The organism is Brevibacterium sp. S111 (assembly GCF_004745075.1).
Classification (GTDB): Bacteria; Actinomycetota; Actinomycetes; order Actinomycetales; family Brevibacteriaceae; genus Brevibacterium.
In genome coordinates this window covers 1-90,609 of the sequence record NZ_RHFH01000014.1, presented here as the reverse complement: position 1 = coordinate 90,609, position 90,609 = coordinate 1, and the positions used below count along the sequence as shown (strand labels likewise).

81 protein-coding genes and 2 pseudogenes are annotated in these 90,609 nt (G+C 64.9%); 40 read left to right on the top strand and 43 right to left on the bottom strand.

Annotated features, from left to right (window positions below; translation table 11 throughout):
* Nucleotides 1-456, top strand: a 456-nt coding sequence (locus EB836_RS15125; RefSeq protein WP_205683384.1) for a transposase, incomplete at its 5' end; no start/stop codon positions are given.
* A 145-nt stretch (nucleotides 457-601) separates the two neighbouring features.
* On the opposite strand, the gene EB836_RS15120 is transcribed toward EB836_RS15125, so the two are convergent.
* Complete coding sequence (locus EB836_RS15120) at nucleotides 602-1,048, bottom strand: ABC transporter substrate-binding protein (RefSeq protein WP_135541836.1); 447 nt, start codon at nucleotides 1,046-1,048, stop codon at nucleotides 602-604.
* A 132-nt stretch (nucleotides 1,049-1,180) separates the two neighbouring features.
* Here EB836_RS15120 and EB836_RS15115 point away from each other — a divergent pair, with 132 nt between their 5' ends.
* On the top strand, nucleotides 1,181-2,218 hold the full coding sequence (locus EB836_RS15115) for a LacI family DNA-binding transcriptional regulator (protein ID WP_096177928.1): 1,038 nt from the start codon (nucleotides 1,181-1,183) through the stop codon (nucleotides 2,216-2,218).
* Between the two features lie 343 nt (nucleotides 2,219-2,561).
* Here EB836_RS15115 and EB836_RS15110 read toward each other — a convergent pair.
* The 5 genes and pseudogenes from EB836_RS15110 to EB836_RS15090 all read right to left on the bottom strand — a co-directional run.
* Nucleotides 2,562-3,427, bottom strand: a pseudogene (locus EB836_RS15110) (IS5 family transposase).
* A 138-nt stretch (nucleotides 3,428-3,565) separates the two neighbouring features.
* A complete protein-coding gene (locus EB836_RS15105) occupies nucleotides 3,566-5,398 on the bottom strand; it encodes an ABC transporter ATP-binding protein (protein ID WP_009881785.1) in 1,833 nt (610 codons plus the stop codon).
* On the bottom strand, nucleotides 5,398-6,408 hold the full coding sequence (locus EB836_RS15100) for an ABC transporter permease (RefSeq protein ID WP_096159945.1): 1,011 nt from the start codon (nucleotides 6,406-6,408) through the stop codon (nucleotides 5,398-5,400). Before EB836_RS15100 ends, EB836_RS15105 begins: the two co-directional genes overlap by 1 nt.
* Entirely contained in the window at nucleotides 6,408-7,499 is a 1,092-nt protein-coding gene (locus EB836_RS15095; protein WP_009881787.1) for an ABC transporter permease, read from the bottom strand. The genes EB836_RS15100 and EB836_RS15095 overlap by 1 nt, the downstream gene beginning before the upstream one ends.
* A gap of 309 nt (nucleotides 7,500-7,808) precedes the next feature.
* Nucleotides 7,809-8,612: pseudogene (locus EB836_RS15090) on the bottom strand (ABC transporter substrate-binding protein); the annotation flags it as partial.
* A 134-nt stretch (nucleotides 8,613-8,746) separates the two neighbouring features.
* Between EB836_RS15090 and EB836_RS15085 the strand changes: the two are divergent.
* From EB836_RS15085 to EB836_RS15065, 5 genes are all read left to right on the top strand, one after another.
* The gene (locus tag EB836_RS15085) at nucleotides 8,747-9,301 is read left to right on the top strand and encodes a hypothetical protein (protein ID WP_240690037.1); all 555 of its coding nucleotides are present in this window, start codon (nucleotides 8,747-8,749) and stop codon (nucleotides 9,299-9,301) included.
* A 189-nt stretch (nucleotides 9,302-9,490) separates the two neighbouring features.
* On the top strand, nucleotides 9,491-10,093 hold the full coding sequence (locus EB836_RS15080) for a recombinase family protein (RefSeq protein ID WP_135541834.1): 603 nt from the start codon (nucleotides 9,491-9,493) through the stop codon (nucleotides 10,091-10,093).
* 1 nt (nucleotide 10,094) lies between these two features.
* Complete coding sequence (locus EB836_RS15075; protein ID WP_135541832.1) at nucleotides 10,095-11,483, top strand: Mu transposase C-terminal domain-containing protein; 1,389 nt, start codon at nucleotides 10,095-10,097, stop codon at nucleotides 11,481-11,483.
* Nucleotides 11,483-12,292: an AAA family ATPase gene (locus EB836_RS15070; RefSeq protein WP_135541830.1), complete on the top strand. Its 810-nt coding sequence runs from the start codon at nucleotides 11,483-11,485 to the stop codon at nucleotides 12,290-12,292. The genes EB836_RS15075 and EB836_RS15070 overlap by 1 nt, the downstream gene beginning before the upstream one ends.
* A 40-nt stretch (nucleotides 12,293-12,332) precedes the next feature.
* Nucleotides 12,333-12,998: an SDR family oxidoreductase gene (locus EB836_RS15065; protein WP_135541828.1), complete on the top strand. Its 666-nt coding sequence runs from the start codon at nucleotides 12,333-12,335 to the stop codon at nucleotides 12,996-12,998.
* A gap of 298 nt (nucleotides 12,999-13,296) precedes the next feature.
* On the opposite strand, the gene EB836_RS15060 is transcribed toward EB836_RS15065, so the two are convergent.
* Both EB836_RS15060 and EB836_RS15055 read right to left on the bottom strand, forming a co-directional pair.
* Nucleotides 13,297-13,626, bottom strand: coding sequence for a VOC family protein (locus EB836_RS15060; RefSeq protein ID WP_135541826.1), 330 nt, complete (start codon nucleotides 13,624-13,626; stop codon nucleotides 13,297-13,299).
* A 499-nt stretch (nucleotides 13,627-14,125) separates the two neighbouring features.
* The gene (locus tag EB836_RS15055; protein ID WP_346763095.1) at nucleotides 14,126-15,127 is read right to left on the bottom strand and encodes an ABC transporter substrate-binding protein; all 1,002 of its coding nucleotides are present in this window, start codon (nucleotides 15,125-15,127) and stop codon (nucleotides 14,126-14,128) included.
* A 349-nt stretch (nucleotides 15,128-15,476) separates the two neighbouring features.
* On the opposite strand from EB836_RS15055, the gene EB836_RS15050 reads away from it, so the two are divergent.
* Nucleotides 15,477-17,015: an alanine/glycine:cation symporter family protein gene (locus EB836_RS15050; protein ID WP_135541824.1), complete on the top strand. Its 1,539-nt coding sequence runs from the start codon at nucleotides 15,477-15,479 to the stop codon at nucleotides 17,013-17,015.
* A gap of 151 nt (nucleotides 17,016-17,166) precedes the next feature.
* Here the strand turns inward: EB836_RS15050 and fbaA are convergent, their stop codons facing one another.
* Both fbaA and EB836_RS15040 read right to left on the bottom strand, forming a co-directional pair.
* Nucleotides 17,167-18,189: a class II fructose-bisphosphate aldolase gene (gene fbaA / locus EB836_RS15045; protein WP_135541822.1), complete on the bottom strand. Its 1,023-nt coding sequence runs from the start codon at nucleotides 18,187-18,189 to the stop codon at nucleotides 17,167-17,169.
* Between the two features lie 240 nt (nucleotides 18,190-18,429).
* Complete coding sequence (locus tag EB836_RS15040; RefSeq protein WP_135541850.1) at nucleotides 18,430-20,226, bottom strand: BCCT family transporter; 1,797 nt, start codon at nucleotides 20,224-20,226, stop codon at nucleotides 18,430-18,432.
* 318 nt (nucleotides 20,227-20,544) lie between these two features.
* Between EB836_RS15040 and EB836_RS15035 the strand changes: the two genes are divergently transcribed.
* The 3 genes from EB836_RS15035 (at nucleotide 20,545) to EB836_RS15025 (ending at nucleotide 24,755) form a co-directional block, all read left to right on the top strand.
* On the top strand, nucleotides 20,545-21,864 hold the full coding sequence (locus tag EB836_RS15035) for an MFS transporter (RefSeq protein WP_135541821.1): 1,320 nt from the start codon (nucleotides 20,545-20,547) through the stop codon (nucleotides 21,862-21,864).
* A 513-nt stretch (nucleotides 21,865-22,377) separates the two neighbouring features.
* Entirely contained in the window at nucleotides 22,378-23,571 is a 1,194-nt protein-coding gene (locus EB836_RS15030) for an acyl-CoA dehydrogenase family protein (protein WP_135541819.1), read from the top strand.
* A gap of 38 nt (nucleotides 23,572-23,609) precedes the next feature.
* Nucleotides 23,610-24,755 carry an acyl-CoA dehydrogenase family protein gene (locus tag EB836_RS15025; protein WP_135541817.1) on the top strand — a complete coding sequence of 382 codons (1,146 nt, stop codon included), beginning with the start codon at nucleotides 23,610-23,612 and terminating at the stop codon, nucleotides 24,753-24,755.
* 135 nt (nucleotides 24,756-24,890) lie between these two features.
* On the opposite strand, the gene EB836_RS15020 is transcribed toward EB836_RS15025, so the two are convergent.
* The 4 genes from EB836_RS15020 to pyrE all read right to left on the bottom strand — a co-directional run bounded on the left by EB836_RS15020 (nucleotide 24,891) and on the right by pyrE (nucleotide 28,715).
* Nucleotides 24,891-25,520: a TrmH family RNA methyltransferase gene (locus tag EB836_RS15020; RefSeq protein ID WP_135541816.1), complete on the bottom strand. Its 630-nt coding sequence runs from the start codon at nucleotides 25,518-25,520 to the stop codon at nucleotides 24,891-24,893.
* Nucleotides 25,517-27,082, bottom strand: a complete 1,566-nt coding sequence (locus tag EB836_RS15015; protein ID WP_135541814.1) for an ABC transporter permease — start codon at nucleotides 27,080-27,082, stop codon at nucleotides 25,517-25,519. Before EB836_RS15015 ends, EB836_RS15020 begins: the two co-directional genes overlap by 4 nt.
* Nucleotides 27,082-27,963 carry an ATP-binding cassette domain-containing protein gene (locus EB836_RS15010; RefSeq protein WP_135541812.1) on the bottom strand — a complete coding sequence of 294 codons (882 nt, stop codon included), beginning with the start codon at nucleotides 27,961-27,963 and terminating at the stop codon, nucleotides 27,082-27,084. The genes EB836_RS15015 and EB836_RS15010 overlap by 1 nt, the downstream gene beginning before the upstream one ends.
* A gap of 185 nt (nucleotides 27,964-28,148) precedes the next feature.
* Entirely contained in the window at nucleotides 28,149-28,715 is a 567-nt protein-coding gene (gene pyrE, locus EB836_RS15005; protein ID WP_135541811.1) for an orotate phosphoribosyltransferase, read from the bottom strand.
* A 267-nt stretch (nucleotides 28,716-28,982) separates the two neighbouring features.
* Between pyrE and EB836_RS15000 the strand changes: the two genes are divergently transcribed.
* Entirely contained in the window at nucleotides 28,983-29,255 is a 273-nt protein-coding gene (locus tag EB836_RS15000) for a GlsB/YeaQ/YmgE family stress response membrane protein (RefSeq protein WP_135541809.1), read from the top strand.
* 206 nt (nucleotides 29,256-29,461) lie between these two features.
* Here EB836_RS15000 and EB836_RS14995 read toward each other — a convergent pair whose 3' ends face one another.
* The 3 genes from EB836_RS14995 to EB836_RS14985 are packed head-to-tail and all read right to left on the bottom strand — an operon-like array spanning nucleotide 29,462 to nucleotide 31,060.
* On the bottom strand, nucleotides 29,462-29,875 hold the full coding sequence (locus tag EB836_RS14995) for a hypothetical protein (RefSeq protein ID WP_135541807.1): 414 nt from the start codon (nucleotides 29,873-29,875) through the stop codon (nucleotides 29,462-29,464).
* Nucleotides 29,868-30,398 carry a hypothetical protein gene (locus EB836_RS14990; protein ID WP_205683383.1) on the bottom strand — a complete coding sequence of 177 codons (531 nt, stop codon included), beginning with the start codon at nucleotides 30,396-30,398 and terminating at the stop codon, nucleotides 29,868-29,870. Before EB836_RS14990 ends, EB836_RS14995 begins: the two co-directional genes overlap by 8 nt.
* Entirely contained in the window at nucleotides 30,395-31,060 is a 666-nt protein-coding gene (locus EB836_RS14985) for an RNA polymerase sigma factor (protein ID WP_240690035.1), read from the bottom strand. Before EB836_RS14985 ends, EB836_RS14990 begins: the two co-directional genes overlap by 4 nt.
* A 148-nt stretch (nucleotides 31,061-31,208) precedes the next feature.
* Here EB836_RS14985 and EB836_RS14980 point away from each other — a divergent pair, with 148 nt between their 5' ends.
* From EB836_RS14980 to amaP, 5 genes are read left to right on the top strand one after another with little or no spacing between them, the layout of a single operon-like run.
* Nucleotides 31,209-31,673 (top strand): Asp23/Gls24 family envelope stress response protein, encoded by a 465-nt coding sequence (locus EB836_RS14980; RefSeq protein WP_135541805.1) that lies wholly within the window; start codon nucleotides 31,209-31,211, stop codon nucleotides 31,671-31,673.
* A gap of 36 nt (nucleotides 31,674-31,709) precedes the next feature.
* The gene (locus EB836_RS14975; protein WP_135541803.1) at nucleotides 31,710-31,892 is read left to right on the top strand and encodes a hypothetical protein; all 183 of its coding nucleotides are present in this window, start codon (nucleotides 31,710-31,712) and stop codon (nucleotides 31,890-31,892) included.
* Between the two features lie 4 nt (nucleotides 31,893-31,896).
* Complete coding sequence (locus EB836_RS14970; protein WP_135541802.1) at nucleotides 31,897-32,295, top strand: Asp23/Gls24 family envelope stress response protein; 399 nt, start codon at nucleotides 31,897-31,899, stop codon at nucleotides 32,293-32,295.
* Nucleotides 32,292-32,894: a DUF6286 domain-containing protein gene (locus EB836_RS14965; RefSeq protein ID WP_135541800.1), complete on the top strand. Its 603-nt coding sequence runs from the start codon at nucleotides 32,292-32,294 to the stop codon at nucleotides 32,892-32,894. Before EB836_RS14970 ends, EB836_RS14965 begins: the two co-directional genes overlap by 4 nt.
* Nucleotides 32,891-33,484: an alkaline shock response membrane anchor protein AmaP gene (amaP, locus tag EB836_RS14960; RefSeq protein WP_135541798.1), complete on the top strand. Its 594-nt coding sequence runs from the start codon at nucleotides 32,891-32,893 to the stop codon at nucleotides 33,482-33,484. The genes EB836_RS14965 and amaP overlap by 4 nt, the downstream gene beginning before the upstream one ends.
* A gap of 545 nt (nucleotides 33,485-34,029) precedes the next feature.
* On the opposite strand, the gene EB836_RS14955 is transcribed toward amaP, so the two are convergent.
* Nucleotides 34,030-34,881 carry an SDR family NAD(P)-dependent oxidoreductase gene (locus EB836_RS14955; RefSeq protein ID WP_240690033.1) on the bottom strand — a complete coding sequence of 284 codons (852 nt, stop codon included), beginning with the start codon at nucleotides 34,879-34,881 and terminating at the stop codon, nucleotides 34,030-34,032.
* A complete protein-coding gene (locus EB836_RS14950; protein ID WP_135541796.1) occupies nucleotides 34,878-35,702 on the bottom strand; it encodes a thioesterase family protein in 825 nt (274 codons plus the stop codon). The genes EB836_RS14955 and EB836_RS14950 overlap by 4 nt, the downstream gene beginning before the upstream one ends.
* A gap of 141 nt (nucleotides 35,703-35,843) precedes the next feature.
* Between EB836_RS14950 and EB836_RS14945 the strand changes: the two genes are divergently transcribed.
* The 7 genes from EB836_RS14945 (at nucleotide 35,844) to EB836_RS14915 (ending at nucleotide 43,140) form a co-directional block, all read left to right on the top strand.
* The gene (locus EB836_RS14945) at nucleotides 35,844-36,638 is read left to right on the top strand and encodes an exodeoxyribonuclease III (RefSeq protein ID WP_135541794.1); all 795 of its coding nucleotides are present in this window, start codon (nucleotides 35,844-35,846) and stop codon (nucleotides 36,636-36,638) included.
* Between the two features lie 117 nt (nucleotides 36,639-36,755).
* Entirely contained in the window at nucleotides 36,756-37,673 is a 918-nt protein-coding gene (locus tag EB836_RS14940; protein ID WP_240690031.1) for a RelA/SpoT domain-containing protein, read from the top strand.
* Between the two features lie 64 nt (nucleotides 37,674-37,737).
* Entirely contained in the window at nucleotides 37,738-38,616 is an 879-nt protein-coding gene (locus tag EB836_RS14935; protein ID WP_135541792.1) for a DUF5926 family protein, read from the top strand.
* A gap of 86 nt (nucleotides 38,617-38,702) precedes the next feature.
* Nucleotides 38,703-39,476: a glycosyltransferase family 2 protein gene (locus tag EB836_RS14930; RefSeq protein ID WP_135541790.1), complete on the top strand. Its 774-nt coding sequence runs from the start codon at nucleotides 38,703-38,705 to the stop codon at nucleotides 39,474-39,476.
* Nucleotides 39,473-40,411, top strand: coding sequence for a prephenate dehydratase (pheA, locus tag EB836_RS14925; protein ID WP_135541788.1), 939 nt, complete (start codon nucleotides 39,473-39,475; stop codon nucleotides 40,409-40,411). Before EB836_RS14930 ends, pheA begins: the two co-directional genes overlap by 4 nt.
* A gap of 123 nt (nucleotides 40,412-40,534) precedes the next feature.
* Entirely contained in the window at nucleotides 40,535-42,304 is a 1,770-nt protein-coding gene (locus EB836_RS14920) for an FAD-binding dehydrogenase (protein ID WP_135541786.1), read from the top strand.
* Entirely contained in the window at nucleotides 42,301-43,140 is an 840-nt protein-coding gene (locus EB836_RS14915) for an SDR family oxidoreductase (RefSeq protein ID WP_135541785.1), read from the top strand. The genes EB836_RS14920 and EB836_RS14915 overlap by 4 nt, the downstream gene beginning before the upstream one ends.
* A 7-nt stretch (nucleotides 43,141-43,147) precedes the next feature.
* On the opposite strand, the gene EB836_RS14910 is transcribed toward EB836_RS14915, so the two are convergent.
* Nucleotides 43,148-44,080, bottom strand: coding sequence for an NAD(P)-dependent oxidoreductase (locus EB836_RS14910; RefSeq protein WP_135541783.1), 933 nt, complete (start codon nucleotides 44,078-44,080; stop codon nucleotides 43,148-43,150).
* Nucleotides 44,081-44,155: 75 nt separating this feature from the next.
* Nucleotides 44,156-44,935, bottom strand: coding sequence for an enoyl-CoA hydratase (locus EB836_RS14905; RefSeq protein ID WP_135541781.1), 780 nt, complete (start codon nucleotides 44,933-44,935; stop codon nucleotides 44,156-44,158).
* Between the two features lie 115 nt (nucleotides 44,936-45,050).
* Between EB836_RS14905 and EB836_RS14900 the strand changes: the two genes are divergently transcribed.
* The gene (locus EB836_RS14900; RefSeq protein ID WP_135541779.1) at nucleotides 45,051-46,628 is read left to right on the top strand and encodes a Na+/H+ antiporter; all 1,578 of its coding nucleotides are present in this window, start codon (nucleotides 45,051-45,053) and stop codon (nucleotides 46,626-46,628) included.
* 153 nt (nucleotides 46,629-46,781) lie between these two features.
* Complete coding sequence (clpB, locus tag EB836_RS14895) at nucleotides 46,782-49,388, top strand: ATP-dependent chaperone ClpB (RefSeq protein ID WP_135541777.1); 2,607 nt, start codon at nucleotides 46,782-46,784, stop codon at nucleotides 49,386-49,388.
* A 371-nt stretch (nucleotides 49,389-49,759) separates the two neighbouring features.
* Here clpB and EB836_RS14890 read toward each other — a convergent pair whose 3' ends face one another.
* The 3 genes from EB836_RS14890 to EB836_RS14880 form a co-directional block, all read right to left on the bottom strand.
* On the bottom strand, nucleotides 49,760-51,079 hold the full coding sequence (locus tag EB836_RS14890) for an HTTM domain-containing protein (protein ID WP_240690030.1): 1,320 nt from the start codon (nucleotides 51,077-51,079) through the stop codon (nucleotides 49,760-49,762).
* Nucleotides 51,069-51,857: a DUF5819 family protein gene (locus tag EB836_RS14885; RefSeq protein WP_135541775.1), complete on the bottom strand. Its 789-nt coding sequence runs from the start codon at nucleotides 51,855-51,857 to the stop codon at nucleotides 51,069-51,071. The genes EB836_RS14890 and EB836_RS14885 overlap by 11 nt, the downstream gene beginning before the upstream one ends.
* A gap of 156 nt (nucleotides 51,858-52,013) precedes the next feature.
* Nucleotides 52,014-53,189: a CoA transferase gene (locus EB836_RS14880; protein ID WP_135541773.1), complete on the bottom strand. Its 1,176-nt coding sequence runs from the start codon at nucleotides 53,187-53,189 to the stop codon at nucleotides 52,014-52,016.
* 340 nt (nucleotides 53,190-53,529) lie between these two features.
* On the opposite strand from EB836_RS14880, the gene EB836_RS14875 reads away from it, so the two are divergent.
* Both EB836_RS14875 and EB836_RS14870 read left to right on the top strand, forming a co-directional pair.
* On the top strand, nucleotides 53,530-54,564 hold the full coding sequence (locus tag EB836_RS14875) for an agmatine deiminase family protein (RefSeq protein ID WP_135541772.1): 1,035 nt from the start codon (nucleotides 53,530-53,532) through the stop codon (nucleotides 54,562-54,564).
* Between the two features lie 171 nt (nucleotides 54,565-54,735).
* Nucleotides 54,736-55,146 carry a hypothetical protein gene (locus EB836_RS14870; protein WP_135541770.1) on the top strand — a complete coding sequence of 137 codons (411 nt, stop codon included), beginning with the start codon at nucleotides 54,736-54,738 and terminating at the stop codon, nucleotides 55,144-55,146.
* Nucleotides 55,147-55,171: 25 nt separating this feature from the next.
* Here EB836_RS14870 and cls read toward each other — a convergent pair whose 3' ends face one another.
* A complete protein-coding gene (gene cls / locus EB836_RS14865) occupies nucleotides 55,172-56,668 on the bottom strand; it encodes a cardiolipin synthase (RefSeq protein WP_135541768.1) in 1,497 nt (498 codons plus the stop codon).
* Between the two features lie 286 nt (nucleotides 56,669-56,954).
* Between cls and EB836_RS14860 the strand changes: the two genes are divergently transcribed.
* A complete protein-coding gene (locus EB836_RS14860) occupies nucleotides 56,955-57,656 on the top strand; it encodes an NUDIX hydrolase (RefSeq protein WP_135541766.1) in 702 nt (233 codons plus the stop codon).
* Between the two features lie 2 nt (nucleotides 57,657-57,658).
* Here EB836_RS14860 and EB836_RS14855 read toward each other — a convergent pair whose 3' ends face one another.
* Both EB836_RS14855 and EB836_RS14850 read right to left on the bottom strand, forming a co-directional pair.
* Nucleotides 57,659-58,528, bottom strand: coding sequence for an enoyl-CoA hydratase-related protein (locus tag EB836_RS14855; protein WP_135541764.1), 870 nt, complete (start codon nucleotides 58,526-58,528; stop codon nucleotides 57,659-57,661).
* A gap of 107 nt (nucleotides 58,529-58,635) precedes the next feature.
* Nucleotides 58,636-59,919 (bottom strand): MFS transporter, encoded by a 1,284-nt coding sequence (locus EB836_RS14850; RefSeq protein WP_135541762.1) that lies wholly within the window; start codon nucleotides 59,917-59,919, stop codon nucleotides 58,636-58,638.
* Between the two features lie 197 nt (nucleotides 59,920-60,116).
* On the opposite strand from EB836_RS14850, the gene EB836_RS14845 reads away from it, so the two are divergent.
* The 3 genes from EB836_RS14845 to EB836_RS14835 all read left to right on the top strand — a co-directional run bounded on the left by EB836_RS14845 (nucleotide 60,117) and on the right by EB836_RS14835 (nucleotide 62,769).
* Entirely contained in the window at nucleotides 60,117-60,518 is a 402-nt protein-coding gene (locus tag EB836_RS14845; protein WP_135541760.1) for a TM2 domain-containing protein, read from the top strand.
* A 78-nt stretch (nucleotides 60,519-60,596) separates the two neighbouring features.
* Complete coding sequence (locus tag EB836_RS14840) at nucleotides 60,597-62,180, top strand: FMN-binding glutamate synthase family protein (protein WP_135541758.1); 1,584 nt, start codon at nucleotides 60,597-60,599, stop codon at nucleotides 62,178-62,180.
* 19 nt (nucleotides 62,181-62,199) lie between these two features.
* The gene (locus EB836_RS14835; protein ID WP_135541756.1) at nucleotides 62,200-62,769 is read left to right on the top strand and encodes a dienelactone hydrolase family protein; all 570 of its coding nucleotides are present in this window, start codon (nucleotides 62,200-62,202) and stop codon (nucleotides 62,767-62,769) included.
* Between the two features lie 100 nt (nucleotides 62,770-62,869).
* Here EB836_RS14835 and EB836_RS14830 read toward each other — a convergent pair whose 3' ends face one another.
* On the bottom strand, nucleotides 62,870-63,673 hold the full coding sequence (locus tag EB836_RS14830) for a 3-oxoacyl-ACP reductase (RefSeq protein WP_205683382.1): 804 nt from the start codon (nucleotides 63,671-63,673) through the stop codon (nucleotides 62,870-62,872).
* A 214-nt stretch (nucleotides 63,674-63,887) separates the two neighbouring features.
* Here EB836_RS14830 and EB836_RS14825 point away from each other — a divergent pair, with 214 nt between their 5' ends.
* The 4 genes from EB836_RS14825 to EB836_RS14810 all read left to right on the top strand — a co-directional run bounded on the left by EB836_RS14825 (nucleotide 63,888) and on the right by EB836_RS14810 (nucleotide 69,860).
* Nucleotides 63,888-64,898: a hypothetical protein gene (locus EB836_RS14825; RefSeq protein WP_135541754.1), complete on the top strand. Its 1,011-nt coding sequence runs from the start codon at nucleotides 63,888-63,890 to the stop codon at nucleotides 64,896-64,898.
* 125 nt (nucleotides 64,899-65,023) lie between these two features.
* A complete protein-coding gene (locus tag EB836_RS14820; protein WP_135541752.1) occupies nucleotides 65,024-66,052 on the top strand; it encodes a 3-oxoacyl-ACP synthase III in 1,029 nt (342 codons plus the stop codon).
* Nucleotides 66,053-66,060: 8 nt separating this feature from the next.
* Nucleotides 66,061-68,814 carry an alpha/beta fold hydrolase gene (locus EB836_RS14815; protein WP_135541750.1) on the top strand — a complete coding sequence of 918 codons (2,754 nt, stop codon included), beginning with the start codon at nucleotides 66,061-66,063 and terminating at the stop codon, nucleotides 68,812-68,814.
* 77 nt (nucleotides 68,815-68,891) lie between these two features.
* Entirely contained in the window at nucleotides 68,892-69,860 is a 969-nt protein-coding gene (locus tag EB836_RS14810; protein ID WP_135541749.1) for an NAD-dependent epimerase/dehydratase family protein, read from the top strand.
* Here the strand turns inward: EB836_RS14810 and EB836_RS14805 are convergent, their stop codons facing one another.
* From EB836_RS14805 to EB836_RS14795, 3 genes are all read right to left on the bottom strand, one after another.
* Nucleotides 69,861-70,076, bottom strand: a complete 216-nt coding sequence (locus EB836_RS14805) for a ferredoxin (RefSeq protein WP_167854476.1) — start codon at nucleotides 70,074-70,076, stop codon at nucleotides 69,861-69,863.
* Nucleotides 70,077-70,132: 56 nt separating this feature from the next.
* On the bottom strand, nucleotides 70,133-71,176 hold the full coding sequence (locus tag EB836_RS14800) for an acyl-CoA desaturase (RefSeq protein WP_135541746.1): 1,044 nt from the start codon (nucleotides 71,174-71,176) through the stop codon (nucleotides 70,133-70,135).
* Between the two features lie 159 nt (nucleotides 71,177-71,335).
* Nucleotides 71,336-72,460: a hypothetical protein gene (locus tag EB836_RS14795; RefSeq protein WP_135541744.1), complete on the bottom strand. Its 1,125-nt coding sequence runs from the start codon at nucleotides 72,458-72,460 to the stop codon at nucleotides 71,336-71,338.
* 158 nt (nucleotides 72,461-72,618) lie between these two features.
* On the opposite strand from EB836_RS14795, the gene EB836_RS14790 reads away from it, so the two are divergent.
* Nucleotides 72,619-74,550, top strand: coding sequence for an acetate--CoA ligase (locus tag EB836_RS14790; RefSeq protein ID WP_135541742.1), 1,932 nt, complete (start codon nucleotides 72,619-72,621; stop codon nucleotides 74,548-74,550).
* A 44-nt stretch (nucleotides 74,551-74,594) separates the two neighbouring features.
* Here EB836_RS14790 and EB836_RS14785 read toward each other — a convergent pair whose 3' ends face one another.
* The 6 genes from EB836_RS14785 to EB836_RS18520 form a co-directional block, all read right to left on the bottom strand.
* A complete protein-coding gene (locus EB836_RS14785) occupies nucleotides 74,595-75,476 on the bottom strand; it encodes a siderophore-interacting protein (RefSeq protein ID WP_135541740.1) in 882 nt (293 codons plus the stop codon).
* Nucleotide 75,477: 1 nt separating this feature from the next.
* Nucleotides 75,478-76,392 (bottom strand): ABC transporter ATP-binding protein, encoded by a 915-nt coding sequence (locus tag EB836_RS14780; RefSeq protein ID WP_240690028.1) that lies wholly within the window; start codon nucleotides 76,390-76,392, stop codon nucleotides 75,478-75,480.
* Nucleotides 76,393-76,415: 23 nt separating this feature from the next.
* Nucleotides 76,416-77,372, bottom strand: a complete 957-nt coding sequence (locus EB836_RS14775; protein ID WP_240690026.1) for an iron chelate uptake ABC transporter family permease subunit — start codon at nucleotides 77,370-77,372, stop codon at nucleotides 76,416-76,418.
* A 173-nt stretch (nucleotides 77,373-77,545) separates the two neighbouring features.
* Nucleotides 77,546-78,520, bottom strand: coding sequence for an iron ABC transporter permease (locus EB836_RS14770; RefSeq protein ID WP_240690038.1), 975 nt, complete (start codon nucleotides 78,518-78,520; stop codon nucleotides 77,546-77,548).
* Nucleotides 78,521-78,612: 92 nt separating this feature from the next.
* Nucleotides 78,613-79,611 carry a Fe2+-enterobactin ABC transporter substrate-binding protein gene (gene fepB, locus EB836_RS14765; RefSeq protein ID WP_135541734.1) on the bottom strand — a complete coding sequence of 333 codons (999 nt, stop codon included), beginning with the start codon at nucleotides 79,609-79,611 and terminating at the stop codon, nucleotides 78,613-78,615.
* 1,837 nt (nucleotides 79,612-81,448) lie between these two features.
* The gene (locus EB836_RS18520; protein WP_135541730.1) at nucleotides 81,449-82,387 is read right to left on the bottom strand and encodes a hypothetical protein; all 939 of its coding nucleotides are present in this window, start codon (nucleotides 82,385-82,387) and stop codon (nucleotides 81,449-81,451) included.
* 86 nt (nucleotides 82,388-82,473) lie between these two features.
* Between EB836_RS18520 and EB836_RS18515 the strand changes: the two genes are divergently transcribed.
* Complete coding sequence (locus EB836_RS18515; RefSeq protein WP_240690022.1) at nucleotides 82,474-83,034, top strand: MarR family winged helix-turn-helix transcriptional regulator; 561 nt, start codon at nucleotides 82,474-82,476, stop codon at nucleotides 83,032-83,034.
* Between the two features lie 42 nt (nucleotides 83,035-83,076).
* Here the strand turns inward: EB836_RS18515 and EB836_RS14745 are convergent, their stop codons facing one another.
* The 4 genes from EB836_RS14745 to EB836_RS14730 form a co-directional block, all read right to left on the bottom strand.
* The gene (locus EB836_RS14745; protein ID WP_096161855.1) at nucleotides 83,077-83,562 is read right to left on the bottom strand and encodes an SRPBCC family protein; all 486 of its coding nucleotides are present in this window, start codon (nucleotides 83,560-83,562) and stop codon (nucleotides 83,077-83,079) included.
* Between the two features lie 90 nt (nucleotides 83,563-83,652).
* Complete coding sequence (locus EB836_RS14740) at nucleotides 83,653-85,122, bottom strand: LssY C-terminal domain-containing protein (RefSeq protein ID WP_135541728.1); 1,470 nt, start codon at nucleotides 85,120-85,122, stop codon at nucleotides 83,653-83,655.
* A gap of 24 nt (nucleotides 85,123-85,146) precedes the next feature.
* Nucleotides 85,147-86,274 carry a MerR family transcriptional regulator gene (locus EB836_RS14735; RefSeq protein ID WP_096161857.1) on the bottom strand — a complete coding sequence of 376 codons (1,128 nt, stop codon included), beginning with the start codon at nucleotides 86,272-86,274 and terminating at the stop codon, nucleotides 85,147-85,149.
* A 185-nt stretch (nucleotides 86,275-86,459) separates the two neighbouring features.
* Entirely contained in the window at nucleotides 86,460-87,152 is a 693-nt protein-coding gene (locus tag EB836_RS14730; RefSeq protein ID WP_096161858.1) for a HEAT repeat domain-containing protein, read from the bottom strand.
* A gap of 259 nt (nucleotides 87,153-87,411) precedes the next feature.
* On the opposite strand from EB836_RS14730, the gene EB836_RS14725 reads away from it, so the two are divergent.
* A complete protein-coding gene (locus EB836_RS14725) occupies nucleotides 87,412-87,999 on the top strand; it encodes a peptidoglycan-binding protein (RefSeq protein WP_240520268.1) in 588 nt (195 codons plus the stop codon).
* Nucleotides 88,000-88,088: 89 nt separating this feature from the next.
* Nucleotides 88,089-88,448, top strand: a complete 360-nt coding sequence (locus tag EB836_RS14720; protein ID WP_096161860.1) for a metalloregulator ArsR/SmtB family transcription factor — start codon at nucleotides 88,089-88,091, stop codon at nucleotides 88,446-88,448.
* Nucleotides 88,449-88,455: 7 nt separating this feature from the next.
* On the opposite strand, the gene EB836_RS14715 is transcribed toward EB836_RS14720, so the two are convergent.
* Both EB836_RS14715 and EB836_RS14710 read right to left on the bottom strand, forming a co-directional pair.
* Nucleotides 88,456-89,391, bottom strand: a complete 936-nt coding sequence (locus tag EB836_RS14715) for a DMT family transporter (RefSeq protein ID WP_096161861.1) — start codon at nucleotides 89,389-89,391, stop codon at nucleotides 88,456-88,458.
* Nucleotides 89,388-90,609, bottom strand: a 1,222-nt coding sequence (locus tag EB836_RS14710) for an aminotransferase class I/II-fold pyridoxal phosphate-dependent enzyme (protein WP_346763094.1), incomplete at its 5' end; no start/stop codon positions are given. The genes EB836_RS14715 and EB836_RS14710, both read right to left, overlap by 4 nt.

The window sequence follows — 90,609 nt, the reverse complement described above, 5'->3', positions numbered from 1 at the left end:
GAGCTCAACGAGACCAAACGCACTGCCGGACAGGACCCCTTGTTCGACTTGTACCGGTACCACGCGTTCTTCACCACCATCGACCGGGATCGTTTCGACACTGTCGCTGCTGACCAGATGCACCGCAAGCACGCGATCATCGAGCAGATCAATGCGGAGTTGAAGAACGGGGCGCTGGCGCATATGCCCTCCGGAGTGTTCAACGCCAACGCCGCCTGGGTCGCGATCGCAGCGATCACGCACAACCTGATGCGGGCTGCGGCCGGACTCATCGGTGGCAGGATGAGCAAAGTACGCGCCCAGACGCTGCGCACACGCATCATCAGCATCCCGGCCCGGATTGCTCACCGGGCCAGGAAGCTGATCCTGCACCTGCCCACGAAGTGGCCGTGGGCGACGGACTTCGCACGACTCTGGCAAGCAGCGTTGAGCCCACCAAGGACAGTATTGTCCTGACCGATCCGCTCCTGCTCGAGCACGAGGCCGCAGGGTCTGGAGGAGACCTTGGGAAACATTTGTGGAAGAGACCGGTGAGAGACCGGGACACTACTTCCTGCCCTCACGTCATGTTCGCACTCGAACCCGAACGAACGGCCAAGAATCAACCGAATCGGTGGATCAAGGTTAAACGCTTGAGGCTCTCGACAACGTCGTCGACAGTAACAGACCGCCCATTAGAAAACTCGGCGCTGTCGTCGAGAGAAAATTGGTATGTCATGTCGTCGGGTTGGTGCCAGGAAGTAGCAAGCCCGGGCGCAATCTTCATGTCCTTGTCGACGGTAACCAGAGTTTCGTAGACGAGACCGTAGATCGACCATGATCGTGCAGTAGCTGCGGACTGCGGGTCAAGGCCTTGTGCTTCTTGGGCATCGGCATCAAGCGCTATCGAGACTGCCCCTGAGCCGTCGAAGGCCTTGTCCACAGAACTGAGCAAGCCGTCGGCAGCTTCTTCCTGGCCATCGGAGCCAGCTTGTACTGTGCATCCCACCAGAATCGTTGCCAGCAGACAAGCGGTGAGTGTCGTCGTGATCAAATTCGGTTGCGGCATTGCACCCTCTCAATATTGCTCCATCGCAATGGTCATCTTTATCACTTGGTCAGCGACAGTACACAAGTAAAACGTTTTATGCAACAATCGTCGTAAGAAGAACAGTCAAGCTGCAAAGAGACAGGTGCGCAGATGGTCCGGCGACGGGGCAGAGTCACTATTCGCGAGGTCGCTGCGAAAGCAGGAGTATCGATTACGGCAGTTTCCCATGCACTCAATGGCAAGGGGTCGTTGAGTGACAAGACACGCGAACGCGTCCGAGCCGTTGCGGTTGAGCTCGGCTACGAAGCCGATGTTCTTGCACGTGCTATGCGCGACAAGCCGATGGGCGCGGTCGGGTTGATCATCCGACCACTCGACGAGCTCGGCGATTACCGGCCGCAGGGCGTCGATTTCTTCACTCGTTTCTCGGGCTCAGCCGCGCATGCCGCGGCCGATCGCGGACTGGGCCTCATGTTGGTCCCCGATGCGGCTCACGTCGAGTGGTCGCCACTTGCGAGATCACTGGACGGATTCATCATCACCGATCCAACAGTCGATGACCCGACTCTGAAGAAACTCGAGGGGAAGGACATACCGGTCGTCACTGTCGGTCGGGTGCCGGAATCGACAGCTTCTGGTCAGTGGGTTTCGACAGACGATTTCGGCAACGCCACCAGGCTCCTCGACCTGTTGCACGCCCGTGGAGCATCCGACCTCGTCCTTGTCACCGGTACCGACGACAATGCCTGGAACCTTGATGCAATCAGAGCTCTCGAACAATGGCAGAACTCCACTGGAGCCACTGCGCGCGTTGAAAGAGTCAGCGAGGCCGAAGGCCAACAGGGCGGTCGCCGAATCGCGAGACAGCTCATCAAGTCGAGAATGCCGGAGGCAGTCTTCTGTCTGACTGGCCGACATGCCGCAGGGCTATGCTCTGCCCTCATTGAGGCAGGGGTTCGCGTACCCGAGGACGTCCTTGTTGCTGCACTTTCAGATTCGGAACAGACTCGGTCGGAAGGAATCACCGCTATCGACATGCGACCGTCCCAACTTGCGTTGGCCGCTGTCGACCTCATTGACTGCCTCGTGCGAGAAGATTCACGAGCACGCCAGATCAATCAGTCAATCATCGTGGGTGAGATGCTGGAGCGAGCTTCAACTGCTCCCAATGCTTCCGCGTCACCGTGATAGGTCAGCCCAGTGCACTTGAGTGCATTCCGAATCCGTCGCCAACGATCCCGTCGTAGACAGGGTTCAAATCACGCTCCGTAACGCATCAATTATCGACTTCTCAAACCAACTGTCAAGCCCCGGGTTTCGTAGTGAGTTTGCGAACCATCGGGAAAACAACCGTGTGGTCGAACAGCTCCACCCGCCCACGGTGAATAGGGAAACGATCGACGGTCGCCCATCCTGCCCGAGTCTCGGGCATCGTCAAGCTCGCTTTGCATCGAAAATTGGCTGTCGTACTTCGGCCCTTAATCGTCCGACGAGGCCCAGTCCCTCGCTTCTAACGCGTGTCCTGTAAGTGTCACCTGAGGCGGAGGACGAGGCTGGCGATGATGATCTCACTGGTGTAGTAGGCGGCACGTTTGGCATAGCGAGTCGCCAAGTCACGGAACTGTTTGAACCGGTTGAAGCACCGCTCAACCAGGTTCCGGCGTTTGTATTCTTCCCGATCGAAGGCCGGTGGGCGCCCACCGGCGGGTCCTTTCGCCTGACGACGGCCGATCTGATCAGACCGCTCCGGACAAGTGAACCGCACCTTCTTCGCCCGCATCGCGGCTCTGGTTGACGGGTGCGAATACGCCTTATCGGCCAGCACTGCTTCCGGGATGGTGCGTGGCCGGCCCGGGCCGGGGCGGCGAACACTGATCTGCTCCAGCAACGGCAGCAGCTGAGGGTTGTCTCCGACTTGGCCCTCGGTGAGGATGATGCTCAGCGGTATGCCCGCTCCATCGACGGCCAGGTGGATCTTCGAGGTCAGTCCTCCGCGGGATCGGCCGAGGCATTCTCCGGCCACAGCGAGGGCCTCGACCGGATCAGTGCAGCCCCCTTTTTCCGGGCACCAGCTGCATGCTGGTGCGCCCGAACGGAGGTCGAGTCCACTGACAGTACCCACTCGAGGTCGCCGGTGGCGTCGTCCTTGACGACGGCTTCGTCGAGGATCTTTGCCCAGGTGCCGTCCATGGTCCAGATCCTCAACCGTTCGTGGCAGGTCTTCCACGGTCCGTACCGGTCGGGGACGTCTCGCCAAGGGGCTCCGGTGCGTAGCTTCCACAGGATTCCGTTGACCACCTGCCGGTGATCACGCCACCTGCGGCCCTTGCCATTGGTCGGCAGCAGTGGGGCGATGGCCTCCCAGGCTTTGTCCGTGAGTTCTCCGCGTCCAACCATGTGCCCAGGTGAGCAGAAATCAGGTCCGATGAATAGCAGCCACGCCGCTGGCACGAACACTTACAGGACACGCGCTAGTCCCTTCGGGTATCTTTTGTCTCCAGAGCCGACCGCGGCCCCGCTCGACCAGCGGCCTGCTCAGCCGACGGTGGTGCGCAGGCTGCGGGCCAGTTCGCGGCGCTTTGCCTGCTCATCCGGGTCAGGCACGGGCAGCGATGCGATAAGCCGCTTGGTGTAGTCGTTGCTCGGCGACCCCAGCACCTTCTCGCCCGTGCCCTCTTCCAACAGTTCACCGTGGAAGAGCACGCCGATGCGGTCGGAGAGCATATCGACGACGGCCAGGTCGTGGCTGATGAACAGGGCCGCGAAGTCGAACCTGTTCTGCAGTTCGACGAACAGCTCGAGCACCTTGGCCTGCACCGACACGTCCAGCGCCGAGGTCGGTTCATCAGCGATGAGCAGTTCCGGGTCGAGGGCCAGTCCGCGTGCCAGGGAGGCTCTCTGACGCTGGCCGCCTGAGAGCTCGTGCGGGTACCTGGCAGCGTAGGCGCTGGGCAGCTGCACCGAGTCGAGGAGTTCGAGGACTCTCTTCTCACGGTCCTTAGCCGTCATGTCTCGCTTGTGGATGGCGAACGGCTCCGCCACACACTCACCGATCGTCAGGTGCGGGTTGAAGGAGGCCGCCGGGTCTTGGAAGACGAACCCGATCCGGCGCCTGATAGGGGAGAACGCCTTCTCCTTGAACCCGACCATCTCGTGGTCGAGCACCTTGAGGCTGCCTCCGCTGGCCCTGGTCAGGCCGGCGATGGCACGCCCGATTGTGGTCTTGCCCGAGCCGGATTCGCCGACCAGTCCGTAGACCTCGCCGGCCTTGATGTCGAAGCTGACCGAGGACACCGCCTGGAAGTCCGATCGCCCGAACCCTCCCGGGTAGACGATGTCGAGGTTTCGCGCCACGACGATGGATTCTCGTTCGTCTCGTGGCGTGCCGGAGTCAGGCCCCTCCCCCGCCGAGGTGGCTGTGGCCTTCCCGTCGCCACCTGCCGTCGCGCTCGAGCCACCGGCCCGCTCTTCGGCGGCAGCGGCCTTGCGGCTGCCGGCAACCGTCGATCCCAGGCGAGGAACAGCGCCGAGGAGGTCACGCGTGTACTGCTCCTTCGGGTCACTGAAGAGCTGCTTGACCGAGGACACCTCGACGAGGTCACCGCGATACATCACGGCCACCCGATCGGCGAGGTCGGCGACGACACCCATGTTGTGGGTGATGAGCACGATCGCGGTCCCTGTCTCATCGCGCAGGTCCCGCAGCAGGTCGAGGATCTCGGCCTGGACGGTGACGTCGAGAGCCGTCGTCGGCTCGTCGGCGACGATGAGTTCGGCGCCCAGCGCCAGCGCCATGGCGATGACGATGCGCTGCTTCTGCCCACCGGAGAACTGATGCGGATAGTAGTCGAAGCGGTTCTGCGCATCGGGAATCCCGACCTGCTCCATCGCGGCGATGACCTTGGCCTTGAGCTCGGCCTTGCTCGCACGTTTGTGGTGGGCCCGCAGGCCCTCGGCGATCTGCCACCCCACGGTGTAGACGGGGTTGAGCGCCGTCGAGGGTTCCTGGAAGACCATCGACACATCGGTTCCGCGCAGCTTGCGCAGCTGCTCCCCGGAGACGCTGAGCACGTCCTTGCCGGAGACGATGACGGCGCCCGACCGCTGTGCGGTTTCGGGCAGGAGTCCGAGGATGCTGCGTGCCGTCACGGTCTTGCCGGAGCCGGATTCGCCCACGATGGCCAGCACCTCCCCTGGGGTGACCGACAGGGTCACGTTCTTCACCGCGTGGACGTCGCCGCCGTCGGTGGAGAAGGTGACGTCGAGCCCGTCGATGTCGAGGATGCTCTTCGCCCGACTGGCTGTGCTGTCCGAGCCGGCCGCGCTGTCCGAGCCGTCGGTGCTGTTGTCTTTCACGTTCTCATTCATCACTTGGCCTCCGCGGTCTCATTGATGCTCGACGATGAGCCGGCCTTCGCGGCCTTCGCTGTCTTGGCGCCCTTGGCTTTGCGACGCACCCGCAGACGCGGGTCGTTGAGGTCGTTCATCGACTCGCCGACGAGGGTGATGCCCAAAACGGTCAGCACGATCGCCAAGCCTGGGAAGACCGAGGTCCACCACACGCCGCTGGTCACGTCGGGCAGTGCCTTGTTGAGGTCATAGCCCCATTCCGACGCCGAGGTGGGTTCGATTCCGAAGCCCAGGAACCCGAGTCCGGCCAGAGTCAGAATCGCCTCGGAGGAGTTGAGGGTGAAGATCAGCGGCAGAGTACGGGTGGCATTCCGGAAGATGTGCTTTGAGATGATCCGGGTCTTCGAAGCACCGAGCACGATCGCCGATTCGACGAAGGGCTCTGCCTTCAGGCGCAGGGTCTCTGCGCGGACGACGCGGAAGTACTGCGGAATGAAGACCACGGTGATCGAGAACGCGGCCGCGGCGATGCCGCCCCAGGCACTCGACTGACCGCCGGAGATCGCAATCGACATGACCAGCGCCAGCAGCAGGGTCGGGAAGGCATAGACCGCGTCGGCGATGACAACGAGGATGCGGTCGAGCCAACCGCCGAGGTAGCCCGAGACGAGTCCCAGGATCACGCCGGCGAAGAGTGACATGATCACGGCCACGATGATGACGGCCACCGCGGTCTGGGCTCCCCAGACCACACGGGAGAAGACGTCGTAGCCGCCGACGGTCGTTCCCCAGATGTGGGTCCCGCCAGGTGGCAGCTTCGATCCGAAGTTGCCCTCGGAGGTGCCCAGCTGGTTGAACCCGTAGGGGGCGATCAGCGGTGCGAAGATCGCGCAGATGAGGACGATGCCGCACAGGATGAGACCCGTGATGAGCATCCCTCGCTGCAGACCCACTGACTGACGAAGATGGGAGACGATCGGGAGGCGGGAGAACCAGGACTTCTTGGCTTTGCTGTCTGGAGTGGACATCAGTACCTCACTCGGGGGTCGATGAAGGCGGCGATGACGTCGACGAGGAAGTTGGTCAGCGCCACGATGATGGCGAGGAAGACCACGATTCCCTGGACGGCCACGAAGTCACGGGCGGTGAGATATTCGGCGAGTTTGAAGCCGAGCCCCTTCCATTCGAATGTCGTCTCCGTGAGCACGGCGCCGGCGAGCATGAGCGCGATCTGCATGCCCATGACCGTGATGATCGGGATCAGCGCGGGACGGTAGGCGTGTTTGGTGACCAGGCGGTATTCGGAGATGCCGCGGGACCGGCCGGAGTCGATGTACTGCTGGCCCAGGGTGCCGATGAGGTTCGTGCGCACGAGGCGGAGGAAGACTCCCGCCGTGAGCACGCCGAGGGCGATCGCGGGCAGGACCGCGTGGGCGAGCACATCGCCGAGAACCTCGAAGTTGCCGATGCGGATCGCATCGATGATGTAGAACCGGGTGGGCCCAACCACGCCCGACATGATGTATTCGGTCTCGGTGGTGCCGCGACCCGCCACGGGCAGGATGGGCAGGAAGACGCCGAAGACCAGCTTGAGGATCATGCCCGCGAAGAACACGGGAGTCGCGTAGCCGAGGATCGCGAGGATGCGCAGCGCGGCGTCGGGGGCCTTGTCCCTGTGGTAGGCAGCGAGCATGCCCAGCGGGATGCCGAGGATGAACGCGACGATGAGGGCGTAGAAGACGAGCTCGATGGTCGCGGTGCCGTAGTTGAGCAGAATGCTCGACACGGGTTGGCCGTCTGAGACCGTGGTGCCGAAGTCGCCCTTGAGCAGATTGCCCATGTATTCGAAGTACTGGACGAGGAGCGGCCGGTCGTAGCCGGCGGCATGGATGCGTTCGGCCAACTGGCTCTTGGTCAGGCGTCCACCCAGAGATGCGGTGATCGGATCACCGGTGATGCGCATGAGGAAGAAGACCAGAGTGGTGAGGATGAAGATGGTGGGAATGATGAGGAGGAATCGGATGACGACGTAGCGTCCCAATCCGCCCCCCGAGGGCTTCTTCACCGCGACCGAGGTCTCGGCGGCTTCTGCCCCTGGTTCGCTGATGGCTGCAGACATGTGTTCCTTCATTGCTGGCGTCGACGCTCAGAAAGCTCGAGTGCCGACGTGGTTCTTGTTCGGTGCCACAGAGTGCGGGCACGCTGGATGCGGTTGCAGACACGCTGAATGCGTTCGCGGGCACGCTGGATGCGGCTGCGGGCACGCTGGGTTGCGGTCGCAGGCATGCTGGGATGCCATGCGAACGCACCACGAGGTGCAGGCGGGCCGGGCGGCTCACCTGCACCTCGAATGACGATCAGGTCATGGATCGTCGCGGCGTAGCCATGCGCACTCTCACGTCGTTGGCGACGTGTGTGGTTCGCGCTCTCACTTGCTCAGCAGCGCCAACCGGAACTGGAACGCGGGGTCAAGGGTGTCATCGACGCCCTTGACGTCCTTGCCCGAGACCGCGATCTGGTTGCCCTGAAGCAGCGGCAGGGTCGGCAGCTCTTCGGCCAACTGACCCTGAATCTTCTTCAGCGCGTCTGCGCGCTTGCCCTTGTCGTCGATGGAGGACTGAGCGTTCAGTTCCTTGTTCATCGTCTTATCCCGGTAGTGATTGGCCAGGAAGCTCGGTGTCTCGTCGGTGTCATAGAAGAACGGCACCAGGTAGTTGTCGGCATCCGAGTAGTCCGGGAACCAGCCGAGCTGGTACATGGGGTAGGCGTCGTCGGTGCGGTCCTTGCTGTACTGCACCCATTCGGTCGACTGCAGGTTGACCTTGAACAGCCCGGTCTTGTCCAGCTGATCCTTGACCAGAGCGTATTCGTCGCCCGAGGAGGGACCGTAGTGGTCGGGGTTGTACTGCAGGTTGAGCGTGACCGGGGTCTTGACGCCGGCATCCTTGAGGGCTTTCTTGGCCTTGTCGACATCGGCTCCGCCCTGACCGTCACCGTACTCCGACTTCAACGGCTCGTCGGCGCCCGGCAGTCCATCGGGAACATGCGAGTACAGAGGAGTGAAGGTGTCTTTGTAGACCTGGGAGGCGATTGCCTGACGATCCACCGAGTCGGCCATAGCCTGACGCACGGCCAGGGACTTCTTCTCATCCGCATTGTCGGTCTTGGCACCGAAGGGCATCGTGTCCATGTTGAAGACGATGTAGCGGATCTCGCCGCCGGGGCCCTTGTGCTGTGAGTTTCAGCGGTAAGTGGCGGTCTTCTTACACCGTTCACTGGCGGTCAACCCTGTGCAGCGCTCTCTCATCAAGAGGCGACTGGTCTCGTCACTGCCGGAGGCGGAACGCCATGTTGTTACCATGAATCATGATCCTCGTCGCCATCATCGTCGCTGAGGTGGCGTTCTGGGTCTTTCTTCTCAGCGGCCTGCTCGCTCGATATGCCCTGTCGATGCCGCGCCTTGGTGCAGTTTTTCTGTATGCGACTCCACTCATCGACCTCGCGCTGCTCACCCTTACCTACATCGACCTCAGTCACGGCGGAAGGTCCAATTTCGTCCACGGTATCTCTGCGATCTACATCGGGTTCACTCTGATGTTTGGACATTCAGTTGTGAGAATCATTGACGCTAAATTCGCTCGAAAGCACGGAGCTCAGCTACCGGCCGAGGCAGATACTTCCTCGCCTGCGCAACAGTTGAAAATCTGGTACCGCTGCTTAGCTGCGTCTGGAATCTCCGCAGCTTTGCTAGTTGCCGGTATTGGAGTTGTCGGACTCAACGGTGCGTTTTGGTTGATCTACTGGCTCGTCGTCGTAGTGTCGATCGTGATCTTGTGGTGGTTCACTGGTCCTTGGTTAGCGCGGAGGCGCGTTAAGCATTCTGAGCGTAGAGAAAATGACAGCCCAGATCCGGGCAGTTAGATGGCACGTCCCCTCAAGCCGGCCCGAATGCGTCTCGAAATTGTTTAGATTTATGAGACGTCAGGTCCATTTCAGCGGGACGTCAGTTCAGTCGCGTACTCACGGGGTGCGATCTGTCTTGCTAACTCGTCTCGTCGCATAATGTCTCACAGCCGTGACTTCTTGGGATTTATGAGCCATTCTTAATTCATGAGGCTTCTGGGTTACACACGAATCAGTACTGCCGGCCAAGATGCGCAGCTCCAACTCGACGCACTCGTCGGTGCGGGAGTCCAGAAACGAGATGTGTTCTCAGATGTGACCTCTGGGAGTAAGACGGCGAAACAGCGACCTGGAATGAGGCGGCTGCTCGAATATGCCGAAGACGGCGACACAGTCGTCGTGTGGCGAATCGACCGCCTCGGCCGATCACTCCTCGACGTTCTGGCAACCGTGAACCATCTCCGCGACCGGGGAGTGAAGGTCCGATCCGTCTCAGACAACATCGATCCCGAGACTTCATCGGGTCGGATGATGTTGGGAATGCTCGCCACTCTGGCCGAGTATGAACGTGAACTCATCACCGAACGCGTCAACGCCGGCATTGCCGCAGCCAAGCAGAACGGCACCAAGTTCGGGCGGCCACCGGTGAACCCGGACGACATCGCCCAGAAGCTCTCTATCGCTGAAGACGCCCGCGCCAAGGGACGCACCGCTGTAGACGCAGCACGCTTGGTGGGCTGGTCGAGAGCAACCTTGTACCGCCACCGTCAAGCAGCCGGCACTCACGACACACTGACTAAGCCGGTGTGAAATGGACGGGCCAGAGAAGTGGCGAATCCTTCGGCTCCACGTCGAAGACGACATCGCTCTGACAACTCTGGCCCAAGACACCGGCCTCGGCTTGCGCACCTTGCAACGCTGGCACCAGCACTACAAGACCGGTGGCATCGCCGCTCTCGAACCACAGACCCGACAGGATACTGGTTCCAGACGTACCCATCCTGAACTCAAAGCGTTCATCGAACGACTCGGCCTCACCCGGCCACGCCCGAGCATCGCTAATCTCCACCGGCTCACGGTTAAAGAAGCCCAACGAATCGGCGAGGCGGCACCCAGCTACGGGACGGTCCGCTCCATCCTAGAAAGCTTGGATCCGGCGATGGTGACTCTCGCCCTCGACGGTCCTGTCGCGTACAGGGACCAGTACGAACTCATCTACCGGCACACCGCCGAGCGCCCCAATGACACCTGGCAAGCCGATCACACGGAACTCGACATCCTCATCACCGATGCCAGTGGACGCCCGGAACGCCCGTGGCTGACGACAATCATCGATGACTGCTCCCGAGCAATCTGCGGCTACATGGTCTTCACCGGAGCACCCTCAGCAATGAATACTGCGTTAGCACTCCGGCAAGCGATCTGGCGCAAAGATGACCCCGCCTGGGCAATGTGCGGCATCCCCGACGTCCTCCACGTCGACCACGGCAGCGACTTCACCAGTCACCACCTCGAATACACTGCCATCGCGTTGAAAATCCGGATCGTCTACTCAACCATCGCCCGTCCGCAAGGCCGCGGCAAGATCGAGCGCTTCTTCGGCACCCTCAACACCGAACTCCTCTCCACCCTGCCCGGATACACCGGAGGCCCCGAGAAGAAGCCGACGCCTTCAATGGACCTGCCCGCCCTGGATCAGGCGATCGGTGACTTCATCTCGACATACAACGAACGCCCGCACCGAGAAATCAACACCAGCCCCAAATCAGCCTGGACCGGTCAAGGGTGGCTCCCGCGAATGCCCAAGACACTGGCCGAACTCAACGGACTGTTGCTGACCGTGCCCAAACACCGCACCGTCCGCCGCGATGGTATCCATTTCCAAGGTCAACGCTATCTCTCACCCACGCTTGCCCCACTCGTGGGAAAACCAGTGACGATCCGCTACGATCCCCGCGACATTTCAGAGATCCGCGTCTACGAACGCGACACCCTCATCTGCGTGGCCGTCGATCAGACGAACCCGAACCAGAGGCTCAGCCTCCGAGAAGTCGAATCAGCCCGCCGAGCCCGCCGCCGACAGTTACGCAAAGACATGAACGAGCGCATCCCCAGGGTTGCGAATCGGGAAGAACCCCAAAGAAGTAGCCAGACCGCGGGTCGGCGGTCGAAGCTGCGCACCTATGAAGAGGACGAGTAATGGCACGAGACTTCATCATCACGAAGGAACACCGCCGCTTCAAAGAGTTCGCCACGGCAGTACGCAAAGAGAAAACGATCGGGATCTGCCACGGCGAGGCAGGTGTCGGCAAGACACTTTCGGCTCGCCGGTACGCCCACTGGGATGAAGTCGGCACCTTCATCGATGAATGGGGTCCGCGGTCTGCAGCTGATACGAAAGTCCAGGCCACCGCCCATCGGTCCCGTACAGTCTTCTATACCCCGGAGGTTTTGCCTCGTCATAAGCAGATCATGAATGATATCGGTCACCTTCAAACCCGAGTCGGGTTCTGCATCGACGAGCATTTACGCACGATTGGGAAAGTCACTGGCGTCCACGTCGGAAACGTGGCGAAACTGGTCGAGCTGGTCATCATCGACGAGGCCGAACGACTAACACCAACGGCACTGGAGCTCCTGCGCGACGAACACGACCGGCACGAGCTCGCAATCATCTTCATCGGGATGCCCGGAATCGATCAACGTTTCCGGCATTACCCACAGCTGTACTCACGCCTCGGGTTCTCCCACAACTACCGTTCACTTGGCCGCGACGAACTTCTCTTCGTCCTCGAACGACAATGGAAACGTCTGGGATCAACACTCGACATGGACGATTTCACCGACGCCCAGGCCGTCGTCGCTATCGAAAGAATCACGCGAGGCAACTTTCGTTTGCTCGAACGCCTCTTCCCCCAGGTCAGTCGAGTCATGAGGATCAATCAACTCGAGACCATCACCGACGATGTCGTCGAGGCAGCCGCGAGTATCCTCGTCATCGGTGACTGACACCATCAGCCAAGTGATGGTCATTCGATAGAGTTTGAACATGCCGACCGTCCTCATCACTGGCGCTGCCAGACCAAACAGTATCGCCGCTGGAATTACTTCGCGCCTCCGTCTGGATGGGTGGAACGTGTGCACTAGTGACCTCATCTCAGCCGACTATCCCTGCGACCTCTCTGATCCCGAGGCACCAGACGAGCTCATCACCCGCGTATCGGCCGAGCACGGCCCGATTGAAGGGCTGGTTCTGAGCCACGCGCATGGCGAAGAATCCGGGATACTCGACACCACTGCTGAAAGTTTCGATCATCACACTGCCGTCAACGCCCGCGCCTCTCTCCTCCTGATCGCAGCGTTTGCCCGACAGGCGGAAGACACTGGAGGTGCAGTCGTCGCTTTCACAAGCGATCACACGACGGGCAACCTCCCTTACGGGGCCTCAAAAGGGGCACTAGACCGCATCGTCATCTCGGCAGCCCGCGAGCTTGGTCCACGAAAGATTTCTGCGAACGTCATCAATCCTGGCCCTATTGACACAGGGTGGATGGACGAAGAGACGGAGACTGAGCTGGGCACCTACCATCCACTGGGTCGGCTCGGTACACCACAAGACATTGCCGCTGTGACCTCGTTTCTGCTGTCGGCTGAGGGCCGGTGGATCAGTGGTCAGCTACTACAAGCCGATGGCGGCTTTTCTGCGCGCTTCTGATCAATCTCGAAGATGATCACAAGTAACAAATTACAACGCCTTGTTTACGATCTGGACCCAGTTCAGCAGACGCACGTAGCTCTACGTCTACCGGATCATAAGAAGTATAAGTAGGTTATGACAGTGTGAAATGGCCCCGCCACTGACTGTTCTAAACATGCGAATTCATAGCCCTGAAGGATGTGCCGACAAATCCGCGGTTTGAAAATTCCAGACCGGCGATGTTGCGGCCGGTAGAGGTTCATACTATAGGGCGGCTAGAACAGGTGAAGAGAAGTGCCATGCTGGGCCCGGACGATCAGGCATCGGCATTGATCACGCAGAATAGGTTGCCATCTGGGTCTGCAAGTACTACGAAGTCTGCGTCGTCGGGATATTCCCATTCGACAAACGTGGCGCCGAGCGACTCAAGACGCTTGACTTCAGCGAGCTGCTCGGTTTTGTCTGCTGTCCAGAGATCGAGGTGGGTGCGGTCCGTATCATCGAGATGCAGCCGTGGTCCGTCGCCATTGCACGGCTTTAGGAAGTCAGGATTGTCTTCGCGTTGGTAACCCAAGGCGTCGCTCCAGAACTCCGCTGCCCGGCCAGAGTCAGACACATTCAGGACTATCGCTCCTATGCGCACCATGAACCGACGGTACACCCGCTGGGGGCAGCAAAGCATCCACGAAAGCACCATCCTTGCAGAATGCGTGGGCCGTGACAGACCGTGGGTCTCCAACTGGCGCGCCGCTTCGAAGAATTCAGAGCTCAACAATGTTTTGGAGTTCGGCAGCCTAATACCTAGCCCCCAGACAGCCTGTTATCGGTGCGCATTTGTGCGGAATGCGCATCGTCTCCGACTGTCTATGCAATGATCGATTGCATGGACATCGCTACTTTGGACACTGCAGAGAATGAACTTTGTTCACTCCTGAGCAAATGCGAAAGCGTTCTTCGAGGCTCGAAGCTCAGCCCGTCGAGGACGACGCTGATGACAAACCGGGTCGAAGCACTGCGTACAGCTCTCGAATTGATTCGCCGGGCAAAGCTGGAACAGAGCCGATGAAAACTCCCTCATTCGAATTTCGGTGAGCTGCTCGTGTGCCTGAGACTTTACCCAAACATCGCCGCATAGGCCGACCCGTTCAAAATGTACGGTGTGTCGCGGGCAAAGTAGGACGCAGCTCTACACCGCTCAACGGTCGGCTTGCCATGTGCGCCATCGAGGCGTTCCTCAGGCTCGGCCGGTCAGTACCTGCTGACCGCCAAATAGTGTTGCAAAGGTACCGCCACTTATCGCTGAATCTCACACCCTTGTGCACCTTGAGGTCCTCGTTCTTGCCGAGGTCTTCGACGTCGGTGGCCGAGAGCGAACGCCAGGCCACGTCGATCGTGTTCTCCTGGACGTCGAGCTTCATGTTGTTGGCGTCCGAGTAGTACTTCATCTGCACGGTCTCGGTCTTCGCCGGCTCGATGAAGCCCTTGTAGTCGGGGTTGGCTTTGTAGGTGATGAGTTCGTTGAACTTGAATCCGTCGATCGTGTAGGGACCGGCAAAGGCCTTGCCGTCGACGATGTCCTGGTTCTCAGTGATCTTGTCCGCCTCGAAGACGTCCTCGTCGACGATCGGTCCTGCGGCACTGGCCAGCACACCTGGGAAGGTCTGGTCGTTCTTGCGCTTGAGGTTGAAGATGACCGTGGAGTCATCCGGAGTCTCAACTGATTCCAGGCCGCCGAGGAGGGACGACGGTCCGTTCGGATCCTGAATCTTCAGCTGTCGATCGAAGGAGAACTTCACGTCCGAGGAGGTGAGTTCGTTTCCGTTCGCATACTTCAGCCCGTCCTTGAGCTTGACCTCGTACTTCGTCGGCTCACTGAAGTCCGCCGATTCTGCGATGGAGGGATTGAGGTCCGCGGTTCCCGGCTTGTAGGCCAGGATGAACGGATAGACCTGCTGCTCGACGAGCGAGCTTCCGTTGTCATAGGCACCGGCCGGGTCGAGAGCGACAACCTTGTCTGTGGTTCCCACTGTGAGGGAGCCACCGCCCTCTTCACCGTCGTTGCCGGTGGTCGAGGTCGAGCATGCCGAGAGTAGCAAAGCGCCGGCAGCGGCGATGGCCACTGCCTTTGCACCAGTTCGACGTTTCATTGTGTTCCTTGTCATCCAAAGTGCTCTCCGTGTCGTCTTTGCTCGGAGAGATCCGCACCACATCTTACGGCCGCCGTCCCAAATAGTGAACTGAATAGTATGACTCCGCCCACTCTGTCATCACTTTGAAACCTCGCGGTGACCGCTCAGAAGACCGCGCCCGAGCTGATTTTCCGGGCCGACACCACTGGATTTGCGTCGCGGGTCACAATCCGTTTGACTTATGAGGTCAATCACAGAGAAAACTCACGTTTTCGTCGCTGATTGCCCATGAAAATGCTCGATCGGGCTCACTGCCGGGTCCCGCCGAATGTTCGTTTCCACTTTTTGCCTCCCTGATAGGAGAAGCATGTCCGCAGTCCTCGAATGGCTCAACGGCATCATCTGGTCCTCTGCCCTCGTCTACCTGTGCCTCGGTGCCGGTGTCTACTTCACCATCCGCTCTCGCGCAGTCCAGATCCGACAGATCAAAGCGATCTTCACCCAGATGTTCCGCGGCAAGAGCTCCGATGAAGGAGTCTCCTCGTTCCAGGCCCTATCGATATCGCTGGCCGGTCGAGTCGGAGTCGGCAACATCGCCGGCGTTGCCACCGCCATCGGCTTCGGCGGACCAGGTGCCATCGTGTGGATGTGGATCTCCGCGCTCCTCGGCGCCTCGACCTCCTACGTCGAATCAACTCTTGGCCAGGTGTTCAAGGAGCAGGACCCCCGCACCGGCGAATACCGCGGCGGTCCTGCCTTCTACATCGAGAAGGCCTACCGTCACACCAAGGCCCGTGGCCTGTTCAAGGTCTACGGCATGGTCTTTGCGGCCGTCACGGTCATCGCCATGAGCTTCATGCTGCCGGGCATCCAGGCCAATGCGATCTCGGGAGCCGTGGAGAACGCGTGGAGCCTGCCCACCTGGGTGACAGCGATCGCACTGGTCATCATCATGGGCTTCATCGTCATCGGCGGCATCAAGCGCATCGCGCACTTCGCTTCGCTGGCGGTGCCCTTCATGGCCGTCATCTACATCATCGCCGCCATTGCGGTGACCCTGGTCAACGCCGATCAGATCATCCCGGTCTTCCAGCTCGTCTTCACCTCAGCCTTCGGCATCGACGCAGGACCAGAGGCTGCCTTCGGCGGCATCATCGGCATGGCCGTGCAGTGGGGTGTCCAGCGCGGCATCTACTCGAACGAGGCCGGTCAGGGAACCGGACCGCACGCGGCGTCGGCCGCCGAGGTCTCCCACCCGAGCAAGCAGGGGCTCGTCCAGGCCGGCTCCGTCTACATCGACACGCTCTTCGTGTGTTCGGCCACCGCGTTCATGATCCTCTCCACGGGCATGTACAAGGTCTTCGACGCCGACGGAGAGACGATCATCGGCACCGGGCGCGGCCAGATGGCCGAGGCCATCGCCGCCACACCGGGCGAGAAATGGCCGCAGGCCGGTCTCGACTCGATGCTCTCCGGCTTCGGCGGATCCTTCATCGCGATCTCGATCTTCCTCTTCGCCCTGACGACCATGGTCGCCTACTACTACATGGCCGAGACCAACTTGGTCTACCTGCTGGGTCGGATCAAGAACCCCCTGGCGCTGACCATCGGCAAGCGCGTTCTGCAGGTACTCATCCTCGTCGCAGTCGCCGTCGGTGCGATGTCGGCCTCCGGCAGTGCCTGGGCACTCGGCGACATCGGTGTGGGTCTCATGGCATGGCTCAACATCATCGCGATCCTCATCCTGCAGGGTCCTGCGTTCAAGCTCCTTCGGGACTTCGAACGTCAGAGGAAACAGGGGCTGGATCCGGTGTTCGATCCCAAGGCGCTCAACATCAGGAACGCTGACTTCTGGGATACGCGCATCGCCAAGGTGGCGGCGGGAGAGAAAGTCTCGGAAGGCTGATCACCGCTGCCAGGCACAACTGAGTAGACACAATTGAATAGACGAGAGGTCCGGGACAATGGCGTCCCGGACCTCTCGTCGTACCGCGCGGTTGTTGCGCCGCACCGCCGCAGCTACTCCAAAGTTGCGACAGGGCTGCGGCGCGTGCTGCCTATTTCAGGCTGGTTCCTGCGGAGCCGAGGTTCTGGCATGCCTCGACGATGCGATCGGCCATGTTCGCCTCCGCCGCTTTGCCGTAGGAGCGCGGGTCGTAGAGTTTCTTGTCGCCGACTTCGCCGTCGATCTTGAGCACGCCGTCGTAGTTGCGCAGCATGTGCTCGACGACCGGGCGTGTGAAGGCGTACTGGGTGTCGGTGTCGATGTTCATCTTCACGACTCCGTGGCGGACCGCCTCGGCGATCTCCTCTTCACTCGATCCCGAGCCGCCGTGGAAGACGAGGTCGAACGGGGACTTCTTGCCGACTTCTGCCCCAACCTTCTCCTGGATCTCACCGAGGAGCTCGGGACGCAGCTTGACGTTGCCGGGCTTGTACACGCCGTGGACGTTGCCGAAGGTCAGAGCCGTGAGGTAGCGGCCCTTCTCGCCGGTGCCGAGGGCACGTGCGGTGGCCAGGCCGTCATCAACGGTCGTGTAGAGCTTGTCGTTGATCTCGTTCTCGACGCCGTCCTCTTCGCCGCCGACGACGCCGACCTCGATCTCGAGGATCGAATGCGCAGCAGCCGAGAGCTCGAGCAGCTCCTCGGCGAGGACGAGGTTCTCATCGAGCGGAACCGCCGAACCGTCCCACATATGCGACTGGAAGTAGGGCTCGCCGCCGTTCTTCACCCGCTCGGTCGAGGCCGCGAGCAGGGGCTTGACCCACTCTTCGACGGCCTGCCTCGGGGCGTGATCGGTGTGCAGGGCGATGTTGACGTCGTAGCTCTTGGCCACCTCGGCGGCGAAGACGGAGAACGCGATCGCGCCGCGCACACGGTCCTTGATCGTCGGACCGGAGATGTACTCGGCGCCGCCCGTGGAGATCTGCACGATGCCGTCGGACCCGGCCTCGGCGAACCCGCGGATGGCCGCATTGATCGTCTGCGAGGAGGTGCAGTTGATCGCCGGATACGCGAAGCCCTGAGTCTTCGCACGGTCGATCATCTCGGCATACACTTCGGGGCTTGCAATGGGCATATGGGCTCCTAGGTCGGTGGATTCGGTGCGCTTTCGGTTGCTCCCAGACTACTCGGTCTCCGGCAGGCGACAGAAGCGGTCCCCGCCGTGTACAGGGAATTCTCGCTTCTCCGCGAACATGCGGCCTGCACGAGCACAGACAGCAGAGGCGACCAGGATCAATCACCTGGTCGCCTCTGCTGCTTCGACGGGTCCTTCCGCAGACAGATGCCTACGGAAGGCTGGCTCCTACCGCGAGCCCTATCGGGAGCCCTTGGGCTTCCTCTCCTCCTTGGGTGCCCTATTCAGCACACCCTTGGTCCGTGACAGCCGATAGTCGATGCGTGCATCGACCTTGTCGCCGAGGTATTCGTCGAAGTCATCGGCAATGTGTTCACCGACCTCGTGGAAACGCTGACCGGTCTCGATCTCCCGAGCCCTGGTTGCCTCGATCTGGAACGCTCGCACCATCGAGATCGCTATGAAAATCAGGATGATGCTGAACGGCAGCGCCGTCGCCAGAGAGGCGGCCTGCAGAGCACCGAGACCGCCTGCCAGGAGCAGTCCGATCGCCAGAGCTCCCTCGAGCGCCGCCCACAGAACACGCGACCACACCGGAGGATTCGGATGTCCGCCCGACGCCAGCATGTCGACGACCAGCGAGCCGGAGTCCGAGGAGGTGATGAAGAAGATCGCCACGAGGATGATGGCAATCACAGAGAGAATGCTGCCCATCGGCAGGGAGCCGAGCACGTCGAAGAGCACCTTCTCCGCCACGACTCCGTCTTCCGGATCAACCAGTCCGCCCTCACCGAAGAGCTGTCGGTAGATTCCCGTGCCGCCGAGTGCGGCGAACCAGATGAATCCGACCACTGTCGGCACCAAGAGGACGCCGGCGATGAACTCCCGGACCGTGCGACCCCGCGAGATGCGGGCGATGAACACTCCGACGAACGGGGCCCAGGAGATCCACCAGCCCCAGTAGAAGATTGTCCAGCTTGATGCCCATGTTGCGCCCTCTTCGCCGGTGTAGGCACCAACGTCGAAGGTCATGTTGAAGAAGTTCGCGAGGTAGACGCCAAGTGACTCGACGAGGTTCTGGAACAGGAACAGGGTGGGGCCGAGCAGCAGCACGGCGATGAGCAGAAGGCCCGCCATCGACAGGTTGATGTTCGACAGCCATTTGATTCCTGCACCCACGCCCGAGATCACGGACAGGGTGGCCAGGAATGTGATGACGACGATGAGGATGACGAGGAACATATTGTCGACCTTGTCGACCAGCCCGATCGCTTGGAGCCCGGACGAGATCTGCTGCACGCCGAGCCCCAGGGAGGTTGCAATGCCGAAGACAGTGCCGAAGATGGCGAGGATGTCGACGACATCGCCCATCCATCCCTTGACGCGGTGACCGAGCAGCGGTTCCAGCGCCCAGCGGATCGAAACAGGACGTCCACGGCGGTGGATCGCGTAGGCCAGCGCCAAGCCGATCACGGCGTAGATTGCCCAGGGATGCAGTCCCCAGTGCATGAAGGTCTGCGCCATACCCAGTTTGGAGATGTCTGCTTCGCTGCCGTCCCAGCCAGGCTTGGGGCCGGAGGTGGCATAAGTCAGTGGTTCACCCACACCGTAGAAGACCAGGCCGATGCCCATACCAGCGGCGAAGAGCATGGCGAACCAGGAGAAGACTCCGAATTCGGGCTTCTCCCCGTCACGGCCGAGCGTGATCTTCCCGAACTTCGAGAATCCGATCACGATGGAGAAGATGACGAATCCACCGACGACGAGCATGTAGTACCAACCGAGGTCGGCCACGATCCAATCGTTGATGCCTGTCAGGACCTTGCTGGTGCCATCGGGCAGAAAGATCGCGAGCAGCGCCACACCCAGAATGGCGATCAGGGAAGGCCAGAAGACGGCCGGAGCCACCATCCCTTTGCCGATGCGCACACCTTGAGCACGCAGTTTGGCGGTGATCTCTGCGTCGCTGTCGTCATCGGTGATTGAAACATCGCGCGGCAGATGCAGCCTGATCGGTTCGGGGTCTTCGATGAGCATATGTGGGCGGCGGGCATCATCTACCGGCGCCGAGGCGGTCGTTTCCTCCGCCCTGCCGTTCCCGTTCTCGTCGGAGGTAGTCATAGGGCCTTTCGATTCAAGTGGACGTACAAGTGGACATAATCGTCTACCCACTCTGCCGCACCACATCGGCACTATCAAGTAATTCGCTGAGAACTTATCGGAGAACTCACTGCATAGGCAATCGAGGAGCCCACGTAGTCGTGCGCGGCTGACCCGTTCAGCGTCGGCTGGCGCGGCTGGCGCAGGCGAAGTCAGCTGCGGGGGGCACCGACGATAATTCAGTACAGTGGCGTCATGGAGACGAATCCGAGGCCGGCTGCTGGGTCACGTTCGAAAATACTCGGCTGGGCCCTCTGGGATTGGGGCTCGGCGTCCTTCAATGCCGTCATCATCACCTTCGTCTTCGCCCCCTATCTGACGAAGAGCGTGGCGGCCACCGAGGAGGCGGGCTCGTCGGCACTCGGCTGGTCGACAGCCGCAGCCGGGCTCATCATCGCTCTCGTGGCACCGGCCGTGGGCACCAGGGCCGACGCCGGGGGACGGCACAAGCTATGGCTGGGCGTCCACACCGGGATCGTCATCCTCACGATGTTCGGCCTCTTCTTCGTCCGCGACTCCCCCGAGTATCTGTGGCTGGGTCTGCTCCTCATCGCCATGGGCAGTGTGTTCTTCGAGTTCGCCGAGGTGTCCTACAACGGCATCATGGTCCGCATCACCCAACCTGACAACGTCGGGAAGGTCTCCGGTTTCGGCTGGGGCATGGGCTACGCCGGCGGCCTCGTCCTCCTCGTCATCCTCCTCGTACTCGTCATCCAGCCCGAGGTCGGGCTCTTCGGTGCTGGTGATGAGGGCGGAATGAGATTCCGCGTCGTCGCCGCCCTCTCCGCGGTCTGGTTCGCGATCTTCGCTCTGCCGGTGCTGCTCACCGCGCCGAGTGCCAAGGCCTCCAGCCCCGCACAGGGGCATCCGGTCAAGGCGTTCATCGCCGACTATGCCGCGCTCGTCCGCCGCCTCGTGCGGATGTGGAAGGAGGAGCACCAGACGCTGCGCTTCTTCATCGCCTCGGCAGTGTTCCGTGATGGTCTGGCCGCGATCTTCGCCTTCGCAGGAGTCCTCGCGGCAGGCAGCTACGGCTTCTCCGCCTCGGAGATCATCATCTTGGGTGTAGCCGCCAATGTCGCCGCCGGCGCAGGAGCGATGATCGCCGGAGTCTTCGATGACAAGCTCGGACCCAAGCCCGTCATCATCGCCGGGCTCATCATCATCCTCATCGGCGGACTGCCGATCCTCTTCAGCGATACCGCAGCCGTGTTCTGGGTCTGTGCTCTCGTGCTCAGCTTCTGCGTCGGCCCGGTGCAAGCCTCGAGCCGATCATTCCTGGCCAGGATCACTCCGCCCGAACGAGCCGGAGAGAACTTCGGCCTCTACGCCACGACTGGTCGGGCCGTGAGCTTCCTGGGCCCGGCCATGTTCGCGGTCTCGATCTCGATCTTCGGCTTCCAGCGGGCCGGAACCCTGGGCATTCTCATCGTGCTGTTCATCGGCCTGCTCCTCATCATCCCAGTAAGGCCCGATGCCCCACGGAAGGCGATGCAAGCGCAGGCCGAGAGCTGAGGCGACGAGGAGCTGAGGTACGGGACTCCCCCTCCCAAAAGGGGCCAACGGTTGGTAAGTTCTCCTCGATCCAAGAACGAACTTCGATGAGAACTTACCAACCGTTGACGCATCGAGTGCGGTGCCAGCCGCGGCCAATGGGTTTGGCGTCAGGCGCGGGCCAGCAGCTCGTCGATCTGGTTGATCGCGCCGGTCCTTCCGATACTAGAACTGCTTCATTACTGGTCCTAGATCCAGCACATTACTGTTAAGAAAACGTAACATTCGCAGTGACCGAATATCACGAAATGGTAATACTTCAGACATATTGCGCCTTAACAGTGCAGATACCAGGCAAAACGCACCACCGGGAGGGCCTTTGTCAGGCTGCCGAGCGCCTTCTGGTCAGCATCGCGGCATCGCAGGCTCCGATTCCGCAGATCCTCGGCGACTGGAGCCTTCACCCACTTGTGAGCCTGAACACCGAAACGTACTATTGGGATTAAGTTACCGAACGATCAATCAGGAGTTTTCATGGACACCTTGCTGAATGCAGAGGAGCGCGAGTTCGCGCAGAAGATGCGTCAGTTCTATCGCACGGAGATTCCCGAGGAGCTGCGCTTCAAGGTCGCCACCGGCCAGGAGCTGACCAAGGACGACATGGTCACCTCGCAGCAGATCCTGAACAAGCACGGCTACGCGGTGCCGAACTGGCCCGTCGAATGGGGCGGTCAGGACTGGACTCCGGTGCAGCGCCACATCTGGCTCGAAGAGATGCAGCTGGCCTGCGTTCCGCAGCCGCTGCCGTTCAACGTCTCCATGGTCGGTCCCGTCATCGCGACCTTCGGCAGCCAAGAGCTCAAGGAGCGCTTCCTTCCCGCCACCGCGAACATCGACATCTGGTGGTCGCAGGGATTCTCCGAGCCCAACGCCGGTTCCGATCTCGCTTCGCTCAAGACCTCGGCCGTGCGCGACGGCGACAAGTACATCGTCAACGGCCAGAAGACCTGGACGACTCTGGGCCAGTACGGCGACTGGATGTTCAACCTCGTCCGCACCGACCCGGATGTCAAGAAGCAGGCCGGCATCTCCTTCCTGCTCATCGATATGAAGACCCCCGGAGTCACGGTCCGTCCGATCCAGCTCATCGACGGCGGTCACGAGGTCAACGAGGTCTTCTTCGACAATGTCGAGGTCCCGGTCGAGAACCTCGTCGGCGAAGAGAACAAGGGCTGGACCTACGCGAAGTTCCTGCTCGGCAACGAGCGCACCGGGATCGCCCGCATCGGCGCCTCCAAGGTCAACCTCGCACGCGCCAAGGCCTATGCCGCGGTGACGAAGACCGCTCGGGGCACTCTGCTCGAGGATCCCCTGTTCTCCGCCCGCCTGACGAAGATCGAAACCGAACTCACCGCGCTCGAGATGACCCAGCTGCGGATCCTCTCCACTCAGGCCGCCGGTTCCGATAAGCCGGACCCGCGTTCGTCTGTCCTCAAGCTCAAGGGCTCGCAGCTGCAGGAGGACATCTCCGAACTCCTCGTCGATGTGCTCGGCCCGCAGGGTCTCGACTTCGTCTCCGACCGTGTGCAGGGACAGGGCCTGTCCGATCTGCCCAGCGCCGCGGTCGACGCCCTGCCCACCTACTTCAACACCCGCAAGGTCACCATCTACGGCGGTTCGTCCGAGGTGCAGCGCGGAATCATCTCGAAGGCACTGCTCGGTCTCTGAGGTACCGACGCTCATACGATTTCTCAAAGAGGACAACAATGGATCTTGAACTCAACGACATTCAGCAAGAACTCGCCAGCACTCTGCACAAGTACCTGCGCAGCGAGTACGACACCGCCACGCGCGAAGAGATCCTTCGCAGCGAAGAGGGCATCTCCCGCGAGAAGTGGCAGGCTTTCGCCGAGATGGGTCTGCTCGGACTCGCCATCCCGGAGTCCTACGGCGGCGCGGACATGACCTTCAACGAGGTGGCCGTGGTCGCCGAGGCGTTCGGTCGCTCTCTCGTGCTCGAACCGTACCTGGCCACCGCGGTCCTCGGCGCGAACGCGGTCCTCCTCGGAGGCAGCGAAGACCAGAAGCAGGCAATCCTGCCCGGCGTGGCCGAAGGCCAGACCTTCCTCGCTCTCGCCGCCCTCGAACCGGGACAGCGCTACGCCGTCGACACCCCGCAGACTCAGGTCTCCGGAGCCGACGGCAGCGTCACCCTCACCGGTGAGAAGATCAGCGTCCTCGGTGGAGACGTCGCCGATCACTTCATCGTCACCGCCACGCAGAACGGTGAACTCGGCCTCTACCTCGTCGCCGCCGACGCCGAGGGTCTCAGCCGGGTCGCCCACCGCCAGGCCGATGGACTCGGAACCGCGAACCTCAAGCTCGACAACGTCGCGGCACAGCGTCTCGACGCTGCCGACGCCAACGCGGTCCTGTCCGAGGTCATCGACCTGGGCAATGCCGCGATCATGGCCGAAGCCGTCGGTGCGCTCGAGGCCTCCATGACGATGACCGCCGAGTACCTGAAGACCCGTGAGCAGTTCGGCGCGCCCATCGGTGCGAACCAGGCGCTGCAGCACCGGGCTGCGGACCTCTACGCCGAGCTCGAGTACGCACGCAGTATGGCTCTGTATTCGCGCCTGGCCGTGACCTCCGAAGTTCCCGGTGCCGAGAAGGACCGCCACCGCGATGTCATCGCCGCGAAGATCGTCGTCGACCAGGCTGCGCGCAACATCAGCCAGGAGTCGATCCAGATGCACGGCGGCATCGGCATGACCATGGAATACCCCATCGGTCACTACGCCAAGCGCCTGACGGTCATGACCCGCACCTTCGACGATGCGGACTCGCTGACGGCTGAACTCGCCGAACTCGGCGGGCTGATCGAACCCCACGCCGCCGACCTCCGCTGATCCGCACCGCGGCGAAGTCCGACGCGGTCGGAACAGTGAAGCGCCGAGGTGACACGGAATCTTCCGTGTCACCTCGGCGCTTCTGCATTCTCCCCCGAAGCCCCCGGCGATTCGTCGGCCAGGAGGCTCGTCGGATCAGCCCACGGGCTGGTCGAAGACGTGGCGGCGCACCCACGAGTGCATGGTGATCGCGGCGGCGGCCGCGGCATTCATCGACCTCGTCGACCCGTATTGGGCGATGGAGAGCACGTCTCGGCTCGCCTGGTGCGCTTCCTCGCTCAGCCCCGGTCCTTCCTGACCGAACAGGAGCAGGCACCGTCGGGGCAGGTCGTAGGTCTCGAGCGGAACAGAATCCGGGAAGTTGTCGATGCCCAGCAGGGGCACGTCGTTCTCGGCGCACCAGCTCAGCAGGTCGTCGACGCTCGGATGGTGGATGACGTGTTGGTACTTGTCGGTGACCATCGCGCCCCGCCGGTTCCACCGGCGTCTGCCGACGATGTGCACCGCTGCGGCGTTGAAGGCGTTCGCGGTGCGCACCACCGAACCGATGTTGAGGTCGTGCTGCCAGTTCTCGACTCCGACATGGAAGTCGTGCCGAGCGGCGTCGAGGTCGGCCACGATCGCATCGTGCTTCCAGTACCGGTATTTGTCGACGACATTGCGCCGGTCGCCTTCGCGCAGAAGCTCGGGGTCGAAGCGCTCTTCCACAGGCCAGGGGCCGGTCCAAGGACCGACCCCCACCTGCGGTTCAGCGTTCTCGGTCACTTCTCGTCGCGGGGCTCATCCGCCGACTTCGCGTCCTCGCCTGCGGCTGATCCGCTCTCAGCGGATTCCTTCGCCGAGGCGGCTGCGGGCTGCGCGTCGTCCGCATCGTCCGACTTGGCATCGTCCGACGCCTCCGCGTCGTCCTTCTTCGCGGACACCGATCCGGCGCCGACCTTCTGCGCGCGCTTGCTCATCTTCACGGTCCGGCCTCCGCGTCCGCCTCCGCTGAGGACCGAACGCACATAGGCACCCGAGGCCAGCGCGTGGACGATGACCGCGAGCAGCAGGGCGATGCCGGCGGCGATGAGGCCCTCCCACCACTCGGCCTGGCCTGCGAAGAAACGACCGGCGATGCCCAGCGGCGAGGTGAAGGGAGTCCAGGACAGGACCTTCGCGGTCATGCCCGTCGGACCGAGGATGACCGGAGCGAAGAACCCGGCGACGGTGATGACGCCGACAATCGAGACGAAGGTCGTGCGCGCCTTCGATCCGACGACGGTCGAGGCCCAGACCAGGAGGGCGAAGACCGACCACGCGGTGAGCAGCAGGGTGAGTGCGAACCAGCCCAGACCCGGCAGCATGGCGAAGGCCAGCGAGGTCTTGCCCGACAGCGAGAGGCCGAGTTCGACGATGACCGCTGCCACAACGATGTGGACGATGACCAGGGACAGCATGCCCGTGATCCGTCCCGAAGCGGAGGCGCGCGGCGGAACCGTGGCCGCGATGATCTCCGTGATCCGATTCCGCTTCTCCAGCCGCAGGTTCTGATACAGGGAGGTGCCCAACGTCGCGATGACGAGGAGCGCGAACGCAACCATGCCCCACAGCAGCGGTGTGGCCACCGTGCCCTCGACCGCCGGGGTCTTCAGCAGAGTCGCCTCGGTCTTCGGGGCGAGCTTCTCCAGCAGCGCTTCGGGCTGCTCGTCAAGAGCGATGATCGTCGGCTGGGCCTGACCGGTGGGGTCCTGGATGAACGCCGCATCGACCTTGCCTTCGCGCACGAGCTTCTCCGCCGCGGACGCATCCTTGGCGTCGGTGATCTTCACCCCCAGCTGCTGTTCGTACATCTGGGCCTGTTCGCCCACCCCGACCATCGCCATGGTCGGCGTGCCCGAATCCTTCTGCGCGTCAGCGACGATGCCGGTGATGATCGCGGCGAGCACGCCGAGGATGATCACGCCCGCCGTGACGAGGAAATAGGGGCTGCGCATCGCCGTGGTCGACTCCCGGTTCGACACGAGCCATGCGGCTTGGCGGTTGCCGACATCGACGAATTCAGAGACGAGTCCGGTCTCCGGCAGTTCGTCGGGGTCGGGACCGTCCTCGGCGAGTTCGACGGGAACGTCGTCGGGCTCGGCGGAGCCGTTCGCGACAGTGTCGTCGTCGGGCTCAGCGGGAACCTCATCGGGCTCGGCGGAGCCGTTCTCGACGGTGTCGTCCTCGGTCACTTCGATGTCGTCATCGAGAGGGACACCGAGGTCGTCGATGCCGTCGCCGGCTGTGCCCTTCGACACGAGCGGTTCCGGGGACTCGTCGTTCGCACCTTTGTCCTTGCGCGCCATTACAGAGCCTCCTTGTACTGCTCGGCCAGTGTCGGGCGGACACTTTCGAAGTTCTTCACACTCTTGAGCTCCGCCACTGCCGCGGCGGCGGTCTTCGCGTCATCTGCGCGGAAGCTCACGACCGAGCCCTCACCACGGGAGACGCTCACATCGCTGATTCCGGTCCGGGACGCCAAAGCGGACTCTGCCGCCTCGGTGTCGGTGGTCTCGACGCGGTAGCGCGGATCGCCGAGCAGCTTCTCCACGCTGCCGGACGCGGTGACCTTGCCCTGACCGAGGACGATGACGTCATCGGCGAAGGTCTGTGCGGCCTCCCAATCGTCGGTGGCGAGGATGACGGGCACGCCCGAGGAGGCGTGCGCCCGCAGCAGCGACATGACCAGACGCAGCGAGGCCGCATCGAGGCCGGCGAAGGCATCGTCGAGCACGACGACGTCCGGGTCGGCCGCGAGAGTGGCGGCGATGTCGACGCGGGCGATCTCGGCGCCGGAGAGATTCTTCAGCGGGGCGTAGCCGCGGTCGGCGAGGTCGAGGTGCGACAGCAGAGTCAGCGCATTGCGTTCGGCCGCGCCCAGAGTGATTCCGTGCAGGCGGGCGAGGTAGACGATCTGATCGATGACGCGCATGTTCGGGTAGCCGCCGCGCTCTGCGGGCAGGTAGCCGAAGTTCTGGCGGTCACCGAAGTCGAGTTCGAAGTCCTCGAGTTCGACGGTGCCCTCGTCGGCGGCGATGAGACCCATGATGACGCGCACCAACTCGGTCCGGCCAGCCGACCGGGTTCCCACGATCGCGGTGATCCGGCCCGCCTCGGCGGTCAAACTCACCTCGTCCAGATATGTCCGCTTTCCCTTGCGCAGGGAAACCTCTTTCAGTGTGAGCACGCGTCATCCTTACTGTTACATCAGGCGATACTAAGGGAGTGTCTCATCTATCGTGTTGAAATGAGAGACATGTTTCAAACCACGTCCTCGATTTCGACTGAATTGCCAGTCGAGTCCCAGGTCGTGATCGGCGGACCGCAACTGCGCCGAGGAGGAGTGCGAACCCCACCTCGCCGAGGCGGCCCTCAGTCGAGTCCGAGATCCGCGGTCGTCAGCGCGGTGAGGTACGGGATGCCGGTGGCTTCGACCCGTTCCTTGGCGCCGGTGTCACGGTCCATGACCACGGCCACGGCGACCACCTCGGCGCCGGCTTCCCGGAGTGCCTCGACCGCGGTGAGCACGGATCCGCCCGTCGTCGACGTGTCTTCGACGGCGATGACGCGCTTGCCCTTGACGTCGGGGCCTTCGACCTGGCGGGACATGCCGTGCTTCTTCGCCTCCTTGCGGACGACGAAGGAATCGACCGGGGTGCCGCGGACCACGGAGCGGTGCATGACCGCGGTGCCGACGGGGTCGGCGCCCATGGTCAGTCCGCCGACGGCGTCGATCTTCTCGAGCAGTCCTGCGGATTCGAGCAGATCGAGGACGACATCTCCGATGAGCGGGGCAGAGCGGTGGTCGAGCGTGACCCTCCGCAGATCGAGGTAGTAGTCGGCCTCTCTGCCGGAGGAGAGAGTCACTCTGCCGCGGACCACGGCAAGTTCGTCGATGAGGTCGAGCAGTTGTCGGCGAGTGTCAGCGCTGTCGGTCATGGTCTCCAGTCTAATGTGCAGGCCATCGGCGACCATTCAGCGCCGTCCCAGCGATCACGGTCCGGCGGCCCGGCTGCGGAAGATCGCTGCCCGTTTCTGCGTGAGGATTCGGCCCCGGTTCTGCGTGAGGATTCGGCCCCGACTGCGTCTGTACCGATGTCATAAAGAATCAACGCAGGTTGGCACTCTTGACGGGCCCCGGTTGTACAGTTGAGACTGAACCGTGCAACCCAGCCGGTCAAGTGCCTCAGAAGGGACGTGAGCAACATGGGTTTCATCGCATATCTCATCCTCGGACTCATCGCCGGAGCCATCGCCAAGGCGATTCTGCCCGGTAAGCAGGGCGGCGGCATCATCGCCACGCTCATCCTCGGCGTCATCGGCGCCATGCTCGGCGGTTGGCTCGGCGGCGCGATCTTCGGCGCGGAGATGGACAAGTTCTTCTCGCTGTCGACTTGGCTGTGTGCCATCGGCGGTTCGCTGATCGTGCTCATCGTCTGGGGTCTCATCACCGGACGGTCGAAGGCCAAGTCCGCCTGAGTCCGCTCCGGACAGCTGCAGCGCCGGCTCCCGGACAGTCGCAGCCACAGCGCCCGGCAGCCGCACGCAGAAACGGCCCAGAAGAAGTTGAGCAGCCCAGTGTCGAACTGGGCTGCTCAACTTCTTCTGGGCCGTGATCCTGTCTGCCGTCCGACCGGAGGGTCAGCGGGCGGTCCGCGGCGGGCAGGCGGTCCGGCTGGCGGGCCTCAGCGACCGCGGCTGACGACGCGAACGTCGATGTCGATGTCCCCGACGGGTCCGTCGATGAGGGCCCGGAGGTCGACTGCGATGACGGCGAAGAGTTCGTCGACGATCTCGGACACGGACCGACTGTCGTCGAGGTGAGCGTCGACGCGGACACTCCAACCGTCGTCCGAGCGGGCGACATCGACGCAAGGCGGCCCTCCTGCGGGCCTGCGCATCACTCGTGCGGCAGCGGTGGCGACCATGTCGCGCAGTCCGGGCGCCAGACCGGTGACTCCACCGATTCCCGTGACCGACTCGGTCAGCTGTGTCGAGACCACGCGCTCTCCGTTCTCCTGTGCGCCCGCACCGGTCGACGGGCCCGCACTCGCCTGCGCCTCGGCCGTCTTGCCTGCGCTCGTCCTCGGCTCAGTCATCTGCGGCCTCCTCGCTGCCGGCAGCGCGGCTGCCGGCTGCATCTGTGTCGGCATCTTCGCTGACGAAGACGTCTTCGGCGGTGATGTCGATCCGGTTCGCCGGGATCCCCAGCTCCGCGTCGAGGTCACGGGCGATGGCGCGCCGGACCTCCTCCGCGGCGGGGACGAATTCGACCCCGGCCCGCATGGCCACGGTCAGGCCCACATCGGCCGTGCTTCCCTCCGGTTCGCCGCTCGGAGTCACGGTGACACTGCGGGCGCGGATGCCGTCCACGGCGTCGACGGCCGCGCGGACGATCTCGCGGACCGTGGCCGTCGTGATCCGGAAGGGGTTGCCGCGTTCGCTCAGCAGCCTCGTCGAGGGTGCGAGCACCGCATCGTCGCGGACGAGTCGGAGGATCCGCTCGCGCAGCCCTGCCGAGTCCTCGGGGTCGGGCTCGAAGGCTCCCATATATTCGTCGATGACAGCGCGCAGGCGGGCATCGGTCTCTCCCGTTGCCGCATCGGCGGTCTCGTCGCTCATACCCAACCTTCCATCCCCTCGGCGATGGCGACTCGGGCGCGGTGGATGCGACCGCGTACGCTGCCTTCGCTGATTCCCAGGGTCGCAGCGACCTCGGAATAGCTGAGACCCTCCATCTGATGGAGCACCCACGTTACACGCTGTTCCGAGGACAGCGTCTGGAGGATTTCGGTGAAATGCTCGAGTGCGGTGCGTGCTTCGACTGATCTCTCGACCGAGGCCGCACCGTCCGAATGGTGCCCCAAGTCCTCGGGGTCCGAAGCGTCGGCGGGCCGGGCCGAACGGCGTCGCAGCACATCGGTGCAGCGGTTCGACGCCATCCGGTAGATCCATGTGCCGAAGGCCGCGGGCTCGGCGAGGGCATCGAGGGACTTCCACGCCTGCACGAGCGTGTCCTGAACGACGTCCTCGGCATCCTGCCGGTCACCGAGCGTGCGCAGGGCGAAACGCAGCAGCTTCCGCTCGTATTCGTCGACGAGCGCTTCGAAGGAGGCGATGTCGCCTTCTCGGGCACGCACCACCAAGGTGACGATGTCGAAGCGACTGTCTCCCCTGGTCATACCCTCATCGTAAGGCACTCGCGGTGAGATGCCGATCGGTCGGCGAGCGAGGAACCCGCCGGGCCGGAACAGGGCGAAACAACCGGACTCGGCGAGCGCCATCAGCCGGATTCGCCGAGCCTCTCACCGTGCCGCTCGCCGAGCCTCTGAGAATTCTTTGCGAAATCTGCGTGAGGATCTCCCACCATCTGCGTCTGTACCTATGTCAGCACCTCTCGAAGACACCACCCGACCGAAGGGACCCGAAGAAATGTCAGAGAACAAGCAGAACGCCTCGACCAGCCAGATCCCGGCCGAGGATTCCGTGCGCAGCCCTCTCGTGACCGACATGGGCACGACCTCCATCGCCGAGAACGTCGTCGCCAAACTCACCGGCATCGCCGCACGTGAGGTTCCCGGCGTCCACGGCATGGGCACCGCCGCACGCCGAGCCTTCGACACCCTCACCGACCGCATCCCCGGCTCGCAGACGAACGTCTCCGGCGGCGTGTCCGTGGAGAAGGGTGAGAAGCAGACCGCCATCGACCTCACCATCGTCGTCGAGTACGGCACCTCCATCGTCGAGGTCGCCGAGGCGATCCGCCGCAACGTCATCCGCGCCGTCGAGACCGGCACCGGGCTCCAGGTCGTCGAGGTCAACATCGACGTCACCGACGTCCACCTGCCGGAGGACGACGAGGAGACGCCGGCCAAGGACTCTCCCGAACTCAGCTGACCCCATCCGCAGCACCACCTTCGCAGAAGGAACGCCATGTCGAAAACACTCATCGGACTCCTCGTCGGACTGACCTTGGGAATCGTCGCCTACTTCGGCGGTTTCCTCGCCTTCCTCGTCGTCGCGATCTGCGGCGGTCTCGGCCTCGCCGTCGGCCTCGTCCTCGACGGACGCCTCGACCTGTCCGCGCTGAGTTCGCGTTCGACCACCCGGAGGTAGGGCCGTGTCGTCGACTCCTGACACGACCACGGCTCCGGCCCCTCGCCGAGGCGGTCTGACGATCGCGGACAAGGTCGTCGAACGCACCGCCGGGCAGATCCTCAAAGACCTGCCCGGCGTCGGCGGCACGAGCGCGGGCCTCTTCGGCATCGGCGCGAACTCGAGCCTGGAGACCCGCCCTGCCGTGGACGTCACCCTGTCCGGACGCAGCTGCACTCTCGCCGTCGACGTGGGGCTGAGCTATCCCACCCCCATCGCCGAGGCGACTGAGCGGGTGCGCACCACGCTGAGCACCGAAGTCGAACGTCTCACCGGCGTCACCGTCCGCCAGGTCGACATCGCCGTGCGGTGGCTGCGACCGGCCGCTGTCGGCACGGATCGAGGAAAGAGGACCCTACAATGAGCTCTCGTCTCCTGCGCAAGCGGCCATCACGCATCGGCCCCGCCGTGGTCGTCGCGCTGCTGGTGCTGCTCGTGGCCGTGGGGCTCGGCTGGTTCGCGGTCGCCGCCATCGTGACCTCCGGCACCGTGGATGCGCCGCTGTTCGGGACGGCAGCCGGGTACGGAGCAACCTCCGCGGATCCGTCTTCTGGTCTCGGCGGGCTCTCCGCATTGCACTGGAGCTCGGGAGTCGTCATCGGCACCGGCCTCATCGTTGCGCTGCTCGGGCTCATCGCACTCCTCCTCGGTGTCTCGCCGGGGGCGCGTCGGATCACCGGGGTGAAGGCAAACACGCCCGACCACATCGGTGATCTCGAGGTCGCCGTGCCCACCTCGTCGCTGTCGCAGATCGCGGCCGCCGCTGCCGACGAGGTCGACGGCGTCAGCGGAGTCAAGGCCTCCTCGAACGCCACCTCGACGATCGTCACGTTCTCCACCCCGATCCGCGATCACGAACCGATCCGCGCCGAGGTCGAGGCCGCCGTGCGGCAGCGCTTCGATGCGATCTCGTTCGACCGCGCACCCACAGTGAAGGTCCAGGCACGAAGGAGTCAGTCATGAGACGCACGGCCGCCGCCGCGAACCGCACGGGGCTCATCATCGTCGGCCTCATCGCCCTGCTCCTCGGACTGGCCGTGCTCGCCATCGGATTCGGTTTCGCCGCCGCTTTCCTGCCTTCGCTGCAGGCTGACGCGAGTCTCGACCCGGCGACAGCAGTGCTCGCCCTGCCGTATTCGGCGGTGATTGCCCTCGTCGTCGCGGTCGTCCTCGCCGTCATCGCCTTGCGTTGGCTGGCCGTGCAGGTTCCCAGGAAGGACTTCGCGAAGCCCTTCCGGATGCAGGCCGACGCCCGGACGGGACTGACGACGATGAACGCGGAGGTCATCGCCGAGGCGGTCGCTGACGATCTCGAGTCCACCGACGGGGTCGTCGACGCACAGGTGATCCTGCGCGGGACCGCCCGCAGTCCGGAGCTGCTCGTCCACATCGACGCCGATGAACGCGCGGACATCGATGCGCTCATCGCCGAGGTGGCCGACCGTGTCGCGGGCAATGCCTCCCTGGCACTGGGCGCCCCGCTGCGGGCCGTGGCGGTCGAAGTCGGCATCGCCCGCACGCGTTCCCGCCGCCAACGCACCGTCAGTGTGTAGCCGCTGCCCCGAAATGCAGGTCGCAATCGGATACTTTCCGGGCTCAGAAATGTCCGTTTGCGACCTACATTTCGGTGAAAAATCCGATAGTGACCGCAAGTTCGGCGGTCGGCAGCATGAACTCCGCGAAGCGTTGTGGACGACAAAGACCCTCTGCGAGGAGTTGTGAGTGGCAAAGCCCCTCCGCGAAGCGTGATGAATGACAAAGACCCCGGGGCGCTCAATCGCGACATCCCGGGGTCCTCGCAGCACTCCCCTCGAGTACCCGGACGCATCCCCATACGTCCGTTATGTTCACCCGATCCCCACCGGGCGAACACCATAATTTGACCACACTTTCGCACCGCTTGTAAAGAATCTCACCACTTGTCTCATCTCGCCCGCGAATCTATAGCACAGAAGATGGCAGAATAGAACCCCTGGTCACAGGCTCAGTTCGAGGTAGTTCACTTTTCAACCGCACTTCGCTGGGCGGACGAAAATTGCTGATGGGCCACACCTCGAGACGGCTCTCCCGCGAAGCAGGACGTGGCGTCGTCGATCGTTCAGCGACCGTCACGACGGGCGAAGGCGAAACCGTTCGATCCCCACCTCATGAGCGGACGCGGCACCAGCGGAGCAACGAGACCGGCCAGCCGATAACCGCGCCCGGGGACCGAGACGACCTTGCCCGCACGAGCATCACGCAGCGACTCCCGCACGACCTGGTCGACGCTCAGCCAGAGCAGACCGGGACCGGGACGGGCGACACCGAGGCGTTCGTGGAATTCTGTCCGGATGAACCCGGGCAGAACGGCGGTGACCGTCACCGGACTGTTCCGCAGCTCCCCAGCGAGCGCCTCGGTGAACACGAGCGTTGAGGCTTTCGACGCGGCGTACTGGCCCATCGTCGTCACCGCCGCCAGGGAGGAGACGGTGACGATGCCGCCGCGGCCGCGGGCCCGCATCCTCCGTGCCGCGAGCAGCGACAGTTCTCTCACGGCACCGGTGAGCACCTGATCCTGATCATTGAGTGCGGCGATGTCGGACTCCAACAGCGATCCGCGCAGTCCGTAGCCGGCGTTGTTGATGAGGACATCGATCTGCTGCGTGTCGATGACCTCGGCGACTGCGTCGATTCCGTCCCTCCTCGCCAGGTCGGCGGCGACCACCTCGGCGTTGATCGCGTGAGCGGCACCCAGCTGATCGGACAGTTCCCGCAGTCGCCGTTCGTCACGGGCGACGAGCACGAGATCATAGCCATCGCCGGCCAGGGCCCGCGCATAGCCGCGCCCCAGACCGGAACTCGCCCCGGTGATGAGAGCACGCGGTCGAGGCATCCGGCCCCGCCGCGAAGCGGCATCGTCACCGGCTTGCGACGATGCGGTTCGCGGTGCCTGCGGGGCCCTGTCGGTCATACCGCTCCGCGGCCTCTGCGCACTGTCAGGGACTGCACGGCGGTGCCGATGGGGCCGTCGGTGTCGCTGAGCACGCTCGTGGTCTGGCCGAGTCCGGTCGGGCCGAACGTCACCTGCGTATCGAAGCCGACCCACCCGGCTTCGGGCTCCCGGGTGAGGTGGATGGAGAGGTCGACATTGGGGAAGAAGGTCGTCTTCGGGTCCTCACGCACGGCCAGGCCGTTGGCGGTGTCGACGTACTTGACGAAGGCCGCGGTCGGAGGGTCGGTCTCGCCGTCGACGAGCGGGTAGGGGCTGCGCACCCACGACTGGGCATAGCCGGGGTGGGCGTCGGCTCCCTGTCTGCCTTCGAGGGACGCGATGTAGCCGCCGCCCCAGCGGTTGGTGAACGGGGCCTGGGGCATCTCGGACACGGCGGGCAGCGGCTGCCATTCGTCACCGGCGACCGCCTCGGTGTCGGAAGCCAGCAGTCGCCAGGCGCGAGCGATGATGCTCGTGCGCTCACCATGGCGCATCCGGGCTTCGACGAGTTCGATGGTCCGGCCGGGGCGGATGACCTCGACGTCGATGGTGAACTCACCAGAGTGGATGACGCCGAGGACGTCGAAGGTCACCCGCGAGACCATCTTGTCGCTGGGCAGGCGGCGTTCGATCTCGGCGAGGACGATCCCCGAGGCGGGCGCGAGGTGCTGCTCGCCGGGCTGCCATGCGCCCTGACTGTGCAGGGTCGAGACGAAGCGGTCCTCGGACAGACGCACATAGTAGGAGTCGGGGTACGCGGCGCCGTCGTGGCCGAGATGATCGTTGGGAGCGTCAGGCATGGCACCAGCTTATCGACTCGCGGCCGTGCGGTCGGCGCAGGGGCCCGGCAATCGCCGCCCCCTCCGGCGGGCGACCTGCGATCACGTTGCCGGGGGCCGGGTGCGCTTTCTCCTCCGGGGCCGACCGCTTAGGGTGGGAGGGTGAGAATCGCTACGTGGAATGTGAACTCGATCCGCGCCCGCCACGATCGCATCGGGGCCTGGCTGGATCGTTCGGATGTCGATGTCCTGGCCATCCAGGAGCTCAAGTGCAAGGATGCCCAGTTCCCCGAGGAACTGTTCACCGAGCGCGGCTATGAAGTGAGCTTCCATGGCCTCAACCAGTGGAACGGCGTGGCCATCGCCTCCCGCGTCGGACTCACCGACACGGAGATCGGCTTTGCGGACATTCCGGCCTTCGGTGCGGACGAACCCGTCGTCGAGGCTCGCGCCCTGGCCGCCACCTGCAACGGGGTGCGCGTCTACTCCCTCTATGTGCCCAACGGCCGCGAACTCGATCACCCGCACTACGACTACAAACTCGAGTGGTACCGGGCGCTGACGAGCGACATCGCCGCCCAGCTGGCAGACGAACCGGAGAAGAGACTCGTCCTCTGCGGTGACTTCAACGTCGCCCCGCTCGACGAGGACGTGTGGGACATGGCCGAATTCGACGGCGCCACGCACGTGTCGGATGCCGAGCGCAGAGCCTTCGACGACCTCCTCGGAGCCGGCCTGAGCGAGGTCACCCGCCAGTTCACTCCCGGACCCGGCGTCTACACGTTCTGGGATTACCAGAAGCTGCGTTTCCCGAAGAAGCAGGGCATGCGCATCGACTTCCAGCTCGCCTCACAGTCGCTGGCCGCGACCGCCTCAGCCGGCGAGATCGACCGCGAAGAGCGCAAGGGCAAGGGCGCGTCCGACCACGCACCGGTCATCGTCGACTACGACCTCTGAACCGCCTCCCGGTCGTCCGTCTCACCCCTTGGCCCCGCCTGAGCAACATTAGCGGCACAGCCATAGACATCTCCCCGGTCTTCTGGTGAAGTTGAACCAGGAGCTAGGAAGGTGACGATGATGTCAGCAACTGTCCGCGAACTGGTCGACGAAGCCTACGACCGGCGTGAGTCCACCTGGAGGGCCGCCCTGGAGACGGTCAACGACTGGGTCGAGTCCGTCCGCGCCTCCTCCTCTCTGCTCTCCGGCGACCGAGTGCGCGTCGTCGACGGTCGGATCAAGGACCGGATGCGCACGGGTGAGAAGCTGCGACGCAAACTCGCCGACGCCAATGACGAGATCCACGAATCCGTCGAAGTCGAAAACCAGGTCATCGACGTCGTCGGCGCTCGCGTCGTCTGCCGCACCGAACGCGAACAGCTCGCCCTGTGGGACCTGCTCACCGAGGCGAACGACGACGCGAACCTCTCCATCGCCGAGGTGCGCGACTACTCCGCGACTCCGAAACCCTCCGGATACCGCGGTCGCCACCTCATCGTCGAAGTCCCGTTCGACTCCGAGCCCTCCGTCCTCGTCGAACTGCAGCTGCGCACGATCCTGCAGGACGCGTGGTGCGTCCTCGCCGAGGAGCACCTGTTCAAACCCGGGCAGGCCCTGAAGTCCGACGCCCAGCAGGAGAGACTGTCCGTCATCCTCGCCGGTCTCATGGCCCAGGCGGATTCCGTGGCCGGTTTTATCGCCGATGACGTCGGAGCGTACCTGGGCATGGGCAATTCCGCCCCACCACGCACCTTCGCCGAAACGGACGAACCGACCGAGCCGGCCATCGAGGTCACGATCCGCGAACTCAACCACTCCTACGTCCTCGCCGCAGATGAAGTCGGCCGGCACGGCATCATCCAGCTCGAGACGCTCGGGCTGACTCCCGACAACCCCGAACGCTCAGCCTTCCCGCACCCCGGTGACAAGCTGCAGGTGCGTATGGACGAGTCCAACAACACTCGATACTTCATTCCCGTCGCCCGCGACCGCTGAGCGGAGCGGCGCGGCGCCGGACCCTCCCGGCGCACTCACGGCGCACCGACTAGACTTGCGTCCCATGGGAAAGAAGTCGAAGCGCTCCAAGGAAGAACTCATCGCCAAACGCCTCGCGAGGGCGCAGGCCACGGCTTTCGTCGCACGTCCGTTTGCGGACCTGCCGTTCGAAGCCGACATCATCTGCCTGCGTGAACTCGTGCCCGCGGCGACCGCGACCGCGAAGCTCACCGAGGAATACGGCGGCCATGAGGTGACGATCGCCTCGCTCCTGCCCGCCGCCTGGCAGGCCTGGCGTCGTGATGACGGTGAGATCATGGCCGGCATGCAGGTGCCGGTGTCCTCGACCGACGCCTCCCGCGATGTTGCCCGCGGCATCCTCGCCGCCGTCGAGGCGGAGCCCGGCACCTCGATCGAAGCGACGACCGAACCCGGTGCGGGTCCGCGCCTGCAGGACATCCTCGACACCTCTCACCCGTTCGACGTCCGCGTGCTCGAATCCTTCGACTACTGGGCGCTGCCCGAGGCCGAGACCGACCCCGAGGTCGGTGCCGCCCTGCAGCAGGCCAACGACTCGGTCGCCCCGACCGAGAAGCTCGCCTCGGTCGACTCCGCCTACTGGACCGAGATGTCCGGACGCACCTATGTCCGCTGGGCCCGTTCCGAGGGCGAGGATCGCGTCGTCGATGCGATGGCCCGCCTGCAGGCCGAGAACGGCAACGACCTCGGCGGCATCGGCTCCTTCCTCGGCTACTTCCGCGCCCACGGGATCATCATCCCCGTCTGGGAGCTCGAGTTCGGCACCCGTCCCGACGATGTCGAAGAGCCCATCGCCGCCTTCGGCAAGGCCATGGACGAGGCGCTGAACACGACCGAGCCGATGAGCACGGAGGCCCGTCGCGTCCGCTCCGGAATCGTGTCCCGCCAGCTGACCATCCACTGACATCCGCCACCCGGCCGGGCAGGCCGGGCACGGATCCGACCGTGCCCGGCCCCGCCTCGGCGCCGGTGTCGGACAGGAGCACCCGCATGAGCGCACACCCGCACCCCGCCCCCGAGGCGGTCGCCGCCATCGTCCCGGCGATGAACGAATCCGAGCGCATCGCCGCCACGGTGACCGCGGCCAAGCAGATTCCCGGGGTCGACATCGTCCTCGTCGTCGACGACGGATCGAGCGATGACACGGGGACCGTGGCCCGTCGGGCCGGCGCCGAGGTGATCACCCACCCGAAGAACAAGGGCAAGGCCGCGGCCATGATGACCGGGGCGTTCGCGCTGCGCAACCGGGAGATCTCCGACGCCGACCCGGGTCTCGAGCCGAAGCATCGGGCGCTGCTGTTCATCGACGGCGACCTCGAGGACTCCGCCGTCAACACCGCTCCCCTGGCCGCACCCGTGCTCGCGGGCGAAGCGGACATGACGATCGCGATCCTGCCGGCGCAGAAGCGCAAGGGCGGGGGCTTCGGATTCGTCGTCGGGCTCGCGAAGAAGGGCATCGCCGAACTCAGCGGCTTCGAGGCCACTCAGCCCCTGTCAGGCATGCGCTGCCTGTCCCGGGAGGCCTTTGACACGGCCCTGCCGTTCGCCGCCGGATGGGGTGTCGAAACGGCCATGACCATCGACGTCGTCAACGGCGGCCTGCGCGTGGAAGAGGTCGAATGCGACCTCCACCACCGCGTCACCGGTCGCGACCTCAAGGCGCAGCTGCACCGCGCCGCCCAATACCGCGATGTCGCCCGCGCCATCCTCGTCCGCCGCATCCGCGCCAAGCGGAGCCACCAGCAGAAGGAGACCGGCAAGTGAGTCTGGCCCGTTTCGCCTACCTCGGCCCCGAGGCCACGTTCACCGAGGCGGCTCTGCTGAGCTTCCTCGACTCCCGGAATCTGCGCGCGACGGCCTCGGCACAGCCGATGCGCAATGCCGCCGCCGCTCTCGATTCCGTCATCGAAGGCGACTGCGATGCCGCAGTCGTTCCGATCGAGAACTCCGTCGAAGGCGGGGTGCCGGCCACGATCGATGCCCTGACCGAGCACGGTCGGCTCCAGATCATCGCCGAGGTGGTCGTGCCCGTCCGCTTCGTCCTGGCCGTGAAGCCGGGGACCGCCGCCGAGGAGGTCACGTCCTTCGGCTCCCACCCGCACGGTGAGGCACAGGTGCGCGCGTACATGTCCGAACACTTCCCCGATGCCGTCTACCTGCCGACCTCGTCGACGGCCGCTGCCGCCCGCGACCTGGCCAACGACGCCGGTGACCATGTGGCCGCCGTGTGTCCCGCCCTGGCCGCGCAGCGCTACGGGCTCGACGTCCTCGCCGAGGACATCGGCGACCGCAAGGACGCCGTCACCCGTTTCGTCGTCGTCACCCGTCCCGGTGCCATTCCCGCACCGACCGGGGCGGACAAGACCACCATCGTCGCGGCTCTGCGATCGGACCGGGCCGGTTCGCTGCTCGAACTGCTCGAACAGTTCTCCAGCCGCGGTGTGAACATGTCGCGCATCGAATCCCGACCGACCGGCGACGGGCTGGGTCTCTACCAGTTCTCGATCGACCTGCTCGGGCACATCCACGAGGCGCGGGTGGCCGAGGCGCTGCAGGGCGTTCATCGGTCCGCGCTCAAACTCGCCTTCCTCGGCAGCTACCCGAGTTCCGACGGAGTCCTCGTGCCGATCGACCCGACGACCTCCGAGGAGTCCTTCGCCGCGGCAGCCGACTGGTTGGAGCGCACCCTGGGCGGCTGAGTCTGCGATACTGATTCCTACTGAAAGGTAAGTGTGCGCAGATTGCCAGAATCCGGCCTGTTTTTGGCAATCTGAACCCACTGAACGTCGGTTCGGCCGACGGAGACGACAGAGGAGTCGACGATGAGCACAAACGGCCACCCATCCCCCGATGCGATCATCGTCGGCGCCGGACTCGCCGGTCTCGTCGCCGCCCATGAACTCACCCGAGCCGGCAAACGCGTCGTCATCCTCGACCAGGAGAATCGCGCCAACCTCGGCGGGCAGGCGTTCTGGTCACTCGGCGGGCTCTTCCTCATCGACTCTCCCGAACAGCGTCGACTGCGCGTGCACGACTCGCTCGAACTCGCCCGCGCCGACTGGGCCACCTCGGCGGGATTCGACCGCGAGGAGGACCACTGGCCCAGACAGTGGGCCGAGGCTTACCTCGAATTCGCGGCAGGAGAGAAGCGACAGTACCTGCGTGACCTCGGCCTGCGCCTGACTCCGATCGTCGGCTGGGCCGAACGCGGCGGCTCCGGAGCCGCCGAACACGGCAACTCCGTCCCCCGCTTCCACCTCACCTGGGGCACCGGCCCCGAGGTGGTCCGCGTCTTCCGCGAACCCGTCGAAGCCGCCGAGACGGCCGGGCTCGTCGAGTTCGGGTTCCGACACCGCGTCGATGAGCTCCTCACCGAATCCGGCACCGTCGTCGGTGTCCGCGGTCGCACGCTCGCGCCCAGCCACACGGCTCGCGGGGTGGAGTCGAACCGCGAGGAGGTCGCGGACTTCGAACTCCGTGCTCCCGCCGTCATCGTCACCACCGGCGGGATCGGCCACAATTTCGACCTCATGAAGAAGTACTGGCCGGTCGACCGCCTCGGCGAGTTCCCCGACACGATGCTCGCCGGTGTGCCCGCTCACGTGGACGGACGGATGCTCCAGATCGCCGAGGATGCCGGGGCGAGCCTGATCAATCGGGACCGGATCTGGGCGTACACGGAGGGCATCGAGAACTGGAATCCGATCTGGCCCGGGCATGGGATCCGGATCATTCCCGGCCCCTCGTCGATGTGGTTCGATGCCGAAGGCAACCGGTTCCCAGCCCCGAACTATCCCGGTTTCGACACGAACCGGACGATGCGCACAATCCTCGACACGGGGTACGACTATTCGTGGTTCGTCCTCAACGAGTCGATCATCCGCAAGGAATTCGCGCTCTCGGGTTCGGAGCAGAACCCGGACATCACGGAGAAGGACATCCGGATCACGCTCGACCGTGTGCGCTCCTCCGATGCTCCCGCGCCGATCGAGGCGTTCAAGAAGTACGGTTCCGACTTCGTCGTCGCCGATTCGACCGAGGAACTCGTCGCCCGGATGAATGCACGCTCCCGCGGGCCGGTCATCGATCACGACCACCTCGTCGAGCAGATCCGGCAACGGGACCGCCAGACCGCGCACCCGTTCTCGAAGGATGCGCAGGTGCAGGCGATCCACAACGCCCGCGCCTATCTGGGGGACAAGGTCGTGCGCGCGGTCAAGCCGCACGAAATCCTCGATCCCGAGCACGGGCCGCTCATCGCGGTGCGGCTGAGTCTGCTCTCGCGCAAGACCCTCGGCGGGGTGGAGACGAACCTCGACGGTCAGGTCATCGGCGCTGCCGGCGGCACTGCCGGAGGCGGCACACCGATTCCGGGGCTGTTCGCAGCCGGTGAGGTCACCGGATTCGGGGGCGGCGGAATGCACGGCTACAACGCACTCGAAGGCACGTTCCTCGGCGGGTGCATCTTCTCGGGGCTGCGGGCCGGACGTGCGGTCGCGAACCAGACCGGTGCCGGCGCATCCGGACGAGGGCATGACGCATCAGGACGTGGGGACGGCGATTCCGCGCTGCCAGGGGGAGAGCGAGCATGACGGGCAGTGCGCGACCGGACCTCACCGTCCTCGTCACCGGCGGCACCTCGGGTATCGGCAGAGCCGTCGTCGAAGCACTCGCGGCCAAGGGCTGCACCGTCCTCACGACGAGCCGCAGCCCGGATCGGCTCAAACCGACCGACACCATCCCCGGGGTCCGATACCTGCCGCTCGACCTCGCCGACCCCGAGGGGCCGGACCGGCTGGCCGAGGATCTCGATGCGATCGGCATGCGCGAGAGCATCGATGTGCTCGTCAACAATGCCGGCGAGAGTCAGTCCGGTCCGTTCGAAGAGCTGCCCGCCGATGCCGTCGAACGCCTGTTCCGCACGAATGTGTTCGGGCCCGTAAGGCTGAGTCAGCTCGTTCTGCCCGGAATGCGCAAACGACGAACGGGCCGCATCATCATGGTCGGGTCGATGCTCGCGAGTTTTCCGCTGGCTCACCGCAGCTCCTATTCGGCGTCGAAGGCCGCTCTGCGCGGATTCGCCACGGCAGCCCGGCAGGAACTCTCACCGTTCGGGGTGTGGGTGAGCACCGTCGAGCCCGGGTCGATCGCCACGGGCATCGGGCTGCGCCGGACGAAGTACCTCGAAGAGGGCTCGCCCTATACGGCGGATGTCACGACGATGCTCGAGCGGCTCGATGCCAATGAACGAGGCGGCATCTCGGCCGAGACAGTCGCGGCCACGATCGTCGACGCGATCATCTCGCCCAGGCCGCGGGAGTTCTACGCCGTCGGCAGCCGGGCCCCGCTGCCGTTCCTGCTCAAACGTGTGCTGCCGCGTTCGCTGATATCGAAGATCGTCGCCGCCCAGCACGGGCTGAAACGCTGAGACGGGCCTACTGGAACCGGGAGGGGATGAGGTGCTGGGTGGTCGAGATCCCGAGCACCCTCTGCTGCCGTGAGAGGTTATAGGTCCGATCGGACTGCAGGTATTCGACGAGGAAGAGCTTCGCACGATCTCCGCGCTTGAACATCCCCTTGATCCGGAGTCCGAGCTTCGCCATGACCAGCGCCTTGTCCTTCGCCACCCCTTCGATGACGACCTGGTCGTAGCCCATCCGCGCAAAGTGAGTGGCCACGGCGTCCTTGAGCCGGTACGGGGTCGGGTCCCCGATATTGAACGGACCCGCCGCCGAGGGCACATCGAGGCAGGCGAGCGCGGCCCGCACGACATTGTCGACATGGGTCAGGGTGAGTTTCTGCCGACCGCCTCCGGGCAGACGCAGCACCCCCTTCTTCGCCATGTGGGCGAGGAACGGCATGAGCATCGTCTCGCCCGGGCCATAGACGGCCGCAGGTCGGAGGATCGCGGCATCGGGTCGGATCCGAGCGACGAGCTGTTCGGCCAGGGCATGGGTGCGCGAGTAGGCGTCGGAGAACTCGCCGGGATCTTTCGGCCCGGCTTCCTCCCACAGTTCGGTGTGGAGTTCGCTCGGCGGGTACACCGTCGTCGACGACAGGTGGACGATGCGGGCCTTCGGGAAGGCGTCGAGGACGTTGCGCGTACCCGTCACCCGCACCTCATAGAGTGCGTCATCATCAGCGCTCACCGAGGCGATCCCGGCGCAGTGGAAGACCGAAGTGACCTTCCCCGCCAGGGACGTCACCGCCGAAGGGGCCGGCTCGGTGATGTCCCACTGCTGGAAGTTCACTCCGGGGATGTCCGGGTCTCTCCGGCCCAGAGCGTAGACGGTCTCGTCCCTCTCCGCGAGAGCACGCGCGATGGCACCGCCGATGAAGCCGCTGGCTCCGGTCACTATCACCGCCACGTTGATTCCCTTCTCATCCGTGCCTCACTGCGGCACATCCTGACACTGTCGAAGTTCTCGCGACATCGCGGGCGCTCATCCGCGGTGCTGCCACCGCGGCTCGCGCTTGCTCAGGAAGGCGTCGATCCCTTCCTGAGCATCGGTGCCGACAGCATTGTGTGCCATCACCTGTGACATCCGCGCATACGCCTCGGCCACAGGCAGTTCACGCTGCTCGTAGAACGCGGCCTTGCCTATGGCAACTGTAGCCGACGAGGCGGACGCCACTTTCCGAGCGAGATCCGCCGTGGCGGTCTCGAGGTCGTCATCGGCGACGACGTCGGAGACGAGACCGAAGGCCAGCGCATCCTCGGCGGAGACGAAATCACCGGTCAGCAGCATTCGCATCGCCTGCTTCGCCGGCACCGCGCGGGAGAGGGCGACCATCGGCGTCGAACAGAACAGGCCGATCTTCACTCCCGGAGTCGCAAACCGTGCCGACTCCGCGGCGACCGCCAGGTCGCAGGCGGCCACGAGCTGGCATCCGGCCGCCGTCGCCACCCCTTGAACCTGTGCGATGACCGGCTGCGGAATGGTCTGGATGAGCTGCATGAGACGAGAACAGGCGTCGAAGATCTCCTGCTGCGCTTCAAGATCCGCCCCACGGATCTCCTTGAGATCATGACCGGAGCTGAAGACGTGACCGGCGGAGCCGACGATGACTGCGCGCACATCGGTGCGGCGGCCCACCTCGGCGAGGGTGTCGATGAGGGCTTCCATCACCTCGAGGGACAAAGCGTTGCGTGTGGCCGACCGGTTGATCGTCACGGACGCGACTCCGTCGTCGAGCGGCGCGAATACAATTGACTCGGACATAGCCATATTCTGCCAAAGGTCAGGCTCGCAGCGCGGAATCTGGTCGACCGTTTTCGCTCATCCCCGTCCGCGCGGCCTTCCCGGTGCGGGTCCAGCGGAGTCGAGAGGGACCATCATGACCACTTTGCTGATGATCATCGGATTCGGAGCAGCTACCTCGGTGGTGGTCGGATTGGGGCAGAGACTCAGACTTCCGTGGCCGGCGCTCATGGTCCTCATCGGCATCGCCGGTGCCTTCATCCCCACCTTCGCCGAGGTGGGCATCGACCCCGAACTCGTGCTCCCCCTGTTCCTGCCGCCCCTGCTCTTCGCCGCGGCGCAGAAGACGTCGTGGGCACTGTTCGCGATCCGGTGGCGCACGATCCTCGGCATGTCCGTCGCCCTGGTCGGGGTGACCGTGGCCGCCGTCGCAGGCTCCGCCGTCCTCCTCATCCCCGGCATCACGATCGCCGCGGCCATCGCCCTCGGCGCGATGCTCGCCCCACCGGACCCCGTCGCCGTCGACGCGGTCGCCGGCACCGTGTCGATTCCGCGCCGCATCATGTCGACCCTGCAGAGCGAGGGACTGTTCAACGACGCGGCGTCGCTGGTCATCTTCCAGACCGCGATGGCCGCGGTGCTGGCCGGCACCGAGGTCGACTACGCAGATCTGGCTGTGTCGTTCATCGTCTCCGCCACCGTCGCGGTCGCCGTCGGTCTGGTCCTGTCGTTCGCGGCGTGGTGGGTGATGGAGAAGATCGACCACACGGTCGCCCGTTCCTCACTGATGCTCGTCCTGCCCTTCGGCGTCTACCTCGTCGCCGAGCACCTCCACGCCAGCGGCGTCATCGCCGTCGTCGTCGCCGCACTCGAGGTCCGTCGCCGCGACACGGAAGGCAACTCCGCGGCACGCGTCACCCAGAACTCGACCTGGCAGGTCCTCGAGATGCTCATCACCGGCATCGCCTTCGGCCTCATCGGACTCGATCTGCGTCTCATCATCGAATCCGAGCATGCCGATCTCGGGCGGGCGCTGCTCATCGGCGGGCTCATCGCCGTCATCGTCATCGCCGTCCGCTTCATCTGGCTGCTCCTGGGCACTCTCATCGAGCGCAAGCGCCGGGAGGTCGACCCCGATGCCGCTCCGCTGAACGTCCGCGATGCCACCCTGATGACCTGGGGCGGGATGCGCGGTCTGGCCACGGTGGCTCTGGCCCTGTCGATTCCCGCGACCACGCAATCCGGGATGCCGTTTCCGGGCCGGTCCTACATCGTCGTCGCTGCGGCCATCGTCCTGCTCGTCACCCTCGTTCTGGCGGGACTGACCTTCCCCGCGGCGGTGGCGGGCCTGGGCATCGACGACGAGGCGGAGAAGGAGCATCAGGCCACGAAGGCGATCGCGATGCGCGCCTACAAGGCGGCGATGCGCGAGATCAGGAACGACGACAGCCTGCCCGACGAGGTGGTCGAACCGCTGCGGGCCAGGTTCAAGCTCCTCCACGACCAGCTCAGCGGAACCACCGATGACCAGGCGAACTCCGAGCAGGTGACCGCGTTCAAGGAACACCGTGAGCAGATGCTGCAGGTGCAGAAGAGGGCGATGCAGACCGCCCGCGCCGAGGTGCTCGCCGCCCGACGTGAACGCGGCACGGATCCGGAGATCGCTGACAAGGTCCTGCGCCGCTTCGACCTCCAGTCCGTGCTCGCGAACTGAGCCGGACGCGTTGGTGTCGGCGATACGGGACGGCGGGCCGCCTCGGCGAGATTCTCGGCTGAAATCCAAGGTTGAGTGGAATAGACTCAACTTTGTTGGTGTTGTCCCATTCGAGAGCTGTGATCAGCACACGATTTCACGAAGGAGTTGCGCATGGACGCACAGATGACAACCAAATCCCGGGAGGCGCTGCAGACTGCGGTCAACGACGTCGTCGCCCGGCACAACAACCAGGTCGAACCGGCGCACCTCGTCGCCGCCCTCCTGTCCCAGCCCGATTCTCTCGCGGCCACCCTGCTGACCAAGGTCGGCGCCGACCCGCGGCGAGTGCTCACCGCCATCGAAGCCGTGATCGGCGGCTTCCCCACGGTCAGCGGTTCTTCAGTCAGCCAGCCGAGCCTGTCTCGGACCGGGCTCGAGATGATGAATCTCGCGCAGGAGGAGATGACCGCACTCGGCGATCAGTTCGTCTCCACCGAGCACCTGCTGCTCGCCGCCGCTGCCGGCCAGGACGGCACCGGCGATGCCCTGCGCTCCAATGGTGCCGGCCGGGACGCGCTGCTCGCAGCTCTGCCCGAACTGCGCGCCGGCAAAAAGGTCACCTCGGAGAACCCCGAGGAGACCATGCAGTCGCTGGAGAAGTTCGGCATCGATCTCACCGCCGTCGCCCGCGAGGGCAAACTCGATCCGGTGATCGGCCGCGACAAGGAAGTGCGTCGCGTCGTTCAGGTGCTCTCCCGCAGGACGAAGAACAACCCCGTCCTCATCGGTGAGCCCGGCGTCGGCAAAACGTCCGTCGTCGAGGGCCTGGCCCAGCGGATCGTGGCCGGAGACGTGCCCGAGTCGCTGCGCGACAAGACGCTCATCAGCCTCGACCTCTCCGCGATGGTCGCCGGCGCGAAGTACCGCGGCGAGTTCGAGGAGCGGTTCAAGGCCGTGCTCGAGGAGATCAAGAACGCCGACGGGCGGATCATCACCTTCATCGACGAACTCCACACGATCGTCGGTGCCGGGGCCGGCGGGGATTCCTCGATGGATGCGGGCAATATGCTCAAACCGATGCTCGCCCGCGGTGAGCTGCGGATGATCGGCGCCACGACGCTCGATGAGTACCGCGAGAACATCGAGAAGGACCCCGCCCTCGAGCGGAGGTTCCAGCAGGTCTTCGTCGGCGAGCCCAGTGTCGAGGACACGATTGCGATCCTCCGCGGACTCAAGGAGCGCTACGAAGCCCACCACAAGGTCTCGATCAACGACGGCGCCCTGGTCGCCGCGGCAACGATGTCGAACCGGTACATCACCGGTCGGCGACTGCCGGACAAGGCCATCGACCTCCTCGACGAGGCGGCATCCCGGCTGCGGATGGAGATCGACTCGGCTCCCGTCGAGATCGATGAGCTCCGGCGCGCCGTCGACCGCCTGAAGATGGAGGACATGGCCCTGTCGAAGGAGACCGACTCCGCGTCCGTCGAACGGCTCAACGCCCTGCGCGCCGATCTCGCCGACAAGGAGGAGGAGCTGCGCGGACTCGAAGCGACCTGGGAATCCCAGCGGGCCGGCCTCAACCGGGTCGGTGAGCTGAAGACGAAGCTCGACGAACTGCGCTCCGCTGCCGACAAGGCTCAGCGCGACACGGACCTCGAGACCGCGTCTCGTCTGCTCTACGGGGAGATTCCCGCTGTGCAGAAGGAGATCGCCGAGGCCGAAGCCGCCGAAGCGGAAGCCGAAGCCGGGCAGAACTCGGACCCGATGGTCTCCGACAAGGTCTCAGGCAATGACATCGCCGAGGTGGTCTCCTCCTGGACGGGCATCCCCGCCGGACGCCTGCTCCAGGGCGAGATCGAGAAGCTGCTCGGGGCGGAGAACGTCCTCGGTCAGCGTCTCATCGGGCAGAAGGATGCCGTGGCCGCGGTCTCCGATGCCATCCGCCGTTCGAGGGCCGGTGTCGCCGACCCGGATCGTCCGACCGGTTCGTTCCTGTTCCTCGGACCCACCGGTGTGGGCAAGACGGAACTGGCGAAGTCGCTGGCGGACTTCCTCTTCGACGATGAGAAGGCTCTGATCAGGATCGATATGAGCGAATACGGTGAGAAGCACACCGTGTCCCGCCTCGTCGGAGCTCCTCCGGGCTACGTCGGCTACGACGAGGGCGGCCAACTCACCGAGGCGGTCCGCCGTCGCCCGTACTCCGTGGTCCTGCTCGACGAGGTCGAGAAGGCGCACCCCTCCGTCTTCGACATCCTGCTGCAGGTCCTCGACGACGGTCGGCTCACCGATGGTCAGGGACGCACGGTCGATTTCCGGAACACGATTCTCATCCTGACCTCGAACCTCGGTTCGCAGTTCCTCGTCGACAACTCGCTGTCGAATGAGGAGCAGCGCAGCAAGGTCCTCGACGTCGTGCATGCGACGTTCAAGCCCGAGTTCCTCAACCGGCTTGACGACATCGTGCTCTTCGATGCCCTCGGCCAGTCCGAGCTCGCCTCGATCGTCGATCTGCAGATCGAACACATGTCCAAGCGGCTCGGCGACCGTCGGATCTCCCTCGAGGTCACTCAGGGCGCGGAGGACTGGTTGGCCCTCGAAGGCTACGACCCGGCATTCGGCGCCCGTCCGCTGCGCAGGTTGGTCCAGCGCGAGATTGGCGACAAGCTGGCCCGCGCTCTGCTGGCCGGTGACATCCAAGACGGAGATACCGTCGTGGTCGACCTGCCCGAGGATCCCGAGGCCAAGGGCCTGGAGCTGCGCCCCAAGCGGTAACAGCCGCAGCCTGCGTGCGTGCGGGAGAGAACCACCCTGCAACCCACCGGTCGGGGGTGCCGCCCCTGCAGCCGCACCGGTCGGCAGGGCCGCCCCTGCAGCCGCAGCGTGCGTGGGCGCCCGCCCCTGCAGCCGAACCGGCCGGGCACGGCCGCCCCCTGCTCCACAACGGCGTTCCCTGCCACACAACGGTCGGGAGAACCACCCTGCAACACAAAAGGATTCGGAACTGATGCACCGCACCTTTTGTGACGCGCACTCGCACCAAAAGTGATGCGCCCATGCACCTTTTGTGAAACCCGCCGCACTGAACGTGAAACGCCCCTGCGTCTGCTCCGTCGGCTGCGCAGCGAAAGAGGGCCGCGAACGTGCTACTTCTTACCGGCTGAGGACCCCGACTTCGAGGACGCGGCAGCATTCGCTTCGGCGGCCTTCGTCCCAGCTGCCTTCGCTCCGCTGGCCTTCGCACCGCCGGCTTCGGAGGACTTGGCTCCAGCGGCCTTCGCCCCAGCCTTCGCACCGCCAGCCCCAGCAGCCTTCGCTCCGTTGGCCCGTGGCGCCGAGGAGGCCCACCAGTGCCGCAGATAGGCGCTGACCTTGGCGAAGCTGCGGTCGCGGATGAAGATCGCGTCGACGGCGATCATCGTCAGCGAGAACCACGGCAGGCCCATGAGCAGCGCGATGCCGAGGTGGAAGGAGAGGATGCCGAGCAGCGCGACGATGCGGGTGTAGCGGTTGAACAGCATGAACGGGAAAGCGCACTGGAAGAGGATCGATCCCCACGAGATCGCCACGACCATCGGCCCCCACGCCGTCATCAGATCCGACAGCACCGGCCAAGTGCCGAACTGCTGCGTGTGCAGCGGGTTGTACACGGCGAATCCGTGCTGCCAAGCGGTGCCGCCGGCCTTGTACAGGCCGCCGGACATGTAGATCGCGCACACCTGGAATGCGAGGACGACGATGGCGAGGTTATTGGCCATGATGAGCGCCCACCGCCACGGCCCGCCGTCGGACTCCGGGAACTCCGGATTCCGGGCCCGGCGCCTGGCATCGAGCGACCACCGCCGGGTGGTGTCGGCGAAGAGGAGCGCGATCATGAACATGCGGTAGGCGTTGTCGCCCTGGTCGCCGGCACCGTCGTTGAGCTCGATGAAGCTCACCCACAGCACGAGGTAGAAGGGCAGGACGATCCGTGTGCGCCACCCGAGGATGATGACGATGGCCAGCAGCGCCAGCCCGATCGTCAGAGCGGTGAACAGCGGCGGCGTCGTCACCGCCCGGTGGTAGAGGGAGAAGAGCCAGATGCTCGGGAAGTCGCTCTTCGGTTCGGCGATCTCACCGTTCCATGCAGCCCCCACGCCGAAGGCGTAGTGCCGCGCATTGAAGTTCGTGAGGATGAGTCCGAGCCCGGTCAACCCGATGAGGATCCGCGTCACCGCGAGCCCGTAGGTCGCGTGATAGCGACCGGTGAGCATCTCCTCGAGCCAGTTCCAGCCGTGCGCGAGCTTTGCGCGCACCAGGGTCGTCAACGGGACGAGTCCGGCGCTGCCGATGCTCTCCTGCGACTCTTCGTCTCCCTTCGCCGAGGCGGCCGGACCGGAGTGCCCGACCTCGGTCGCGGTGCCCGTTCCGCTCCTCGTCGATGTCATGTCGTCCCCCTCGTGCGGGGTCGTGTCGTCACTGTTCACTGACGCACCTCACTTTGTCGGAGGAGCAGAAGTACTTCGTGAACTCCTGCTGGGACTGATGCTCCTCGACGACGAGTGCACGCCAGCCCACGGGAACCGGCTGGATCTTCGGACGTTCGGCACTCTTGGAGTTGCGGTCGGCGAAGGGCACGACGTTCTGCCGGGCCGCCTGGTATTGGACGCGTTGGACATCATCGCCCCAGATCGCCTTCGCCACCTGGGTCGCATAGGCCGTGGCCGTGTGCTCGCTCTCGAGGTAGTCCGGGATCGTGTTCTTCGGGTCGTCGTATTCCTTGAGCTTCGTCGTCAGTCGATCGACCGAATCATCGCCCTTGAAGTAGTCGAGCTTGACGATCGCCTTCTGGTCATCGGGCAGATCCTCCCAGGAGCCCTTGATATCCGAGGCCACACCGATGCCGAGTCCGGCCGAACGCGGCGGGAACAGCTTGTACGTGGAGTGGTCGAGCTCGACGTCGGTGGCCCTGACCCACTGGGTGATCTCCTCGCCGCTGTCCGTCTTGATCACCGCACGCACGTCGAAGTAGTAGTCACCATTGATCGGCTCGGGCGCGAACACGCTCCATGACTGCCCCCACATCGGAATCATGTACTTCGTGAGCAGATCGCCGGGAATCACCTCCCGCATCGTCGAAGCAGGGGCGATCCACAGAAAGCTGGCGAAGAGGTGGAATCCCGTGATCACCATCGCGATCACCATCAGGGTCCGTTTCACCGCCGATCGTCGCCGAGGCGCTGCCTCGGTCGGCTTGTTGTCCATCTCGGTTCCGAATCTCTCAGCGAACACTTCCGGCGGCACCGGGAGTCGGGACGGCGCCCAGACATCCGCGGTGACAGCACACAGTGACTAGGGTACTTCAGCGGCAAGGGACTTTTCCCCGGTCCGTGCCCGATCACGGCCGCCGATGATGCCTGCCTACTGCAGCGAACGCAGCCAGTCCTTGACCGCCTCGGTCGACTCGCCGAGCGTCGGCGGCGCCAATTCGTAGCTGGCCGGGGTCTCGGACAACCGGATCGGGTTGGCCACGGTGGGGATGACACGATCCCCTTCGCCCGCCTCGGCGACGGGTTGAAGTCCCAGCGTCGATGCCAGGTCCACACCCTGAGCGATCGAGTTGATCGGCGCGCAGGGCAGCCCCGCCTCGGTGAGGATGTCGAACCATTCCTGGTTCGTCTTCTCACTGAGTGCGGCGATGAGTTCGGGTTCGAGTTCCTCGCGGTGGACGTTGCGATCGGCGAAGTTCGCGAACCGTTCGTCGCTGGCCCATTCGGGGTGGCCGAGCACCTCGGCGAGGCGGGCGAACTGGTTGTCGTTGCCGCAGGCGATGATGATCTGCCCCTCGGCCGTGGGCATCGGCTGGTACGGGTAGAGACTCGGATGCTGGTTGCCCATCGCCTGCGGCACGACGCCGCCGGCGACATACGCCGAGGTTTGGTTCGCCAGGCCCGACAGCGCCGAGGACAGCAGGTTCGTCTCGACCAGCTGGCCGATGCCGGTGTCCTTGCGGTGGGCGAGTGCGGCGAGGATGCCCACCGTCGTATGGAGTCCGGTGATGACGTCGACGACAGCGACACCGGCCTTGACCGGGCCCGACTCCTCCGAGCCGGTCACCGACATGAACCCGGACAGCCCTTGGATGAGCAGGTCGTAGCCCGGCAGCGGATTGTCACGACCGAAACCGGTCACCGAGGCGTAGACGATGCCCGGGTTCACCGCGCTCACCGTCTCGTAGTCGAGTCCGTACTTCGCCAGCCCCCCGGCCTTGAAGTTCTCGACGAGGACGTCGGAGGCGGCGGCCAGCTGCTGTGCGAATTCGAGATCCTCGGGATCCTTGAAATCGAGGACGACCGAGTGCTTGTTCCGGTTCGCCGTGAGGAAGTACGTCGCATCGTCCCCTCGCCGAGGCGGCGCCCAGTGACGCGTATCATCGCCGGTCCTGCCCTCGACCTTGATGACCGTGGCCCCGAGATCGGCGAGCATCATCGTCGCGTAGGGTCCGGCCAGGACGCGGGAGAAGTCCGCCACGACCGTCCCGGCCAGAGGTCCGCTCCCCTGCCGCCCGAAAGGTTCTTGGACTCCTGCTGTTTCCACCTGCTGCCTCCCTTGGCACGACCGACTTTCCTGTCCTCAGGCAGACTATACGGACCGAGTCGCCCGGCCCACCCGACGGGGTCGCCGGTTGTCGGGAGAGGCCGAGGCGCGGCAGGACCGGAGGCAGGAGAGCGGCGGAGGCCAGGTCGGGAGAGCTGCGGATACCGTTCCGGGCGGGCAACGGTATCCGTCGGCCGCCTCGGCGACGATCTGGCTAGAATCAGCGGTACGATCGCCGATCACGACCAAGCGGCAGATTCCACGGCTGCGGCGCGGAGCCCCGAAGGACCGGGTCGCCCGCCCGACCGTGCTCGACCGGACATCAGCGAAGGGACGAACGATGACGTTGCACATGCCCGCGGAGACCTCCGCCCAGGACCGGGTCTGGATGGCGTTCCCATCCTCCGGCTACGCTCTCGGCGACACGGAGGCCGACGCCGAAGCCGCCCGCGCCACCTGGGCCGCCGTTGCCCGGGCCACCAGCGAGTTCACCCCGGTGACGGTGGTCGTGACCAGTGCACAGACCGAGCGTGCCAGGCGCCACCTCGGCGAGGGGATCACGCACCCGATCACGATCGTCAACGCCGCACTCGACGATGCGTGGATGCGTGATATCGGGCCGAGCTTCGTCGTCGACGACGAGGGCCGGCTGCGCGCGGTGGACTGGGTATTCAACGGGTGGGGCGCGCAGGAGTGGGCGAGCTGGGATCACGACGAGCACATCGGCGAGTTCGTCGCGGATCTGGCCGGCACCCCGGTGGTGTCCTCATCGCTGCGCAACGAAGGCGGTGGGTTCCACGTCGACGGGAAGGGCACGGTGCTGGCTACCCGCAGTGTGCAGCTCGACCCGGGTCGGAACCCGGGACTGACCGAAGCCGATGTCGAGGCCGAATTCGCGGCCACGATCGGGGCGAAGAAGGTCATCTGGCTCGATCGCGGGCTGCACCGCGACAACCAGACCTTCGGCACCCGCGGGCACGTCGACATCGTCGCCACGATGCCCAGTCCCGGCGTCGTCCTCGTCCACGATCAGCGCGATCCGAAGCACCCGGACTACGAATTCAGTCGTGCGCTCATCGCACAGTTCTCCGCCGAGACCACCGCCGATGGTGTGCCCTTCGAAGTGGTGCCGATCCCCGCACCCGAGGTGCTGCGCGACGAGGAGGGGTGGGTCGACTACTCCTATGTCAATCATCTCGTCACCAACGGCGGGGTCATCGCCTGCACCTTCGATGATCCGATGGACGCCGAGGCGGCCGCTGTGCTCGAGCGGGTGTACCCGGGTCGCAAGGTCGTCGGGGTCGATGCCCGCGAACTCTACGCCCGCGGCGGCGGCATCCACTGCATCACTCAGCAGCAGCCCACCGTCGGCTGATCTTCGACGCTCGGGGCATCGGCTGCGCAATCCATACCCCACCGGGCACTGCACGGTATAAGCTGGTGGGACAGGACACAGCGCCCATGCGCTGATCACCGAGAGGCTCGGATCTGTGCCGCACAGCAGTGCGGCAGACAGTGTCGGCAAACTGCGAAGAGGAGCATGACCATGAAGAAGAGATTGATTCTCCTGGCCGGTCTCGGAGTCGGATTCATTCTCGGATCGCGCACCGGACGCCAGAGCTATGAACGGCTGAAGGCCCAGGCCCAGGATCTGTGGACCGATCCGCGAGTCCAGGACACCGTCGACAGGGCCAACCAGTCGCTGCGTGAGAAGTCACCGGCCGTCGCCGACGCCGTCCAGACCGCGGCCGACAAGGTCAATGCCGTGGCGTCGACGAGCACGCTCGTCTCCGAATTCGACGGTGACGAGGACGGCTCGTCCGCGCAGGACACCGCCGCGAAGAGCACCACCGCTTCGCCGAAGCACACGCCGTCGCCGAAGGCCAAGGACACAGTGGCCGATCCCGAGCGTCACCTCGACGACGAGGGCCCCGCCGGAGTCGCCGACGACGACTGAGCAGCGGCACGGTAGCCGGCTTCGTTCACAGCAGGGAGCTCGTCAGTCGGGCCACGTTCTCGACGTACTTCTCCAGCAGTGACCGGCTCGCCCATTCCTCGGAGTCGAGTTCGACGGAGTTCGGGGCGTAGCGTTCGGCCTCGAGCTCGTACATGCGCTGTGTGAACTCACGATTGACGATGAACATCGTGACCTCGAGGTTCATCGCAAAGGACCGTTCGTCCATGTTCGAGGAACCGATGATCGAGACTTCGTCGTCGATGATGAGGAACTTCGAGTGCAGCACCGTCGGCGCGTGGTACATGAAGATCCGCACCCCGGCCCGAACGAGTTCGTCATAGTAGGACTGCTGCGCTTTGTGGGTCAGCCAGTGGTCGCTCGTCTCACCGACGTAGAGGCGCACCTCGACACCCGAGCGCGCCTCGGTGGTCAGTGCGTGCAGCAGCGACTCGTCGGGCACGAAATACGGTGAGCACACGACGACGCTGCGATTCGCGTTGTAGATGAGGTGGTTGAACAGTCGCAGATTGTTCTCATCCTCGAATCCCGGTCCCGAGGGCACGACCTGAGCCTGGATGCCGCCGGAGTCGGGGGCATCGAGGTCGAAGCTGTCGGGTTCGTCGACGATCTCGTCGGTCTCCGAATACCAGTCGGTGATGAACACGGCATCGAGCTCTTCGACGACCGGGCCGCGGCACTCGAGCGAGAGATCCTTCCAGCGGAAGCCCTTCCGCCGGTTGCGCGCCTTGTTGTAGGAGCGGTCGATGATGTTCTGCGAACCGGTGAACGCAAGATCCCCGTCGACGACGAGGATCTTGCGGTGATTGCGCAGATCGGGCCGCTGGTACTCGCCCCGCCACGGTCGAATCGGCAGGGCTCGACGCCAGCTGACGCCCGAGGAGTCAAGCCTCTTGACGAGCTCCGAATACCCCGGATACCCCAACGAGCCGACATGGTCGATGAGGATGCGCACCCGCACCCCCCGCGCATGCGCGGCCAGCAGGGAATCGAGCAGCCGCCTCGTCGTGTCGTCGATGGCGACGATGTAGAACTCGAAGTGCACGAATCGCGTCGCTTCGTCGACGGCGTCGGCCATCGCCTCCATGCAGGCGTGATTGTCGACGTGGAGCTCGAAGTCGTTGCCGTGGGTCATCGGCAGGGCACCGAGGTCGAAGTTGAGCTGCGCTGCGGTGCTCAGCGGTTCGGGCATGTGGTCCTTCTGCCCGAGGATCGGCCGATTCCGGATCTGGTCACGGATGAGGGCATTCATCTGCGACTGCTTGTCCCGCCGCCGCTTCGGCAGCTTCGCCGAGCCGAGCAGCAGGAACGCCGCGACGCCGACATACGGGATGAGGAAGATCGCGAGCAGCCAGCCCAGTGCCACCGAGGGCCGGCGGTTGTGCGGAATCCATCCGAGCGCAATGATGCGGATGAGGAGATCGATCAGCAGAAGGGTGATGATCACCCAATTCGGCCAGGCCGAATTGATGTTGAAGAGCGGATAGATCCCGAAACTGCTCATATATCGCCTGTTCAGCCCCGCCCTTGTTCGTCACCGGTGGGGTCTTTCACCTCAGGTTGAGGAATTCGCATTGTGCACTATCGTATCGTGCCGAGTCTGCGGCCACACCGGCACATCCCCTCTGACCACGGACATCATCCGTCCGCGCCCCTCGGTTGCACTGTGCCGCCCGGCCCCGGTCCTACCCGAGCAGGGCTCCGGCGTCCGCGACCCCGGTTCCGCCTCGGCGAGGGTGCGCGGGCATACTGGAAGACAATGACAAGTGGCGAAAGCGAAGGTGCTGACCGTGATTCGAGACATCAGTCCTGAGGGCTCCGACCGTTCGGATGTGGCCGACAGCGCCAGCCGCGGCCCCGACGTCATCAACGCGGAGTCGGTGCCCGTCAGGCCCGCCGTGAGCGTACTCATGCTCCGCGACGGCGCCGAGGGTCTCGAAGTCTTCATTCAGCACCGGGTCTCGACGATGGACTTCGCCGCCGGTGTCGTCGTCTTCCCCGGCGGCCGCGTCGACCCGATCGATGCGCAGACCGCCTCGACGATCACGGTCGCCGACCCGATCGTGCACACGTCCGCCTGGTCACGCTCGACCATCGCCGAGGAGGCTGAGGGGTGGCGGGTCCTGCTCGCCGCCGCGGTGCGTGAGGTCGAAGAGGAGACCGGTGCTGTGCTCGATCCGGCCGGGCTCGTCCCCTGGGCCAACTGGGTGACCCCGCTGGGCCGCCCCAAACGGTTCGATACCTATTTCTATACGATCGCCGCCCCGGAGCTCGACGCTGCCCAGCACCAGACGACGGAGGCGCACACGAGCGAATGGCGTTCGGTCAGCGGCATCCTCGCCGACGAGGCTGCGGGCCGGCTCAAGCTCATGCGTCCGACGTTCGTTCTGCTGCGGCAGCTCTCGTCCTTCGCCTCCGTCGTCGAGGCGCTCGGAGCCGAGCGGACCATCGATCCCGTCCGCCCGGAGTTCCCTTCGATCCGCGGGTCCTGAGGTCAGCGTTTCGCGCGCGCCTTCATCGCCGCCAGCCGGGTCGCCACAACCTGTTTCTGCTCCTCGGTGCCCAGCAGCTGTGCCAGCGCCTCCTGTTCGGTGTCGAGGCCGACGCTGAGTTCGGAATCATAGGACAGGTCGACGAGGCGCTTCGCCCACACGAGCGCTGAGCGTGACTGTCCGGCGATCTGTGCGGCCAATTCTCGGGCGCGGGCGATCGGGTCGTCGACGAGTTCTTCGACGAGGCCGATGCGCAGGGCCTCCTCGGCACCGATCGTGTCCGCGGTGGCGATGAGCTTCTTCGCCTGACCGGGGCCGACGAGTCGTGGCAGCAGCTGGGTGCCGCACATATCGGGGATGATGCCCCAATTGAGTTCCATGAGCGAGAGCTTCGCATCGGGCCCGGCCACCCGGATGTCCGCACCGAGGGCGATTTGCAGGCCGCCGCCGAGAGCAGGTCCGCGGACCGCGGCGATGACGGGCACCTCGACGAGCGACCAGATGTGCACGGCCTTCTGCGCCAGCGCCCGGGCGGAGCCGAGGCGTTCGCCGATGTGGACGGCGGAGGACCCGGAGCCCGTGCCCTCGGCCCGGCTGTCGGATTCCTCCTCGGCGGTCGAACGGGTCGCGGTCCCCTCCTCGGCGATCCGGGTGAGTTCGGTGAAGTCGAGGCCAGCGCTGAACGCGCGTCCCCGACCGGACAGGACCACGGCCTTGACCTCGGCGGAGTCTCGCAGCGCCAGTCCCACCTCGACGAGGTCTTCGAAGACCTCACGGGTGAGCGAATTGAGCTTCTCGGCGCGGTCGATCTCGACGTGGGCGACGCCGTCGGCGATCGAGCAGACAACGGTCGAATGCGTGGTCTCGAGCATGGGAGGACCTTTCGAAGGCAGGGCCGGCACTCATCGGTCCGGCATCGGCATGGCACCGGCCGGTCGCCGTGGGCCCGGCGGGGATTCCGGCGGCCCTGAACGACCGATCAGCGGCGTTTCTTGAACCCTATCGGAGCTCCGGTCAGCGTCAAGACCAGGACCGCGATGAGGGAGGCCGCGCACATCGCGACGACGCCGGGCCAGGCGAAGTCGACGAAGAGGACCGCCGACAGCCATGCTCCGAGACTCGTACCGAGGTAGTAGACGGTGAGGTAGATGGCCGCCGAACGGGTCGAGTCCACTCCGGGCCGGGCCGCACTGGCCGCTGCCGAGGCGCCGGTGTGCCCGAGGAAGAAGCCGGCGGTGAGCAGCGACATGCCGATGATGATGCTCGCGAGCGAGTCGACGAGGGTGGCCCCGGCCCCGGCGAGCGCGATGAGCATCCCGGCCAGAGTGATGTGCTGGCGTGGGAACTTCGTGGCCAGGCGGCCGTAGTACGTGGTGACGACGGTGCCGACGAGGTAGATGAGGAAGAACAGGGCGACCGCGCCCTCGCTCAGCCGCCACGGGTCCTGCTGCAGCCGGGTGCCGAGCATCGTGAACGACCCGCCGAAGACGATCATGCACAGGAAACCGGTGAGGTAGATCCGCCACAGTCCCCCGCTGAGCGGGATCACTCGCCGAGGCGGCCGCGGGGCACCGTCGCCCTCAGTCGTGGGTACGGGGTCGTCAGCGGTGGGTGCAGGGTCGGGGTCGGCCGCCTCGTCGACGGTCGACTCGGTGTCGAGGACGGCCCTGCTCCGGGCGGTTGCGAAGAGGTCGTGGCGCAGCAGCCAGACGACGATGAGGCCGAAGATCAGGGAGATCGCGGCGGTGAAGGCGAGCCCGCCGTGCCAGCCGAGCAGTTCGGAGGCCAGACCGGTGAGCAGTCGCGAACACAGTCCGCCGATCGTGTTGCCGGCGATGTAGACCCCGATCGCACCGGGCAGGGCCGCAGACGGCAGCCGCAGGGAGAGGTAGGCCATCGCCGTTGCCGGCACCGAGGCGATCGCCAGCCCCTGGAGGAAGCGGACGGCGATGAGCAGCTCGGGAGTCGGTGTGAACGGCAGGACGAGGGCGAGGATCGCTGCGACGATCACGCCTGCGCCGATCTGACGGGCATGGCCGATGCGCGGAGCGAGCATCGAGAACGGGATGAGGAAGACGGCCATCGCCACGTTCGTCGCCGAGACCGTCAGACTCGCCGTCGGTCCGTCGATGCCGTAGGCCTCGCGGATGGCCGGCAGCAGCCCCTGGGTCTCGTAGAGGACGAGGAAGACGGAGACTCCGGCCAGGAAGACCGCGACGACGGTTCGCCGAGTGCTCGTCGGACTCGGCTCACCTGTGCTCATGAGACCAACGCTATGCCTGCGGGGACCGCGACCCCAAACGCTTCCGGTCAGCGGCCCAGTCCGCAAAGGGGGATAACCCCATCGCCGAGGCGCCGCTCGGTTCCCTAGGCTGGAGCCATACCTTCGACGACGTCGGGTCCCCGGCGTCGACAGCATCGGACCCGGCACCGGCGAGCACAGGATGGGAGTCCACAGCGATGTCCGCGACCACCGAGATTCCCGCGATCTCTCCCGCCACTCCCCTCCCTCCGCTGGCTCCGGTCGGCATCGACGAGGCTGCCGACGATTCCGGCAACCGGTCGTTCGTCCTCACCTGGCTGCTGTCTCTGCTCTTCGGCTTCCTCGGACTGGACCGGTTCTACACCGGTCGGTACTCAACGGGCGTGCTCAAGGCGCTCAGCCTCGGCGGGTTGGGGATCTGGTGGATCATCGATCTCGTCATCGTCTTGGCCGGCGGCCTCCGGTACGGTCGGGCACCGCTGCGCGGTTTCGACCACAGCAAGGAGATCGCGTGGATCGCCACCGGGCTGACGATCATCGTCGCCTATTCGCTGCAGCTCGATGCGCTCGTCGGATCGCTGTTTGCCGGACTGCTCTGAATCTTCTCAGGTCAGCCTTTCCTGAAAACTCAGTCTCCTGGGTCTAGGCTCGAAGCCAGGACAGTTCAAGGAGGCACAATGAAACGGCAATTCCCCATTGTCCGGTTGGTCAGCGGCGAGTCGGCAGGCAAGCAGGTCGCCGGGCTGGCGGCGACCGCCTCGGCGATCGGACTCGGCGCCCTCGCCGCATGGGATCTGACTCAGAAGAAGCATTCGATCCTGCGCAACTACCCCATCGCCGGACATGCCCGATTCCTGCTGGAATCGATCCGGCCGGAGATCCAGCAGTACTTCATCGAACGCAACTGGGACGGTCGGCCGTTCAACCGCGACACCCGCACCACCATCTACGAACGCTCCAAGGGCACGCACTCCGAGCACGCCTTCGGCACCGAACGCGACGTCAACCGGACCGGCTATGAGGCGCTCATGCACTCGGCCATGCCGATCCCCAACCCGCCGCGTCCGCCCCGCGTGCACATCGGCGGCGAGGACTGCACCCAGCCCTATGACATCTCACTGCTCAACGTCTCGGCGATGAGCTTCGGCTCGCTGAGCAACAACGCCGTACGGGCCCTGAACAAGGGAGCGGCCCTCGGCGGGTTCGCTCACGACACCGGCGAGGGGTCGATCTCGCCGTACCACCGCGAACACGGCGGCGACCTCATCTGGGAGCTCGGCACCGCCTACTTCGGCACCCGCACCCCCGACGGGAAGTTCGACCCGGAGATCTTCGCCGAGAAGTCGAAGGACCCGCAGGTGAAGATGGTCTCGCTCAAACTCTCGCAGGGAGCGAAACCGGGCATCGGCGGTGTGCTTCCCGGACGGAAGGTCACCGAGGAGATCGCGGCGATCCGCGGCATCCCCGTCGGCAAGACCTGCATCAGCCCGCCCGGACACAGTGAGTTCTCGACCCCGATCGAGCTGCTTGAATTCATCCAGAGGATGCGCACACTCTCGGGCGGGAAGCCCGCCGGATTCAAACTCTGCATCGGATCGCGCACGGAATTCCTCTCGATCGTCAAGGCCATGGTCGAGACCGAGATCCTGCCGGACTTCATCATCGTCGACGGTTCCGAAGGCGGCACCGGTGCGGCACCGTTGGAATTCGAGGACAATGTGGGACTGCCGCTGACGCAGGGGCTGATGATCGTGCACAACGCGCTCGTCGGTGCCGGTCTGCGCACGAAGATCAAGATCGGCGCCTCGGGGAAGATCGCCACCGGCACCGACATCGTCAAACGTCTCATCCAGGGTGCGGACTTCACGAACTCCGCACGCGCGATGATGATGGCCATCGGCTGCATCCAGGCGCAGGTCTGCCACACCGGCAGATGCCCGGTCGGCGTGGCCACACAGGATCCGCGGCGAGCGCGCGCCATCGACGTACCCACCAAGGCCGAACGCGTACGCAACTACCACGATGGGGTCGTCGCCGAGGCGGTGCGCCTCATGGCATCGATGGGTGCCTCCGGCCCGGACGAGTTGGAGCCGACCATGCTGCGCCGCAACGTCTCCGCCTCCGACTCCTGGTCCTATGCCCGCCTCTACGACTGGCTCAAACCCGGCGAGCTCCTCGAGGATCCTCCCACGGAATGGGCCGACGACTGGGCGACCGCACGCGCCGACACCTTCACCATCCCCCACGGTCACAGCCGCTGACCGGCCGAGAGGAGACTCTATGACCACGCTCGTCCTGTTCCACTCGGCACTCGGTCGCACATCCGGCATGGATGCATTCGCCGAACGGTTCATCCTGGCCGGCCACGCCGTCCACACGCCCGACGTCTACGCAGGCAAGACCTTCACCGACGCCGAGGAGGGCGTCGCGTTCTCCCAGGAAGTCGGATTCTCCACGCTCGTGGACCGAGCGAAGGACGCCTGCGTCGACCTCGGCGATGAGATCGTCTTCGGCGGGTTCTCGCTGGGAGCCGCACTCGCTCAGCAGATGGGCAAGAACGATCCGCGTGCACGCGGGGCCATGCTCTTCCACGGCGGCGGCTTCCCGAAGCCGACCCGCTGGCAGGAGCAGGTGCCGGTCCAAGCCCATTTCTCCGTCGACGACTCGTGGCGCAGCCCCGGCACGATCGAGACCCTCCTCGAGTCGGCGACTCGAGCCGGAGCTCAAGCCGAATACTTCCTCTACCCCGGTGATTCGCATCTGTTCAGCGACCCGACGACCGCGGACCACCGGGAGACCAACGCCGAGCTGCTCTACGAGCGGGCCCTGACCTTCCTCGAACAGGTCTGAGACCCACCACCCGAGTCGTCTCAGCAACAGCGGCCCAGACACGAGGGCCCCGGGTCATCCGGCCCGGGGCCCCATCGTTCGATGTGAGACGTCGTCAGGTTCAGACCATGACGAGGCCGTTGTCGACGATGAGATTCTGCCCCGTCACCGCGCGGGAGGCCGGCGAGGCGAAGAACACCACCGCCGAGGCGAAGTCCTCCGGAGTGGTCACCCGCCGCAGAGCGCTGGCGGCGGCGATCTGATCGAAGACCTCCTCCGGCGTCGCCGAAGAGGCGTCGGTGGTGCGAAGCAGCCCTCCGGAGACCATGTTCACCCGCACCCCGGCCGGACCGAGGTCCTTGGCAAACGTCCTCGTCAGCGACAGCAGAGCCGCTTTGCCCGCCGTGTAGTCGTGATAGGGAACGACCGGGTCCTGGAACAGGTTCGTCCCGATGTTGATGACTCGCCCGGACCCGATATGCCGAAAACCGGACATCGCGGCCTGGACCGTGTTGACCGCACCCTCCACAGAACCGCGGAACTGGTCGGCGAAATCCGAGTAGTCGATCTCATCGGCAGGCTGGCGCTCATCTCCGTTGAAGGAGAAGTCCGCGAGCGCATTGTTGACCACCGTGGACACCGGCGCACCGAACTCCGCGGCCGCGGTGCGGAACATCGCGTCGACGGCACGCGAATCGGTGACATCAGCCGCGATGGCCTCGGCACGTCCGCCGCGGGCACGGACCGCCTCGGCGAGTTCCTCAGCGGTCTCTGCCGAGTACCGGTAGTTGATGACGAGGGCGGCCCCCTCGATCGCGAAGGCCTTCGCGATCGCCGAACCCAGGCCGCGCCCGGCTCCGGTGACGAGGACGACCTGCTCGTCCAGGGGCAGGGCCTCGGAGGTGAAAGCCTGGGCGTTGGTCATCGCGTGTCTCCTTCGAACGTCGGTGGGCAGGGCCGGCAGACCTGAGGGTCCGAGTCCTGCTCCCAGCCTACCCAGGAACCGCCGATTGCCCAGTCGAGGTCTCCTCTGCCCGACTCCGGCCCCTATTCGTCCACCGGCAGAACGTGCTCGAAGCGTCAAGAGTCCATACACTGACAGGACGACCACCGTTGTCCATTCCCAGGAAGTCACCCTTATGAACGAGCTCGGCGCCGGAATCTCCATCGGAGTCCTCGCAGCTCTCGTCGTCTTCGTCATCTACATGATCGGTGCGAAGCTCGGACGATGGCAGCCACGGCCCCAGTCAGGTCGACCGGGCACCCCAGGTGGCTACGGCCAGGGCGGCGACAACCTGCCCACCCGCCCGTGGAGCGGCGATGACGCGACCCGTGTGCTGCCCAACAGCGCCCACGGCTACGGCGACGGCTACGGCAATGGCTATGACGACGCCCGGGATGCCGACCTGCCGCGGGCCGCGAAGTCCGAGCTTGCGAGCAACATCCAGTACTCGGGGCAGATGGTCGAAGCGAACCGGCGGGCCGCCACGGCCGCGAACGGTGACACCCTCGCCGTGTTCACCTACATCTTCGGGGCCGCGCTCATCGCCGTCGTCGCGTTCGTATTCTTCAACAACCTCCTGTTGCCGGCGACCATCGGCGCGCTCACCGGAGCCATCATCTGTGTGGCACTGTCAGCGACCTACACGCTGAAGAACCTCGACTTCTGGCCGGACAATGCGACGATCTCGATCATCAACCTCATCGTGGCACTCGCCGCCTCGATCTTCATGTACATCGGCTCCGTGCGGACCGAACGCGACAATGTCAGTCTCGGCACGATCACCGACTCCTTCGAAGCGCTGCCGTTCAGCGAAGGCTTCTCCGCCTTCGCCGTCGCCATCGGCGACCGGGTCGTCACCTTCTTCAAGGACTTCGGGTTCTTAGGCTTCGTGTTCCTGCTGTTCATGGGCATCGGCTGCATCATCGTCTTCACCCTCGCGGCGAAGTCGCTCGTCGACGTCATGGACTGGCGGATCTTCGCCCAGTTCGGGCATTTCGTCACCGACCGGCCGATGTCCTATTCACGCGCCGTGCGCTTCCAGACATCGAAGGTCTCACACACTGTGACCTCGATTGTTCTTGCGATCATCGCCGTCCTCGCCGCCACTGGAATGCTCTACGACGGTTTCACCTGGTTCACGCGCTGATGAACATCTCAGAAACTGAGCGGTAAGATAGTCCAGGAATTCCCCCCGTCGTGTCGCGCCACGCGCGCGTCTCTGCGGTCCAGATCGACACCGACGAACGACCCGAAAAGGGATGAGTACCTCAATTGGCGAACGGCAACGCAACATTTCGGCACTCGAACGTGGCCCTGCTCGGCCTGACCGAGACGCTGGCCCCGAACGAAGTGACCTCTGAGGAATTCGACGAGCGCCTCGCCGATACCCTGTCCTCTCTCAACCTTCCGCAGGGCCTCCTCCAGCGGGTCGCCGGCGTCTACGCACGACGGAACTGGGACGAACCCCACCAGTTCGCCGACGGCGCGATCGCCGCCGGGAAGAAGGCCCTCGTCGACGCGGATGTCCCGGCCGAAGCCATCGGCCTCATGGTCAACACCTCGGTCACCCGCGAACATCTGGAGCCGTCTGTGGCCGTCGGCGTCCACGCCGGCATCGGCCTCGGCCCACAAGCGATGAACTTCGACATCGCCAACGCCTGCCTCGGCTTCGTCAACGGCATGACCCTGGCCGCGAACATGATCGACGCGGGCCAGATCGAATACGCCCTCGTCGTCGCCGGCGAAGACGCCTCCCGCGTGCAGGAGGCGACGCTGCGCCGCCTCAACCGCCCGGAGATCACCCGCGAGGAATACCTCAACGAATTCGCGTCCCTGACCCTGGGCTCCGGTGCCGCGGCCGCCGTCCTCGGACCGGCCGACAAACATCCGGAGGGCCATCGCGTCCTCGGCGGGATCACTCGTGCCGCCACCGAGCATCACGCATTGTGCGTCGGCGACCACAACGGCATGTTCACCGACACCAAAGGGCTGCTCTCCGGCGGGATGGAACTCGTCGTGGCTGCCTGGGAGGAAGCCTACGAGGCCGGCTGGGACTGGCGGGAGATGGATCGCTACGTCATGCACCAGGTCTCCGATGTGCACACGAACTCGATCACGAAGGCCGCGAACCTCGACCCCGACCGGATCCCCGTGTCCTACCCGGAACTGGGAAACGTCGGCCCCGCCTCCCTGCCCATCACACTGGCCCGTGAGGCCGCGAACCTCCACCCCGGCGACCGCATCCTGTGCATGGGTGTCGGCTCCGGCCTCAACACCGCCATGACCGAAATCGAGTGGTAGAAGAGTCCATGAAATATCCTGCACGGCCGGCCACGACTCCCCCGCAGCTGCCCGAGTGGGACCCCGCCTGGTCCCGAATCGTCGAGGCACCGACCTCCGACGGGACGCATGCGTTCCACGTGCTCGACACCCTGCCCGCCCTGCGCGCGGCCGGTGTGGAGCCAGCGGGCACCATCCTCGCCCTCCACGGCAACCCGACCTGGTCCTACCTGTGGCGACGGTTGGCACGCGCCACCGTCGACGCCGCCCGCTCCGGTGGCCGGGCCTGGCGACTCATCGCCCCCGACCAGCTCGAGATGGGCTTCTCCGAACGGCTCGACCATTCCGAGATGCCGACCCCGAAATCCGCTCAGCTGCGCCGGATCTCCGATCGCATCACCGATTTCGATGCCGTCGTCACGACCCTGCTCGCCGAGGTGGCCGACAGTGCCGCACCGAACGGCGGTTCCAGCGACCACCCGATCGTGACGATCGGCCACGACTGGGGCGGCGTGCTCTCGCTGGGCTGGGCCGCGCGCAACACGGATCTCGTATCGGCGGCGATCAGCCTCAACACGGCCGTTCACCAGCCCGAAGACTCCCCTGTCCCCGCGCCGCTGCGCGCCACCCTGGCCGGGCCCATGCTGCCCACGGCCACGGTGCTCACCGACTGGTTCCTGCGGGTGACGCTGAGTCTCGGCGATCTCGATGCCGAGACCAGAGCCGCCTTCGCGGCCCCGTACGCGAACGCGGAGGACCGGTGGGCGATCGGCAACTTCGTCGCCGACATCCCCGTCGATGGGAACCACCCTTCGGACCCCGAACTCCAGCGCATCGGGAAGGACATCGCCGCCTTCGACAAACCCGCGCTGCTCGTGTGGGGCCCGAAGGACCCCGTGTTCCTCGAGCGCTACCTGCGAGACCTGCGACAACGTCTGCCGCAGGCCGATGTGCACCGTTTCGAGACCGCCTCCCACCTCGTGAGCGAAGATCACGATGTCGCCGGTCTCGTCCTCGACTGGCTCGGCGCCCAGTTCGACACCGCTTCCGCGGCGAAGAATTCCGTCTCCGCCTCCGGGCCGGGCTCCACTGCCGAAGCGGACTCCGCGCCCGGAACAGACCCCGCGCCGATCCGGGCGGTCACGGCGATCCTCGATTCTCGCCGCGATGACGAGGCGATCGCCTCGGTGGACTTCGCGCAGAACCCCGCACAGCAGATCACCTGGCGGCATCTGTGGCATGTGACGACGTCGATCGCGGGTGGACTGCTCGACCTCGGGGTGAAGCCGGGCGACCGGGTGTCAATGCTCGTCGCGCCCGGCAACAACCTCACCGCCGCGCTCTACGCCTGCCTGAAGATCGGTGCCGTCGCCGTCGTCGCCGACGCCGGCCTCGGCCCGAAGGGAATGACCCGGGCGGTCACCTCGGCGGATCCGCAGTGGATCATCGGCGAACTGCCCGGCCTCGCCCTGGCCCGCGCCTTCGGATGGCCCGGCAGACGAATCTCGGTCACCCCGCTCGGCCCCGTCCGCTCCCGCCTGTTCAAGACCGAGACGAGCCTGACTGCGCTGTCGAAGACCCCGCACCGCGCGGAGCTGCCGACCCCGGCACCACACGACGATGCTGCGATCCTCTTCACCTCCGGTTCGACCGGCCCGGCCAAGGGAGTTCGCTATACGCATGCGGACATCTCGGCACTGGCAGCCGTGCTGACCCGGGCCTTCGATGTCCGAGAGGGCACGGGACTGGTCGCCGGCTTCCCGCCCTTCGCTCTGCTGGGACCGGCCATCGGGGCCACCTCGGTGACTCCGGACATGTCCGTGACGAAGCCGAAGACGCTCACGGCCAGCGCGATCGCCGATGCGATCATCGCCGGGCGCGCGACCATGGTCTTCGCCTCTCCCGCTGCGTACACGAACGTCGCCGCGACCGCCTCGGCGCTCGACGATGAGCAGAAGGCCGCCTGCGCTCGGGTCGAACTCGTGCTCTCGGCCGGGGCCCCCGTGCCGCTCGAGCTCATGGACGCCATCGCCGAGGTGTTCCCCAACGCCTCCATCCATTCGCCCTACGGCATGACCGAGGGGCTTCTGCTCACCGACATCGACCGGTCCGGGGTGGCCGAAGCCGATGCGACCGGCGGGCTCGGAGTGTGCGTGGGCTCGCCCATCGACGGCGTCGAACTCGCTCTGGCGCCCATCGACGCGACCGGCGACTCCGCCGAAGAGCTTCTCGAAGGTGATGCTGCCCGTAATCGGCTGGGCGAATTCGTCGTCAGCGCCGCCCATATCAAGTCCGGCTATGACAATCTCTGGCGCACTACCGCCGATTCGGCCCGTGATGACCTGCACGGTCTGACCTGGCATCGGACGAACGACATCGGCCACATCGACGAAGCCGGCCGCGTCTGGCTCGAAGGCCGCCTGCAGCACGTTGTGACGACTCCGCGCGGGCCCGTGGGGCCCGGCGGTCTCGAGGCACTCATCGACACCGACGCCGAGGTCAGCCGCAGCGCCGTCGTCGGAATCGGCCCAGACGGCACGCAGGCGCTCGTCGCCGTGCTCGATGCCGAAGGCACCGCGTTGGCACCGGGATTGGCGCCCTTGGAGCTGACCGCGCGTCTGCGCGAGCAGGTGCTCGACGTCAGCGGTCAGGACCTGACCGCGGTGCTTGTCGCGCCCGAGTTCCCCACCGACATCCGCCACAATTCGAAGATCGACCGTTCCCGCCTCGCGGCGTGGGCGGACAGCGTCCTGGCCGGTGGGCCGGTGCGCGGCAGGGTCTAGGAGCTGTCGAAACTGGACCGGTTCGCGAGCAGAGGTCATGTCCGAACCGGACTCGTCCCCGATCATGAGGAGCTGAAGTGAGAATCACCGTCACCGGAGCCTCCGGGCTGCTCGGTTCGTCCGTCGCCCGCGCGCTCGTGTCCGCGGGTCATACGGTGACGACTCTGCAGCGTCGCCCGTCCGGAGTCGCCGGGGCTGCGGATGTGCTGGGTTCGGTGACCGATGCCCAGAAGGTCGAGGAGGCGGTCACCGGCGCCGAGGCGGTCGTGCATTTGGCCGCGAAGGTTTCGATGATGGGCGACCCCAAGGACTTCGAGGCCGTGAACATCGGCGGCACCCGCACGCTCGTCGACGCGGCTCGAGCGGCCGGTGTGCCGCGTCTGGTCCACATCTCCTCGCCGTCGGTGGCGCATACGGGTGATTCGATCATCGGCGATGGGGCCGGACCGGCGTCTCCGGAATTCGCCAGCGGAGAGTACGCGCGGACGAAGGGGGCCGGTGAACGCATCGCTCTGGGTGCGGACTCCGCTGATTTCCGGGTGCTCGTCCTGCGCCCGCACCTCATGTGGGGTCCGGGTGACACACAGCTGACCGAGCGGGTCATCGACCGGGCCCGTGCCGGCCGGATGCCGGTGCTCGGATCGGGGGCGGCGCTCGTCGACACCCTGTTCGTCGACAATGCGGTCGAGGCGATCGTCGCCGCCGTGTCCGCGGTCGACACCACGCATGGTGAGTCTCTGGTGGTGACGAACGGTCAGCCGCGTCCGATCGGCGAGCTGATGTCACGCATTGCCATCGCCGGCGGCGCCGCGGAGCCGAAGCTGCGCATCCCGGTCGCCCCGGCCCTGGCGGCCGGTTCGCTGGTCGAGAAGGTGTGGGAGCTCGGCGAACACGATGACGAACCGCCCTTGACCCGGTTCCTCGCCGAGCAGCTGTCGACCGCGCACTGGTTCGACCAGCGGCGGACGCAGGAAGTCCTCGGTTGGACTCCCCGAGTCAGCGTCGAAGAGGGGCTGGAGAAGTTGGCACAGCACTACCGACCCTGATCAGCGCGGAGGGATCTGATGCTCGTCGAGCTGGATCGCCTTCGACGGGCACAGGTACTCTGCTGCCCGGACGGCCTCCCGCTGCGATTCGGGAGGTGACGTGTCGTTGAGCTTCGCGAATCCCTCATTCTCGTCTGGGTTCGAAAAGACTTCGGGCGCGACGAATCCGCAGTTGCCGGACGCCACGCACATGCTCGAATGCAGTGTGATCTTCATCGGTTCGCTCCTGAGTGGTGGATGCGGCACATCGGTGTGAGTATCAGGCATGGACGTCACCCTCGGTATCGTCGCACGAGCGGACAGGTGTAGGGATCCTGTCCTCTCACGCCGACCTGGCTGAGATAGGCGACGACCGTGGCCGCTGCCTCGGTCAGCGTCCTCTCCGTGTACGGGATGTCGTAGCGGGCGCAGTGCTCTCGGACGATCGTCTGCATCTTCGGGAGGCTGGTGCGCGGTGCGGCCGGGAACAGGTGATGTTCGATCTGGAACTGCAGACCGCCGAGGAAGAATCGTGCCACCGGCCCGTCCTTGATGTTCCTGGACATGACCACCTGCCTGCGCAGGAAGTCGATGTGGATTCCCTTCTCGACGGTGGGCATCCCGATGTGGTTGAGGGCGAAGGCCCCACCGAGGAGGATCCCGAAGAAGCCGACCTGCACCCCGAAGAACGCGCACGCCATACCGAAGGGCAGCACAACGAAGAGAAGCGCGAGGTAGGCTCCGTGCCGGATCGCGATCAGTACGATCTCGGTGATGCGGTGAGGAACGTTCGGGGACGAGTACAGAGTCTTCAGCGATGCGTAGTGAAGGTTTGCCCCCTCCAAGAACAGCAGGGGGACGAAGAACGCACCCTGGTGACTGGCGAGAAAGGCTCCGATCCCTCGGCGACGGCCCGCGGCGTTGGGGGTCATCGCAATGAGATTGGAGTCGATGTCGGGGTCGACGCCCTCCTGATTCGGATAGGCGTGATGCGTGTTGTGTTTGGCCATCCACCAGCTGAAGCTCAGCCCCATGAACAATCCCGCGATGATGCGCGATGTCCACTCGTTCCATCCCCTCGAGGCGAAGATCTCGCGATGGGCGGCTTCATGTGAGAGGAAGCCGAGCTGAGCCATGACCATCCCGATCAGCCCGGCAGTGATGAGTTGGAACCAGGTGGCTCCGAAGACGATGACGGCTGCGAGCAGACCGGCCAGAACCACCAGCCAGGCGACGATCCGGCTGAGATAGAAGCTTCGGTGCCGATTCATCAGACCGGCGTCATGGACAGTCTCGCTGAGTTGCCGATACGACTCGACGTACTTGGCGACCGTCATTGCTATCACCCCGCCCGAAAACGGTCACCGGGTTCAAACGTTGGGGTTCGTCCCCCGGTGCTCTGCAGAACGCCTAGTCCCGATCATAGGCCCACTGGTTTTGCACAGCAATGGAGCCGTTCGAGGCTGTGCGGAGAAAGTGCCAGGGGCTCCGACGCCTCAGAGTCGGTACTGGTTGTTCTCGTCGGCCGAGACGTCATTGCGCTGAGGCGACTGTGAGTCGTCGGCCCCGTCGGCGGAATCGTCTGCTGCGTCTCCTGTCTCTGCGGTCTCTTCCGGTTCCTTGCCTTCGAGTGCGTCGACGGACATTCCGGGTTCACCGGTGGGAGGCGATTCGAGAGAGGACCCGCCGGCGGATTCGTCGAAGTCTTCGGGATCGAGAGTCGCCGGATCGTCGATGTTCGTTTCGAGAGTCCTGTCCGCCGCCGACTCTGCGTCGTCGCCTTCTGCCGTGTCGGCTGGTTTGTCGCCAGCCTCTTCAGCAACGGTGTCGGCTGGTCTGTCGGCAGATGTTCCCGCATCGCCCGAAGCCGTCGCCACGGGAGGCAGCAGCGGTGCAGGCGGAATGTCGCCCGCTTTCGTCGTCGTTGACTCAGCCGAATCGGCCTGTGTGCCGGTGTGTGTCTGTGCGCCGGCTTGTGCCTGTGCATCGGCGTGTTCTGCCCCGCCGGTCTGCGGGGCGACAGTCGGCCGTGCAGGATACGACGGGGGCATGGGCGGCGCCGGTCGAGAAGAGTCCGTCTCGTCGTCTTCTCCCGAGCTTTCGATCGACGATTTCTCAACGGGGTCCGTCGATTCGTCAGCGGCATCACCGGCCGCCGCATCTTCGACCGACTCCGCGTCTTCAGCAGCATCGTCATCGCCGATTCCAGGAGCATCGGTCGCCTCGGTGTCCGTCGCCTCCGTGTCCGCGGATTCGCTGTCAGCCGCGCCGACCGCCTCGGTGCTGGCGGCATCGACGTTCTCACCGGTCGTCGCGGACGACCCCGGCAGGGCACCTTCGACGCCCTCGAGGCTCACCCCCGCTTCGGCGGCCAGACGCGCACGTCGCTCGGCCCGCGCCTGGGCACGTTCCTCTTCGCTTCTCTGCGGCTTCGCAGCTTCGTCCTTCGGCTTGGTCGGCCGGACGGCTTCCCAGACGAGGAGGAAGATGAGCATGGTGACGCCGACGATGACGCCCATGATGACCGAACCCCACGGTCGCGCCATCGAGAAGAAGTCGAAGATGGCGTTGAGTCCGAACATGACTGCCAGGCCGAGGATCAATGCAACCAGGAATCTCATATCCCCATTGTGCCCTGTCCCGGCCCATATGCAGACGAATGGGTCGACTTTCCCGCCGACCGATCGCCCGCGTCGCCCCTGCTCGATCAATGCTCCCCGGCCCGAAAAATGTGACCCCCGCCTCAATGCAGAGCTGTTCCATAGGTCACAATGGGGTCATGGAAACGCACCCGCAGAACCCCGCCCCCAGCTACGACGATGTCGTGGGCCGCATCGCCTCCGACCCCGAAGACTACTGGCTCGAACAGGCCACGAGCCTCATCGACTGGGTCACCGAACCGACGCGCGCCGTCGACGATTCGCATGCTCCGATCTACCGCTGGTTCCCCGACGGCGAACTCAATGTCTGCTTCAACGCCATCGACCGCCACGTCGAAGCCGGCCGCGGCGACCAGGCTGCCATCATCTACGACTCGCCGGTCACCGACACCATCCGCAGCATCACCTACGCCGAGCTGCTCGACGAAGTCTCCCGCTTCGCCCGAGCCCTGTCCGATAAGGGCGTGACCAAGGGCGACCGTGTCATCATCTATATGCCGATGATCCCCGAGGCGGCCGTGGCCATGCTCGCGTGCGCCCGCATCGGCGCGATCCACTCGGTCGTCTTCGGCGGGTTCGCCCCGAACGAACTGGCCGTGCGCATCGACGACACCGCCCCGAAGGCCGTCATCTCCACCTCCTGCGGAGTCGAGAAGAACCGTGTGCTCGAATACAAGCCGATGCTCGACGAAGCCATCGACATCGCGAAGTCCACGCCGGAGTTCACGGTCATCGTCCAGCGCGAAGAGCACCGCTGCGAACTCGGCGAGACCGATTTCGACTATGCGACCCTGCTCGACCGGACACCGGAGGGCATCGCCCCGGTCACCGTCAGGGCCACCGACGAGCTCTACGTCCTCTACACCTCCGGCACCACCGGCAAACCCAAGGGCATCGTCCGCGACTCCGGCGGCTACGCCGTGGCCGGTGCGTTCTCGATGCCCGCGCTCTTCGACCTCCACCCCGGTGACACAATGTTCACCGCTTCGGACGTCGGCTGGGTCGTCGGACACACCTACATCGTCTACGCACCGCTGCTGGCGGGCGTCACCTCGGTGCTCTATGAGGGCAAGCCCGTGGGCACCCCGGACGCCGGCGCCTTCTTCCGCGCCATCGAGCAGCACGAGGTCAACGTTCACTTCACCGCCCCGACGGCCATGCGCGTGGTGCGCAAGGAGGACCCGAACGGGGATCTGATGAAGAAGTACGATCTGTCCAGTCTGCGTGCGGAATTCCTCGCCGGTGAGCGGCTCGACCCCGACACCTACGAATGGACGACGAAGACCCTCGCCGAGGCGACCGGACGCGACATCCCCGTCGTCGACAACTGGTGGCAGACGGAGACCGGCTGGCCGATTGCGGCGAATCCGCTGGGACTCACCCGGTTCCCGCTCAAACCCGGCTCCCCGACGAAGCCTGTACCCGGTTACCAGGTCGCCATCCTCGACCCGAGCGGCCAGCCCGTGGCCGCAGGGGAAGAGGGGCTCATCGTCATCAAGCTGCCGCTGCCTCCGGGCACCATGGCCACGGTGTGGGGAGACGACGACCGGTTCATCTCCTCCTACCTCGCCGCCTTCGACGGCTACTACCTCACCGGCGATTCCGGTTACCTCGACGAGGACGGATACGTCTACGTCATGGGGCGCACCGATGACGTCATCAATGTCGCTGGACACCGACTGTCGACGGGCATCATCGAAGCAGTCGTCGCCTCTCACCCGGCCGTGGCCGAGGCCGCCGTCATCGGCGTCAATGATGAGGTCAAGGGGCAGATTCCGCGCGCTCTCGTCGTGCTCGGCGACTCCGCCGAGGAGGCCGATCCGGCCACGGTCATCGACGAACTCGTGGCGTTGGTCCGCAAGGAGATCGGTCCTGTGGCCGCGTTCAAGCGTGTCGACATCGTCCCGGGCCTGCCGAAGACCCGGTCGGGCAAGATCCTGCGCAAGACCATGCGCGAGATCGCCGACGGCGCCGAGAATCCGGCGGTGCCGTCGACGATCGAGGACCGCGCAGTGCTCGACGACCTCGAAGGCGTGCTCGCTCGCGGGTGAGCCACCCGGGCGGGTGGTTCGCCTGGGGCGGGTGAGCAACTCGGTCAGATACTGATCTCCGAATCGTCGAGATCATCAAGGTTGCCACCGGCGGAGAGGAGTTCCTTGTAGGCGTGAAGCCGTTGTGAGTCGATCTCCGTGTTCGTCACTCCACGCTTCCAATAGCCGAAGACGGCGACGTCGTCCTTCTCCAGTCCGACTTCCTTCCGGAAGTGCTTTCTGATCTCGCGCATTGCATCGCGTTCCCCGGCGGCCCAGACCACGTGCTCCTCAGGTGATTCGAGCATCCGTGCATGCGCGGAGAGCCCGGTCGCTGATCCCGGCACTACGGTGAGGACTTCGAGGCCCGGTGGGCATTTGAGTTCGGCCACAGCCACCTCGTCATCCGATTCGATGACCGCTGTGCCCTGCACCCCTGTCGGCCAATGCTTGACCATCGCAAAGAGTGCCGGGATCGCGGTCGAATCGAGAAAGAGCGCCGCTCTCCGCCCCTTGGCCTCAGGCACGATGAAGTGTTGCCTCGGCCCGCGGAAGGCGATCACCGTGCCGATACGCGCATTCCGTGCCCAGCGCATCATGGGACTCGACTCGCCGTGCAGCACGACATCGACGACGATTTCAGCGGAAGCGGCCGAGAATTCACGGATCGTGTAGATCCGCGAAGCATCGTCGAAGTCCTCTCCGAGCTCCATTCTGATAGTCACGTTCGGGCTCGCCCACGCAGGGTCATCCGCTCCGGACTCCAGACGAGCCGTGAATCGCAGCAGGTGCTCGGACGGGTACTCCAACCGAGTGATGGTCGCCCTCGTGTCGTGAAGATTGCGATCGTGGTCCGTTCCGCGCAGCGCGGCCTCTTCGCTTCTGTTGTTCGCCGAGGCTCGCCGGGCATCATCGGTGAGTGTTCGTGTGCTCGTTTCATGTGCCATTTCAGTTCCTTTCGCTGATGGTCAGGGTGCGTTGTTGATGGACAGGGTGCGTCAACGGGTGGTCAGAAGTGCCTTCGTCCTGTTGCGAATCGCTGCGTCGTCGCGGAATGATGAGGGGCCGGCCAGTTTCGGGATCGGTGTGAACCAGTGCCTGAAGATCGAATACCTCAGCGAGGAGATCGGGGGTGAGCACGTCTGTGGGCGCGCCGGCGGCCCGGAGACGACCGTCTCGCATGGCCAGAATCTGTGTGGCGTAGCGGGCCGCGAGGTTGAGGTCATGCAGCACCGCGATGAGGGTCCGCCCTTGCTGATTGAGATGTGCACACAGGTCGAGCACTTCGAGCTGATGCGCGATGTCGAGGTAGGTGGTCGGTTCGTCGAGGAGCATGATGGGTGTCTCCTGGGCCAGCGCCATGGCGATCCACGCGCGTTGGCGCTGACCGCCCGAGAGTTCTCCGAGAGGAGCGGCCCGCAGCGAGGTCATTCCCACTGAATCCAGCGCCGATTCGACGGCCACTCCGTCGTCGTTCGACCACTGCCGCAGCAGAGACTGGTAGGGGAACCGCCCGCGCGCCACGAGATCGAACACGCTGACGCCGTCGGGCGCACCCGTCGACTGGGGCAACAGAGCAATCTGACGAGCCAGGCGCCGAGGCGGCATCTTCGCAATGCTGGCTCCGCCCAGGGTGACCACACCGCTCTTCCAGGGGATGAGACGACCGATCCCCTTGAGCAGGGTCGACTTCCCACAGCCGTTGGGGCCGATGATCACGGTGAATCCTCTGTGCGGAATGTTCGCCGAGAGATCGATGACGACGTCGCGCACCCCGTAGCCCAGGCGCAGACTGTCGACCCTCAGCTGCGCCGTCTGCTCTATGCGATCTGCACCCATGGTGTGGGGATTCTGGTATGGCATCGGAGTTCCTTTCACTGGGAAGTTCACATTCGTCTCGCCAGCAGCCAGAGGAGATAGAGTCCTCCGAGGACACTGGTGACGAGGCCGACAGGCGTCTGCAGACCGATCTCGAGTTCCTGGGACAGCAGGTCGGCACCGGACAGCAGGAAAGCACCGCACAAACCGGGAAGGAAGATTCCCACCTGAGTGCTGCGCGCCAGGCCGCGAGCGATCTGCGGGGCGGCCAAAGCGATGAAGGCGATCGGTCCGGCCGCGGCTACAGCAGTGCCGACTAAGATGACGGCGACGATGAGAGTGGTCAGACGCAGCCGTTCCACGCGGAGTCCCAGCGACGCAGCGGCTTCCTCACCGAGTTCGAGCACCGACAGGCGACGAGCCAAGGGAATGAGGGCGGGCAGCAGGGCAAGAGCGGTTCCGAACGTCAGCACGACGTGCGGCCAGCCGCGTCCGGTGAGGGATCCCGCTGTCCATTGCTGCAGAGCCTGGGCATCGGAGAAGTCAGCGCGAACGATCACTGCGTCGGTGATCGCCGTGAGAAGGGCCGCTGTCCCGATGCCCATGAGCACCAGACGCAGACCACCTGTTCGGGAGGATCTTCTAGCCAGCAGGTAGACACCGAGTGCCGCTGCCATCCCTCCCAGCACGGCGAACAGTCCTGTGGTCCAGACAGTCGAGGTAAAGAATGCGATGTGGATGGCCGCCGCGGCCGCCGCTCCGGCGGTGAACCCGATGACATCGGGCGAACCGAGCGGATTTCGGGTCAGAGATTGGAACAGAGACCCCGCAGCGGCGAGAGACCCACCGACCGCGCAAGCGGTGAGGAATCGAGGAAGCCGTCGCTGCTGAACGCTGCGCACCAACTGCTCGGAGCCGACACCCCATATCGCCTTCACCGTCCCGACGAGCCCCTCCTGCGGACGGCCCAGATAGAGCCCGAACACAGCCAAGCAGATGACCACAGCAAGCAGGAGACAGCCCACGACGATGCTTCGACGGTCAATGCGAACCGATATCGACCCGATCCTGAGAGCGAAGACTCTCCTGACGGAATCACTGGGCTGCGGTCCAGTGGGCGCGATTGGTATATGGCCGCGGTGCGCGGTTTCTGAGTCTGGATATGTCTGACGTGAGGCCGCTGAAGTGAGAGAGCCTCTCATCCCAGTCCTCCTCTGCGCACGACCAAGATGAAGACGGGAGCGCCGATGATTGCCAGAGAAATGCCGGTCTGGACTTCGCTCGGAGCCAGGATCACCCGGCCTGCCACATCGGCGGCGAGCACGAGGGCGATGCCGACGACGATTGCACACGGCACCATGCGCGCATGCGTTGGGCCGACGATGATGCGGACGATATGAGCGCTCATCAGACCGACAAAGCCGATCGGTCCTGCAGCCGCCGTCGCCGCTCCTGCGAGCACGATCACGGCGAGAGCGGCGATCGCACGGGTGAGTCCGACTCGCGCACCGAGCCCTTTGGCTGTTTCGTCTCCGAGCGCGAGGACGTCGAGTGATCGGATGAGTCCCAGCCCGAGCATGAGGCCGACGACGATGAAGGGAGCGACAGACAGCGTGACGTCAAACTGCCGCCCTTGCAGCGTACCGACCACCCAATAGCGGAATTTCAGAAATGTCGTCTCGTTGTTGATCAGCAGTATGCTCGTCACGGCGCCGACCGCCATCGCGAAGGCAGCTCCGGCGAGAGCCATCCGCACTGGAGTCGCCGCACGTCCACGAGTCGTGCCGAGGGCGTAGACGACGATTGCAGCGAATCCGGCTCCGAAGAGCGCCCACCACACCGTGGCTTGGGTGCTCGCCACTCCGAAATAGGCGATTCCGACGACCACCGAGGCAGAGGCTCCCGCATTGATTCCCAGCAGTCCCGCATCGGCCAGGGGGTTGCGCGTGACGGTTTGCATGAGCACTCCGGCGACGGCGAGAGCTGCTCCGACCGCGATGCCGAGAGCCAAGCGCGGAATCCTCGAATTCCAGATGATGACATGATCAGGATCGGTGAGATCTGGTCGGCTCAGTGCACTCAGCACGCGACTGATTTCAATGTAGTGGGAACCGACTGCGACCCCGAGTATCGCGGCGACAACGATGACACACGCACAGATGAGCAGGAGCACACTCGCCCGTATTCCCTTGACCGGCTCAACCGTTGTGTCCGTGGATTCCGTGCGACTGCTGTTCAGCGTGGTCGCAGGGGTCGCCGCAGACGTCATTTCGTGGCACCAAAGCTTTCCACGAGATGTTCGACTGTTCGCTTCGCGCTGTAGTAGTCGAGCCGGAATGATTCATCGCCTGCTGAGAACACCTGCTTGCTCTTCACCGCGGGGATGTTCGCCAGCAGCGGGTCCGATGTGAAGGACTCGATTTCATCATCAGCGGAACTGGCAGGAGTGACGAAGATCGACTTTGTCTCGGAGAATGCCTTCGGCAGATTTTCGGGACTCACCATAGCGACTCCGTCTTTGAGCGTGGCGGTGTCCTCCGGGACATCCGCGTAGTCGATGCCGAGGCTGGTGAATAGCCGACCTTGGGCCGTGTCTTTGGAAAAGGCCCAGACACCCTCGGATCCGAGGTAGACAAGCGCAGTCACCGGCTGCTGAGGAATCTCGATCTTCTCGGCTTGATCGTCTACCCAGTTCTTGTAGTCATCGATCACTGACTTCGCGGCATCCTCGTGACCGACGACGCTGCCGAGTTCCGTTGTGACCTCCTGCCAGTCCTTCGTGCCATAGTCGATGAGAACTGTGGGGGCGATATCGGAGAGCTGATCGTAGGCTTCGGCGACAGAATCTGCCGCGTTTGCCGAGCCGATGATGAGATCCGGCTGCAACTCGTCGACGGCATCGAGGTCGAGTTCGAGATTGTCGTAGGCCACCTCCACACCGCGTTCGTGTGCTACGTCAGCCCACTGCGAGAAGAAGCCCACGTCATCGACGAGTGTGCTCGGCAGAGCGGTCGCTGTCGCTGTAACTGGTGCGTCGATCGCGAGCAGAGAACCGGTCAACGACGGGGAGGTCGAAACGATCGTCAGCGGTTCGGTATCGATCTCAGTTGACCCCGCTGCGTGTTCGACGGTGCGGGGCCATTCGCCCGTTCCGCCCGCAGAAGTTTCATCAGAGTCAGGCTGGGGAGAAGCGCAGCCTGCGGCTGCGATCATCAAGGGGATCACGGTCAACGCGAGCGCAGCATGAATCCGGCTAACGAGCATGGGAGGACTGTCCTTCGGTCAGAGATTTCGGGCACCGACTGGTCTCGATGCCGGTCGGCAACTCGGCCGACTGCCGAATAGCTTAGGGTTGCCTCATCATCAGTTTCGTGCCGAAAGCGACATCTTCTTGCCAGCAGAGTCCCGACAGACCTCTTCGCCCGCCATCCTCGATCCCGATGGGCTGCCCGCCGCCGCCATGGAGATCGCACACCTGCCTGCACCGCTGCTCTTCTGGGTCGTACACGGGCAGGCGGATGTGCGCATCGACGGAAGCGATTGGTCGCTTGGCGCCGACGAAGCGGTGCTCATCCCAATCGGAGCCACCGTTTCCGCCAATACTCAACGCGGGTCGACTGCTGTTCCGACGTGGCTCCCCGGCACCGAGGTGCCCACGATCAAGCATTTCAGCCTCCCCCGCGAATGGGAGCCGATCGTCTTGTCTCGCTTCGCGGCGGGCCTTGGCTACCTGCGCCCAGTCGAAGATTTCGGCGAACTCCCGCTCCCGCTGAGAGTTGCCGAGTCTGCAGAGTCGAGCCAGAGGATTCCTCCGATGCCGGTCGATGAGGACCTCAACCGGCTGGCTCGATTCCTCCTCGCCTATCCGAGCGCTCCTCACACTCTCGGCGAACTGGCGAGTTCATTGAGCCTGAGCCCGCGCACTCTCCAACGCAGATTCCAAGGTGCGACAGGAATGACGTTCTCCGCCTGGCTCACCTTGGCGCGCGTCTGCGCATCGCTGGATCTGCTGGCCACGGATCTGAGCGTCGAACACATTGCCCACCGTGTCGGGTTCGCTGATCCCAGCGCGTTCTCCCGCGCATTCCGACGAATCATGGATCAGAGCCCGAGAGAAGCGCGGCACCGTCTCCGACAGAGCGACCGAGATCGCGCCGACGATGCCCGAACACCCACATTCCCTACGCTCCCTGTTTCCCGGGAAGGAGGAGAGCAGAGCAGGACGGCACCGGTTCCGCGCCTGTTGCCGACGCAGACCTGGCCCAGAGTCAACGGCTCGCATGTCGCGATCTGGGTGTATCGAGGCACCGTCGACGTCACAGTCGATGCCCGACATAAGGTCCTGCACCGTGGCGAGGCACTCATCCTTCCAGCGAGCACCCATCACGAGGTCAGGGCGAGAGAGGACTCACTCGTTCTCCCACTGGGCTATCGCCCCACCGGTCGTTTACCTGCGACGACCAAACATCTGCAGGTCCATCGCTTCCGTCCCGAGACCAAGGCAGCCCTCCTCCACGGGATCGTCAGCACCTATACGGCCCTTCGCCCAAGGGTCCCTGTCGCCAACTCTCTCTTCGATCATGTCGCACTTCATACGATCGACACTGGCGACGGGGCTTCTGCTCACCTACCTGATACGAGCAGTTCGATCACCGCACTGCTCAGCTGCTTGGCGAGAAACCCGCATGCCCCGTTCCCCGCTGCATACTGGGCAGACAGGCTCGGCATGTCAGGACGCGAGTTCCACCGTTCAGTCCGCATCGCAACCGGAGTCCCCTATCCGACGTGGCGCAGAGTATCTCGAATGACCTTTGCCCGCGAGGCTCTGCTGCGCGGGGTGCCGGCGACGTCGGTGGCTCAACAGACCGGCTATTCGCAGCTCTCCAGCTTCAGCCGGGCCTTCAGCGCAACGTTCGGCGCCCCGCCGCGACATTTGGCCTCGTTGTCCAGGGCAGACCGAAACTCTCTGCCAGAAGGGCCCCCGGCTCTCCGCGCTCGGAGAGCGGAGCAATTCGGCCCTTCTGGTCACAGCAGACGTTGAGAGCACCGAGGAGACTGCCGAAGCTGGGTCAACGAGAGCTTCGTCGAGTGCGCGGCTCGGTCAGGAATTGCGTCCTTGTTCGAAGCCCGCGGCGAATCCCCGCTCGAAGGCCTCCTGGACCTCCTGCTCGCGGCTGCGGCGCTCATCGGCCCAACCGAAGGGGTCGAATCCTCGTCGGCCCGGACCGAATCCGGGACCGAAGTTGGGGCCGAACCCGCGTCGTCCGCGGCCTCCTGAACGGCGGCCGTCACGATCGCCGCGCCCTCCGTGGGGTCCGTGAGCCTCGTGACGGTCAGAACCGCCTCGGTGACCGTCATCATCATGGGGGCGTCTGCGGTCATGCGGTCCTTCGTGGCCATCCGAGTCGTCTCCGCATCCCTCGGGGCCGAAGTTCTCAACGATCTTCGACAGCGAGGCCTTGAGGTTCTCGAACTCTTCGGAGGTGAGCACCTCTTCGATGCGATCGCCGACTCCGTCGCGCATATCGCGGAAGCGCTGGCGCAGCTCTTCGGGATCGATGTTCTTCGACGGCCCCCATCCGCCCCGGCCGCGCGGCGGGCCATAGGTCACCGGCTCTTCCGGATAGGCGGCGCCGTCGGCGACCACCTCATCGGCATCCCAGCGGCGGCGGCCTCGCCGCAAGCGCCCGAGGTCGCGAGGGTCGAAACCGGAATCGGCAGCGGCTGAGCGGAACTCGCGGCGCAGCACGTGGCTGAACTCGCGAAGCAGCTGCGGCAGATCGGCATCGGAGTCATCGTCCTTACCTGCGCGGGCATCGTCATCGCTCGCGGGGTCTCCGGTTACGGCCGTGTCATTGTCCGTCGCATCGCCCTGATTCGCCCCCTCGGCACCATCGGCATCGAGGCCCGAGGCATCGGTGTCGGTGTTCTCGCCAGTGTTCAGTGAGCCCTCCTGGTGGTCCGCACCTGTTGCGTCGGCGCCTGCGGGCGGGGTGGTGACGTCGTCATTGTCATCGTTGAAGTCGTTGTGGGCAGTCATGTCATCTCCTTTAGTTGTCATCTGACATGTACATGCAGAATGACATGCAACAGAGGAACATGTCAAGTAACATGTAAAATCGAATCATGAGCACGAACGATGACATTCAGGCGATCGCCGAAGCGCTCACTCGCCTGCAGTGGCGGCGCGGCTCCGGCGGTCCGCGGGGTTTCGGACCTTTCGGAGGTTTCGGTGAGCACGGCGAGCGCGGGGGCTTCGGTGAACGCGGAGGTTTCGGGGGCGGTCGGCACCCGGAGGACTTCCCTTTCGGTGGCAAACGTCATCCCGGCGGACCGTTCGCCGCTCACGGTCGCGGGCGTGCGCTCATCCGTCTGCTCATCTCCCTCGTCCAGGCAGGCACGGCGCTGGGGGTCAGCGCTCTCGGTGATGCGATCGGCGTCGACCAGCCGCGCGCATCCCGACTTGTGTCCCAAGGTGTCGAGCTCGGATTTCTGCGTCGCGAGGCCGACCCTGATGATGCGAGACGCACCCTCATCGCGCTGACGGACAAGGGTCGTGCAATCACCAACAGGTTCCGCGGTGCTCAGCGTGAGAACGTCGATCAGGCGCTGAGCGCATTCACCGAGGACGAGAGGGCGCAGCTGGCATCACTGCTCACGCGTTTGGCCGACGCTTGGCCGAAGTGACCCGGCCGCTCGGGTCTTCGATGGTGAGACTCGGGCTGCGGCTCAGCGTTCGGCGAGCTGTTTGAGCCTCTTGAGTGAGGCGAGCAGATTCGCCACCGTCGTCGACTGCGCCCGAGACAGGCGCTGCGGATCGCGCAGCTTCGTCCAGTCGTAGATATGGCGAACGAGGACTGAGTCTCCTCCGATCGGTTCGATCTGCCACACCCACTTCTGTCCGAAAGGCTCTCCCCCGACCTCGGAGGGCTGCCAGGCGATGAGCCGCCCCTCTTCGAAGTCGACGATGTGGTTCTCCCGGTCGACGCCTTTGGTCAGGGTCGTGATGAAGGAACCGCCTGTCCCACGCACTCGCTGCCCCTCGACGGCTGTACCGAGGTTGTCGTTGCCGTCCCATTCCGGCTGCCGCTGCGGATCGGCGATGAGGTCGAACACCGCTTCGGCCGGCGCTGAGATTTCGATCTCGGCGGTGACGACCTTGAGTGCCGGGTCGATCGAATCGAAGACGGAGGCATCGGGGATCTGGTCGGTCATGGAGTCCTGCCTTCGTGAGTGTTCCGACCTCGGCGTCGAGGTGAGATGCGGAGTGGTTCGGACACGGTCAGAATACACGGGACCGCAGCGTCAGTCCTCGAGGGCTCGGTCCTGCCGTTCTGCGCGGAGTGCGGCCGTGCTGAAGCGGGTGAACATCCGGGAGGAGTCGCTCGACAGTGCCAGCAGCACTGCCACCTGCATGGCGATCGTCGTCAGCGCATACATGTTCGTCGCCAGGTCGCGGTCCCCCGTGAAGTAGTTCGTCATCGACACGATCACGGAGATCGTCGAGAGAGTGAGGATCCACAGTCTGGCCCGGTTGCTGCCGCGGAACACCGACGCCGAGGCGACGACCTGCAGACACCCGATGAGGAGGCTGACCCCGATGAGCACCCCGGCGACGATGCGTGTGGCCGTGTCGTCGCTGAGTGCGGCGATGTCCGAGCTGTAGCCGACGACTTCAGTCCGCAGTCCGTTCCAGTCGAGGAGCGTGGTGATCACATCCCAAGCCTGGAAGATCAGGAGGATGAGCACGAGCGCCGCCCCCACGACGGTCTGCAGCGGTCGCTGCCGCCACAGTGTCTTCGTCACCTCGGACACGGTTCGTGACTCGGAGTAGATGCGGGTGGCGTCGAGGGCCAGTTCCAAGCGCTCGGGGTGGTCGGCGTCGTCGGCGACCACCTCGGCGACGTCGACGATCGGCAGGTGCCCATCGGTGATGATCGCGTCGCCGCCGCCGTTGCGGGAGTGGTAACCGGTGGAGAAGTCCTTGATCCGATCGACCGAGATCGCGTCATTGACGGCGGTGACAGTGTCGACGATGTGGTCGCGTTCGACGTCGGTGTTCTCTTCGATCTTATGGGTGAACTGGAGAGTGAACAGGGAGATGCCGACGGCTTTGTCGTAGGTTCCGGCAGCCAGCCAATCGGCTTGGTGTCCGCCGGGCAGCAGCCAGCCGTGCGGGCATTTCCAGAACCGCACGTGGTGACGCTGACCCGGATCGCCGTCGACTTCCTGCTGGTAGGCGAAATCCTGACGTCTGCCGAACAGCAGCAACGGGGACACCGGAGCCTGCGGGTAGCTGCGCTTCGTCACTGTCGACCGGATGATCTCCCACGTCGATGCGGGTGTGATGCTGTCGGCGAGGATCCAGCCGGCCTCCCGCATCGCGTGGTGGATCTGCGCCTCCTCACCGCGCCAGGCGAGGTTGACCGGATCACCGAGCAGACCGTCGGAGGTGCGGGTGCGACCGATGAAGTAATTCGGCACGTAGATCTGGGACAGGATGCGATGCAGCCTGGGCAGAGCGAGATAGGACAGGACTGCCCAGAACACGAGCAGCGTCAGCACCTGCCACCACCCGAGGCTGAATCCCTTGAGCAGAATCAGCAGCGCCAGCCAGGTCGATGCCGCACCGGCGAAGAGGAAGAACAGGTAGTCGAGCACCCCGGTGGGTGTGAAGTGGTGTCGACGGTAGACGAATGAATGCTTGAGCCGCCTCTTCTGCCCGCTCGGCGCATCTGCAGCGCCCGATCCGTCCCTCATTCCTGCCGAAGTCATGGGTGCCAGTTTAGACAATCGGTTTCACCCGCCGGAATGCGGAGAACCCGAATTCCCCTCGCCGAGGCGGCCCGTCCGTCGCCTCAGCTCCGCGGCGGCCGTCGCGGCCACCTGTCGATCATCGTCCTCGGCCAGCTGTGCGAGCAGCTCTGTCACCTGCTTCCGATGCGGCTTCGCCATGTCATGGTCCGGCTGGACCTGGCCGACCGGTTCATCGGCGATCTCGATGAGGACCTGCAGGGCACGGAAACGCTCGTTCGGCCGATGTGACCGGGCAGCCCGGTGCAGCTCGGCCATGATATCGGCGGAAGCCGTCGAGCCGGCGACGACGAATCCGGCGAGCGCCTCGGCGGCGTCGATGTCTCGAGGACCATTCATCGCGATCGTCAGCAGTTCGGGGATCGCCGCCGTGTCATCGAGTCCGGCCAGCGCGAAGGCGCAGAGTCCTCTCACCTCGTCGTCCTCATCATCGAGACGCGACCGCAGGGCGTCACGGATCTCCTCGACCGCCTCCTCGCCGAGTTCCTCACGCCCGGTCGTGCGGCGGATCTCATCGAGTGCTCGAATCGCCCGGATCCTCACAGCGGCGGACGGATCGTCGACTCCGGTCAAGAGCGGCGAAACGGCGGCGGAACCTGCCTGAGCGAGGGCCCATCGCATGGCTCCGGCCGCATTGGGTGCGGGTTCGTCGAGGACGGCCGAGGAGAGCGCTTCGATCGGCACGCTGCCGTCGATCCCTCCGCCCAGGGCGGCCTTGTGGCGTTGGATGACATCGGCGGATTCGAGAGAGCGCATGAGATCGATGGTCCACAGCAGCGCCTCGGGATCGGTTCGGCCGAGCCGGTCGGTGCGCTCGAGGTGCGCGAGCAGGCGCTCTTCGGCATCGATGCGTTCGCGCGTCTTGGCGATGAGGTCGCCGAGCAGCCGCGTCGTGTCGAAGCTCGGATCGTCGAGCACCTCTCGGACCTCGGCAAGACTCATGCCGAGTCGGCGCAGGCCCTCGATGTGGAAGATCCGTCCGATGTCGGCATCCGAATACTCGCGGTATCCGGCGGATGTCCGCTCACTGGGCTCGAGCAGACCGATGGATTCGTAGTGCCGCAGCATCCGCGCGCTGACGCCGGAGCGCCTGGCCACCTCGCCGATGCGCATATCCACCTCGCTTCGTTTGTCACTATAGGTTCATCCGCGTAGCTTCGGCGCGCGTTCAGGACCCGTTTCGGAGGTGCTCGCTTGGAGGAACCCCTCGGAGGAAGGAGTCCGAGCCTCCGGTCCGGTGTCGTCGAGCTTGCCCCACTCGACGACACCGGATCGGCCGGCACTTCCCTGAGACCGGCCTAGACCGAAGCCTCGGACCCCAGTGCGACCACTCGCTTGGCTGCGTCCAAGGCGTGGGCGAAGCCGGCATCCGGGTCATCGAACATGTCCCGGGTCGCCATGGCGTGAGCCCGCACTGTGTCGTCCTCTGCTTGAAGCCTCTCATCGACCACTGACACGAGATCCTCACCGAGGGCCACGATCGCCCGGCTGAGGCTCTTCTGCATCTCGACATCCCCTCGCCCCAGCTGCGTCACCAGGGCCGATGTGAGATCCTGTCGGTCTTCACCGGGCACCAGAGCGACGGCGGATCGCCACGCACTGCGGGCCACCTCGGTGTCGGGGTGGGCGATGAGACGGCGACCGATTCGGGACGGATCCATGGCCGGCCACGCGCGGGCGTCACCGATCTTCGACAGCGTGTGCAGGGACTGGCTGATCGCCTGCGGCCTGTCGGAGTCGAGTTCGGCGATGAGGCGCGGGACGGTGTCGTCTGCCGGCAGCCTGGTCAGCGCCCAGGTGAGCATGTCGCGGACGAAGAAGTCCGGTTCGATGCGGCACCGGTCGATGAGGACCTCGAGGTATTCGGGATCGGCGCGGGTGCCCGCTTCCATGGCGGCCTGCAGACGCTGCTGCGAGTGCGGACCGCCCAGTGCCTCGACGAGCCGGTCGTCGGTCTGATGTGTTCGGCGATTGTCGTGTGGAACGGTCATGGTCTCCACCTCCTGTCCCTTCAGTGAAGACCTTCACATCGTGTCAAGGTCAAGCGTTCGAGACTCATTTCGGGTATTCTCGTCCGCGTCCGGACGCAACGGCGACCGCTCCGGACTCCTCCTCGTGACTTCGGTCCTCACCCGACCGCGCCTTCAGGCATCGCCGCCCACCGAATGGCCCGTCACCGTGACCTCACTGTGACAAACAGCTCGGCCTGGACTCATGCAGCCTTAAGTTTGTTGCACTATTGTTATATACATGCCTCGTCTGACATCATCTCGCAAGGGCCGCCGGTCCGTGCTTACTGGTGCCCTGATTGGGCTCGGAGCGGCAGTGATGGCCCTCGTCGTCGCCGCCGTCATCATCGTCAACTCCCCCGTTTCGTTCGGGTCCACGAAGATCAGGCAGATGCAGATGGCGTCCGTCGGCCAACTCAATGAACAGCAGATCGACAATGCCCGCCTCATCATCGGCGTCGGCCGCGGTGCCGACTTCGACGACCAGGCGATCCGCATCGCCCTGATGACCGCGCTGCAGGAGTCCTCGCTGCGTAACCTCGACGCCGGGGATCGCGATTCCGTCGGCCTGTTCCAGCAGCGACCGTCCCAGGGCTGGGGCGAACCCGAACAGCTCACCGATCCCGTCTACGCCGCGAAGGCGTTCTACGGCGTCAATCCGGAGGTCGAGAACCCCGGACTCGACCAGATCGACGGCTGGCACATGATGTCGCCGACCGAGGCGGCCCAGTCCGTGCAGCGTTCCGCCCTCCCCGACGCCTACGAACAGTGGGAGTCTCTGGCCGATGATCTCCTCGGTTCGCAGAACGACGTCGAAGCCCTCGACTGACACCGCCCCTCACACCGAGTACGACCCTGTCGGCCCTGTCGCGGTCCGCATATCGGGTGGCCGGGCCGCTTGTCCGGTAATCTGCACTCATGGCGTCCATTCCCGATTCCGTTCCCGTCAACGACGAGGTCGAGCAGCTGCTGCTCAATCCCGAGGACAACCTCGAAGCCATCACCGAAACCGCCGACCTGTTCAAGGCCCTCGCCACACCCTCACGGCTGAAGATGCTGCTCGTCCTCACCCACGGTGAGGCGACGGTGACGCACATCGTCGAATCGACCGGCCTGTCCCAGCCGCTGGTCTCCCAGCACCTGAAATTCCTCCGCGGCCTCCACCTCGTCGGCGTCAACCGCATCGGACGCGAAGCCTACTATTCGCTCAAGGACGACCACGTCGCCCACATCATCATCGACGCCATCGCCCACACGATCGAGGCGCACGAGCACTGAACTCCGCTCAGCGCCGGCGTCTCTTCGTCAGCGCTTCCGGTCCTCCACCGACGACCCAGACGATGGCGGCGACGAGCACCGCGCCCACCCATTGCCCCGGCTGCAGCCGTTCCCCGGCGATGAGCGAGCCGAGCACAACAGCCGACAGCGGCTGCAGCAGCATGAGCGCCGCGGTCGTCGGCACAGGCACCAACGGGCTCGAGATGCTCAGCAGCACCCACGACAGAGCCTGGCCGCAGACGGCGAGCGCGAGCATCCACGCCCAGCCGTCCCACCCGAGATCGAAGTCGAGGCCGCCCAGGGCGAGTCCGGCGACGGCCGTCATCACTCCCGCGGCGATGGTGCCGATCTCAACGGGAGCGACGACGAACTTCGGCGCGACCTTCCGGCTGTGGTGGATGCCGAAGATGTAGACGCCGTAGAGCACACCGGACAGCACTCCGAAGATCGCGCCCCTGGTCGGATTCGCCGCGGCTCCGTCGACACCGAAGACGCCTCCGGTGAGCAGCATGCCGATGATCATGAGCGGCACACAGCCGATGAACAGCCATCCGGGCCGGCTTCCTCCGAAGATCCACACGAGCGCGGGGAAGACGATGACCTGCACGCTGATGAGCACGGTGGACACGCCGAGTCCGGCGTCGAGCACGCTTTGGGCCCAGAGGACGTAGTCCAGTCCCAGTGCGGCACCGGAGACTCCGGCGATGAGCAGCGCCTTAGGCGGCACCTTCCCGTGCCTGCGGACCTCGAGGACGGCCAGCGGCGCGAGGACGACGACGGCGATCCAGCAGCGGAGGAAGGCCGCGGTGGGGGCGGTCGCCTCGGCGAGGATGACGAACAGACCCGCTGAGCCCAGCAGCACGGCGGCGATGATGATGCCCAGGGTCGGCAGCGCCCGTGGGGCGGGGGTCTGAGCTCCCCGGTTCACCTCGGCGGAGCTCATCCCATGAAGTCGAGGATGCGGTCGATGGCCTCGGCGGTCCTCTCGGCACCGACGGCCAAGGACAGACGCACCGAGCGGGGGCCGTTGACTGTGTCGAAATCGTCTCCCGGGGCCAGCGCGACGCCGGTGGCTTCGAGCACCTGACCACACCACTGACCGGCGGTGTCGAGACCGGCCCGGTCGAGGATCTCGTCGATGCGGGCGTACATGTAGAACGCTCCGTCGGGCGGGGCCATCTCACCGAAGCCGAGGTCGGACCGTGCGCTCAGGACGTGCTCGCGGGCACCGGCGAAAGAGGCCACGGCGGCCTCGCATTCGGCATACGATTCTTCGGTGAATCCTGCGACCGCGGCGTACTGGGCTGGCACCGGGGCACACAGCGAAAGGTTTCCGGTCACGTTCTGCGCGGGTGAGATCAGGGCTTCGGGCAGGATCGCCCAGCCCAGACGCCACCCGGTCATGCCCCAGTACTTGGAGAACGAGGAGATGACGATCGCATTGTCGTCATGGGCCAGGGCGGTCTCGCCGCGGGTGCCGATGTAGGTGATGCCGTGGTAGATCTCGTCGGAGATCACCTGCACCCCGTGCTCGCGGCACCAGTCCATGAGCTTCCCGAGCGCTTCGGCACCGATCATCGTCCCTGTCGGATTCGCCGGTGAGGCGAGCATGAGGCCCTTGAGCGGAGCCTCGGCGTGGGCGGCGGCGAGCAGCTCGACGCTGGGTTGGAATCCCTCGTCCGCACCGCAGTCGAGTTCGACGACCTCGCAGCCGAGCGCGGTGAGGATGTTCTTGTATGCCCCGTAGCCGGGCCGGGCCAGAGCCACTCGATCGCCGACGTCGAAGCAGGTGAGGAATGTCGTCTGGAAAGCGCCCGAGGACCCGGTTGTCACAGCGATGCGTTCTGGTGCGATGTCCAATCCGTACCAGTCTCGGTAGTGACCGGCGATGGCCTCCCGGAGTTCGGGGATGCCGAAGATCGGCGAGTAGCCGAGGCCGGTGCCGTCGCGGGCGACTTCGGCGGCACGCGCGAGCACGGGGCTCGGCGCGCCCTGAGTCGGTTCGCCCAGGCACATGGCGATCGTGTCACGCCCGGCACGCTGCATCTGTCCGACCGTGGCGACGATGCCCATCGCAGCGAAGGGGCGGACGAGCCCCGATCGGGCGGAGGCGGCAGGAACGGACGCGGCGGGAGCGGGGGTGGTGGGGGCCGCCTCGGCG

Bases quoted from the DNA above. Each gene is read 5' to 3' on its own strand.
- EB836_RS15120 (WP_135541836.1), bottom strand. From the start codon at position 1,048: ATGCCGCAACCGAATTTGATCACGACGACACTCACCGCTTGTCTGCTG.
- EB836_RS15115 (WP_096177928.1), top strand. From the start codon at position 1,181: ATGGTCCGGCGACGGGGCAGAGTCACTATTCGCGAGGTCGCTGCGAAA.
- EB836_RS15105 (WP_009881785.1), bottom strand. From the start codon at position 5,398: ATGAATGAGAACGTGAAAGACAACAGCACCGACGGCTCGGACAGCGCG.
- EB836_RS15100 (WP_096159945.1), bottom strand. From the start codon at position 6,408: ATGTCCACTCCAGACAGCAAAGCCAAGAAGTCCTGGTTCTCCCGCCTC.
- EB836_RS15095 (WP_009881787.1), bottom strand. From the start codon at position 7,499: ATGTCTGCAGCCATCAGCGAACCAGGGGCAGAAGCCGCCGAGACCTCG.
- EB836_RS15085 (WP_240690037.1), top strand. From the start codon at position 8,747: ATGATCCTCGTCGCCATCATCGTCGCTGAGGTGGCGTTCTGGGTCTTT.
- EB836_RS15080 (WP_135541834.1), top strand. From the start codon at position 9,491: ATGAGGCTTCTGGGTTACACACGAATCAGTACTGCCGGCCAAGATGCG.
- EB836_RS15075 (WP_135541832.1), top strand. From the start codon at position 10,095: ATGGACGGGCCAGAGAAGTGGCGAATCCTTCGGCTCCACGTCGAAGAC.
- EB836_RS15070 (WP_135541830.1), top strand. From the start codon at position 11,483: ATGGCACGAGACTTCATCATCACGAAGGAACACCGCCGCTTCAAAGAG.
- EB836_RS15065 (WP_135541828.1), top strand. From the start codon at position 12,333: ATGCCGACCGTCCTCATCACTGGCGCTGCCAGACCAAACAGTATCGCC.
- EB836_RS15060 (WP_135541826.1), bottom strand. From the start codon at position 13,626: ATGGTGCGCATAGGAGCGATAGTCCTGAATGTGTCTGACTCTGGCCGG.
- EB836_RS15055 (WP_346763095.1), bottom strand. From the start codon at position 15,127: ATGAAACGTCGAACTGGTGCAAAGGCAGTGGCCATCGCCGCTGCCGGC.
- EB836_RS15050 (WP_135541824.1), top strand. From the start codon at position 15,477: ATGTCCGCAGTCCTCGAATGGCTCAACGGCATCATCTGGTCCTCTGCC.
- fbaA (WP_135541822.1), bottom strand. From the start codon at position 18,189: ATGCCCATTGCAAGCCCCGAAGTGTATGCCGAGATGATCGACCGTGCG.
- EB836_RS15040 (WP_135541850.1), bottom strand. From the start codon at position 20,226: ATGCTCATCGAAGACCCCGAACCGATCAGGCTGCATCTGCCGCGCGAT.
- EB836_RS15035 (WP_135541821.1), top strand. From the start codon at position 20,545: ATGGAGACGAATCCGAGGCCGGCTGCTGGGTCACGTTCGAAAATACTC.
- EB836_RS15030 (WP_135541819.1), top strand. From the start codon at position 22,378: ATGGACACCTTGCTGAATGCAGAGGAGCGCGAGTTCGCGCAGAAGATG.
- EB836_RS15025 (WP_135541817.1), top strand. From the start codon at position 23,610: ATGGATCTTGAACTCAACGACATTCAGCAAGAACTCGCCAGCACTCTG.
- EB836_RS15015 (WP_135541814.1), bottom strand. From the start codon at position 27,082: ATGGCGCGCAAGGACAAAGGTGCGAACGACGAGTCCCCGGAACCGCTC.
- pyrE (WP_135541811.1), bottom strand. From the start codon at position 28,715: ATGACCGACAGCGCTGACACTCGCCGACAACTGCTCGACCTCATCGAC.
- EB836_RS15000 (WP_135541809.1), top strand. From the start codon at position 28,983: ATGGGTTTCATCGCATATCTCATCCTCGGACTCATCGCCGGAGCCATC.
- EB836_RS14995 (WP_135541807.1), bottom strand. From the start codon at position 29,875: ATGACTGAGCCGAGGACGAGCGCAGGCAAGACGGCCGAGGCGCAGGCG.
- EB836_RS14990 (WP_205683383.1), bottom strand. From the start codon at position 30,398: ATGAGCGACGAGACCGCCGATGCGGCAACGGGAGAGACCGATGCCCGC.
- EB836_RS14985 (WP_240690035.1), bottom strand. From the start codon at position 31,060: ATGGCGCTCGCCGAGTCCGGTTGTTTCGCCCTGTTCCGGCCCGGCGGG.
- EB836_RS14980 (WP_135541805.1), top strand. From the start codon at position 31,209: ATGTCAGAGAACAAGCAGAACGCCTCGACCAGCCAGATCCCGGCCGAG.
- EB836_RS14975 (WP_135541803.1), top strand. From the start codon at position 31,710: ATGTCGAAAACACTCATCGGACTCCTCGTCGGACTGACCTTGGGAATC.
- EB836_RS14965 (WP_135541800.1), top strand. From the start codon at position 32,292: ATGAGCTCTCGTCTCCTGCGCAAGCGGCCATCACGCATCGGCCCCGCC.
- amaP (WP_135541798.1), top strand. From the start codon at position 32,891: ATGAGACGCACGGCCGCCGCCGCGAACCGCACGGGGCTCATCATCGTC.
- EB836_RS14955 (WP_240690033.1), bottom strand. From the start codon at position 34,881: ATGACCGACAGGGCCCCGCAGGCACCGCGAACCGCATCGTCGCAAGCC.
- EB836_RS14950 (WP_135541796.1), bottom strand. From the start codon at position 35,702: ATGCCTGACGCTCCCAACGATCATCTCGGCCACGACGGCGCCGCGTAC.
- EB836_RS14940 (WP_240690031.1), top strand. From the start codon at position 36,756: ATGATGTCAGCAACTGTCCGCGAACTGGTCGACGAAGCCTACGACCGG.
- EB836_RS14935 (WP_135541792.1), top strand. From the start codon at position 37,738: ATGGGAAAGAAGTCGAAGCGCTCCAAGGAAGAACTCATCGCCAAACGC.
- EB836_RS14930 (WP_135541790.1), top strand. From the start codon at position 38,703: ATGAGCGCACACCCGCACCCCGCCCCCGAGGCGGTCGCCGCCATCGTC.
- EB836_RS14920 (WP_135541786.1), top strand. From the start codon at position 40,535: ATGAGCACAAACGGCCACCCATCCCCCGATGCGATCATCGTCGGCGCC.
- EB836_RS14915 (WP_135541785.1), top strand. From the start codon at position 42,301: ATGACGGGCAGTGCGCGACCGGACCTCACCGTCCTCGTCACCGGCGGC.
- EB836_RS14905 (WP_135541781.1), bottom strand. From the start codon at position 44,935: ATGTCCGAGTCAATTGTATTCGCGCCGCTCGACGACGGAGTCGCGTCC.
- EB836_RS14900 (WP_135541779.1), top strand. From the start codon at position 45,051: ATGACCACTTTGCTGATGATCATCGGATTCGGAGCAGCTACCTCGGTG.
- clpB (WP_135541777.1), top strand. From the start codon at position 46,782: ATGGACGCACAGATGACAACCAAATCCCGGGAGGCGCTGCAGACTGCG.
- EB836_RS14885 (WP_135541775.1), bottom strand. From the start codon at position 51,857: ATGGACAACAAGCCGACCGAGGCAGCGCCTCGGCGACGATCGGCGGTG.
- EB836_RS14875 (WP_135541772.1), top strand. From the start codon at position 53,530: ATGACGTTGCACATGCCCGCGGAGACCTCCGCCCAGGACCGGGTCTGG.
- EB836_RS14870 (WP_135541770.1), top strand. From the start codon at position 54,736: ATGAAGAAGAGATTGATTCTCCTGGCCGGTCTCGGAGTCGGATTCATT.
- cls (WP_135541768.1), bottom strand. From the start codon at position 56,668: ATGAGCAGTTTCGGGATCTATCCGCTCTTCAACATCAATTCGGCCTGG.
- EB836_RS14855 (WP_135541764.1), bottom strand. From the start codon at position 58,528: ATGCTCGAGACCACGCATTCGACCGTTGTCTGCTCGATCGCCGACGGC.
- EB836_RS14850 (WP_135541762.1), bottom strand. From the start codon at position 59,919: ATGAGCACAGGTGAGCCGAGTCCGACGAGCACTCGGCGAACCGTCGTC.
- EB836_RS14845 (WP_135541760.1), top strand. From the start codon at position 60,117: ATGTCCGCGACCACCGAGATTCCCGCGATCTCTCCCGCCACTCCCCTC.
- EB836_RS14840 (WP_135541758.1), top strand. From the start codon at position 60,597: ATGAAACGGCAATTCCCCATTGTCCGGTTGGTCAGCGGCGAGTCGGCA.
- EB836_RS14835 (WP_135541756.1), top strand. From the start codon at position 62,200: ATGACCACGCTCGTCCTGTTCCACTCGGCACTCGGTCGCACATCCGGC.
- EB836_RS14830 (WP_205683382.1), bottom strand. From the start codon at position 63,673: ATGACCAACGCCCAGGCTTTCACCTCCGAGGCCCTGCCCCTGGACGAG.
- EB836_RS14825 (WP_135541754.1), top strand. From the start codon at position 63,888: ATGAACGAGCTCGGCGCCGGAATCTCCATCGGAGTCCTCGCAGCTCTC.
- EB836_RS14815 (WP_135541750.1), top strand. From the start codon at position 66,061: ATGAAATATCCTGCACGGCCGGCCACGACTCCCCCGCAGCTGCCCGAG.
- EB836_RS14805 (WP_167854476.1), bottom strand. From the start codon at position 70,076: ATGAAGATCACACTGCATTCGAGCATGTGCGTGGCGTCCGGCAACTGC.
- EB836_RS14800 (WP_135541746.1), bottom strand. From the start codon at position 71,176: ATGACGGTCGCCAAGTACGTCGAGTCGTATCGGCAACTCAGCGAGACT.
- EB836_RS14795 (WP_135541744.1), bottom strand. From the start codon at position 72,460: ATGAGATTCCTGGTTGCATTGATCCTCGGCCTGGCAGTCATGTTCGGA.
- EB836_RS14790 (WP_135541742.1), top strand. From the start codon at position 72,619: ATGGAAACGCACCCGCAGAACCCCGCCCCCAGCTACGACGATGTCGTG.
- EB836_RS14785 (WP_135541740.1), bottom strand. From the start codon at position 75,476: ATGGCACATGAAACGAGCACACGAACACTCACCGATGATGCCCGGCGA.
- EB836_RS14780 (WP_240690028.1), bottom strand. From the start codon at position 76,392: ATGCCATACCAGAATCCCCACACCATGGGTGCAGATCGCATAGAGCAG.
- fepB (WP_135541734.1), bottom strand. From the start codon at position 79,611: ATGCTCGTTAGCCGGATTCATGCTGCGCTCGCGTTGACCGTGATCCCC.
- EB836_RS18520 (WP_135541730.1), bottom strand. From the start codon at position 82,387: ATGACTGCCCACAACGACTTCAACGATGACAATGACGACGTCACCACC.
- EB836_RS18515 (WP_240690022.1), top strand. From the start codon at position 82,474: ATGAGCACGAACGATGACATTCAGGCGATCGCCGAAGCGCTCACTCGC.
- EB836_RS14745 (WP_096161855.1), bottom strand. From the start codon at position 83,562: ATGACCGACCAGATCCCCGATGCCTCCGTCTTCGATTCGATCGACCCG.
- EB836_RS14740 (WP_135541728.1), bottom strand. From the start codon at position 85,122: ATGACTTCGGCAGGAATGAGGGACGGATCGGGCGCTGCAGATGCGCCG.
- EB836_RS14735 (WP_096161857.1), bottom strand. From the start codon at position 86,274: ATGCGCATCGGCGAGGTGGCCAGGCGCTCCGGCGTCAGCGCGCGGATG.
- EB836_RS14730 (WP_096161858.1), bottom strand. From the start codon at position 87,152: ATGACCGTTCCACACGACAATCGCCGAACACATCAGACCGACGACCGG.
- EB836_RS14725 (WP_240520268.1), top strand. From the start codon at position 87,412: ATGCCTCGTCTGACATCATCTCGCAAGGGCCGCCGGTCCGTGCTTACT.
- EB836_RS14720 (WP_096161860.1), top strand. From the start codon at position 88,089: ATGGCGTCCATTCCCGATTCCGTTCCCGTCAACGACGAGGTCGAGCAG.
- EB836_RS14715 (WP_096161861.1), bottom strand. From the start codon at position 89,391: ATGAGCTCCGCCGAGGTGAACCGGGGAGCTCAGACCCCCGCCCCACGG.